Origin of the sequence: Burkholderia sp. COPS (assembly GCF_019425585.1) — a bacterium.
In the GTDB taxonomy this organism is placed as follows: Bacteria; Pseudomonadota; Gammaproteobacteria; order Burkholderiales; family Burkholderiaceae; genus Burkholderia; species Burkholderia cepacia.
The window spans coordinates 395,533-508,101 of sequence record NZ_WIXR01000009.1; the positions used below are offsets into that span (position 1 = coordinate 395,533).

Sequence of the window (112,569 nt, forward strand, 5' to 3'; positions counted from 1 at the left end):
CTCGCGCCGACCGAGCGCCGTCGGCGGCTCCTCGCGGCGGCCGACCGGATGGACGCGCGCGCGGGCGAATTCATCGAAACTGGCCGCGCGGAAACCGGTGCGATGGCGAACTGGTACGGCTTCAACGTGATGCTCGCGGCGAACATGCTGCGCGAGGCGGCCGCGATGACCACGCAGATCGACGGCGCGGTGATCCCGTCGGACGTGCCCGGCAGCCTCGCGATGGCCGTGCGCCAGCCGTGCGGTGTCGTGCTCGGGATCGCGCCGTGGAATGCGCCGGTGATTCTCGCGACCCGTGCGCTCGCGATGCCGCTCGCATGCGGCAACACGGTGGTGCTGAAGGCGTCCGAGGGTTGTCCGGGCGTGCACCGGCTGATCGGCAGCGTGCTGCACGACGCAGGGCTCGGCGACGGCGTGGTCAACGTGATCACGCATGCGCCGCAGGACGCGCCGGCGATCGTCGAGCGGCTGATCGCGAACCCGGCGGTGCGCCGCGTGAACTTCACCGGTTCGACACGCGTCGGCCGCATCGTCGCGACGCTCGCCGCGCAGCACCTGAAGCCGGCGCTGCTTGAACTCGGCGGCAAGGCGCCGGTGCTCGTGCTCGACGACGCCGATCTCGACGCGGCGGTCGAGGCGGTCGCATTCGGCGCGTTCTTCAACCAGGGGCAGATCTGCATGTCGACCGAGCGCGTGATCGTCGATCGCAAGGTCGCCGATGCGTTCGTCGAACGGCTCGTCGCGAAGGCGCGCACGCTGAAGGCCGGCAACCCGGCCGCGCCGGGCGTCGTGCTGGGCACGCTCGAAAGCGCGGCCGCCGCGCAGCGGATCGCGGCGATGGTGGACGACGCGCGCGCGCACGGCGCCGCGCTGCCGCTCGGCTGTGAAGTCGACGGCGCGGTGATGCAGCCGACGATCGTCGACGGTGTCACGCGCGACATGCAGCTGTATGCGGACGAATCGTTCGGGCCGGTGGTGACCGTGCAGCGCGTCGACGGCGACGCCGCCGCGCTCGCGGCCGCGAACGACAGCGAGTACGGGCTGTCGGCGGCGGTGTTCAGCCGCGATATCGCGCGTGCGATGCAGGTCGCGAAGCAGATCGAATCGGGCATCTGCCACATCAACGGCCCGACGGTGCACGACGAGGCGCAGATGCCGTTCGGCGGCGTGAAGGCAAGCGGCTACGGCCGGTTCGGCAGCAAGGCGTCGATCGCCGAGTTTACCGACCTGCGCTGGATCACGGTCCAGACCGCGCCGCGTCACTACCCGATCTGAGCCGTCCCGGGCGCCGCGGCGCCCCAGATAAGACAACGACACAATGAAGTCTCCGCCCGGCGCGCGCACGCGCGCGGGGCGGAACCGACCGGAGACAGAACTTGGATGCGGATCCGACCCAACTGCGCGACGCGGCTGCCGCCCAGCGCGTTCCCGCCGGCTATCGCCCCGTGGCGATCGGCACGGCACCGCCGGAGATCGTGCAACGCGACGGCTGCTGGACCTTGCGCGCGACGACCCCGCTCGGCGCGTACCCACGCCGGCTGACCGACCGTCTCGCGAGCGGCGCGCGCGCGCATCCGGACCGCTGGCTGGTCGCGCGGCGCGGGCCCGACGGTACGTGGATCGGCATCACGTATGCGCAGATGCTCGAGCGCGCCCGCGCGATCGGCCAGGCGCTGCTCGATCGCGGGCTGTCGGCCGAGCGGCCCGTCGCGATCCTGTCGGGCAACGACCTCGAACATCTGCAACTCGCGTTCGGCGCGATGTGGGCCGGCATTCCGCATGCGCCGCTGTCGCCCGCGTATTCGCTCGTGTCGAGCGATTACGGCAAGCTGCGCCACGCGCTCGCCGTGCTCACGCCGGGGCTGGTCTTCGCGTCGGACGGCGCGGCGTTTCGTGCCGCGCTCGATGCGTCGGTGCCGCCTGATGTCGAGCGCGTGGTCGTGTCGGCACCCGACGGGATGGACGGCGTCACGCGTTTCGCGTCGCTGCTCGACACGACACCGGGCAGCGTCGATGCCGCGCACGATGCGATCACCGGCGACACGATCGCGAAATTCCTGTTCACGTCTGGGTCGACACGGCTGCCGAAGGCGGTGCCGACCACGCACCGGATGCTGTGCAGCAACCAGCAGATGCTGCTCGAGACGTTTCCGCAGTTCGGCCTGGAGCCGCCGGTGCTGGTCGACTGGCTGCCGTGGAATCACACGTTCGGCGGCAGCCATAACGTCGGCATCGCGCTGTACAACGGCGGCACGCTGTACATCGACGACGGCAAGCCGGTCGCCGGCAAGTTCGGCGAGACGCTGCGCAACCTGCGCGAGATCGCGCCCACCGTGTATTTCAACGTGCCGAAGGGCTGGGAAGAACTGGCCGCGGCGCTCGAAACGGATGCCGCGCTGCGCGAAACCTTCTTCTCGCGCGTGAAGATGTATTTCTTCGCGGGCGCCGGACTGTCGCAGGCCGCGTGGGACCGGCTTGAGCGCGTGACGCTCGCGCACTGCGGCGAGCGCATCCGGATCATGGCGGGCCTCGGGATGACCGAGGCCGCGCCATCGTGCATGTTCACCACCGGGCCGGTGTCGGGGGCCGGCTACATCGGCCTGCCCGCGCCCGGCTGCGACGCGAAGCTGGTGCCGGTCGACGGCAAGCTCGAGGCGCGCTTTCGCGGGCCGAACGTGATGGCCGGTTACTGGCGCGCGAGCGGCGACGACGCGCGCGAGGTATTCGACGAGGAGGGCTACTACCGCAGCGGCGATGCGGTGCGTTTCGTCGATCCCGCGCGGCCGGAGATCGGCCTGATGTTCGACGGGCGTATCGCGGAGGATTTCAAGCTGTCGTCAGGCACCTTCGTGAGCGTCGGGCCCATGCGCGCGCGGATCGTATCGAACGGCGCACCTTACGTGCAGGACGCGGTCGTCACGGGGATGAATCGCGACGACGTCGGCGTGATGATCTTCCCGCGCGTCGACGATTGCCGTCGCCTGGCCGGCGCGGCACCGGACGCCGACGTGCGCACCGTCCTGCAGGCGCCCGCGGTGCGGGCGTTCTTCGCGGCGCTGCTCGAGCGCCTGAACCGCGATGCGACCGGCAGCGCGACGTTCGTCACGCGGCTGTGCGTGCTCGATACGCCGCCTTCGCTCGATCTCGGCGAAGTCACCGACAAGGGCTCGATCAACCAGCGTGCGGTGCTCATGCACCGTGCGGCGGTGGTCGACGCGATGTACGAACCGGGCGCGGCCGACGCGGGCGTGATCGTCGCCGGCACGGCGCGCCGCGCATGAGGTGCGCGCGATGAGCAACGCGTATTGCGCGCCGTTGCGCGACATGCTGTTCGTGATCGGCGAATGGCTCGACGCGCCGGCGCTGTGGCGCCGCGTGCCCGACTGGGCGGAGCTCGACCTGTCGACCGCCGGGCAGGTGCTCGACGAAGCCGCCCGCTTCGTGGTCGAACGCATCGCGCCGCTCGATTCGACCGGCGATCTCGAGGGCTGCCGGTTCGACGGTGCCGGCGTGACGATGCCGGCGGGCTTTCGCGATGCGTACCGCGACTACGTCGACGCCGGCTGGCCGACGCTCGCGCTCGACGCCGATTGCGGCGGCCAGGGGCTGCCGCATCTGCTCGACGTCGCGCTGCAGGAGATGCTCGCGGGGGCGAACCATGCGTGGCTGATGTCGCCCGGGCTCACGCACGGCGCGGTGGCGTGCCTGCGCGCGCATGGCGGCGAGCGCCTGAAGCGCGACGTGCTGCCGAAGATCGCGAGCGGCGAGTGGCTGACGACGATGTGCATCACCGAGCCACAGGCGGGCAGCGATCTCGGCCTGCTGCGCACGCAGGCAGTGCCGGACCCGGCCGCCGACGGCTACCGGATCAGCGGCAGCAAGCTGTTCATCACCGGCGGCGAGCACGACCTGACCGACAACATCGTGCACCTTGTGCTCGCGCGGCTGCCCGATGCGCCGGCGGGAACGAAGGGGCTGTCGCTGTTCGTCGTGCCGAAGTGGCTCGACGCGCCGGGCGGCCGCGTGCGCAACGGCGTCTGGTGCGACGGCATCGAGAAGAAGATGGGGCTGAAGGCAAGCCCGACCTGCACGATGCGTTTCGACGCGGCCGCGGGCTGGCTCGTCGGCGAGCCGCATCGCGGGCTCGCATCGATGTTCGTGATGATGAACGCGGCGCGCCTGCAGGTCGCCATGCAGGGTGTCGGGCATGCGCAGAGCGCATGGCAGGCCGCGTCGGCCTATGCGCGCGAGCGCATACAGGGCAGGGCGGCGCCGATCGCGCAACACGCCGCGATCCGCCGCATCCTGCTCGATGCGCAGGCGATCGTCGAAGGCGAGCGCGCGATCGGCTACTGGATCGCGCACTGGCTCGACGTCGCCGAGCACGATCCGCAGCCGCCGGCACGGCTCGCGGCGTCGCGGCTGGCATCGTTGCTCACGCCGGTCGCCAAGGCGTTCTTCACCGCGAACGGCTTCGCGGCCGCGTCGAACGCGCTGCAGGTATTCGGCGGCTACGGCTACGTTCACGAATACGGGATCGAACAGACGCTGCGCGATTGCCGCGTGTCGATGCTGTACGAAGGGACCAACGAGATCCAGGCGATCGATCTGCTGGTGCGCAAGGTGCTGGGGGATCGCGGCGAGGCGCTGCATGCGCTGCTCGAGTTGATTCGCGCGGAAGCCGCGCAGAGCGTCCAGGCAGCAGCGGACGAGCGGGCGAGGGACGCCGGGGCGCGCGTCGCCACGCTGTGCGCGGACCTCGAGCGCGTGACGGCCGGCGTGATCCGCGCGAGCGAGCACGATCCGGATCTGCCCTACCGCGTCGCGGACGACTATCTCGCGCTGGTCGGCTGGCTGCTGCTCGCGTTCGCGTGGGCGCGCACGCTGCGCATCGTCGGCGATGCGCCCGGAGACGATTCGTTCCGTGCGGGCAAGCGCGCGGTCGGCACCTACTTCTTCGACTATCCGCTCGCGGCATTCGCACACCGGCTCGCGCTGGTGGACGCGGGCTGCCGCGCGGCGCTCCCGGTTGTCGCGGCGTAAGGTTCGTCCGAGCCGGGTGTGGACGGCCCCCGGGGCGGCTCGCCGGCCGGCACGAGCCGCCGTGCGGGCCGATATGCGGGCCAACTACGGGCTCGACATAAGGGCCGATTACGGGCTGATATACGGACCGCGTGAGGTAAGATGGCCCGCGATCCTCCTTCCGACACGTTCATGAGTTCGACACCCGTCAAACCGGCCGGCCCGAAACGCACGGCCCGCGCCAGCGAAGCCAGGCCGCGCACGCGTTCGCAGCAGCGGCTTACCTACCTGATCGGCAATCTCGACCGGCTGCTGCGCCGCCAGATGAGCGATGCGCTCGTGCCGCTCGGTGTGACGCTCGCGCAGTACACGGCGCTGTCGGTGCTCGAGGCGCGCGGCGCGCTGTCCAATGCGCAACTTGCGGTGCGCTCGTTCATCACACCGCAATCCGCGAACGAAGTGATGGTTGCGATGGCCGCCCGCGGCTTCGTGACGCGCGAGGCCGATCCCAGCCATGGCCGCGTGATCCTGCTGCGTCTGACCGACGAGGGCTCGGCAATCCTGCGCGAATGCGAGCAGGTGCTGCGGCCGCTCGAACGCCGGATGCTCGGCGACGACGTGAGCGCCGACGACGTCGCGCAGGTTCACCGCACGCTCGAGCTGTTCGTACGCAACCTGCGCGACTGAGCACGCCGCCGTCGCGTCTTTCGTTCCGGTTTCTCCGGCCGCGCCGGGCCATGCCGCGGCATGGCGCGGGTCGCGAACGGGTTGCGGGTTAACACCGCGCTCGCGACACTTGAAATGTCAGGTTACCTGTTATTAAATCATCCCGTCCCTCGACGGGATTTTCTTTCGGGTTCTTAATCAGGTTACCTGATAAATAGACGAAACCCGATCACGATAAAGCAAGGACACCGCGCATGCGTTCCGCGTATGCCGCGCGAGTCACGGTTAGGAGACAGCATGGACACTTCCGTTGCCGCAAGGCCGGCCGTCGCGACGACGCTCGGCCTGTGTTTCGCGATCGCATTGCTCGAGGGGCTCGACCTGCAGTCGGTCGGCGTCGCGGCACCGCGCATGGCCCACGAATTCGGGCTCTCGGTTTCACAGATGGGGCTCGCGTTCAGCGCGGGCACGTTCGGCCTGCTGCCGGGCGCGATGCTCGGCGGCTGGCTGGCCGATCGGGTCGGCCGCAAGCACGTGCTGATCGCGTCGGTCTGCCTGTTCGGGCTGCTGTCGATCGCGACCGCGCAGGTGTCGAGCTTCGCGATGCTGGTCGCCGTTCGTGCGCTGACCGGCCTCGGCCTCGGCGGCGCGATGCCGAACCTCATTGCCTTGTCGTCGGAAGCGGTCGACGCACGCTCGCGCAGCAGCGCGGTGGCCGTGATGTACTGCGGAATTCCGTTCGGCGGCGTGATCGCGTCGCTGATCGGCGTGCTGCTCGCAGGCGACACCGAATGGCGGCACATTTTCTATGTCGGGGGCGTCGGCCCGCTGCTGCTCGCGCCGCTGCTGCTCGCACTGCTGCCCGAATCGCGTGCGTTCCTCGACGTCAGCGCATCGGGCGCGGCGCGCCCCAGCGTCGGACAGACGCTGTTCGGCGGCTCGCGTACCGGCACGACCCTGGCGTTGTGGCTCAGCTACTTCTGCACGCTGATCGTGCTGTATTTCCTGCTGAACTGGCTGCCGTCGCTGATGGCCGCGAAGGGGCTCGCGCGCAGCCAGGCCGGGATCGTGCAGATCTTCTTCAACATCGGCAGCGGCCTCGGCGTGCTCGGCATCGGCATGTCGATGGACCGCTTGCGTCCGTCGCGCGTGGTCGGCGGCATGTACGCGGGGATCGTGCTGTCGCTTGCCGCGCTGGCGATCGCGCCCGGGCTCCTGTGGCTCTCCGCCGCCGCGTTCGCGGCCGGGATGTTCGTCGTCGGCGGCCAGTCGGTGCTGTATGCGCTGGCCGCGATCTATTACCCGACCGCGATGCGTGGCACCGGCGTCGGCTCCGCCGTTGCCGTCGGCCGCCTCGGCTCGGTGGTCGGGCCGCTCGCCGCCGCCGAACTGCTCGCCATGGGCCGCAGCGCGTCGGTCGTGATCGGCGCGAGCATTCCCGTCACGCTCGTCGCCGCCGTCGCTGCGCTGATGCTGATCCGGCGCCCGCAGGCGCACGACTGATTTCTTCCCATTTCAACCACGAGCGCCGGTAGAGCGCGATTACGACACAGGTCTGGAGACGAACACCATGAAGTACACCAAAGCCTTGCTGGCGGCCGGCGCATGCGCGCTGGCCGCGACCGGCGCGCACGCGCAGTCGAGCGTGACGCTGTACGGGATCATCGACACGGGCGTCGAGTTCGTGTCGCACGCGAACGCGGCCGGCGACCACGTGGTGCGCATGCCGGGCGTGACGGGCGAGCTGCCGTCGCGCTGGGGCCTGCGCGGCACCGAGGATCTCGGCGGCGGCTATCAGGCGGTGTTCACGCTCGAAAGCGGTTTCAACGTGCGCGGCGGCGATCTCGGTCAGGGCGGCCGGCTGTTCGGGCGGCAGGCGTTCGTCGGGCTGAAGGGCGGTTTCGGCACGCTCGCGTTCGGCCGCCAGTACACGATGACCTATCTCGCGCTGCAGGGCGCGGACATCATCGGCCCCGACATCTACGGGCTCGGCTCGTTCGATGCGTACGTGCCGAACGGCCGCTCCGACAATGCGGTGACCTACGTCGGCACGTATCGCGGCGTGACGTTCGGCGCCGCGTATTCGTTCGGCCGCGACGGCGCGGGCACCGGCAACTCGCCCGGGCAGGGCACGTGCGCGGGCCAGGTGCCGGGGGACGCCACGCAGTGCCGCAACTGGTCGGTGATGCTCAAGTACGACAGCGCGTATTTCGGCGCGGCGGCGTCTTACGAGGAGCAGCGCGGCGGCACCGGCGCGGCCGCCAACTTCTTCGACGGCGTGGCGCCGGTTCCTTTCACGAGCAGCGGCGGCAAGGACGCTCGCGCGCACGTGAGCGCGTACGCGCAGGCGGCCGGCGCGCGGATCGGCGCGGGCTGGATCGGGCGGCGCGTGTCGACCGGTTCGCCGGCCGCGCCGGGTGCGCATTCGGACCTGTTCTTCGTCGGCGCGTCGTATGCGGTGAAGCCGGATTTCGTCGTCGACGGCGAGGGCTACCGGATCGTCAACAGCGCGCACGACACCCGCGCGACGATGGCCACGCTGCGCGCGACCTATCTGCTGACCAAGCGCACGGCCGTCTATGCGCAATCGTCGTATCTGTGGAACAGCGCGCATGCGCGCTACGCGGTCAGCGGCGGCGGGCCCGGCACGACGCCCGGCGAAGGGATGGGGCAGCTCGGCGCGATGGTCGGCGTGCGGCACATGTTCTGATTCGGCAGCCTGACGAACGAGGGATATCTTGAACAGAAAATCTGCATTCCTTTGCATTGCGCCGCTGTCCGCGGCGGCGATGCTTGCCGGGTGCGGCGGCGACGATTCGGTCAACGCCACGCCGACACATATGAGTGCCGCGACGCCGGCCGCGATGGCGCAGACCTGCGACGCGCTCGCCGCGAAGCTCGCGTATGCGAACACGTCGTTCACGTCGGTGACGACCGCGGCCGCGGGCGCGCTGACGGTGGCCGGCAAGCCGGTCGCCGAGCACTGCGTGATCGAAGGGAAGATGAACCAGCGCGTGAGCGCGGTGGACGGCAAGACCTACGCAATCGGCTTCGAGATGCGCTTGCCGAAGGCGTGGAACGGCCGCTTCTTCTACCAGGCGAACGGCGGGCTCGACGGCAATGTCGTGACCGCGACCGGCGAGATCGGCGGCGGCGGGCCGCTGAACGATGCGCTGAACATGGGGTTCGCGGTGATCAGCTCGGACTCCGGGCACAGTGCCGCGCAGAATCCGCTGTTCGGCCTCGATCCGCAGGCGCGCATCGACTACGGCTACGGCGCGGTCGACGCGCTCACGCCGATGGCGAAGCAGGTGATCCGGCTCGCGTACGGCAAGGCGCCCGACCGCAGCTATTTCGGCGGCTGCTCGAACGGCGGCCGTCACGCGATGGTCACCGCCGTGCGCAACCCGGCCGACTACGACGGCATCATCGCGGGCGATCCGGGTTTTCATCTGCCGAAGGCGGCGATCGGCGAGATGTACGGCGCGCAGCAGTTCGCGAAGATCGCCTCGGCGACCGGCACGAACGGGCTGCCGGACATCCGCAGCGGCTTCACCGACGCGGAGCGGCAGTTCGTCGGCGCGAAGATCCTCGAGAAATGCGATGCGCTCGACGGTGCTACCGACGGGATGGTGCAGGACGTCGCCGCGTGCCAGGCGCACTTCAGCGTCGAGTCGGACGTCCCGACTTGCGCGAACGGCACGCGCACGGGCGCGTGCCTGATGCCCGCACAGAAGACCGCGCTCGAGAACGTGTTCACGGGCGCACGCAACAGCGCGGGTACGGCGCTCTATGCGGGTTTTCCGTACGACCCGGGCATTGCCGGTGGCGGCTGGGCCGCGTGGAAGCAGTCGAATTCGATCACGCTCGATCCGGCCGCGATGGCGTTCACGTTCACGACGCCGCCGAAAAGCACCGCGACGCTCGCGAACCTGCCCGGTTTCGCGCTCGGCTTCGACATGGACAACGACGCACCGGCGATCTTCGCGACGAACGGTACGTACACGCAATCCGCGTGGACGTTCATGACGCCGCCCGACGAGACGAACCTGTCCGCGCTGAAGGCGCGCGGCGCGAAGCTGCTCGTCTATCACGGCACGGGCGACCCGGTGTTCTCGTTCGACGACACGCGTGACTGGTATGCGCGGCTCGCACAGGCGAACGGCGGCGATGCGTCGGATTTCGCGCGCCTTTATCCGGTGCCGGGGATGAACCACTGTTCGGGCGGGCCGGCGGCCGACCAGTTCGACCTGCTGACGCCGCTCGTCGCATGGGTCGAGCAGGGGCAGGCGCCCGCTACGGTGGTGGCCGCCGCGCGCGACGCGACGAACGCGGTGCCGAGTGCGGATGTGCCGGCGTCATGGGGCGCGGGTCGTACGCGTCCGCTGTGCCCGTATCCGCAGGTGGCGCGCTACAACGGTTCTGGCGACGTGAATTCGGCGGCGAGCTTCAGTTGCCGCTGACGTAGCCGTCGATGGGAAACGGCCGGTGCGCGCGATCGCGTGCCGGCCGCTTCTTGTGCGTAATCGCGCACGCATTCACTCATTCATTCGCCCGGATCGACCGGCACTTCGAGCCCGACCTTCACGCGGCTCATGCTCACCAGCGTCTTGAACCGCTTCACGTTGTTGTTCGCGAAGAACAGCTCGCGCGTGAGCGCGTTGTACTGATCCATGTTGCGCACCGCGACGATCAGCACGAAATCCCATTCCCCCGTCACGTAGTAGCACTGCTGGATCTGCGGGCAGCGCTCGAACGCACGCTTCATCGCGTCGAGCTGGTCGATCTGCTCGCTTTCGACCTCGACGTTGACGACGATCGTCAGCGGATGATCGACCTTGTCCGGTGCGACGACGGCGGTGTAGCGCTCGATCACGCCGTCGTCCGCGAGACGTTTCAGGCGCCGGTTCACGGCCGCGGTCGACAGGTTGACGCGCGCGCCGAGTTCGCTCTGCGGCGTCTGCGCGTCGCGCTGGATTTCCATCAGCAGCTTGCGATCGAACGCATCGAGTGGGGTGGTCATGATGGGGCGTGAAACCTCGAAAGAATGAGAAATTTTTGCGTATGGACGGTCGATTCGGCGATTTTATTGACCGGGATGCGCAATATTATTTTTCGGACCGACGGCGAGCGCAACCCGCGCTTGCCCGATCCGATCCACCCGACGGGCCGCCGGCGCGGCCCTGTTCCCGAGCCTTTCGCCATGCTGATCGCCAACCCCCGCGCATCGCGCGCCGCCTATCCCCACGCGCTGCGACGCGTGATGAACATCGCGTCGGCCGACGAAAGCGGCGCGTGGCTGTCGCACTGGCCGCTCGTCGGCCACGCGCACACGCCGCTTCGCGTGCTGCCGGATCTCGCCGCGCGGCTCGGCGTCGCGAGCGTCAGCGTGAAGGACGAGTCGTACCGCTCGCCGCTCGGCAGCTTCAAGGCGCTCGGCGCGCCGATCGCGCTGGTGCGGCTCGTCAAGCGGTTGCGCCGCCAGCAGGATCTCGATCCGCAAGGGCTCGTCACCGGCCGCTATGCGTCCGAACTGGCCGACCTGACGGTGATCAGCGCGACCGACGGCAATCACGGCCGCGCGCTCGCCGCCGCCGCGCGCGCGATCGGCTGCGGGTGCGTGATCGTGCTGCACGCGAACGTCGATGCGGAGCGTGAGCGCGCGATCTCCGCGTACGGCGCGCGGATCGTGCGCATCGCGGGGAATTACGACGAATCGGTGGTCTGCGCGGCGCAGCTCGCGCAGGCGAACGGCTGGTACGTCGTGTCGGATACGTCGTACGACGGCTACGAAGCGATTCCGCGCGACGTGATGCAGGGCTACGGCGTGATCGCCGCCGAGGCCGCCGCGCAGGCGGCGCGGGACGACGGGCGGCCGTTCACGCATGTGCTGCTGCAGGGCGGCGTGGGCGGCCTCGCCGCAGGTGTCGCGAGTTATCTGTGGGAGCGCGACGGCGTGGAGCGGCCGCATTTCATCGTCGTCGAGCCGCGCCAGGCCGACTGCCTGTACCAGAGTGCACTGGCCGGGCGTGCCAGCAAGGCGACCGGCAGCGTCGATTCGGTGATGGCCGGGCTCGCGTGCGGCGAGGCGTCGCCGCTGGCGTGGGATTTCCTCGAGATGTGCATCGACCATTTCATGCTCATCGACGACGAAGACGCGGTGCAGGCGATGCGCGGCCTCGCGGCCGGTAGCGAACGCGACGTGCCGGTCGTGGCCGGCGAATCGGGCGCGGCCGGCATCGCGGGGCTGGACGTGCTGATGCGCGACCCGGCACGCGCGCGGCACGTGGGGCTCGACGCGCATTCGCGCGTGCTGGCGATCAATACGGAGGGTGCGACGGCGCCGTCCGTGTACCGGAGCTGCGTCGGCGAGGCGGCCGACGCCGTGCTCGCGCGGCAGCGCGACTGGCTGGACCGCGCGACGGTGGCGGCCTGAACGACATCACGACCGACTACGACCGACTACGACCGACGAGGCAAACGCAATGGACGCAATCGACGAAAGCACGCTGCAGGGCCAACTGAAGACCTGGCGCCGCCACCTGCACCAGCATCCGGAGACGGGTTTCGAAGAGGTGAACACGTCGGACTACGTCGCGCGCATCCTGACGACGCTCGGGCTCGACGTGCATCGCGGGATTGGTGGCACGGGGCTCGTCGCGAACCTGACGGCCGGTACCGGCAAGCGCGCGATCGGCATCCGCGCGGACATGGACGCGCTGAACATCGCCGAGCACGCGCCTGACCGCGAACACGCGTCGCGCACGCCCGGCAAGATGCATGCGTGCGGACACGACGGTCACATGTCGATGGTGCTCGGCGCCGCGCAACTGCTGGCCGAGCGCAAGGATTTCGACGGCACGGTGCGTTTCATTTTCCAGCCGGCCGAGGAGCATGGCCGCGGCGCGAAGGCGATGATGGCCGACGGGCTGTTCGAGCGCTTCCCGGTCGACGCGATCTTCGGCGCGCACAACATGCCGGGCATGCGCGCGGGCACCTTCTCGACGCGCGCCGGCGGCATCATGGCGAGCGAGGACAATTTCGTGATCCGGATCGACGGGCGCGGCACGCATGCGGCGCGCCCGCACATGGGCATCGATCCGATCGTGATCGGCGCGCAGGTCGTGCTCGCGCTGCAGACGATCGTGTCGCGCAATCTCGACCCGGGCCAGCAGGCGGTGATCTCCTGCACGGAGTTCATCACCGACGGGCTGCGCAACGTGCTGCCGTCGACGGTGACGATCAAGGGCGACACGCGCAGCTATTCGCGCGACGTGCAGGCGCTGCTGGAAACGCGGATGCGCGAGATCAGCGAAGGGATCTGCCGCACGCACGGCGCGGCGTGCACGTTCGAGTACACGCACGAGTTCGCGCCGACGGTGAATTCGCCGGAGTGGGTCGACACGGCGGTGCGGGCCGCGGCGGAGGTCGCGGGCGCGGAGGCGGTGAACGCCGACGTGCAGCCGATGATGATCTCGGAGGATTTCGGCGCGTTCCTGCAGGCGGTGCCCGGCAATTTCGTGTTCATCGGCAACGGTGAAGCGGGTGGCCTCGGCGGCGTGCCGCTGCATAACGCGACGTATGACTTCAACGACGCGATCCTGCCGGTGGGCGCGCGGTATTTCGCGGAGGTGGCGCGGCGGGCGTTGCGGGCGGCCTAGCGGATCGACGGCCGGCAGCCTTCACGCGCCGGCCGAGCGCTGTTCCGGCGCGTCGGCCGTGCCCGTGCGATCGAGGATCGCGAGCACCTCGCGAGCGGTGTTTTCCGAATGGCTGCGCAATACCTGCGGCAGCACCGCATGGTCGGGGTCGGCGAGCGCGGCCATGATGTCCTCGTGCTCGTGCAGCGACTCGGCCCAGCGCAGCGTGTCCGTGTTCGCGGCGCCGCGTGCGCGGTGCACCTTCGACATCAGCGACGCATAGATGCCCGACAGCACGGGGTTGCCGGCCGCGTCGACGATCATCTGATGAATCTGCTGGTTCAGCCGGAAATACTCGGTGCGCTTGCCGGCTTCATGACACTCCACCATCTTCCGGTGCTTCGCCTGCAGCGCGGCGAGCGTCGCCGTGCCGATCCGCTTGCGCAGCAACTCGCCCGCCATCGCCTCGAGCCCGTGCAGCAGCTCGAACGTCGAGACCAGGTCGTCGAGGTCGATCGACGCGACGCGATAGCCGATGTACTGGCGATGCGTGACGGCGCCTTCCGCGACGAGCACCTTCAGCGCTTCGCGCAGCGGCGTTTTCGACACGTCGAACGCGAGGCTGAGTTCCTTTTCGTCGATCCGCGCGCCGGGCGGCAATTCGCCCTCGTCGATCATCACGCGCAGGCGCGCGGCGATCTCGGCGGCCATGCCGCGCGTGCGCAGAAGCAGGGGATTGCGGGGTGTCTGGCTCATGATGGTGCGAGCTTATCACGATATCGGGGCTTACCCTGCACCAACATCGTGATTAAAGAATCTCAATGAAACCAAGTGTTTACGCTAACGGTAATTATAAATTTCTAATCCTATACTCGGTTCCACGTTGCGCGACGTCCTGACCATCCTCGTTCACTCCTGGAGTCCGTCCATGTCTTCAACCTCCGGTGTCGCCGCCATGACGGTCGGCAAATCCGCTGTTCGCTGGAAGATATTCGTCGTGATGCTGAGCCTCATCGCGATCAACTACGTCGATCGCGCATCGCTGTCCGTCGCCATGCCTTACATCTCGCAGGAGTTCAATATCGGGCCCGCGATGGAGGGTCTGATCCTCAGCTCGTTCTTCTGGACCTATGCCGTGATGCAGATCCCGGGCGGGATGCTGGCCGACCGGTTCAAGCCGCGTATCGTTATCGCGACGGCGACCGTGTTCTGGGGCTTCTTCCAGGCGATCGCCGCGTTGTGCACGAATGCACCGTCGCTGCTGCTCACGCGCCTCGGCCTCGGCGCGGCCGAAGCGCCGATCTACCCGGCCGGCGGCAAGCTCAACGCGATCTGGATGACGCAGACCGAGCGCGGCCGCGGCGCCACGCTGCTCGACGGCGGCGCGCCGCTCGGCGCAGCCCTGGGCGCGGTGCTGATCGCCGGGCTGATCGCGGTGCTCGGCTCGTGGCGGCTCGCGTTCGCGGTGGCCGGCGTCGGCACCGTGCTGGCCGGGCTGCTCGCGTGGCACTACATCCGCAACTCGCCGCGCGAACATGCGGGTGTCAACGACCTCGAAGCCGAATACATCGAGGCGTCGCATGCGAGCGATCTCGCGGCCGAGCCGGCCGGCGCGTCGGGCCGTTCGCGCGACTTCTTCAAGTACCGCTCGGTGTGGTGCATGTTCTTCGGCTGGATGTGCTTCAACAGCGTGTTCTACGGGCTGCTCACGTGGATGCCGAACTACCTGCACAAGGTGCACGGCTTCGACATCAAGCAGATGGGCGGCTCGACCTTCATCATCTTTTTCAGCGGCTTCGTCGGCGAACTGCTCGGCGGCTGGATCGCCGACAAGTGGAAGGCCGCGGGCGGCCGCCCGAACGTCGTGATGCGCACGCTGTTCGGCATCGCGGCGGTGATCGCCACGGTGTCGATCTTCTCGGTCGCGTATGTGAAGGACCCCGTCGTGTGTGTCGCGCTGCTGTCGTCGACGCTGTTCTTCCTGCGCTGGTGCGGGCTGTACTGGTGCATCCCGTCGTCGCTCGGCACGCGCAACAAGATCGGCTTCCTCGGCGGCCTGATGAACCTCGGCGGCAACATCGGCGGCGTCACCGTGCCGATCGTCGTCGGCGCGATCGTGCAGTTCACCGGTTCCTATTTCCTTGCGCTGATGGTGTTCGCGGCGGCCGGCGTCGGCCTGCTCGTGTGCTCCAGCGCGATCGACTACGAAAACAAGCTCCCCGTCTGACCGACCCCTTTCACTGCATCGACTGCATTCACTGGTAGAGAGAAACCCGTCATGAAAAAACGTACCCTGCTCGGCATGCTCACCCCGTCCTCCAACACGTCGCTCGAACCGCTGACGAGCGCGATGGTCGCCGGCCTGCCGGGCGTGTCCGCGCACTTCGCGCGCTTTCCGGTCACCGAGATCTCGCTGACGGGCCAGGCGCTCGGCCAGTTCGACGACGACAAGATCATCCAGGCCGCGCTGCTGCTCGCCGACGCGAAGGTCGACGTGATCGCGTGGAACGGCACGTCGTCGGGCTGGCTCGGCTTCGAGGCCGACGAGCGGCTGTGCGAGCGCATCACCGCGGCGACCGGCATTCCGGCCACCACGTCGGTGCTCGCGCTCAACGAGATCCTGAAGAAGACGAACGCGCACGAGTTCGGCCTCGTCACGCCGTATCTCGACGACGTGCAGACGAAGATCGTCGACAACTATCGCCGTTCGGGGCTGAACTGCATCGCCGAGCGCCACCTGAACCTGAAGGTCAATTTCTCGTTCTCCGAAGTGACGGGCGACGAGATCCGCAACATGGTGCGCGAAGTCGCGGCGGCCGGCCCGCGCGCGATCTCGATCTTCTGCACGAACCTGAACGCCGCGCACCTGGTGCCGGCGCTCGAGGAGGAAACGGGCATCCCGATCTACGACACGATCTCGACCGTCGTGTGGAAGTCGCTGCAGCTTGCCGACTACGACACGCGGCAGGTGAAGGGCTGGGGCCGTCTCTTCAGCGAAGTGATCTGAGGCGGGCGCCATGTCGAACGATCTCGATTTCGTGATCCGGCACGCCGACGTCGTCACGGCGGCGGACCGGTTCTCGTGCGACATCGGCATCCGTGCGGGGCGCGTGGCCATGCTCGGCCACGGGCTGCCGCGCGCGCCGCGCGAGCTCGATGCGAGCGGCATGCTCGTGATGCCGGGCGGCGTCGATGCGCACTGCCATCTCGACCAGCCGATGCCCGACGGGCTGCGGATGGCCGACGATTTCCTGTCCGGCACGCGCTCGGCGCTGTGCGGCGGTACGACGACCGTGATCCCGTTCGCCGCGCAGGCGAAGGGGCAGTCGCTGCAGGCGGCCGTCGACGACTATCACCGGCGCGCCGACGGGCGTGCGCTGGTCGACTACGGCTTTCACCTGATCGTCGCCGATCCGACGCCGCACGTGCTGGCGGAAGAATTGCCGCGGCTGATCGCGAACGGCTACACGTCGTTCAAGGTGTACATGACCTACGACGACCTGAAGCTGAACGACCGCCAGATGCTCGACGTGCTGTCGGTCGCGCGCGAGCACGGCGCGCTCGTGATGGTGCATGCGGAGAATTCGGACTGCATCGGCTGGCTCACCGAGCGGCTGCTCGGCGACGGCCACGTCGCACCGCGTTTCCATGCGCATGCGCGGCCGGCCGTGGTCGAGCGCGAAGCGACGCATCGTGCGATCGCGTTCGCGGAACTCGTCGACGTGCCGATCCTGATCGTGCACGTGTCGGGCGCGGAGGCGATCGAGCAGATCCGCTGGGGGCAGTCGCGCGGGCTGCCGATTCTCGCCGAAACGTGCCCGCAATACCTGTATCTGACGGCCGCCGATCTCGGCCATGACGATCACGGTTATGAAGGCGCAAAGTGCGTATGCAGCCCGCCGCCGCGCGATCCGGCGAACCAGCAGGCCGTGTGGAAGGCGCTGAAGCAGGGCGTGTTCTCGGTGTTCTCGTCCGACCATGCGCCGTTCAGCTACGACGATCCGTGCGGCAAGCATCCGGGCGGGCAGGCCGTTTCGTTCGACCATATCCCGAACGGGATTCCGGGGCTCGAGACGCGGCTGCCGCTGCTGTTCGACGGCGTGCGTCACGGGCGGCTGTCGCTGCACCAGTTCGTCGAGCTCACGTCGCTGCGCCCCGCGAAGCTGTACGGGCTGTATCCGCGCAAGGGGACGATCGCGGTCGGCGCCGATGCGGACATCGTCGTGTGGGATCCGGACAAGCGCGTGCGGATCGCGAATGCGTCGCTGCATCATGCGGTCGACTACACGCCCTACGAAGGGATCGAGGTGACGGGCTGGCCGCGTCATTGCCTGTCGCGCGGCGAGCTGCTCGTCGAGGATGGCCGCCTGCTCGCGGCCGAGCCGGGGCGCGGGCAGTTCGTGCCGGCCGGCAAGCCGTGCCTCGATTGACGTCCGTCGATGTGAGCGCCCGTTTCCACGCGGCGGGCGCGGTTCCAGCAGGAGCAAGGATGAGTATTTCCAACGCAATGCGCGGCATCGCGGCCGCAGCGATCGTCGCCGGTTCATGCGGCGGGCCGGCGCTGGCCGCCGGCGGCGCGCCGCAGGACATGCCGAGCGTCGTACCCGAATCGGCCGGCGTCGATTCGGCGCCGCTCGTGCGGCTGTCCGAATGGCTGCGCCGCGACCGGATGGACGTGCGCAGCCTCGTCGTCGTGAAGGACGGCAAGATCGTGTTCGAGCGCTACGGCGACGGCCTCACGCGCGATCACAACTACGAGCTGTATTCGGTGACGAAGACGATCACCGCGCTGCTCGCCGGCATCCTCGACGGCGAGGGCAAGCTCGGCCCGTCGACGAAGGTCACGCCGCTGATCGCGGCCGCGCGGCCCGATCTCGCGAGCGAACTCGCGGACAAGCGGGACATCGAGCTGCGCCACCTGATGTCGATGTCGAGCGGGCTGCGCTACACGACGCGCGAAGGCACCGATCCGCTGTACTACGAAGCACCCGACCGGCTGAAAGTCGCGGTGACGAGCCGCGCGGCGCAGCCGCCCGGCACGCAGTTCGACTACATCGACGTGAACCCGGTGCTGGTCGGCACGGCCGTGTCGATCGCCGCGCGCGAGCGCGAGGACGCGTTCGCGCGCTCGCGGCTGTTCGAGCCGCTCGGCTTCGCGCACTACCGCTGGAGTGGCGCCGACGGCACCGGCGCGGTGGCGGGCGGCTGGGGCCTGCGGCTGCGTGCGGTCGACATGGCCAAGATCGGCATGCTGCTGCTCGACAACGGCCGCTGGAACGGCAAGCAGATCGTGCCGGCCGGCTGGGTCCGGCAGATGACGACGCCGTCGCCGGCCGCGGCCGATTACGGCTACTACTGCTGGATCAGTCACGTCGTCGAACACGGCACGCCGGAATTCGGCGCAATGGGCTTCAAGGGGCAGTTCATCACGGTGCTGCCCGCGCAGCGTGCGGTCGTCGTCATGACGAGCCTGCTGCCGACCGACGGCGGCTTGCGCGACGCAACCTATCTGAACCTGTATCGACGGATGGTGAACGACTACATCCTGCCCGCGCTGACGCCCGCGCAGCCGCCGGTCGAGCGCGCGGAAACGACGCAGGCGCTGCGCGACGAGCTGGCGCGCAGCCGCGAGACGAAGGGCGTGCCCGGCACGGCCGCCGCATTCAACGATGCGCCGGAGATTTGACAAGGATGACGAACATGATCGCCAATCCGGACGCATGGCCCGATTCGCGGCGGCCCGCATCGCGTGCCGCGCCTTTCATGCGCCGGCTGCTCGCGCGGCTTGCGACGCTGCTGATCGGCAGCGGTGCGCTCGCGCCGGTGCCGACGATGTCGGCGGCGCATGCGGCCGATGCACTGCCGCCGCTGCATGAAACCGGTATCGAAGCCGCTGCGCCGGAGGACGCCGGCGTCGATTCGCGCAAGCTCGTCGAGCTGTCGCGCTGGATCCGCGAGCAGAAGCTCGATGTCTACAGCCTGCTCGTCGTGAAGGACGGCAAGCTGATCTTCGAGCGCTACGGTGCGAACGCGTCGCGCGATTCGACCTACGAGCTGTACTCGGTGACGAAGGCCGTGACGTCGCTCGTCGCGGGCATCCTGGTCGATCAGGGCGCCGTGCATCTCGACGAGCCGGTGGCCGCGCGGCTCGCCGCGTGGCGCCCCGACCTCGGCGGCGCGCTCGCGGACAAGCGAGGCATCGAGCTGAAGCACGTGCTGTCGATGTCGAGCGGACTGCATTACGACTTCAGCCCGAAGGACGATCCGATCTACTACACCGCGCCCGACCGGCTGAAGCTTGCTGTCTCGGCCGCGCCGAAGGTCGCGCCCGGCACCGCGTTCGAATACACCGACGTGAACCCGATCCTCGCGTCGGCGATGTTGAGCGCGGCGGCCGGCGAACCCGTCGAGCGTTATGCGCAGGCGCGTCTGTTCGCCCCGCTCGACATGAAGCGCGCGACATGGGAGCGCGCGGATCGCACGGGGCTCGTGTCGGCCGGCTGGGGGCTGCGGCTGCGCGCGGTCGACATGGCGAAGATCGGCATGCTCGTGCTCGACGGTGGGCGCTGGCAGGGGCGGCAGGTGGTGCCGCAGGCGTGGATCGCGCAGATGACGTCGCCGCGTGTGTCGGCGCATTTCGGCTACTACTGGTGGATCAACAACATCGTCGAGAGCGAGCCCGAATTCGACGCGATGGGCTTCAAGGGGCAATTCATCACGGTGCTGCCGAAGCGCAACACGGTGATCGTGATGACGGGCGTGCTGCCGATTGACGGTGGCCTGCGCGATGCGGAGAACGTGAAGCTGTTCCGCCGGATGGTGAACGGCTACATCCTGCCGGCGCTCGATGGCGGGCGGGCGTCGGGGCCGGGCTCGGGCAGCGCCGATACGCGTGCGGCGCTGCGCGACGAGCTTGAAGTGAGTGCGCGCTCCGCAGGCGTGCCCGGCACGCAGGTCGATCCGACGGATCTGCCGAAGTAGCCATGGCGATACGTGTGAGGCGCAGCGTATGAAGCCGGAAGCGAGTGCGCGCGCCGACTGATCTGCGGAAGTCGCGCCGGGTGTGCGTCCGGCCGCGCCGTTGTGGGCGGGCCGGACGCGCGGTGCATCACGTCACGCCAGTTCGCCCAGGCACGCGTCGAATTGCGTGACGAGCCGGTCGACATCGTCGGCCGTCGTCTGCGGACACACGAGCATCATGTTGTGGAACGGCGTGATCAGCACGCCGCGATTCAGCAGGTACAGGTGCACGATGTGCTCGAGCTCGCTGTCGAGTTGCGCGCCGGCGATCGTGCCGTTGCGCGGCGGCACGGGTGCGAACTGGAACTCGGTGCGCGCGCCGATACGCGTCACGCACCACGGCAACCCGTGTTTCGCGATCGCCTGTTCGAGCCCCGTCGCCAGCTGCGCGGCGAGTTCGAACATGTGCGCATACGCGGCGTCGGTCGCGACTTCGGCGAGCGTCGCGCGCATCGCATGCATCGCGAGCATGTTCGCGGTGAGCGTCGTGCCGATGCCCGAATGGCCGGGCGGCGCGTTCAGCTTCGCCTGCTTCGCGCGTTCCGCGAATTCGGCGCTGAACCCGTACACCGCGCACGGCACGCCGCCCGCGATCGGTTTGCCGACCACCAGCATGTCCGCGTCGAGATCGTGCGCGACCGCGTAGCCGCCCGGGCCGCTGCTGATCGTGTGCGTCTCGTCGATCACGAGCAGCGAGCCGTAGCGGCGCGTCAGTTCGCGCGCGGCCGCCCAGAAGCCCGGGTCGGGCAGCACCATCCCGATGTTCGTCATCGCGGGCTCGGCGAGCACGCACGCCACGTCGCCATCCTTCAATGCGGCTTCGAGCGCGGCCAGGTCGTTGAATTCGACGACGCGCGTGTTCGCGAGCAGGTCGTAGGATTGCCCGAGCAGGCTGTCGCGCTGCACCGGGCGGCCGTCGACGAGATCGACGAATACGTCGTCGACCGTGCCGTGATAACAGCCGTTGAACACGACGATCGTGTTGCGGCCGGTGGCCGCGCGCGCCCAGCGCAGCACGAAGCGGTTCGCGTCGCTCGCGCTCAATGCGAATTGCCAGACCGGCAGCTTGAAGCGGCGTGCGAGTTCGCGCGATACCCATGCGGCGTCTTCGCTCGGCAGCATCGTCGTATAACCGCGCGTAGCCTGTTCGACGAGCGCGCGGGCGACCGGTTCGGGCGCATGGCCGAACATCGCGCCCGTATCGCCGAGGCAGAAATCCACGTAGCGATGGCCGTCGACGTCGGTGAACGTCGCGCCGCGCGCCTCCTTCACATACAGCGAGAACGGCGTCGACCAGTCCTGCATCCAGTGCAACGGCACGCCGAACAGCAAGTGCTCGGACGCTTCCGCGGACAGGGCGCGGGAGACCGGCATGGCTTCGGTGAACGCTTGGCGCTCGCGATCGAACAGCGCGCGGGCGCGGATGAGGTCGACTCCGTGGCAGGAAGGCAAAGGCAGCTCCTGGGCTGTGAAGAAGGAGAAACGATAGCGCGGCCGGCAGGGGGCTGAACAGAGGCGGAATTACCGAGGCGGGTTGGGGGCGGGCGGAAATTGGTGCGATCGACTCCCGTGTCCTATTTGATTCCGAGATGGCATTGGTGAATGGAATCCTGAAAGAACCGTGCAGGTTTCCATGGATTTTTAGTGGACGTTCCGTGACCTATCGTTATTGCATGCCGTGACGAGAGGAGCGCGTCGGAGCCTGATGCGTAAAGGCTGGCGATCGTATCCTGGCGGCGTACGAGATGGCATCCGCCGACTCGGCGCGTTCGCGTATGCGGCTGGGTATATCGAATTCCACGGGGATATTGCCGGCTAATTTTGGGATAAAAGAATCCCGGATTTTCCTGCGATGACGGAATCAGGTGCCCGAACGACAACCATCCGGAAAACGGAGCACTCCAATGAAGATCGGAACACATCTCACCGCACTCGTCGTATGCGGCGCATTGGCCGGCATTGCCCACGCCGGCCCGACGTCGCCGCAAGCCGTCGTCAAGCGGATCACGTTGACCGCGCACATTGGTGACAGCCTGTTCGTTTCAAGCCCGGACAACGCCGCATACGACGTGGTCGAACTGACCGCGACGGATCGCGACCAGCGGGCCCTCGGCGCAACGCTGCCGATCCGCGTACGGACGACGAATCCCGACATCAACGTCACATTGCTGCAGCCGCTAAGGCTGTCGAATGGCCGCGACGACCTGACCGACGCGAAGGTCGTGCTGGCGGGCAGCGCGGCCGACGCCGAAATTACTGCCGACGCCGCTCGCGTGCTCACGCTGGGAAAGCGTGGGCACGACGGCTTCGACGGTTATGACGAAACCCGTCGGGTGAAGGTCAGCGCGCAAGTACGGGTTGCCGGCGACGCGGCGCCAGCCAATGGACGTTACCGTGGCGACATGGTGCTGATCTTCGAGCCGGCCGCCTCCGCAGGGCGCGAGCCGGCGACGGGAACGATCGCGGCGACGGGTGAGTGAGCAATCGATCCGGTGGGCATCGCTTGGCGCGCGTTTTTCAATAAAAGTTTTTGCGCATAAATATTCACAATATCTCGTCGGGGAGGCGCCGCCAGTAGTCGGCGCCGACGAACGAGACGATCGCCGGGCAGGCATGCCGGCATGCGCATGGGCGAGAAGGGGCGAGCGTTTGCGTCCGGGCGCGGCCGGCAAACGCGATCGCCAGACCGGACGCGTCAAGCCAGCGTCTTGACCATGTGGTGTTCGTCGTAGAACCGCCCGTCGACGAACAGTGAGCGCGGTTCCGTGCCGAACCGGACGAACCCCTGCGACGCATACAGCCGCTCCGCGTTGGCATTGACCTCGTTCACGCACAGCATCAGTTGCTTGCAGCCCCACGCCTGCGCGGCATGTGCGGTCGCGCTTTCGAGCAGCGTCTGCGCGATGCCCTGCCCGCGATAGGCGGGATCGACGAACACGCCCCAGATCGTCGCCTTGTGCGCGATCTTCGCACGCGCGTCGCGGCGCACGCCGGTGATGCCGACGAGCGTATCGCCGTCGAATGCGCCGAACACGGCACGTTCGTGGGTCGGCGTGATGCGTATCGCGAATTCGTCGACCGGCACCTGCGATTCTTCGTCGGGCGTCGGCAGGAAAGATGTGGGCGCGGTGTCGACCGCACGCAGGCGAACGGTCTGGAAACGGGCGGCGTCGGCCGCGTCGAGCAGGCGAGTCGTGATCGTCATCGAGGGGATTCCGGTTGAGGGGCGTGCATGCCGGCGCGGGCCGCTATGGCCGCTATGACCGATAGGGCCACGGAATGCATCGTACTAATCCTAATAGGAATCCGGATCGCGCGTGTCGGCGTTCCGCGTTCCGCGTATCGCTCGCCGTGGCCGCGCCGTTGCCTTCAGATCGCGTCGCGCGGCCGCCGCGCGTCGCCGTCGACGCAGCACGCGAGCACCTCGGCATCGGTGTCGCCGAGGCTCAGGTACACGTGCCCGACAGCGCTGTCGAAGTACAGGCTGTCGCCGGCGCCGAGCCGGTACGCTTGGCCGTTCTCGAAGCGCAGTTCCAGCTCGCCGCTCAGCACGAACACGAACTCCTCGCCGCTGTGCCGGATGTAGTCCGCGAAGTCCGACAGCTTGCGCGCATGGATCCGCCCGCGCACGGGCACCATCCGCTTGCCGGTCAGGTCGTTCGCGAGCATCCCGTACGCATAGTTCGGCGTGTCGTAGACCATCTGCTGGCCGGCCGGCGTGAACGACGGCGTCATCGCGCCGGCGGGCGCGGGCCGGCCGAACATCGTGTCGAAGTCGAGCGCGAGCGCATGCGTGAGCGCCGCGAACTTGTCGTAGGTGAGCGCAATGTCGCCGCGCTCGGCCTTCGAAATCGTCGACACCGCGATACCGGAACGCTCGGACAGTTGCGCGAGCGTCAGGCCGCGTGACTTGCGCGCGTCGCGCAGCCGCGCGCCGACTGTCTGGTGGTCGAGTTGCGGCGCGGTGTCGGCGGGTGGCGGAACGGGAGCGGTGGATTTGGGCATGCGGATACAGGGTGCGACGTGAATACGGGTTTTGTCGTATACGAGAATAAATTTTCTCGTATATGATAATTTTCGTCGAAAGCGCCGACGGTCGGCGTGACGGCCACTCTAGCATCGGACGACGCGAAACTCGCGCGGCCGGTGCGGCCGGCTCGAACGACGGGTGCGCGACACGTGTACGAATCGTGTCCGAATCGGCACAGCTCGCCCGTGCGGCTGCGCCCCGATCCTGCGCACGCCAGCGGTCTTTCCCAGTCATTTTTCCGGCCGGTCGCGGCCGGGCCCGTGAAGGTGCAATCCATGTCCAGTGAAATCAAACGTCTGCAGACCGGCGCACGCATGAGCCAGGTCGTGATCGCGAACGGCATCGTCCATCTGGCCGGCCAGGTGCCCGATACGGCCGGCGCGCCGATCGCCGTGCAGGCGACCGAAATCCTCACGCGCATCGACGCGCTGCTCGCGTCGGCCGGCGTCGACAAGACGCGCGTGCTCACGGCCAACGTGTGGCTCAGCGACGCCGCGCATTTCGACGCGTTCAACGCGGTGTGGGACGCCTGGGTGCCGGCCGGCCACGCGCCGACCCGCGCGTGCGTGCAGGCGTTGCTGATGAAGCCCGGTCTCGACGTCGAGATCGCCGTGACCGCGCTCGCCTGACGCCGGCGCCGCCCGCCCGAGGAGCCTCCCGATGACCTACGACACGCTCGTCCTGGGCGGCGGCATGATCGGCGTATCCGTCGCCGTCCATCTGCAGCAGCGCGGCCTGTCGGTCGCGCTCGTCGACCGCAAGGCGCCCGGCAACGAGACGTCGCTCGGCAACGCCGGGCTGATCCAGCGCGAAGGCGTGTACCCGTATGCGTTTCCGCGCGGCTTCGGCACGCTGCTGAAATACGCGTGCAACCGCTCGCCCGACGTTCGCTATCACGTCGGCGCGCTGCCGAAGCTGATCCCGTTCCTGTACCGCTACTGGCGCAATTCGCATCCGGCGCGCCATGCGGAGATCGCGCGCGCTTATGCGCCGCTGATCGAACATTGCGTGACCGAGCATCGCGCGCTGATCGAAGCGTCCGGCGCCGGCGCACTGCTGCGCGAAGGCGGCTGGCTGAAGGTGTTCCGCACGGCCGCGACGCGCGATGCCGAGACGCGCGACGCCGAGCGCTGGCATGCCGAATACGGCGTGACCTTCGATGCGCTCGATGCGGCCGCGCTGCGCGACGCGGAACCGAACCTGAGCCGCGCGCTGATCGGCGCACTGCGTTACACGGGCTCCGATTCGATCAGCGATCCGAATGCACTCGTCACCGCCTATGCGCGCCGCTTCGAGCAACTCGGCGGCCGCATCCTGACCGGCGACGCGCTGACGCTGTCGGCCGCGAACGGCTGGCGCGTCGATACCGCGCAAGGCCCGGTCGACGCGCGCGCGGCGGTCGTCGCGCTCGGGCCCTGGTCGGACCTGCTGTGCGAGCGGCTCGGCTACACGCTGCCGCTCGCGGTCAAGCGCGGCTATCACATGCACTACGCGCCGCAGCCGGGCGCGCGGCTGAACCGGCCCGTGCTCGACGCCGACAGCGGCTTCCTGATCACGCCGATGACGCGCGGCATCCGCTTGACGACCGGCGTCGAGCTCGGCCATCGCGATACGCCGCCGACGCCGTCCCAGCTTGCCGCCGTCGAACCGGTCGCGCGCGAGCTGTTTCCGCTCGGCGCGCGCGTCGACGGCACGCCGTGGCTCGGCCGCCGGCCCTGCACGCCCGACATGCTGCCCGTGATCGGCGCGGCGCCGCGCCACCGCGATCTGTGGTTCGCGTTCGGGCACGCGCATCACGGCTTCACGCTCGGCCCCGTGACCGGCCGGCTGATCGCCGACCTGATGACCGGCACGCAGCCGTTCGTCGATCCGGCGCCGTTTCGCGTCGAACGTTTTCTGCACGGGCGCTGAACCGGCGTCCGTGCGCTGCAGCGGGGCGGCCGGCACACGACGCCGGCCGCTCCGTCCAGCGGCCGGCCCATCCGGCTTGCCGCGACGATCAACGACTGGAGACGACATGCAACAGCACACGATGCGGCGCGAGCTCGGCGCGCGCCAGATTTCGTTCATGGCCCTCGGCATGGCCATCGGCGTCGGCCTGTTCCTGGGCTCGGCGTCCGCGATCAAGGCAGCCGGGCCCGGCGCGCTCGTCGCGTACCTGATCGGCGGCGCGATGATCTTCCTGATCATGCGCGCGCTCGGCGAGATGGCCGTGCACCGGCCGGTATCCGGCTCGTTCGGCGCGTATGCGTTCGAATACCTCGGGCCGTACGCCGGTTACGTGGTCGGCTGGAGCTACTGGCTGCTGATGGTCGGTGTCGGCGTCGCGGAGACGACCGCCATCGGCATCTACATGGGCTTCTGGTTTCCGGAGGTGCCGCAGTGGCTGTGGGTCGTGGCGGCGATCGCCGCGATCTCGGCGTTCAACCTGCTCAACGTGAAGGTGTACGGCGAGCTGGAGTTCTGGTTCGCGATCGTGAAGGTCGTGACGATCGTGCTGATGATCGCGGGCGGCGCGCTGATCGTGTTCACGGGGATCGGCCATCACGGCGAGCCGGTCGGTCTGTCGAACCTGTGGCGGCACGGCGGCGTGTTTCCGCACGGCGTGCTCGGGGTCGTGAGCGCGCTGCCGATCGTCGCGTATTCGTTCGCGGGCGTCGAGATGATCGGCCTCACGGCCGGCGAGGCGCGCGAGCCGCAGAAGATGATCCCGCGCGCGATCAACTCGGTGCTGTGGCGCATCCTGATCTTCTACGTCGGCGCGCTGTTCATCATCATGGCGCTGTATCCGTGGCACGAGCTCGGCGAGCACGGCAGCCCGTTCGTGACGACGTTCGAATCGCTCGGGCTGCGGCAGGCGGCCGGCATCGTCAACTTCGTGGTCGTGACGGCCGCGCTGTCGAGTTTCAACTGCATCGTGTTCAGCGGCGCGCGCATGCTGTCGAGCATGGCCGGCAACGGCCTCGCGCCCGCGTCGTTCGCGGCGCTGAGCGCCAGCGGGTCGCCGTCGCGCGCGGTGCGGGCGACCGTGCTGTTCATGTCGGTCGGCGTGGTGCTGAACTACGTGATGCCCGCGCGCGTGTTCGGCTGGCTGATGTCGTTCCTGTCGTTCGACGTGGCCGTGATCTGGGCAATGATCGTGCTGACGCACATGCGGTTCCGGCGCGTGCTGGCCGCGCGCGGCGAGACGGTCGCGTTCCGCCTGCCGTACGCACCGGTCACGTCGTGGATCTGTCTCGTGTTCGTCGCGTTCGTGTTCGTGATGCTCGGCGTCGATCCGTCGACGCGCGGGTCGCTGTATGCAGGTGCGGCGGTGATGGTGGTGATGACGATCGTCTACCGGCGCTCGCGGCATCTGCAGGCGGCCGCGCGGTCGACGCGGGTCGGGCTCGGGGTCGAGCGGGTGTGACGGCCAGTCGCGCGGGCGCGGATGTCGGAGTGCGAGTGGTGGCGCGGTCGTGCGCCGGGTGCGCTGAAGGCGGATGCCGGCGCGTGCGTCATGTGCGCCGCGCCGGCACGAAGGATGAGGATGGGGTGAAGCAGGTACGCCGTCGCGCCGAACCGGCCCCGACGTCAAACGCGCGACGATGCGCCCGATCAGGTCAGGCGCACCGCATCCGAATCAATACCGCGCCAGCTGGTTGCCGTTGATCTGCACGCGATCGCCCGGCCGGAGGTTGCCCGGCGATTGCACGTCGAACGAGCGCATCGTGCCGTCGCTGACCTGCACGTCGATCCGGTAGCTGCTCGGGCCTTGCGCGGCCCCCATCTGCTGGCCGATCTGGTTGCCGGCCACCGCGCCGCCGAGCGCACCGATCACGGTCGCCGCATCGCGGCCGTGACCGCGGCCGAACTGGTTGCCCACCAGGCCGCCGACCAGCGCACCGACGACGGTGCCGGCCACGCCCGACGGGCCGACCGAACCGTTGACCGGCTGGATGTTCGAGACCGTGCCGTACTGCGTGCCGTAGCCGTTGCCGTATTGCTGCTGATTGCCGTACTGGTCATATGGCTGCGACCCGTATTGCTGCGGGTTGCCGTACTGGTCGTACGGTTGCGGCGCCTGGTTCGGATACGGCTGTTGCTGCTGCACGTAGCCCGGTTGCGAATACGCGGGCTGCGCGTAGCCGGGCGTCGCGTATTGCTGTTGCTGCGGATACCCCGGCTGCGCGCCGTAGTAACCCGGCGCGACGCAGGCGGTCAGCGGAAGCGCCGCGACGGCGACGAGCGAGGCGAACAGAACGGTCTTCGTGGAAGGCATGCGCATCATGATGATTCCTGCATCGGCAACGGGTTCGCCGACGAATGCCAGGACGGGTGGCGAACTCGGCGTGAGTATAAGGAATGGCGGGTGGCGCGTCCGGTGCGGCCGGGTAACAACGTGTAAAGTCTGTTGCCGCGTAAATCGCCGCCGGGGCGGGGCGATCGCGCAATGCCCGGCGAGGGCGGCGGCGCCCGTTCGGCAACTGCGATGACGCGGATCGACAGCGGTCCGGCGGCCCGTCCTGCGAGGCAGTCGGCCCCTCGATGCCGGCGCGCGAAACGTCGGCTTCGGCGACGTCACCCGACGGGCCGTCGGCATGCGGCCGTCGCCGACGAGATCGGACCCCGCAGCCGCACGTGGCTGGCGCGGCGTTTGCGCTGCGCATCGCGAAATCGAATGCGCGGCATCGCGACATTTAATTGGCCTCTGCCGGCGCCGTCCGATATCGTGGCCGGATTCCTTGCCAACGGTCGCGCCGGGCCGGCTGCGGTGCCTTCCCCTGTCCGCGCCGGTGACGTGCCGCGACCGCCCCACATTCCGAGCCATGACCGATCGTATCTTCATCAACGCCGTCGATGCCGGCGGCCAGCCCATCGACCTCGTCGTCCGTGACGGCCGCTTTGCCGCGATCGGCGCCGATCGTGCGGCCGCGCCCGGCGCGGAAACGATCGACCTCGACGGCCGCGTCGTGCTGCCCGGTTTCGTCGATGGTCATATCCACCTCGACAAGAGCTTCGTCGGCGATCGCTGGGTGCCGCACGAAACGGTCGGCACGCTGCGCGAGCGGCTCGCGGTCGAGAAGCGCCAGCTCGCGGCCGCGCCGCCGATCGTCGAGCGCGCGAATGCGCTGATCGCGCAGGCCGCCGCGTTCGGCACCGTCGCGATGCGCAGCCACGTCGACGTCGATGCGACGACGGGCCTGTCGAACCTGCAGGCCGTGATGGCCGCGCGCGAGCAATGGCGCGGCATCGTCGACATCGAACTCGTCGCGTTCCCGCAGGCCGGCGTCGTCACGTGCCCCGGCACCGCGGAGATCCTCGACGCAGCGGTGCGCGAGGGCGCGGACGTGGTCGGCGGGATCGACCCGACGACACTCGACGGCGACGCGGACGGCCAGCTCGACATCGTGTTCGGCATCGCCGAGAAGCGCGGCGCGAAGATCGACATCCACCTGCACGAGCCGGGCGAGACGGGCATCGCGCAACTGCTGCGGATCGCGGCGCGCACGCGCGCGGCGGGGCTCGGCGGGCGCGTGAACGTGAGCCATGCGTACGCGCTCGGCCAGGTGAGCGACGACGACGTGCGGCGCACCGCGGCGGCACTGGCCGAAGCCGGCGTGTCGATCCTGACGAATGCGCCGGGCGACTGCGCGTTTCCGCCGGTACAGCCGCTGCGCGACGCGGGCGTGCAGGTGATCGCGGGCAACGACAACATCCGCGACGCATGGTGGCCGTACGGCAACGGCGACATGCTGCAGCGCGCGATGATGGTCGGCTATCGGTCGGGCTTCTACACCGACGAAGCGCTCGGCATCGCGCTGGACATGGCGACGCATGCCGGCGCGCGCATGATCGGCAAGGAGAACTATGGAATCGCTGTCGGCTGCGACGCGACGTTCGTCGCGGTGCGTGCGCCGAATGCGGCGGCGGCCGTCGCGGGCGTGCCGGCCGAGCGCTGGGTGTTCCGCCGCGGCGAAAGCGACACGGGCGCGCCGTTCGCCCCTGCGCTGCGCTTCACGCGCTGACCGGCCTGGCCGACCTGAGCGGCGGCACGGCACGCGCCGTGCCCCGTTGCACTGACTGTACCGACCGCACTGACCGCACTGACTGACCACACCGGAACCGACATGACGAACCTGCTGATCCGCAACGTCCGCCCGAGCGCCGACGCCGCGCTCGACATCCTGATCGAAGACGATCGCATCGCGCGCATCGGCCCGTCGCTCGACGCACCCGCCGGCTGCGCGATCGAGGACGGCGCGGGGGCGCTCGCGCTGCCCGGCCTCGTCGAAGGCCATACGCACCTCGACAAGACGCACTGGGGGATGCCGTGGTATCGCAACCAGGTCGGCCCGCGCCTCGTCGACCGGATCGAGAACGAGCGCCACTATCGCGCGACGAGCGGCCACGACGCCGGCGTCGCGTCGCTCGCGCTGGCGCGTGCATTCCTCGCGGCCGGCACGACGCGTATCCGCACGCACGTCGACATCGATACCGAAGCCGGGCTGCGGCATCTGCACGGCGTGCTCGCGACACGCGAGACGCTGCGCGGGCAGGTTGAAATCCAGATCGTCGCGTTTCCTCAATCGGGCGTGCTCAAGCGGCCGGGCACCGACGCACTGCTGTCCGACGCGCTCACCGCCGGCGCCGATCTGCTCGGCGGGCTCGACCCGTGCGCGATCGAAGGCGATCCGGTCGAGGCGGTGGACGTGCTGTTCGCGATCGCCGAACGCCATGGCCGCGGGCTCGACCTCCACCTGCACGAGCGCGGCTCGATGGGCGCGTATTCGCTTGACCTGATCCTGCAGCGCACGGCGGCGCACGGCATGCAGGGCAAGGTGACGATCAGCCACGGGTTCTGTCTGGGCGATATCGCCGAACGCGAGCGCGATGCGCTGCTTGCCCGGATGGCGGCACTCGGCGTCGGGCTCGTCACGACCGCGCCGGCGGCGGTGCCCGTGCCGCCGGTGGCCGCGTGCCGTGCGGCGGGCGTGACGGTCATCGGCGGCAACGACGGCGTGCGCGATACGTGGACGCCGTACGGGTCGCCCGACATGCTCGAACGCGCGATGCTGATCGGCATGCGCAACGATTTCCGCCGCGACGACGCGCTCGAGGTCGCGCTCGACTGCGTGACGCACGGCGCGGCGCGCGGTTGCGGCTTCGACGGTTACGGGCTGCAGCCGGGCAGCCGCGCGGACGTCGTGCTGGTCGACGCGCTGACGTTCGCCGAGGCCGTCGTCGCACGGCCGGTGCGTCGGCTCGTCGTGTCGTCGGGGAAGATCGTGGCGCGTAACGGCGCGCTGGTCTGAGTGAAACCCGGGTGAAGCATCGCCCCGGTATGATCCGGTTTTCAGCCGGATTTCCCGGGAGAAGACGATGCGACGCACGACCGCGGCACGGGCCGCACGATGGATGGCGGCGGCCCTGTTCGCCGTGAGTGCCGCGCATGCGGTGGCGGCCGGGCCGACGGACGCGCGAACGGACGCGCAGCAGGAAGCGAACCGGCGCACGGTGCTCGCGTTCTACGAAAAAGGCCTGAACGAGAAGGATGCCGACGCCGCACTCGCGTATGTCGGCGATCGTTACGTGCAGCACAATCCGAACGCGGCCGACGGCCGCGACGGCTTCCGCCAGTTCGTCGCGTTCCTGCGCGACAGGTATCCGCGGTCGCACAGCGAGATCAAGCGCTCGTTCGTCGACGGCGACTACGTGATCCTGCACGTGCACGCGGTGCGCGAACCCGGCACGCGCGGCAGCGCGATCATGGACATCTTCCGGCTCGAGAACGGCAAGATCGTCGAGCACTGGGACGTCAATCAACCCGTGCCCGAGCAGGCCGCGAACGGTAACACGATGTTCTGACGGGGATCGGGCGCGCGGACGTGCCGACGCGCCCGCGAGCGCGTCGCATCGGCCGTGCCGGCGGCGTCGCGGCGTCCGCCCGCTTGCCGCATCCGGCTTTCTCTTTCCTACTGCTCCTCGTGCTCCAGCATGGCCGCGAGCGCCTTCGTCAGTTCGCTGACCATCGGGTCGGCCGTCGGCCGATGCAGGATCGCGATGTCCATGTGTTCGATCGGCGCGAAACCCTCCTTCGCGGTCAGCACGACGTGTTCGTCCGTCACCACGCGCGCGGGCAGCACGCTGATGCCGAGCCCGTCGGCGACGGCGGCCTGGATGCCGCTCAGGCTCGACGTCGTGAAGCTGATCCGCCAGCGGCGGCCGCGCTCCTCGATCGCCTTGATCATGTCGTCGCGATAGAGCCCGCGCGGCGGAAACACGACGATCGGCACCGGGTCGAGATCGATCGACGGATGCGCGGCGCTGTCGATCCAGCGCAGCTTCTCGGGCCAGCGCACGACGGCCTCGCGGCTGTCGCGGCGCTGCTTGATCAGTACGAGGTCGAGTTCGCCGCGGTCGTATGCGGCGCTGATGTCGCGGCTCAGCCCGCACATCACCTCGAGCTTCACTTGCGGATGCTCGCGCTTGAATGCCGCGAGCGCATGCGTCGTGCGGCCCGCCGCGAAATCGTCGGGCACGCCGAGCCGGATCGTCAGCGCGACCGTCGCACCCGACAGCGCTTCCAGCATCTCGTCGTTCAACGCGAGCATGCGCCGCGCATAGCTGAGCACCGTCACGCCCGCGTCGGTCGGCCGCACGTCGCGCGTGCCGCGGTCGAGCAGGCGATGCCCGGCGATTTCCTCGAGCCGGCGCACCTTCTGGCTGACCGTCGACTGCGTCGAGTGCAGGCGCGCGGACGCCGTCGTGAAGCTGCCGCAGTCGGCGACCATCACGAGCGCGCGCAGCAGGTCGATGTCGAACAGGGGTCTATTCATTTCTGCACTTCTGTGGATTCGAGCATTTCATTTCCAAATGCGTGCGACGACTTTTAACATGGCCGGATGCCGTGGGCAATCGCGGTTTCGCCGGACCCGGCGCGGCGTCGGGTGGCGCCACGGGGGCGCGTGATGCATCGCATCGGCCGTGCTTCGGCGTGCGCGGCAGGCCAGGAGGACACTGGATGTTTTTCAAACGGATCGCAATCGTCGGCTCGTTTGCGTTGACCACGCTCACGTCGGCCGTGGCCGCCGCCGACGGCGGCGCGCTCGAGGGCAGGTTGCGCAGCGCGGCCGACCGGGGCGACGTGGGCGAACTGCGGCTGCTGCTCGAACGCGGCGCGCAGATCGATTCGCGCGACGGGCAGGGGCGCACCGCGCTGCTGATCGCGACACACGGCAATCGCGTCGAGGCGGCGCGCGTGCTGATCGACGCGGGCGCGGACGTCAACGCGAAGGACGCGATCCAGGACAGCCCGTATTTGTATGCCGGTGCGCGCGGTTATCTCGACATCCTGCGGCTGACGCTCGCGCACGGCGCGGACCTGCGCAGCACGAACCGCTATCGCGGCACCGCGCTGATTCCGGCGGCGGAGCGCGGCCATGTGGAGACGGTGCGCACGCTGATCGACGCGGGCGTGAACGTCGACCACGTGAACCGGCTCGGCTGGACTGCGCTGCTGGAGGCGATCATGCTCGGCGACGGCAGCGAGCGTTATGTGCGGATCGTGCAGTTGCTCGTCGACGGGCACGCGAACGTCAATCTGGCGGACTCGAACGGTGTGACGCCGCTGCAGCATGCGCGGCGGCGCGGGTATGCGGCGATCGAGCGGGTGCTGGTGGGGGCGGGGGCGCGGTAACGCTTAGCGGCGGCGTGACTTTTGTTCGGGCGTGCCGCCGGGAAGTTTGCGCAGGAATGCTTCGGCCAGTTCGACGCAATAGTCGAACGACGGCGTGTAGCCGAGTGTCTGGATGTCGTCGAAACGCGACTTGACGAAGGTACGATGCTCGTTGAGCAGACGCAAAAACGTATCGCGATGTCGAACGAGAAATGCCCCTGCTTGCATCAGGCTGTCCGGTTCTCGCTCGATGACCAGACACAAATCGAACAGGTCCCGCGCGGTCGGGCGATCGCCACGGTGCCACATTTTCTTGGCGACGATTTCCGCGGAAGTCTCGACCTTGACGACGTGATCCATCAGCATCCATTCGTCGTAGCCGGGAGACATTAGATTTCGGGAGACTACGAAGTCGATTTCGCCGTCGGGCAGTACCAGTTTCACGAAACCAGCATGTTCTTCGTAGTCCGTCGTGATGTCGGATGCGGCGTCGCTGATGCGGGGATTCACGTACCCGAGATATTGTGGGTCGGGTACAAAGATGTCGACGTCCTTGCTCACGCGATGGCCATGGCGCAGCATGAGAACCGTGCCTCCGCCGAACGTCCAGAACGGATTCGACGTGCCGTGCTTGCGTATCTCGTCAACCAGCGTCACTGCGTGACGAAAAAGGCCTTGCCACGGGCCGTCAGGCAACGCGGATGGTGCGGTCATGCCCATACCTCCCGATACAGGTGAAGATCCTTCGACCATGCCGCGAGGTTTTTCCAGATGGTCCGAAGCGGGGTGCCCGAGCGTTCGGCGGCTTCCTCTGCCGCCTTCACCACGACAGGTAACGGCACCTCGTCGAGGATGACGGAGAACTGTGACTCGTATCCTTCCGGAATGTGTCCAGTGGTCAACGCGTCGGCCAGCAGGCGTTCGGTCAATTCACCCTTGTAGCTGACGTTCGCGCTCACGACGGCCTTGTAGAGGCCGTTATGGGCCTGTCGCGGCAATGCCAGAAGTTCGATGCCGAGCACGCTGAGCAACGGGATCAGCTTGTTGATTCCGAGATCCTTGACTTTGCCGGCTTCGAGCTGGTTGACGGTGAACCGAGACAGCCCGGCGAGCTTGGCAAGCTGGGCCTGCGTGAGATCGAGTTCCGCCCTCCGTCTCGCAACGGCCTGACCGATTTCATAGAGTTGCACGTTGACCTCCCGGCGCAGATTCAATACGCTTGAATGTAAAGTATATCTTACATGTCCGGATGGCTTATTGTCTCTGAGAACGCCTGGGGCGGTATAGGACGCATCGCCAACGCCACTGGATCGGGATCGGGCGATACCTGTATAGACATCGCTATTTCTCGGATATCCGGAAAAACACGCTCTGTTGCTGGTGTGCGTCTCGCAGGGTAAACACCCGAAAACCGCGAAAATCCTCGCCATTCAGGCTTGTTTCGCGCGCGATCTCTGTCGTCTCGCTTCCACCCGGCCTTAAGCCGCCCATCCCGTCTTCCCCCGCTTGCGCTCAAAAATTGAGCGGTCTAGACTGCATCGCAGTTTCATCGAAGTCCCAGTCGTTCGCGCACCGCCCCCCACCGGACGCCGGCGCTTGCGCGCCGCGTCGAGACCATCAAGGACACGCCATGAACCGCACTGCAAAGCTTCTCGTTACCGCGCTGGCGTTCGCGCCGCTCGTGTCGTTCGCGCAGGACACGTCGACGATCCGCTGGGGCATCGACCCCACGTATCCGCCGTTCGAGGCGAAGCAGCCCGACGGCTCGCTCGCCGGCTTCGACATCGACCTGCGCAATGCGATCTGCGAGCAGCTGCGTGCGAAGTGCGTCTGGGTCGAGCAGGGCTTCGACGGGATGATTCCGGCGCTGCGCGCGCGCAAGTTCGACGTGATCATGTCCGCGATGACGGCCACCGACGAGCGGCTCAAGCAGATCGACTTCTCGAACAAGCTGTATGCGTCGCCGGGTGCGCTCGTCGCGCCGGTCGGTTCGAAGCTGCTGCCGACCGCCGCGTCGCTTGCGGGCAAGCGCGTCGGGATCGACCAGGGCACGACGCAGGAGGCGTACGCGAAAGCCGAATGGGCGACCAGGGGCGTGACGATCGTCTCGTACCAGAACCAGGACCAGGTGTACCAGGATCTCGTCAACGGCCGCCTCGACGCGACCTTCCAGGACAAGACGCAGGCCGGCTATTCGTTCCTGAAGACGCCGCGCGGCAAGGGCTATGCGTTCGCGGGCCCCGACGTGACCGACGTGCGGATCACCGGCTACGGCGTCGCGATGGGCGTGCGCAAGGGCGACGACGCGATGAAGAAGCGGCTGAACGACGCGATCGTCGCGATCCGCGCGAACGGTACGTACCAGAAGATCGCCGCGAAATATTTCGACTTCGACATCTACGGTGCGAAGCAGCAGCTGACTTCGGCACCGTGATTCGGTGACTCCGCAATTCATTCAATCGACAGGCACACCATGACGAGTATCGAGGAGCGCGTCGCGCAAGCCGTGACGCCCGAACTGATCGCCGCGTTCCGCGAGGAAGGTGCGGTCTGCATCAAGGGCATCTTCTCGCCCGACGAAGTCGCCGCGCTGCGCGCCGGCATCGACGCGAATCTCGCGCAGCCGAGCCCGCGCGCGAAAGTCGCAAGCCGGCCCGACGATCCGGGCTGGTTCTTCGAGGATTTCTGCAACTGGCAGCACAACGACGCGTATCGCGACTTCATCGTGCGCTCGCCCGCGCCGTCGGTGGCCGCCGCGCTGATGGGCACGGAGAACGTGCGGCTCCATCATGACCACCTGCTCGTGAAGGAGCCCGGCACGCGGCAGCGCACGCCGTGGCACCAGGACCAGCCGTACTACAACATCGAGGGCGACGACAACGTCAGCATGTGGATTCCGGTCGATCCGGTGCCGCTCGAATCGACGCTGGAATTCGTCGCGGGCTCGCATCGCGGGCCGTGGCTGATGCCGCGCACGTTCATGGACAAGGAAGCGAAGTGGTTTCCGGAAGGCAGCCTCGCGGACCTGCCCGACATCGAAGGCGACCGCGCGGCCTTCCCGATCCGCCATTGGGCGCTCGAGCCCGGCGACATGGTGTGCTTCCGGATGCTCACGCTGCACGCGTCGGGCGGTACGCAGAACCGTCGGCGCGCGTTCTCGATCCGCTTCGTCGGCGACGATATTCGTCACGCGCCGCGCCGCTGGAAGACGTCGCCCGATTTCCCCGGGCTCGCGGAGCAACTGCCCGATGGCGCGCCGCTCGACCACCCGCTGTTTCCGGTCGTGTGGTCGCGTGGCGCGGGGCAGGCCGGCGCGCTCTGACGCCGGCGGGCGGGCATGAACGACGCGGCGGCCGTTTTTTGACGAAACGGCCGCCGCGCGCTTTAGTGCGGGCCGGTGTTTGACGAAGGGTGCGTGACGAAGGATCAGGTCGGGTGGCGCCCGGCGCCCGGCTTGAAGCGCGAGCCGAGCCGGTAGCGGTTGCCCGGATGCAGGAAGTGCACGAACGTGACGGGCAACCCGTTCGTCCAGGTGCGGCGTGTGAGCGTGAGGCACGGCTCGTCGGCGCGCATGTCGAGCAGCCGCGCCTGTTCGCCGGTCGGCAGCGACGCATCGACCACGTGCTCGATTTCCAGTTCGTAGTGCGACACGTTGTTGTACAGGTACTCGGACGGCGGTTCGACCTGGAAATCCTGGTCGATGAAACCGGGCGCGGCGGCCGGGTTCACGTAGCGATCCTCGAGCTGGATCGGGCGGCCGTTTTCCTCGTGCACGCACACCACGTGAAAAACCGGCGTATTGACCGGTAGGCCGAACGCGGCCGCGACGTCGAACGACGCGGGCTCGCTCGACTGGCTCAGCACGCGGCAGCGGTATTCGTGCCCGCGCGCGCGGATTTCGTCGCGGATGTGCGCGATCATCAGCAGGTTCGACTGCGGCTTCACCTCGGCGACGAACGTGCCGACGCCCGCGATGCGCTTCAGCACGCCTTCCTCGGTCAGCTCGCGCAGCGCGCGGTTGACCGTCATGCGTGCGACGCCGAACTGCGCGGCGAGATCGAGCTCGGACGGAATGCGGTCGCCGGGGCGCCAGTCGCCCGAGTCGACGTTCTGTCGAACGAGCGTCTTGATCTGCTGGAACGGTGCGGTGGCCTTCGTGACCATCGGGGGATCCTTGCGCGAAGAGGTGGCGAGGCTAGTCGTCGTGACTGACGATGACCAGGATCTCCGCCTGCGCGGCGCCGAGGCTGCGCGTGCGGTGCGGGATGAGTGCGTTGAAATAGACTGAATCGCCGGTCTTGAGTTGCACCGTCTCGTTCGGGAATTCGATTTCGACGCGCCCCTTGTGCACGAACAGGAATTCCTCGCCTTCGTGCTCGCGGAACGTCGATGCGACGAATTCGTGCGGCGGATGCACGACGAACGGCAGCATCTTCTTCGGCGCGACGCCGGCCGCGATGCTCTCGAAGCGGTGTGCGTGGCTGTCGGCCGCCGCGCCCATCGCCGTGCGCTCGCCGGCGCGCGTGACCGTGATCAGCTCGCGGTTGCGGCTTTCCGAGAACAGCTGTTCGACATCGACATTCAGTGCCTTCGACAGCTTCAGCGCGACCGCGATCGACGGCACGCTCAGGCCGCGCTCGACTTTCGACAGGTAGCTCTTGGTGAGGCCCGTCTCGTCGGCCAGCACATCGAGCGTCCAGCCCTTCTGTTTTCTGAGCAGCTTCAGGCGAATCGTCATGGGGCGCCAGGTGTCCTTCGAAAAACCGATTGTAACGCATGACACAAAGTGTCCTGTGGTGTATCGTGTGTCACGTGTTCCCGGGAAAGCGGCGCGGACGGCGCGACCGACCCGGTCCATTCAGGAGGTGAACATGGCGGAAACGCTGAATCTGACGAAGGAGGCGCTGATCGCACTGGCGGAGCGGCGTCTCGACAACGAGGTGGGCGACAGCGGCTGGTCCGCGCGGCAGAAGCTCGCGCTCACGTGCCGGATCCTGTTCGATGCCGGCCACGATTCCGGCCTGGCCGGGCAGATCACCTGCCGCGCGGGCGACGCCGGCACGTACTACACGCAGCGGCTCGGGCTCGGTTTCGACGAGATCTCGGCCGCGAACCTGCTGCGCGTGAACGAGGATCTCGACGTCGTCGACGGCGAAGGCATCCCGAATCCGGCCAACCGGTTCCATACGTGGATCTATCGCGAGCGCCCGGACGTGAACTGCATCATCCATACGCATCCGGCGCATGTCGCGGCGCTGTCGATGCTCGAGCAGCCGCTCGTCGTGTCGCACATGGATACCTGCCCGCTGTACGACGATTGCGCGTTCCTGAAGGACTGGCCCGGCGTGCCGGTCGGCAACGAGGAGGGCGAGATCATCTCGAAGGCGCTCGGCAGCAAGCGCGCGATCCTGCTGTCGCATCACGGCCAGCTCGTGGTCGGCAAGACGATCGAGGAAGCGTGCATCCTCGCGCTGCTGATCGAGCGGGCCGCGAAGCTGCAACTGCTCGCGATGGCGGCCGGCGAGATCAGGCCGGTGCCGCCGGCGCTGGCGCGCGAAGCGCACGACTGGATTTCGAAGCCGAAGCGCGACGCGGTGACCTTCGACTACTACGCGCGCAGGGCATTGCGCACGCATCGGGACTGCGTCGCGTGAGCGGGCGATTCGCCGCCGCCGCGCCCGACCATCACTGAGGATTACTATCGTGTCCATCCTGCTGAAAGGCATCATTGCCTACCCGGTTACACCGTTCTCCGCCGACGGCGGCGTCGACCTCACGGCGCTCGACGCGCTGATCGAGCGCCTGATTGCCGACGGCGTCCACGCGATCGCGCCACTGGGCAGTACCGGCGAGAGCGCGTACCTGTCCGACGCCGAATGGGAGGCGGTCGCCACCGCGTCGATCCGCGCGGTGCGCCGGCGCGTGCCGACCGTCGTCGGTATTTCCGATCTCGCCACGGCGGGCGCGGTGCGCCGCGCGCGCTTCGCCGAGCAGGCCGGCGCCGATGCGGTGATGGTGCTGCCGGTGTCGTACTGGAAGCTCGGTCACGACGAGATCGTCGCGCACTATCGCGCGATCGGCGCTGCCATCGGCATCCCGATCATGCTGTACAACAACCCCGCGACGAGCGGCGTCGACATGTCGCCCGACCTGATCGCGACGATCTGCCGGACCGTCGACAACGTGACGATGGTGAAGGAGAGCACGGGCGACATCGGGCGGATGCACCGTCTCGCGCAACTGAGCGACGGCGCGATTCCGTTCTACAACGGCAGCAACCCGATGGCGCTTGCCGCGCTCGCGGCCGGCGCGGCCGGATGGTGCACGGCCGCGCCGAACCTGAATGCGGCGTTGCCGCTGGCGCTGTTCGACGCGATGCGCGCGGGCGATCTGGCACGCGCCCGGGCGGTTTTTCAGGCGCAGCTGCCGCTGCTGCAGTTCATCGTCAACGGTGGCTTGCCGGTGACCGTGAAGGCCGGGCTGCGCCTGTGCGGCTTCGATGCCGGCGAACCGAGGAAACCGCTGATGCCGCTCGGCGACGCGCGTACACGCGAACTCGAACGCCTGCTGGCGGCATTGCCTGACGGTGTGACGACATGAGCGACGCGGCACGGCCGGCGATCTCGGCCGTTATCGGCGCGGTGCGGATCGGCGCGAGCCGGCCGCTGGCGGGCACGCCGCACGCCAGCGCGATCGACAAGCAGCCGGTCGGATCGCGCTTGTGGCTGGGCGCGCTCGGTTTTGCCGGCGACGAGCAGGCCGATGCGCGGCATCACGGCGGCCCCGACAAGGCGGTGCACCACTATGCGCACGATCACTACGCATGGTGGGCCGCGCAGATCGGCGCGCGCGACGTGCTCGCGCAACCGGGTGCGTTCGGCGAGAACCTGTCGACGCACGGCGTGACCGAGCACGACGTGTGTCTCGGCGACGAGTTCACGCTCGGCGGCGCCGTGCTTCAGGTGTCGCAGTCGCGGCAGCCGTGCTGGAAGCTCAACGCGCGCTTCGATCATCCGCGGATGGCCGCGCTCGTGCAGCAGAGCGGCCGGACCGGCTGGTATTACCGCGTGCTGCAGGCGGGCTGGGTGGCGCCGGGCGACGTGCTGGCGCTGCAGCGGCGCGTCTATCCGCAATGGACGTTGTCGGCGGTGCTCGACGTGCTGTACCGGCGCACGCTCGACATGGCCGCGCTCGACGCGCTGTGCGAGGTCCCGATACTGCCGGCCGGCTGGCGCAAGCTGCTCGACAGGCGCCGGGCGGAGCGGCGGGTCGAAGACTGGACGAAGCGGCTCGAAGGACGTTGACGTTCGGCGTGGCTCAGTGGCCCGGCAGTTCCCGCACGTCGGCGGTCGGTACCGAGCCGAACGCATCGCTCAGTGCATGGCCGATCAACTGCCGCGCGGCCGCCTCGGGCGTCGCGAGCGCGCCGCTCGACTTCAACTGGTCGAATTTCTCGCGCATCGGGAAGTTGTCTTCGCTGGTCGAGCGGATCGTTGCCTGCATGCCCGTGTCGACGACGCCCGGCGCGACGCTGCAGATCCGCAACGCGCGGTTCGCGTCGAGCGCGACCGCGCGCGCATGATGATCGAGCGCGGCCTTGGTCGCGCAGTAGACGCTCCAGCCCGCGTACGCGTTGCGCGCCGCGCCGCTCGATACGTGCAGGATCCGGCATTCGGTCGTGGCCGATGCCGCTTGCGCGAGCGTGGCCGACAGCATCAGCGGCGCCGCGACGTTCACGCCGACCGCGCGCGCGACGATCGCCGGATCCTGCGCGGCGAGCGGGCCGATCGGATCGACGATGCCCGCGTTGTTGAACAGCAGCACGATCGACGCGCCGTCGACGAAGCGGCGCAGCGTGTCGCCGGCCAGCCATGCCGCGACGGCCGGCGTGTCCGACAGGTCGAGTTCGATTTCGGTGAATCGGTCGCCGGCTTGCGACGCGAGCGTCGGATGACGGCCGCGCGACACGCCCAGCACGGCGATGCCTTCCAGCAGCAGCTGTTCGGCGAGCGACGCGCCGAGGCCGCGCGTGTGTCCGGTGACGATGGCGCGCACGTGCGGTGCGGGAGAGGATGCGGTCATGGCGGTGAGCGGGTCGAAGGGGTGAATGGATGAGCGGATGAGCGGCGTCGACGGGCGACGCGCATGCACGGCGGCATGGCGTGCGGGACGGGCGATGCGTGGTGATGCGTGCGAAAGCGCTCGCGCGGCGCCGCGGACGTCGGGGTGACGCATATCGTAGCGCTGGCATGCGTGTCGCGCAAACGCCGCCGCGTGCGAGGCGGCGGAATCGCCGTCACGGCGCGCATCCGTCGCCGCGCGGCGACGGCCGGCAGGCAGGGCGGGCGAAAGCCGGCTGCGGCAAGTGCGCGCGCCGGCGCGGCGAGCGGCACCGGGCCATGCGTCGCGAGCTATCATATGGCTCGCCCGTGCGCGATGCCGGACGGGCCGCGACTGTTTCCCTTCACCTGCTGCACGCTGCGACGCCACTCATGACCACCACGCCGGATACGCCCACGCCACGCGCCCTTCGCGAACTCACGCCCCTCGAGGCCCGCATTCTCGGTGTGCTCGTCGAGAAACAGCACACGGTGCCGGACACCTATCCGCTGTCGCTGAATGCGCTGACCGCGGGCTGCAACCAGAAAACCGCGCGCTCGCCGGTGATGAACGTCAGCGAGGACGAAGTCACGACCGCGCTCGACGGGCTGAAGCACCTGAGCCTCGTGATGGAAGGCAGCAGCAGCCGCGTGCCGCGTTTCGAGCACAACGCGAACCGCGTGCTCGGCATCCCGAGCCAGGCGATCGCGCTGCTGACGATCCTGCTGCTGCGCGGCCCGCAAACGGCCGCCGAGCTGCGCCTGAACAGCGCGCGCCTGCACGGTTTCGCGGATATCTCGTCGGTCGAGGCGTTCCTCGACGAACTCGCGGCGCGCGCGCAGCCGCTCGTCGTCCGGTTGCCGCGTGCGCCGGGCGCGCGCGAGAACCGCTGGATGCACCTGATGTGCGGCGAAGTGAACGTGGCCGACTTCGCGGGTGCGGAGGCCGGCGGCGCGGATTCCGTGCCGCCTTCGGAATTCGAAGCGCTGAAGGCTGAACAGAAGCGCCTCGCGGATGAAGTGGCGCGACTGAATGCGCTGGTTCTGCGGATGGCCGGCGAACTCGGCATCGACGTCGACGCGCAAGGCGACGCGTCCTGACACGAGCGACTGCGGTTCATGCGCCCTCGCCCGACCCGGTCGTTATGCGGCCGGGCGGGGGCGCGATGCGGATGCCGGCCGCACCGCCTTATTACTTCAGCTTGACGCCCGGTACGAGATAACGCGCGCCGCCCGGCCTCAGGATCGGCGCGAGCGACGCAAACGGCACATCGAGTTGCGGCCCGAGACAGGCGCCCATCGCGTGGCCGATCCCGGATACGACGAACGACAGCTTGCCGGGTGCGTCGAGTTCGAACGCCAGATACTCGGGGAACACGTCCGCGCACGACAGCGAGACGTCTTTGCCGTCTGTCACTTGAAGACCGTGTGTTGCCTTGTCGCGCAACTGCGTAATGAAACTCACCAGCGCGGGGCTCGTTCCCGGGTCGCCGTCCTTGCCTGTCGCAGCCGCGTCGATCACGCGATTCCAGTCGAGGTACGTACCACGCAGCAGGTCGAACGTGACCGGATCGTAGTGATTGTCCGGGTACGCGCCGCCGCAGAACAGGCTGCCCGATTCCACGATACCTAACACCGCGCGCGACAGCCACGTGACCGTTACGTGCTCGTCGTCGTAACTGCCGAGCGTACCGGCTGCCGGCCCGTCGTCCGTATAGCGCGTCGCCGCGCATTCGAGCGCTGCGAGACTCATCTGCCAGTGCCGTTGTTCCAGCAGATGGTTGACCCGTGCCATCACGGCCGGATCGGGATGGCGGCTCAGCCGCGGATACGCGAGCACGGTGCGCGGGTCGCTCCACATCCGGTAGGCAACCAGGCCGTCGCCGATCTCGGCGCCCACCGGCCGTACGTGCCCGGCAAGCTTCAGCGTGGCATAGGGGGCGTGCTGCATGTCGATCTCCGCGCTGCGCGCGATGCCGCTGCCGACACCCCCCGCGGATACCGCGGTGATCGCTTCGACCGACCCGGGCGCAACCGCGTCGGGATCGTATTCAGCGACGCGCCGCAGCGTGAAGCTACGCGTCTTGCCGGAGCGTGTGTCGGTCCAGCGGCCGCGATAGCCGGCCTTGTCCCGCGTGCCTTGCCAGGTGGTCGCGGCATGATCGAAATTGGCTTGCTCGCGGTATCCCAACGGACTGCGCGCGTCGTCCGGCAACTGCGTTCGCACGAGCGGTTCGACCAGTTGCGCGGGCGTGCCGCGCAGCGGAATATCGACGCCGTGCTGCGCATAGAAGTAGCGGCCCGAGATCGAGCCGTCCGCAGCCGGGCGATCGTCGAGTTCCATCACGACGGCTCCGGCACCTTGCAGCGTGCCTTCGTAGACCGTGCGCGGCGCGGCATGCGCGAAGCCTGCGTGCAGCGCGACCAGCACCAGGACAATCCGGATCAGCGGGCGCATCACCAGCGGCACCCGGTCTGTTCGGACGCATCGACATCCAGCGCGCGGCCGAACGCGGTCTGCTTGCCGGTGCGCGCGTTGGTGTAAGTCATCGAATAGACCATCGCGCCCTGGGTCATCATTTCGTAGCGCCCGTTGACCTTGCCGCCGACCATTTCGACCCAAGTCGTCGTGTACTGGTGCGGACGGTTTTCGTCGAGCACCTCATCCTCCTCGTGTTCGATCACCAGGGGCAGGGCCGCTTTCGAATGCGCATAGCGCACCATGCCGCCCGACCATTTGACCGCATCATCATAGTAGGTGCGCATCTCGAAGCGCACGGGTTTGTCGCCGTCCGACCTGAAGCAGAACACGTCGGTGGATACCTTGGCGAGTGCCGGCAGCGACACGCAAAGCAGCACGGCTGCGAAGAGTTTTTTCATGATGGCGTGAGGGAAACGAAGTGGCCAATCAACCGACGCTGATCCGCGAAGCGCCCGCATCGACGAGCCGAAACAGCAGATCCTCGACGGCCGTTTCGGGCGCGGAGCCGAGATCCGCATGGACGCGCCAACCCTGTTCCGCGCGAACCGGTTCCGACAGGTAATGAACGATCCCGTGCAGGCCGCTTTCGGCCGGTGTGTTCTCGTCGTCGGCATCGAACCACGCGAAGAACCATGCCTTGAACGCGTCGGCCGCCGCGCTTTCGTCGAGACCGTCGGCCTCGATCGCGGCCCAGTCCCACACGAACGGGCAGATCGACACGGCCGCCGTGTCGAGATCGAACGCGAACGGCTCGAAATCCAGCTGCGTGGCGGAATCGACCATCGCCGGCTGGCCGGCCGATTCGCCTTCGGTCGCGATGATGTCGGCCCGGCACGGCAGCGCGAGCGGCCCTTCGGTGGCGAGCGTGCCGTCGGCATGCCGGTAGGCCGGTTCGGCGATCACGGCCGGTTGTGCGGCCGCTTTCGCGAGCAGGTCGGCATACGGTTGGCGAATGGCGCGGAGCAGTTCGGAGACGGTCATCGTGGCGTGTCGGCTGGGCAGGAAACGATCGGTCACAGGCAGGCGGTGCGCCGTGCGGCCGGCATCGCACGACGCGGCCGCTTCGGTACCCGACAGCCGTGATCGTACGGTACTTCCGCAAAACGCGGACAGTCGGCCGAACGGCCGGCGCGCCCCGCATCGTGCGGCGGCGCGTTTAGACGTTTACCTTCAAACAATGGAAAACGCCCGTCGAGCGCGTTCTCGATGTGCTTCAATTAATCCGGTTTGTACTCCTACTAAAACGACGAATTCAGAACAGGCCGGATCAATCTTTCACAGGAGACAGTCGATGGCACGGAAACGGTTTTGACGCGGCGCACACGATGGTCTGCAACACCGCCGAACTTCCTTCGATGAGAGCTGGTTATCCCAGGGGCCCCAACCATGTCCTCCAGACGTTTCATGCTGGCCGTGGCAGCCGTATCCGCCGCGCTGGCGGTCGCCGCACCGCCGGCCAGCGCCGGCGCACCGGCCGTGTCCGATCCGTTCTATACCTACACCGGCACCACGCCGCTGGCATCGATTCCACCGGGCACGGTGCTCAAGACGCGCAACGTCACCTATCACGTGGCCGGCATTCCGACCGCGCTGACCGCGCAGCAGTTGCTGTATCGCACCAATAACGCGCTGAACCAGCCGGTCGTGAACGTGACGTCGGTGATCCGGAGCCAGGTCAGCAACGGCCGGGCCATCTCGTACCAGTCGGCTTACGATTCGCTGAACCCGTACGACGAGCCGTCGCAGGTGATCGCCGGCGACCGCGACGTCACGAAGATCATCAACGTCGGCACGCTGCTCTACAGCGCGGAATCGATTCCGCTGTCGACGCTGCTGCTGCTCGGCTACAACGTCATCGTGCCCGACACGGAAGGCCAGACGGCCGACTTCGCCGCCGGCCCCGAATACGGGATGACCACGCTCGATTCGATCCGCGCGGCGCTCAATACGCCGTCGACCGGCCTGAGTCCGTCGAGCAAGGTCGCGATGATCGGCTATTCCGGCGGCGCGATCGCGACGAACTGGGCCGCGCAGCTCGCGCCGAGCTATGCACCCGAGATCAACAGGCAGCTCGTCGGCGCGGCGGAAGGCGGTGTGCTGGTCGACCCCGCGCACAACCTGCGTTATGTCGACGGCAGCATCGTGTGGGGCGGCGTGGCCGCGGCCGCGCTGGCCGGGCTGTCGCGCGGCTACGGATTCGACCTGACGCCCTATCTCAGCGATACCGGCGTCGCCGTGTTCAACGACATCCAGAGCCAGTCGCTCGCGTACATCCTGCCGAAATACACGGGGCTGCACTGGGGCACGCTGTTCAAGCCGCAATACGCGAACGACATCAACAGCATTCCCGCGTACGTGACGTATGCCAACAAGGTGAATGCCGGGCTGGCCGCATCGCCGACGATCCCGATGTTCATCGGCCAGGGCACGGCGGGTGCGCTGGACGGCACCTTCAGCAGCCAGGTGGGTGACGGCGTGATGCTCGCGTACGACGTGCGCGCGCTCGCGCAGAAGTTCTGCGCCAGCGGCACGCCGGTGACGTACACCGAGTATCCGCTCGAGCATGCCGGGGCGATCGTGCCGTGGGTGGCCGGCATGCTGCCGTGGCTCTACGACCGTTTCAACGGGAAAGCCGCGCCGAGCAACTGCTGGCTGACGTCGCTGCTGCCGAGCAATTCGCTGGCGCCCGAGACGCTGCACTAGCCGCATCGCACCGCACCGCACCGTACCGTACCGCGAGGCGCATGGCCGGGCGACCCTTCACGGGTCGCTTTTTTCATTCCGGGATTGATCCCGATCGCATCAACGCGGCCTTTGCCGCGCCCGGCCCTCCCGCCGGAACCCTTTGTCGCCCCGCCCGGGTGCCATAATCGAGCCTGCTCATCATTACAGACGTCCCCCGGAGAATCACCATGCAGAACCTCGACAATCCTTCCCACGATCGCGAGGTAGGCAGTGCCGACGCGACGCAGGACACCACGCGCATCGACGACGTCCGCATCGGCGCCGTGCGCCCGCTGATTTCGCCCGCGCTGCTGCTGGACGAGCTGCCGGTGCCGGCCGCCACGCAGACGCTCGTCGAGGACACGCGCCGCGCGATCGGCGACATCCTGCACGGCCGCGACGACCGGCTGCTGCTCGTCGTCGGCCCGTGTTCGATTCACGATCACGACCAGGCGCTCGACTACGCACGCCGGCTGAAGGCCGCCGCCGATGCGCTGAAGGACGACCTGCTGATCACGATGCGCGTCTACTTCGAGAAACCGCGCACGACGGTCGGCTGGAAGGGCTACATCAACGACCCGCGCCTCGACGGCAGCTTCCGCATCAACGAAGGGCTGCGTGCCGCGCGGCAATTGCTGCTCGACATCAACGCACTGGGCCTGCCGGCGTCGACCGAATTCCTCGACCTGCTGAGCCCGCAATACATCGCCGACCTGATCGCATGGGGCGCGATCGGCGCGCGCACGACGGAGAGCCAGAGCCACCGCCAGCTCGCGTCGGGCCTGAGCTGCCCGATCGGTTTCAAGAACGGCACCGACGGCGGCGTGCAGGTCGCGTCGGACGCGATCGTCGCGGCGGCCGCGAGCCATGCGTTCATGGGGATGACGAAGATGGGGATGGCCGCGATCTTCGAGACGCGCGGCAACGACGATGCGCACGTGATCCTGCGCGGCGGCAAGAACGGCCCGAACTACGACGCCGAACATGTCGAGGCGAGCTGCGCGGTGCTGCGCAAGGCCGGGTTGCGCGAACAGGTGATGGTCGACTGCTCGCATGCAAACTCGAACAAGTCGCATGAGCGGCAGATCGAGGTCGCACAGGATCTCGCGCGGCAGCTGTCGCAGGGCGAGCAGCGGATCGTCGGCGTGATGGTCGAGAGCCATCTCGAGGCAGGGCGGCAGGACCTGAAGCCGGGCGTGCCGCTGAAGTACGGCGTATCGATCACGGATGCATGCCTGAGCTGGACGCAGACGGAGCCGGTGCTCGACGTGCTGGCCGACGCCGTGCGGCAACGGCGTGCACAGTCGCGCAACGCATGACACGGACGATACCGGCATGACCGATTTCCCTTCCGACGCACCGGCTGTCCCGGGCGAACCCGCTGCTTCCGGCGGGGCGGCGACGGTGCCGCCCGGCAAGCTGTTCACGATGGCGGGCATAGGCTGGGCGGCGTTTCTCGGCTCGCCGCTCGCCGGCGGCATCCTGCTCGCGGCGAACGCGCGGCGTCTCGGCCACCGCGCGCTCGCGCAGCGGCAGATTCTCGTCACGGCACTCGTCACGCTCGTGTCGATCGTGCTTTACGCGGCGGCGGACGTTCCGGAAACCGCGGCGGTGCCCCACGCGCTCGTGCATGTGGTCGTCATTGCCGGCCTCGCCGGGACGATCGTCTATGCACGGCACGCGCAGCGCGCGGCCGTCGACGCTCACCGGGCGGCCGGCGGTGCACTGCAATCGAACTGGTGTGCGGCGGGCATCGGCCTGCTGACGCTGCTCGGCGTCTGGCTGTCGATTGCGACGGCGATCGTCGTGCTGGGTGTTGCGGGTGTGCTGAACTTCGACAACGACCTGCGGCTCGTGCGCGACTATCCGGCGCCCGCGGAACTGCGTCTGCCTGCGGGATGGCGGGTCGCGAACCAGCCGGAGGATCGCGGCGACGCGACCTACCGGATCCGGCGCTTCAGGTTCGGGCTGATCTCGGCCGGGATCGAGTTCGTCATCGGCGACAAGAGCGACGATGCCCTGTCGAGCCTCTGCGACGGGTGGGACGAGGGAGGCGGGGAAGGGGGCGGCGCGACCGAATCGCCGCACGCGGCAAACGAAACGATAGCCGGCAGGCCCGCACTGACTTGCGAGCACAAGGAGACGCTCGGCGACGCAGTCGTCCACCAGGCGGTCGTGGCGACTGCCGGCGACACGAAGACCTGCGCGCTGATCTACACGGCGCGCGAGGAGAACTACGCGCGTTATCTGCCGGAGTTCGATCGCGTTCGCGATTCGCTGCGTTGTCCGTAGTGTCGCCATCGCGCGGGGCGGGTGACGGGTGCTGCGTCATCGCGTCCGATGCAGCGTTGCGCGAGTGGCGCTAACATGGGCCGGTGCGATGTGTCGCGCGCGGGCCGCCGGGCTTCGCGCGGTGCATGCACGGCGGCGGCTCGGCCGGCCGCCGCGACCGACAACAATTCACCGGAGTGCACAACAGCATGGCTTTCTACAAGACCCTCATCGTAGCAACCGTCCTCGCCTCGAGCGTCAGCGCGCATGCGCAGATCGCAGGTGCGCAGCCGATCAGCGTCACCGTCGAGCAATCGCAGGCGCTGCTCGAAGGCTGGAGCGTGAAGAAGAGCGTGCTCGGCAAGGCCGTCTACAACGACGACAACCAGAAGGTCGGCACCGTGCGCGACCTGATCGTCGCGCCGGACGGCTCGGTGTCCGCGGCGATCGTGTCGGCCGGCGGCTTCCTCGGCGTGGCCGCGCACGACGTCGCGGTGCCGATCGCGTCGCTCGACGTCCGCAAGGGCAACATCTACCTGCCGGGCGCGACGAAGGAAGCGCTGAAGGCGACGCCGGCGTTCCAGTACGCGAAGGTGCCGTCGCCGCCGAAGCCGAAGAAGGTCGACGACAAGCACTGATCGTCGATTCGATGCATCGCCGCCCAGCGCGCACCGCGTCGGGGCCGGCGACCGTCGTTCGTCGATGGCCATGCGAGTCGGCGCGAGTCGGCGGCGGCTCGGCCTCGCATCGTGGCTCCGGGCGAATTGCCTCGACGATCGATGCCGATGCAACTGCGCATCGCGCGCGAATCGGCGCGGTGCGCCGTCACACGCCGTGAATGCCGCACATGCCGGCGATCAGATCGCCGGCTTCTCCTCGCCCACCCATACCCCGCTGAACCCGAACGAAACCGGCCCGCTCAGGAGCACGCTGCCGGTACCGTCCCATCGAACGGTGACGTCGCCGCCGTCGCAGGTCACCCGCACCGTATCGTCGAGCAGCCCGCGCCGGATGCCGTTGACGACCGCACCGCACGAACACGATCCCGAACCGAGCGGCACGCCGCCGCCGCGCTCCCAGATGCGCAGGCGAATATGCGTGCGATCGATGACCTGAACGAAATGCACGTTGGTTTTCTGCGGAAACAGCGGATGCGTTTCGATGGCGGAGCCGAGTGCCGCGACGTCGATCGCGCGGAGATCGTCGACGAAGAACGTGCAATGCGGGTTGCCCATGTTGCAGGCGGCCGGCGCGCCGGGCAGCGGCAGCGCGAGGGTGTCGAGTGCGTCGGCGACCGGCACGTCCCGCCAGCCGGTGAGCGGCGTGCCCATCTCGACGGTGATCAGCCCGTTCGTCTCCCTCGAACACACGAGATAACCGCGGCGGGTCCGCAGCACGAGCGACGCCATGCCGGATTCCCGCATCAGCTTCCATGCGACGCCGCGCGTTGCGCTGCCGCAGGTGTCGAGCGGCGAGCCGTCGGCGTTCCAGAACGCGACGCGGGCCGCCGCGTCGTCGCAGTCCGACACGACGGCAAGCTGGTTGAAGCCGATGCCGCGGGGCCGGTCGCCCATGCGTCGCACGAGGTCGCGGTCGATACGCGGCAGGTGTTCCTGATCCTGACCGCGCAGGTCGACGATGACGAAGTCGTCGCCGTTTGCGTTCATCTTCTGAAATCCGATCGGCATGGCGGTTCCGGCAGAGAGACAGGTGAACACTGTACGTGGCCCGCCGTTCACGATCAATCGCGCGCCGGACGATATCTACCCAATCGGCATCTACGTAATTCTACGTAGCTCCGCATACGTAGTTAACCGCTTGTAAGCCTCCCCGGTCACACGGAATACTACGGCCCATCGCCGCGGCCTTTGCGAGACCGCGGCACGACGCATCGACGTCACGCGGGTTCGGCGCCTCGCCGCATCCACTCAAAAACACATTGGAGACCAGGAGACGCCATGAATCGGGCTTCCAGTACCCTGCTCTGGATTGCGGTCGCGCTGCTCGGCGCGTTCGCGTTCGGCACGATCGCACTCGCACACGGCGAGCGCGTCAGTGCCCTCTGGATCGTGATCGCCGCAGTCTGCGTGTATCTGATCGCGTATCGCTTCTACAGCCGTTTCATTGCCAGCAAGGTCATGCAGCTCGACGGGCTGCGGATGACGCCGGCCGTCAAGTACAACGACGGCCTCGACTACGTGCCGACCAACAAATACGTGCTGTTCGGCCATCACTTCGCCGCGATCGCCGGCGCCGGCCCGCTCGTCGGGCCCGTGCTCGCCGCGCAGATGGGCTACACGCCCGGCATGCTGTGGATCCTGGCCGGCGTCGTGTTCGCCGGCGCGGTGCAGGACTTCATCGTGCTGTTCATCTCGACGCGCCGCGACGGCCGTTCGCTCGGCGACCTCGTCAAGATGGAGCTCGGCACGGTGCCCGGCGTGATCGCGCTGTTCGGCGCGTTCCTGATCATGGTGATCATCCTCGCGGTGCTCGCGCTGATCGTCGTGAAGGCGCTGACCAATTCGCCGTGGGGCACGTTCACCGTCGCCGCGACGATTCCGATCGCGCTGTTCATGGGCGTCTACACGCGCTACATCCGTCCGGGCCGCATCGGCGAAGTGTCGATCATCGGCTTCGTGCTGCTGATGGCGTCGATCGCGTTCGGCCAGCACGTGCACGATTCGCCGACGCTCGCCGCGTGGTTCACGTTCACCGGCACGCAGCTCACGTGGATCCTGATCGGCTACGGCTTCGTCGCATCGGTGCTGCCGGTGTGGCTGCTGCTCGCGCCGCGCGACTACCTGTCGACCTTCCTGAAGATCGGCACGATCCTCGGCCTCGCGATCGGCATCCTCGTCGTCGCGCCGGAACTGAAGATGCCCGCGCTGACGAAGTTCGTCGACGGCACGGGCCCGGTGTGGTCGGGCAACCTGTTCCCGTTCCTGTTCATCACGATCGCGTGCGGCGCCGTGTCGGGCTTCCATGCGCTGATCTCGTCGGGTACGACGCCGAAGCTGATCGACAACGAAACCAACGCGCGCTTCATCGGTTACGGCGCGATGCTGATGGAATCGTTCGTCGCGATCATGGCGCTGGTTGCCGCGTGCGTGATCGAGCCGGGCATCTACTTCGCGATGAACGCACCGGCCGCCGTGCTCGGCTCGACGCCGGAAGCGGTGGCCAACACGGTCACGCAGTGGGGCTTCGTGCTGACGCCGGACATGCTGACGCAGACCGCGAAGGCCGTCGGCGAAACGACGATCATCGCGCGCGCGGGCGGCGCGCCGACGCTGGCCGTCGGCATGGCGCACATCCTGCACCAGGTGATCGGCGGCGAAGCGATGATGGCGTTCTGGTATCACTTCGCGATCCTGTTCGAAGCGCTGTTCATCCTGACGGCCGTCGACGCCGGCACGCGCGCGGGCCGCTTCATGCTGCAGGACCTGCTCGGCACGTTCCACCCGGCGCTCAAGCGCACCGAGTCGCTGCCCGCGAACCTGGTCGCCACCGCGCTGTGCGTGGCCGCGTGGGGCTACTTCCTGTACCAGGGCGTGGTCGATCCGCTCGGCGGCATCAACACGCTGTGGCCGCTGTTCGGCATCTCGAACCAGATGCTGGCCGCGATCGCACTGGTGCTCGGCACCGTCGTGCTGTTCAAGATGAAGCGCGAGCGTTATGCGTGGGTGACGATCGTGCCGACCGTGTGGCTGCTGATCTGCACGCTGACCGCCGGCTGGCAGAAGATTTTCGACGCGAACCCGAAGGTCAGCTTCCTCGCGCACGCCGCGAAGCTGCAGGCCGCGGTGGACGAAGGCAAGGTGCTCGCGCCGGCGAAGTCGATCGCGCAGATGAAGCGGATCATCTTCAACGACTACATCGACGCGGCGCTGGCCGGGCTGTTCATCTTCGTCGTCGTGGCGATCGCGGTGTACGGCGTGCTCGCCGTGCTGCGCGCGCGCCGCGAGTCGAAGCCGACCGTGCGCGAGACGCCGTACGAAGCGATGCCGGCCGCGCAGGCGCTCGGCAGCGGACGTTGAGGGGAGGCCGCGATGTTCAGCGATCTTGGCAGCGACCTGCGCAGCGCGGGGCGTTACCTCGGGCAGGCGTTGCGGCTGATGGTCGGCCTGCCCGACTACGACACCTACGTTGCGCACATGCGCGAGACCCATCCGGACCGCGAGCCGATGACGTACGAGGAATTCTTCCGCGAGCGTCAGAATGCGCGGTACGGGTCAGGAGCAGGGAAGTGCTGTTGAGCGGTTGAAACGGCAGGAAAGAACGAAAAGGCGTCATGGCGTGAAAGCCATGACGCCTTTTTTCATGTCGCCGCAAGGCGACCGGCTCGTGCAACGCATGCCGTCGCGTGCGGCCGTCAGTCGTTGTCGTGACGGAGCGCAAGCACCGCGGCGGCCCCCGCGGCGAGCGCGATCAGCGTCAAGGCGACGGCGAAACCGGTCGCGCCTGCCGTGAAGCCGATGCGGTCGATCGCGTACCCGGTCATCACGGGCATCAGTCCCGCCGGGAGGTAGCCGCCGATGTTCATGACGGCGTTCGCCTCGGCGCGCCGCGCGTCCGGTACGTGCAGGCCGATCAGCGTCAGGCCGCCGAGCTGCCCGAGGCCTTGTCCCGCGCCCGCGAAGAGCGCCGCCGCGACGAGGACGGCAGCCGACGACGCATGCACGGCGATGCACAGCATCACCATCGACAGCGTGGTGGCGACCGTGCCGGCAACGAACGTCGTACGGATCGATCCGCGCCGCGCGACGAACTGGACACCGGTAGCGGCGATGAACATCGCGCAGGCCATGCCGCCCGCGAGCAGCGGGCTGCGCACGTGAAGAAGGCGTGCCAGCAACGACGGACCCAACGCAAGTACGAAGGAGGTCGCGGTGATGCCCGGCCCGAACACGGCGACACCGCTGGCGACATGGCGCCGGTTGTGAACCGGCACGGACGGCAGACGTAGCGGCGGCGCGGCGCCTGGCGCCTGCGCGGGCTGGTTGCGCGGCAGCCGCAGCGCGACGGCCAACGCGCTCAGCAGGATCACGAACTCGACGCCGAAGACGAGGGCGACCGGACGCGCGGCGGTTTGCGCGGCAATCCCGGCGAGCAACGGCCCGAGCCCCGCGCCGAGCACCATGGCGACCGACGCGAGCAGCGCGGCCTTGCGGCGCTCGGTGCCCGCGAGATCGATCACCGACGCCATGCCCGCCGACACGATCACGCCGACCGCGATACCCGTCAGCAAGCGGGCGACCGCGAGCATGGCGACGGACGACGCGGTCGCGAACAACGCGCACGCGATCAGCGCCGCGGCGAGGCCGGGCAGCAGGACCGGCTTGCGCCCGTAACGGTCCGAAAGCTGGCCGGCGACGAGCAGCGTACCCAGCAGGCCGGCGATGTAGAGCGCGAAGATGACGGTCAGCGTGCCGGACGAGAAACCGAGTGCGCGCTGCCAGGACACGTACAGCGGCGTCGGCGAGTTGGACAGCATGAACACGGCGGTGACCATCCAGGCGGCGTGTGCCATGCGAGGCGCGGAACGCGAGCCCGCGGGTCGCGATTGGGGGACGGCGGTGTCGGACATGAGTGCGCTCCTTGTACGAGTTTTCTCGAACTATAGCTTAGTTCGAAAAAACTCGTACAGGGTGATATGCTTGCGGACATGAAACGAACCCACCCTGAACGGACGGCCGGCCTCGTGCCGGCGCCCGCGGATTTGCCCGATCCGCTGCCGGAGCCGGACGTCGCCGAGCTTCGGCTCGAAACCATTCTTGGCGCGCTGGCCGATCCGTTGCGACTGACGATCGTGCGGAAACTGATGCTGGAATCCGAGGCTTACGACCATCCTTGCGGCTGGTTCGGCTTCGATCGCCCGAAATCGTCGCTCACCCATCACTTCAAGGCGTTGCGTGACGCGGGCGTGCTGCGCCAGCGTCAATACGGGCTCGAGCGGCGCAGCCGCGTGCGCACGGAAGATCTCGATCTGCGCTTTCCCGGCCTGCTGAAGCTCGTGGCCGAGTGGGCGCCGCCGGCAGACAGCGACGGTTGACGGCTGGTGGAGGGTGGATGGGCTGCCCGGCGGGATGCGCCGGTTCGCCATGCGGCGGCGAGCGTGACGCGCCGGGCGCGCGGCGCCGCGGAGCCTTTCGAGTGCCGGGCTTGATCTGCCTGCAACCCGGCTTCGTTTCCCGGCCGGTATCATGTGAACCATTCACCCCGATGAACCCGCACAGGAGGAGCCCGTCGTGCATGCCGGTGAGCGTTTCAACAGCATTACCCATCTCGTCGGCGCGGTGCTATCGGTGGCAGGGCTGGTAACACTGGTGACGATGGGCGCGCTCGAAGGCGACGCCTACAAGGTGGTGAGTTTCAGCGTGTACGGCGCGATGCTCTGCGTGCTCTACGCGATCTCGACGCTGTACCACAGCGTGCGTAGCCCGCGCCTGAAGGCCATTCTGCAGAAGTGCGACCACTCGGCGATCTACCTGCTCATCGCCGGCAGCTATACGCCGTTCACGCTGGTCACGCTGCGCGGCCCGTGGGGCTGGTCGCTGTTCGGCGTGAGCTGGGGGCTGGCCGTGTTCGGCATTGTGCAGGAACTGACGCTCGGGCGGCGCACGCGCATGCTGTCGATGATCCTGTACGTGGCGATGGGCTGGCTCGCGCTCGTCGCGGTACGTCCGCTGATCCATGCTCTTCCGCTGGTCGGTACCGCGTGGCTCGTGGCCGGCGGCCTGATCTACAGTGCGGGCATCTACTTCTTCATCAACGACGAACGCATCCGCCACGGGCACGGCATCTGGCATCTGTTCGTGCTGGCCGGCAGCCTGTGCCAGTTCGTCAGTGTCGCGATGTACGTTGCGTGAGCGGAAGGCGGCGTCAGCCGCCGCCGGCGTCGTGTCGACCGGTCGCGGATCGACGATCGCACCGGCATCGGGTTGACGCATGTCGGCGCACCGGCACACGAGGTCGTTGTGTTCGCAACGCGTATGCGGACGTAATGCGATGAACCAGGGGGCGTGTGCAGGAAGATCCGCTCGTGCGTGGCGCTGTTCGTCGTGACACGCTTTCGCTTCGGGCGAATGATCTATTCGCCTTCGACCACACGAATCCCGACCGTGTGAGCGCCCACTTTCAGCACTTCCCTTGTCGCGATCCACCACGCCGCCATCGCAGACCCGGATATCGCCACAGCCGCCAGCAACGCCACCCGCATCGCCACCGGAAACGGCTGCACGGTCGCGATGCACGCGCCGAAGATCGCGACACCGAGCGCCGACCCGCTCTGCCGCGCCGCGTTCAGCGCGGCCGCCGCCACGCCCGCGCGGCGGCGGTCGACCGTCCCGAGCGCCGGCGACGTCGCGGCCGGCGAGATGAATCCCGATGCAAAGCCGATCGCGAGCATCGGCGCGACGGCGAGCCACGCCGGTGTCGCCGCACCGATGCCCGTCATCCCGAGCGCGCCGGCCGCATAGAGCGCGAACGCGGCGCACATCGAACCGCGCGCGCCGAAGCGTGCAACGAGCCTGCCCGAGCACAGTCCGCCGAGCGCGACCATCGCCGTCATCGGCAGGAACGCGAGCCCGGTGTCGAGCGGGCTCGCGCCGCGAATCTGCCGATAGAACAGGCTGAGGACGAACAGCAAGCCGTAGAACACGAACGCCGATGCCATCGACACGAACGTCGATCCGGCGAACAGCCGGTTGCGGAAGAACGCGAGCGGCAGCATCGGTTCGCGGCGCCGCGCTTCGATCGCGATGAACGCGATCCACGCGACGGCGCTCGTCGCCGCTCCGCCGACGATCGGCGCGGAGCGCCAGCCGAGCGACGGGCCTTCGATCAGCGTGCCGATCAACGTGGCGATCGCGACGATGGCCGCGGCCTGGCCGCCCCAGTCGAAATGTCGCGACGCGTCGCCGGCGGCGCGCGTGACCGTGCGGGCGAGCCAGATGCCGGCAAGCCCGAGCGGCAGGTTCACGAAGAAGAGGCTGCGCCACCCGGACAGGTGGATCAGCAGGCCGCCGATCAGCGGGCCCGACGCCATCGCGATGCCGCCGCAGCCCATCCACAGGCTGATTGCCGATGCGCGCGCGGCCGGCTCGGGGAACGCGCGGTTGAGCAGCGCGAGCGAGCAGGGCACCAGCATCGCGCTGCCGACACCTTGCAGCGCGCGGGCGATCGCGAGCGCCGGGAGGCTCGGCGCGATGCCGCATAGCGCGGATGCGGCGACGAAGATCGCGAGCCCCGCGACATAGACGGTGCGATCGCCCAGCCGGTCGCCGAGCGTGCCGCCCGTCATCAGCAGGCTCGCGAACGTGAGCGTGTACGCATTCACGATCCACTGCAGGCCGGCTATACGGCTGCCGAACGTGTGGGCGATATCGGTGAGCGCGACGTTGACGATGGACGCGTCGAGCAGCACGAGCGTGTAGCTCACGCAGGTCGCGGCGAGCACGCGGCGGGCCGCGGCCCGGTTCGGCGCGGCGGCCGTCATGCGTGGTCGGGCGCCGGCGCGGCGGCCCGCAGCGCGAGAAAGCCGACCCATCCCCAGTACACGCGATGATGCGCGATCAGCCCGTCGCGCAGGTTCATTACTTCGACGAGATCGACCTGGTCGCCTTCCGGTGTCGCGCGCGGATATTCCCACGTGAGCTGGCGGCCGTTCGAGAAGAACAACCCGGTGCGTTACCAGCGCCCGAGCCGGTTGCCCGGATTGCGCAGGCCGGCCGCGAAGAACGCACCGATCGCGGCCTTGCCGTGCAGCACACCCGAGCCGTGACCGGGCAGCGTGACGACGATCAGCGGCGTTTCGAGCACCGCGTCGTCGGTATACAGCGCCATCAGCGCATCGACGTCGCGCGCGACGACGGCCGCGTGCCAGCCTTCGTAAATGTGCCGGGCATCGGCATCGGGATGTGTCATGGCGGGTTCCGGAAGTGTCGATAACGGAACCCACTGTATGAGCGCGCGGTCGCGGGACGTTTCACGTCGACCCGAAACGTGGATGCCGCCGCGGCGAAGGCGGCGCTTATCGACCGAGTTTCGGCCGATTTTCGGCCGTTATCCGGCCAGCGCGTCGAGATTCAGCACGTACGACTTTCCGATCCACACTGCGCAATCGCGATGGTCGCGCAGTTCGTCGCCCGTATTCGGATGCAGGAAGATATCCAGCGCGCCGTGGTTCAGCACGAGCCACGGCACGATTTCGTCGAAGCGCGCGGTGTCGAACGCGATCTGGTACGACCACGCCGGGTGCGGGCCGACGAGGCGTTCGTGAAAGCGGCCGAGTTCGATGATCGCGCCGAACCGTTCGTCGACGACCTGGCGCAACGCCCACGCGGCGTCGCGGCTGGCCGCATCGAAATAGACGTGCGCATGCCAACTGTGGATCTCGGTGGTGTCGAGGGCAGCCATGGAAGGACTCGATAAAAATGGGAATGCATGAGGTGCCGTGCGAAACGGCCGATGCGTGATTATCGCGCGTCCTTGCCGCGCACGTCGTGTCGCTATCCGGCAAGCCGGATGCGATGCTTGTCCTGAATCACGAGAACCGTTCGATCCGGCAACGCCGCGGTTTGAGATATATATCCGCGCGTATCCGCACGCGCGATATCACACCGGAAGCCTTGCCGGAAGGTGCGCGCGCGGCGATCGCATCGGCAACACGTCATTTCCGAAATTGAAAAAGCGCTGTATGCACGGCTTCGGATCGTCTGAACAAATGCGATCAGGGCATTGAATGAAATAAGGAAATTCCGATTGGGCGGGATTCGCGCATGACGTGATTCGCGCACCGTATTCCGCAGCCGAAAATATCAATTGCGGAATCGGCTATTCAAGCGGCATGCAGCGCGACATACGATGCTTTCAACGCATCGTCGAACACGATCGATGCGGGGACAACCACCTGGAGGCCACTATGCGATCCCTCGTTCCCGTTGCGGTACTTTCCTGCGCACTCGTTGCGCTGCCCGCCGTCAGCTTTGCGCAGTCGGCGGTTTCCGATGGGGCATCGAATGCCTCGCTGTCGAGCTGGTCGGCGGCGCGTGCCGAAACCAACGCGCAACTGATGCAGATGACGCGCGCAGGCTATCGCGCGACGTCGGCCGGCAACCAGAACTATCCGCTTGCGATGCAGCGTGCGCTCGAACGTGTCCGCAATCCGGTGCCGGACCGGTCGCGCGAAGAGCGGGCCGAGATGGAGGCGCGGGCCGCACGCGACGCGCAGGGCGGCCATCCGGTCAAGGCGTTCTTCGTGAAGACCGCGTACTACCTGAAGGGCGAGAACACGTTCTGATGCAGGAGACGAGCATGGCTTGCCCGATCCGATTTGCCTGCGTCATGCGCGCGTCGGCGCTGCGCCGGCTGCCGGCCGCGCGAGCGTCGCAGCGGCGGGACGATGCGCGCGGCGCGCAACGTCGTGCGAAACACCGCCGCCATGCGCATCGTGATGCCGTTGCGTGCCGCACCGCGTGGCCGGCCGTCGCGGTGAGCGATGCGCCCGCAAGCGGGAGCCCGTCATGAAGGGCTCCCGGAAGCACCGCCGCCACGTGCCGCTGACCCGCGAGTGGTTGCTGCCGCTGCCGCCGGTGCATGCACGCGACATCTCGCTGAAATGCCACATGGCGCTCGTCGCGCTGCGCGGCGGGCATGGCAACGAGGCGCTGCTGATGCGGTTGCGCACGAGCGTCTACCTGGTGTTCCTGGCGCTCGACGATGCGGTGTGCGCGGATGCCGACATCGACCTGTGCGTCGACGCGGAGCGCGCGCTCGACGCGGGCGTGGCACGCGCGGCGCAAGGCGGCGCATGGACGCTGCACGACGACGAATGCGCGGTGCTCGAGCATGTGCTCGCGGCGAACGACACGTGCGTCACGACGCTCACGCGGCGTCGGCTGGCCGAGCTGTGGGAGCACGTCTGCGCGTTCGCGTCGAGCGGCCAGCCGGCGCTCGTCGCGGGCGCGGCGGAGAAGATCCGCATGCACGCGGCCGAATCGCTGGCCGCGTAGCGTCTCGCATTGGTTTTGCCGGGAGTCTGGAGGAGACAGGGCCGGCCGCACCGGCACGGCCGCCGTTAATCGCCGAAGCAGCGATTGCACGGCTGTCGCGGCCTGTCGTGGTCTGTCGTTTCCATAGGGTGACGGCGGAACGCGACTCGACACCACGGCCCAAAACAAAAGCGCCACGGAGCAGGCTCCGTGGCGCTTCTTTTTTCCCGCCGGCGCGGAAGGCAAGCCTCCCGCGTGGCGAAACGCGCTTAAGCGGCGGCTGCCGGTTTCGCCGGCTTCTGCAGCTTGCCCTTGCCGGCGCGCTGGATTTCCTCGAGCTTGATCTCGACGTGGCGCGAGAACACGTACTCGGCCGGACGCTGCTTGTCGATCGGAATGTCCGGTGCGAACGGGCCGTCGGTCTTGATGCCCTTGCGGCTCACGGCGAACGCCTTCAGCGGATGCGCCATCGTGTCCATCACGGCGGTCGCCTCGAAGCCGCAGTGGACCATGCAGTCCGCGCACTTCTCGTAGTTGCCGACGCCGTAGTTGTCCCAGTTCGTGTCTTCCATCAGTTCCTTGAAGGTCTTCACGTAACCTTCGCCGACCAGGTAGCACGGCTTCTGCCAGCCGAACACCGTACGCGCCGGGTTGCCCCACGGCGTGCACTTGTACGTCTGGTTGCCGGCCAGGAAGTCGAGGAACAGCGACGACTGGCTGAACGACCAGCGCTTGCCGCCTTCGCCGCGCTTCAGGATCTCGCGGAACAGGTTCTTCGTCTTGTCGCGGTTCAGGAAGTGCTGCTGATCCGGTGCGCGCTCATACGCGTAGCCCGGCGACACGGTGATGCCGTCGACGCCGATCGGCTTGAGCGTATCGAAGAACTTCGCGACGCGCTCGGGGATCGCATCGTTGAACAGCGTGCAGTTGATGTTCACGCGGAAGCCGCGGCGCTTCGCTTCCTTGATCGCCGCGACCGCCTTGTCGTACACGCCTTCCTGCGACACCGAGTGGTCGTGCATCTGCGCGTCGCCGTCGAGGTGGACCGACCAGACGAAGTACGGGCTCGGCTGGTAGTCGTCCATCTTCTTTTCCATCAGCAGCGCGTTCGTGCAGAGGTAGACGAACTTCTTGCGCTTCATGATGCCGCGGACGATTTCCGGCATTTCCTTGTGCAGCAGCGGCTCGCCGCCGGCGATCGACACGATGGGTGCGCCGCACTCGTCGACCGCTTCCAGGCATTCCTGGACGGACAGGCGCTGGTTCAGGATGGGATCCGGGTAATCGATCTTGCCGCAGCCGTTGCAAGCGAGGTTGCAGCGGAACAGCGGCTCGAGCATCAGCGCGAGCGGATAGCGTTTGTTGCCGGACAGGTGTTGGCGCGTGATGTACGCGCCGACGCGGACTTGCTGGAGCAGCGGAATAGACAAGAGATGTCCTCCTTAAACTTCGCGGGCGACAGCTTGCGTGAGCTTCGCCGGCAACTTGAATTCGACTTTTTCTTCACGGCCCGCCATCGTCGTGACGTCGACGGGCCCCAGCGCGCGCAACGCGCCGATTACATCTTCAACCATTTCCTCGGGCGCGGACGCCCCGGCGGTCAGGCCGACGGTCGTCGCATTCGCGAACCATTCGGCCTTGACTTCCGAACCGTCGGCGACGAGGTAGCTCGGCACACCGCTTTCGGTGCCGATCTCGCGCAGGCGGTTCGAGTTCGAGCTGTTCGTCGCACCGACCACGAGCAGTACGTCGACCTGTTCGCTCAGTTCGCGCACGGCAGCCTGGCGATTCTGCGTGGCGTAGCAGATGTCGCGCGTGTCCGGGCCGACGATGTCGGTGAACCGGCGCTGCAGCGCTTCGATGATGCCGCGCGTATCGTCGACCGACAGCGTGGTCTGCGTGATGTACGCGACCGGCGTGTCGACGGGCAGCGTCAGCGTATCGACTTCCGCTTCGCTTTGCACGAGGATCACCTCGGCCGGAATCTGGCCGATCGTACCCTCGACTTCCGGATGCCCCGCATGGCCGATCAGGATCAGCCGGCGGCCCGCCGCGACGTACTGGCGGCCTTGCACGTGCACTTTCGTGACGAGCGGGCAGGTGGCGTCGAGCACGTCGAGCCCGCGCGTTTGCGCATCGCGCTCGACCGTCTGGGCGACACCGTGCGCGCTGAAGATCGCGACAGCGCCGTGGGGCACCTCGTCGAGCTCCTCAACGAATCGCGCCCCTTTATCACGCAGGTTTTCGACGACATGCCGGTTATGCACGATCTCGTGACGCACATAGACCGGCGCACCGTGCTGTTGCAGCGCGCGATCGACGATCTCGATCGCACGGACAACCCCCGCACAAAAGCCGCGGGGCTGGGCAAGGATGACTCGCATAAGTGAGCGAACTCCGACGACAGACGCCGGGGTTCGAGGAGCTGGCACTCGCTCGCTCGCCCCGGCTTGATGTTATGAAGGCAGGAACGAACCGGCCGGCCAGGCCCCGGAACCCCGAATTAATCGCGCATTTTAACTCTATCGGGCCGTCCTTGCTTTGGTGCTGTATCCGCCGTGTTGCATTTGCGGGAGAGCCGCGTCGGCGCTGGCGCGTGCGGAACCCAGTAAACTACGCGGTTTCGCGGGCAGCCGCTCCGGCTGCCCGGCGTCGCGCTCATTTCAAGGCCATTCGATGACCGTCGATTCTTACGCGTATTACCCGGCCGCCCGTGCGGTTTCGGGCGCTTTGTTCCTGACCCCCATTGATCCTGCCGAACCCGGCGCCCGGCAGGAGGCGCGCCGATGATGCTGGTTCTCGCTTTCCTGGTGTCCGGGCTGTCGCTGATCATCTGGATCGTGCTGCTCGTCGCGCGTGGCGGTTTCTGGCGCGCGGTGCCCGCGCGGCCGTTGCCGCCCGAGGCGCGCGGCGCCGCGGCCGAGGCCGGCTGGCCGGCCGTCGTCGCGGTCGTGCCGGCGCGCAACGAGGCCGACGTGATCGCCCGGGCGGCGACTTCGCTGCTCGAGCAGGATTACCCGGGCGAATTTCATCTGATCATTGTCGACGACCATAGCGACGACGGCACCGCCGACGCGGCCCGCGCGGCCGCGCTCGCGATCAACCGCGCCGACCGGCTGACGGTGCTGGCCGCGAAGCCGCTGCCGGCCGGCTGGTCGGGCAAGGTGTGGGCGCAGTCGCAGGGGATCGCCGCGGTGCAGGCGCTCGGCCTGCCTGCCGACTACCTGCTGCTGACGGACGCCGACATCGGCCATCCGCCGGACGCCGTCGCGCAACTCGTCACGCGCGCGCAGGCCGAGAACCGCGATCTCGTGTCGCTGATGGTGCGGCTGCGCTGCGATTCGTTCTGGGAAAAGGCGCTGATCCCGGCGTTCGTGTTCTTCTTCGCGAAGCTCTACCCGTTCTCGTGGATCAACAACCCGCGCAACCGGACGGCCGGTGCCGCGGGCGGCTGCATGCTGGTGAAGCGCACGGCGCTCGAGGAAGCGGGCGGCATCGAGTCGATCCGCGGCGCGCTGATCGACGACTGCAGCCTGGCCGCGCAGATCAAGCACCGCGGCAGCGGTCGCCACCCGATCCGGCTCGACCTGGCCGACCGCAGCGTGTCGCTGCGTCCGTACGACAGCTGGCGCGACATCTGGAACATGATCGCGCGCACCGCGTTCACGCAGCTGCACTATTCGCCGCTGCTGCTGGCCGGCACGCTGCTCGGGATGACGATCATCTATCTCGTGCCGCCCGCCGCCGCGCTCGCGTACGGTGCGCGCGCATGGCCGGCGTGGCTCGCGTGGGCGTCGATGTGCGCCGCGTATGCGCCAATGCTGCGCTACTACCGGCGCTCGCCGCTGTGGGCGCCCGCGCTGCCGCTCGTCGCGCTGTTCTACGTCGGCGCGACGTTCGCGTCCGCGTGGCGCTACTGGCGCGGCAAGGGCGGCCAGTGGAAGGCCCGCGTGCAGGCGCCGGTGGATCGCTGAGCGCATCCCGGGAGGCGTGCCTCCCGGCAGCCGGAAAGCAAACAGCCCGATCGTGAAAACGGTCGGGCTGTTTCGTTTGCGGCGGGCGCTGCCTGCCGGTGCCTAGCGCTGGGTCAGCATCATGTACATCTGGACCACGACGTCCGGCGAGAACGTGAACGGCACCCAGCCGTAGCCCGTGTGACGGGCGACCAGCAGGCGGTCGCCGTTCGACTGCTTCTGCACGGCCATCATCGGGTTCTTCGTCGTCACGAAGCGCCAGCCGGCCGGGATGCCGGGCGGCGGCTCCGGCTGCATCGACGCCCGCGCATGCGCGAGTTCCTCGATCAACTGGCCCAGTTGCTCCGGATGCAGCGTGATCGATTGGCCGTTGATGGTCAGCGTGAGTTCGTTCTGCGTCGGACGCGACACGTGCAGCGTAGATTTGTCGGACGGCGCCGGCGTGTTGGCGGCGTCGGCTTCGACTTCGGCTTCGACTTCACTTTCAACCGGCGTGTCGGCTTGCGCCGTCGCGACGATTGCCGTCCCGGTGTCGGTCGTTGCCTCCACCGCTTCGGCCACGGCCGGTGCGGGCACGTTCACGGCCGGTTCCGCCACCGGCGTGCCGGCCGGCGCGGGTTCGACGACTTCCGCCGCAACGGCCGTGGCGGCCATCGCGCTCGTCGCGGCTTCCTTGACGACGGCCTCGACCAGCGCCTCTGCGTCGGCGATGGCCTTCGCGTGGTGCTGCGCGGCCGCTTCGGCTTGTGCGATCGCTTCGGTGTGGCGTTGCGTGACGGCCTCGGCCTGCGCGGCGGCATCGGCGTGGCGTTGCGCGGCCGCCTCGGCCTGCGCGATCGCTTCGGTATGGCGTTGCGTGACGGCTTCGGCCTCGGCGGTGGCGTCGGCGTGACGCTGCGCGGCGGCCTGCGCTTCCGCGATCGCTTGCGCGTGCTGCTGCGCGAGCGCTTCGGCTTCGGCGATCGCGGCCGTGTGGCGCTGAGCGGCGGCTTCGGCTTCCGCGATGGCGGCCGCGTGGCGCTGCGTGGCCGCTTCGGCTTCGGCGGTCGCGTCCGCGTGACGCTTCGCGGCGGCCTCGGCTTCGACGGTCGCGGCCGCATGGCGCTGCGCGGCCGCTTCGGCTTCGGTGGCTGCGGCGTGATGACGCTGCGCGGCGGCCTCGGCTTCGGCGATCGCTGCCGCGTGGCGCTGCGACGCCGCTTCGGCATCGGCGTGACGCTGCGCGAGCGCTTCGGTCAGCGCGGTGGCTTCCGCATGGCGTTGCACGGCAGCTTCGGCTTGCGCGGTGGCATCGGTATGACGCTGGGCGGCGGCTTCGGCAGCGGCGGTCGCGCTTGCGTGGCGCTGCTGCGCGGCCTCGGCTTCGGCGGCGGCGGCCGTGTGGCGTTGCGCGGCGGCCTGCGCTTCGGTTTCCGCGGCGGCGTGACGCTCTGCCGCGGCCCGGGCTTCCGCTGCTGCGGCGCGCGCGAAGGCTTCCGCGCTGCGTGCCGCCTGTTGGGCGGCGTGGTGATCGTGGAGGAGCTGATCGACGCCCACGGTGAGCGAAGCGATCTGATCGTTCAGGTTCATGCGTGTCTTCTCTGCGTAAGACCCGCGATTTTAACCGCTGCGCCGGTGCCGGGCCGCGCGGGACGTGTAACAAAGTGCGCAAAGCGGCGTGAAGTACGCCGCTTTGTGTTACTTCAGGTAGCCGGCGGAGCCGAACCAGTCGAGCGCATCGCGCAGCCCTTCGCGGTACGGGCGCGCACGGTAGCCGAGCTCGCGCTCGGCCTTCGCGGACGTGAAATACATCTTGTTCTTCGACATCCGCAGCCCGTCCACGGTGACGAACGGCTCCTTCTTCGTGAACTTCGCGACCGCTTCCGCGCCGACTGCGAGCGGGTACAGCGGCCACCGCGGCAGCGCGATCGTCGGCGCCTTGCGGCCCGTCATCTGCGCGATGTCGGCGAGCATCTGCTGCAGCGGCAGGTTCTCGCCGCCGAGGATGTAGCGCTCGCCGATCCGGCCGCGCTCGAGTGCGAGGAAGTGGCCGTGCGCGACGTCGTCGACGTGCACGAGGTTCAGCCCCGTGTCGACGAACGCCGGAATCTTGCCGAGCGCGGCCTCGACGATGATGCGGCCGGTGGGCGTCGGCTTCACGTCGCGCGGGCCGATCGGCGTCGACGGATTGACGATCACGGCCGGCAGCCCTTCGTCGGCGATCATCCGTTCGACCGCGCGTTCCGCGAGCACCTTGCTGCGCTTGTAGACGCCGATCGCCTGTTCCGCCGTGAGCGGCCGGTTTTCGTCGGACGGATCGCCGGCACTCGTCACCTTCAACGTCGCGACGCTGCTCGTATAGACGATCCGCTCGACGCCTTCCGCGCGTGCCGCGCGCATCGTCGCGACCGCCCCCTCGAGGTTCGCGCGCTCGATCTCGTCGGGATCGGGCGCCCACAGCCGGTAGTCGGCCGCGACATGCAGCAGGTAGCGCACGCCGCGCAGCGCGGCGCGCATCGACGCCTCGTCGCGCATGTCGCCGGTGACGATCTCGGCGTCGAGATCCGCGACGTTCGTGCGCGGGCTGGTCGGGCGCACGAGCACGCGCACCGCATAGCCTTTCTGCTGCGCGATGCGCGCGACGGCCGAGCCGACGAAACCGGACGCGCCGGTGACGAGAACGAGATCGCGGGAGGTATCAGTCATGCGTTTCCTTCAGGGCCGCGCGCGGGCGGCGCGGCGGTTGAGCGTCGGCGAGATTGTACGTGGTCGGCGCGCGCGGCGACGCAAGGTCGCGGCGGGTGCGGGCATGTGCGAAGCGGCCGACGCGACTACAATGCCGGGCTTGAACGCAACGGGAGGACGACGCGATGAGCCGCAATGAACTGGACGAACGGATCGAGACCTACTACGTACGGGTGCGCGGCGTCGTGCAGGGCGTCGGCTTCCGGCATGCGACGGTGCGCGAGGCGCATGCGCTGAAGCTGCGCGGCTGGGTCGCGAATCTCGAGGACGGCACCGTCGAAGCGATGATCCAGGGCCCCGGCGCGCAGATCGACCGGATGCTCGCGTGGCTGCGCCACGGGCCGCCGGCCGCGCGCGTGACCGAGGTGACGTTCGAGGAACGCCGGACCGAGAAGCGCTTCGAGCGCTTCCAGCAGCAGTAAGCGGCACGGAACGATCATGACGGGGTATCCGGAGGCCGGGCGCGGCCTCATGCTGTCGGTGATGGCATCGACGCTGTTCGCGCTGATGTCCGCCTACGCGAAACTGCTCGCGCCGCTCACGGGGCTCGACATCTTCGCGTGGCGCGTGTTGTGGACCGCACCGGGCGCGCTCGCGCTGATCGCGCTGCGCGGCCGCTGGCCGGCGCTCGTCGACCTCCTTCGGCGCAGCGTGCGCGACTGGCGCCTGCTGATCGCGGTGCCCGTGAGCGCCGCGCTGCTCGGGGCGCAGTTGTGGCTGTTCCTGTGGGCGCCGCTGCACGGGCGCATGCTCGAAGTGTCGCTCGGCTATTTCCTGTTGCCGCTGACGATGGTGCTCGTCGGCCGCTTCTACTATCACGAACGGCTCGATCCGCTGCAATGGGCGGCAGTCGCGTGCGCCGCGCTCGGCGTCGCGCACGAAGTGTGGGCGACGCGCGCGTTCGCGTGGCCGACGCTCGTCGTCGCGCTCGGTTATCCGCCGTATTTCGTGCTGCGCCGGCGGATCAACGCCGATTCGCTCGCCGCGTTCGCGGTCGAGATCGTGCTGCTGTGCCCGGTTGCGTTCGCGATGGTCGCGACGAGCGCGACGCGCGTGGCCGGCCATCCCGTGCTATGGGCCGCGCTGCTGCCGGGGCTCGGCGTGCTGAGCACGCTCGCGCTCGCGAGCTACCTGAAGGCCAGCCGGATGCTGCCGATGGCCCTGTTCGGGATTCTCGGCTACGTCGAGCCCGTGCTGCTCGTCGCGGTGTCGCTGTTGCTGCTCGGCGAAACGCTGAGCGTCGCGAAGCTCGCGACGTACGGGCCGATCTGGGTCGCCGTTGCGCTGACCGCGTGGCACAGCGCAATGCTGATGCGGCGCCTGCCCGCGCGCGGATAGGCGTCGATCGCGACGCGGCGGCGGCGCGGAACGTGGCGCAGATCGCATCGGCACCAGCACCAGCACCAGCATCGCCATCGCCCGGCGATCGAACCCGTCGATGCTGACCGCAAACTGGCGTCGCGCTGGCGTGAATCTGGCGACGCCGCCTGCTTCGCATCACAAGGCTCGCGCGTGTAATCGAACAGAAGATTCGGTTGCACTTTGTTACTTAGGGTCTCCCCTGATCGGCCATTAGACTGGCCTCACCGACTTCCCTTCGTATGCAGCCTTTCAATGAACGGTCCTCTCCGTGCCTGGCCGGCCGGGTTGGCGCGATGCGGGCATACGCGTATCGCGGCTGATCCCGCGCGCCTTCTTCTTCCCGATCCATTCCCCGGTGCGTGCCGCACCGCTGTCGCGCGGGTGCGCTCATGTCGTTGAGCGTGCCGCCCGCCACGGCTCGGCCGCCGCGTGGCGGCCGCCTGATCGAAGTCGATTTCTTCCGCGGCATCGTGCTGTTGATGATCGTCGTCGACCACATCGGCGCGAGCGTGCTGTCGCGCGTCACGCTGCACGCGTTCGCGCTGTGCGACGCGGCCGAGGTCTTCGTCTTTCTCGGCGGTTTCGCGACCGCGAGCGCCTATGGCGCGATCGCCGAACGGCACGGCGCGCGCGCCGCGCAACGGCGGTTCGTGCGCCGCGCGATGCAGATCTACCGCGCGTTTCTCGCGACCTCGACGCTGATGCTCGTCGTGTCGGCCGTGCTCGACCATTACGGGATCGATGCGCCGAACCTCGCGCTCGACGACGTCAGCGTGATGCTCGCTTCGCCGCTCACGGGCCTTGCCGAGCTGCTGACGTTCCAGCGCCAGCCTTATCTCGCGTCGGTGCTGCCGATGTACGTGCTGTTCGCGCTCGCGTCGCCGGTGCTCGTGCCGTTCGCGCGCCGGCGTCCGTGGCTGCTCGTCGCGCTCGGCGTCGCGTCGTGGATCGCGGCGGGCTGGCTTGGCCCCGAGCTGCTGGACACCGACGGATTCCGCTGGAGTTTCAATCCGTTTGCGTGGCAACTGATGTTCGTCGCCGGCGTGCTCGCGCGCTGCCAGCCGTTCTACCGGCGCATCGCGCTCGGCCGCTGGAGTGCCGCGGCGACCGGGCTGGCCTGCGCGGTCGTGCTCGGTTGCGCGAGCTACAAGCTGTTCTCGGGGCTGCCGCTGCCGGAAGGCGTGTTCAAGCGCGATCTCGCGCTGCCGCGCGTCGTGAGCTTCGCCGCCATCGCGTGGCTGATGGCCGATTGCGTACGCTTCGGCTGGATCGCGCGGATCGCGCAGGGCGTGCGGCCGGTCGTGGCCGTGGGCCAGCGCGGGCTGATCTGCTTCGTCGCGGGCGCGGCGATCTCGCTCGTCATCGATTCGCTCCTGCATCCGGTCGTGGGCAGTGCCGACCTGCGGCACGTCGGCGTGGGCCTCGTGGCCGACGCGTGCGCGCTCGGGCTGATGATGGCCGTGGCCGGTTCGGGAACGTGGATCGCGCGGTGGCGCGGTGCGGCCGCGTGAGCGGCGCGGGCGGCACGGAACGTGCGGCGCGGCGTCAGTGAGGTGAGCCGATACGGGAGCGGGGAACGGCGGTCGGGTCGTCGGATTCGGCGTCGTCGCGCTCGTCGGGCGCCGTATCGTCGCGTTCCGCGAGTACCGCGTCGGCTTCGGCTGCTGCCCGGGCGGCGCGCAGTGCGGTGCATCGCTGCGCGTACCGGATGTCCGAGAGGATCCGGAGGAGCCTCGTGGTCTTGCTTTTCATGGTCTTCTCCCGCCAGCGCGCATCGCGGCGGATGCACTGCTTTGCAACCAGTGTAGGACGCAATCGCGTAACCGGCGGGAGAATGTGGCGTACAGGCCGCACGCCGAGGGATAGTCCTTACTGGGCCGTGGCGGCACCCTGCGCCTGCAGCGATTCCTCGCGGCGCTCTTCCGCACAACGCTGGTGCTGGCGCGACAGGCGGTTCATCAGCGGCAGCAGCAGCAGCGCGAGCAGCATGCCGATCGCGGCGAGCCAGCCGAGCTTCTCGAACAGCGACAGGTAGAGCGGCAGCGATTCGGTGGCCGGCAGTTCGTGCGACGGCATCTGCGCGAAGTTCGCGACGACGCTGCCCAGATACTGCGACACGCCCGTCGCGACGAAGTACGCACCCATCATGAAGCCGCTCATGCGCGCCGGCACGTAGCGGGCGATCATCGCGAGGCCAAGGCCGCTCACCAGCAGTTCGCCGAGCGAGTAGAGGCCGTAGCCCCACACCATGAACCACGACGACACGCGGCCGTCCACCGCAAAGCGGCCGCTGATCGTGAACACCAGGTAGCCCGCGGCCACCGCGCCGAAGCCGAGCGCGTACTTCGCGGCGACCGGCAGGTCACGGCCGCCCTTCGCGACGGCGTTGTAGACCCACACGAGCACCGGGCTGAGCAGCATGATCCAGATCGGGTTCAGCGCCTGGAACTGCGCGGCGCTCCACGTGAACAGCGTCGTGCCGAACAGCATGAAGCGCGGATCGACGTTGCGCAGCGCGAACAGCGTCAGCGACGTCGACATCTGCACGTAGAAGATGAAGAACAGGATCACCTGGCCGATCAGCACGAGCGCCGCGATCAGGCCGGCGCGCTCCGAGCGCTCCGACTTCGCGATCATGTACGCGAAGATCGCGAGGATCGCGAACGCTGCCGTCCACACGCTGGCGACGGCGAGCTGCTTGTGCTGCAGCACGTACAGCGTGACCAGCGCGAGCCCGACACCGCCCAGGGCGACCGCGCCGAGGCGCTTCCAGCGGATCGGCTGGTCGTCGGGCAGCGAGCCGACGTGTGCGAGCGTGCGATGCATCAGCATGAAGTTGAGGATCGCGAGCAGCATGCCGCCGCAGCAGACCGCGAACGCGGTGTGCCAGCCCCAGTGATCCTTGATCCACGGCGTCGCGAGCATCGACACCGTCGAGCCGATGTTGACCGCCATGTAGTAGATCGTGAACGCGCTGTCGATGCGCGCGTCGTCGCCTTCATAGATGCGGCGCACGAGGTTCGCCGCGTTGGCCTTGAACAGGCCGTTGCCGACGACGATCACGCCGAGCGACGCGTACATGTACGTCAGCTGGTCGTTCGGTACCGACAGCATCAGGTAGCCGGCGCAGAGCACGGACGCGCCGATGATCATCGTGCGGCGGGCGCCGAGCACCTTGTCGCCGATCCAGCCGCCGATCGACGGCGCGGCATAGACGAGTGCGGTAAACGCACCCCAGGTCAGGTTCGCATGGCTGTCGGTGAAACCGAGCCGGTCGACCATGAAGAGGACCAGGAGCGCGGCCATGCCGTAGTAGCCGAAGCGCTCCCACATTTCGATGAGGAAGACCGTCGTGAACGATCGGGTTTGTGAAACAGGTGGTTGCATCATCAATCTCGTTTGAAACGGACGGCACGGATCGCGCGTCGTCTTGGGGTCGAACTGGCGCCGATGCACAATGGGCCGGGTAAGCTTTGCGCTGGCGATGGAACAGTCGGGCGGTTAGCCCGGGCCGGGGCCTGACTCCGCCTGGTGTGGCGGGGAGGGGCCCCGACCGGCGCGCGCATGGTAACGGCTGCCGGTCCGGTGCGTCTGGTATCCGCCACTTAGGGAAACTCCTAATGTGGCAGTAGCTTTCAGGAACATTCGTCTCATCATTTACTTGTAAGCTTTCATGCCGGCTCTCCGAAGATTCCCGGAGAGCCGCTTGCAGCTTGCCTGTGAAGCCGGCGAGTCTGGCAAGATAGCGCGTCGTTTCGCTCGCTTCGTGTCCCGTTTAGTGCACCGGGCTCAACACCGAAGACGGGTGCGAACCCGAAGACTAAGCTATATCGTTCTAACTTAGTTATTTTCCATCAAACATTTTTTGACGATCACTTTTCGGCCTGCTATGGTTCCCCCCACTGAAAACTCGCGGTCCGCAGATGCTGCCGCCGCTCTGGGCAGCAAGATTCGCGCGTTGCGCCAACGACTCAAGCGCACGCTCGACGACACCGCTACCGCCGCGGGGATTTCGAAGCCGTTTCTGTCTCAAGTCGAACGCGGGCTTGCGTCGCCGTCGCTGACATCGTTGGCCGGTATCGCGCACGCGCTCGGTGTGACGGTGCAGTACTTCGTGGATACGCCGAGCGAGGAACGCTCGGTCTGCCGAGGCGAGCAGCTGCGCTTCTTCGGGTTTGCCGATTCGGCGAACCTGTTCGCGAGGCTGACGAACGTGTCCGAAGGGCGCCAGCTGGAGGCGATCCTCGTGAGGATGCCGCCGGGGCAGAAGCGGTCCGAGGTGACGACACATGCAGGAGAGGAGTTCCTGTATGTAATTGAAGGGGAAGTGTCGCTGACGCTGGAAGGCAAGACGTTCGTCCTGCAGGCCGGTGACAGTTCGCACTATCAGTCGACGGTCCCGCACAGCTGGGTCAACACCGCGAAGATCGAGTCGGTGGTGGTCTGGGTGGGTACGCCGAGGCTGTTCTAACGCACAGGTATTCCTTCGTTTCGAAGACGGAATACCTGTCGAAAGAAACGTAAGGAATACTAAAATGCAATACGAGAATCACGGGCCTCCTCAATCGCTGCGCCCGTCAGCGTCTCACGCGTAAGCCGCGGCATCCGCCGCGCGACGCTCACCGAACAACCCTTCTCAAGACTGCCACGATGAAATCCTTGCATGCCATGTCGGCCGTGCTGGCCGCGCTCGCCCTGACGCCTGTCGCCCACGCCGTTTCCGTTCCTTCGAACGTCGCGCTCGCTCCCCAACAGGACCTGACGCGCCAGGTGCCCGCCGAAGTCGAGTCGCTCGACCCGGCGCACATCGAATCGTGGACCGGCAACACGATCGGCCTCGACCTGTTCGAAGGGCTGGCGCGCATCGACGCAGCCGGCCAGGTCGTGCCGGGTGTCGCGCTGTCGTGGGAACGCAAGACGCCGACGACGTGGATCTTCAAGCTTCGCCACGACGCGAAGTGGAGCAACGGCCAGCCGGTGACGGCCGCCGATTTCGTCTATGCATGGCAGCGCCTCGTCGATCCGAAGACGGGCTCGAAGTACACGATCCTCGTCGAGTTCGTGAAGAACTCGAAGGACATCATCGCGGGCAAGGCCGCGCCGTCGACGCTCGGCGTGCGCGCCGTCGACCCGTACACGCTGGAAGTGACGACCGACGTGCCGGTCGCGTTCTTCCCCGAGCTCACCGCGATGGTGCCGCTCGCACCGGTGAACAAGGACACGGTGACGAAGCTCGGCGACGCATGGACGCGCCCGGGCAACATCGTCAGCAACGGCGCCTACCAGCTCGTCGACTGGCAGCCGAACAACCGCATCGTGATCTCGAAGGATGCGAAATACTGGAATGCGCCGAAGGTCGTGATCAACAAGGTCACGTACCTGCCGATCGAGAGCGACGAGACGGCGATGCGCATGTACCAGGCCGGCCAGATCGACTACAGCTACTCGATCCCGTCGGGGATCTTCCAGCAAGTCAGCAAGCAGTTCGGCGGCGAACTGCGCCAGGGCCTGCAGCTCGCGACGTACTACTACTACCTGAACAACAGCGATCCGGCACTGAAGGACAAGCGCGTGCGCCAGGCGCTGTCGATGGTGCTCGATCGCGACGTGCTGACCCAGAAGCTCACGCAGGCCGGCGAGAAGCCGATGTACGGCCTGATGCCGAACGGCACGAAGGGCGTGCAGCCGTTCACGCCGGACTGGGCGTCGTGGCCGATGGCGAAACGTGTCGCGACCGCGAAGGACCTGCTGAAGCAGGCCGGCTATTCGGACGCGAAGCCGCTGTCGTTCACGCTGACCTACAACACCAACGACCTGCACAAGAAGGTCGCACTGTTCGCGGCGTCCGAATGGCGTACCAAGCTCGGCATCAACACGAAGCTCGAGAACGTCGAGTTCAAGGTGCTGATGAAGCAGCGCCATGACGGCAAGGTGCAGATCGCGCGCGACGGCTGGTTCGCCGACTACAACGACGCGATGACGTTCTTCGACCTGCTGCGTTGCGGCAGCGCGCAGAACACCGTCGGCTACTGCAACAAGCAGGCCGATGCACTCGTCGACGAAGGCAACCAGAAGCTCGACGACAAGGCGCGTGCCGCGCTGCTCACGCAGGCACACGATCTCGCACTGAGCGACACGCCGATGGTGCCGCTGTTCCAGTACTCGGCCGACCGTCTCGTGAAGCCGTACGTCGGTGGCTACTCGCTGAAGAACGTGATCGACATGCGTGCGTCGCAGGACATGTACCTGATCAAGCACTGAGCGGAGCGATCATGCTGGCCTACGCATTGAGGCGTACGTTGTGGGCGGTGCCGACGATCCTCGCGGTCGTCACCGTCTGCTACCTGCTGCTGCACCTGACGCCCGGTGGCCCGTTCGATACGGAAAAGCAGCTGTCCGCGGCGACGCTCGCGAACCTGAACGCGAAGTATCACCTCGACCAGCCGCTGTGGAAGCAGTACCTGATGTACCTGAACGCGCTGCTGCACGGCGATCTCGGCCCGTCGTTCCGTTACGTCGACTGGTCCGTGAACGACCTGGTGCGCAAGGCGCTGCCGGTGAGTCTCGGCGTGGGCGGCCTGTCGATCCCGATCTCGATCGGGCTCGGCGTGCTGCTCGGCACCGTCGCGGCCGTGCGCCGCGACAGCTTCATCGACCGCATCGTGATGCTGATCGGCAACGTCGGCAACGTCGTGCCGCCGTTCGTGCTCGGCCCCGTGCTCGTGTGGATCTTCGCGATCCTGCTGAAGACGTCGGCCGGCAACGGCTGGCTGCCGGCGGGCGGCTGGGGCGACGGCGGCTGGCAGTACCGGCTGCTGCCGATCGTGCTGCTGACCTTCATCAACATGTCGCTGCTCGCGCGCGTGATGCGCGGCTCGATGATCGAGACGCTGTCGAGCAACTACATCCGCACCGCGCGCGCGAAGGGCCTGCCGGGCTCGACGATCGTGCTGCGCCACGCGCTGAAGCCCGCGCTGATGCCGGTCGTGTCGCTGGTCGGCACGGTCTGCATCTCGTCGATCACCGCGGCCGTCGTCACCGAATCGGTGTTCGCGCTGCCGGGCCTCGGCCAGCTCGTCGTGAACGGTGCGATCAACCGCGACTACACGCTCGTGCTCGGCCTCGTCGTGCTGACCACCGTCTGCGCCGTGCTGTTCAACCTGCTGGTCGACCTCGCGTACGCGTGGCTCGATCCGCGCATCCGTTATTGAGCGAGGCACCGCGATGACTCCGACTACTCCCGTCGTCGGCCTGCCCGTGCAGACCGACACGCCGCCGCGTTCGCGCTCGCCGCTCGCGCTCGCCATGGCGCGCTTCCTTCACAACCGTGCGGCCGTGTTCAGCCTCGTGCTGCTCGCGCTGATCACGATCGCGTGTTTCGTCGGCCCGTGGCTGCTGACCGCCGACCCGGCCGCGAGCGACTGGGGCGCGATCAGCCTGCCGCCGACCTGGGCCAACCAGCACTGGTTCGGTACCGACGAGCTCGGCCGCGACCTGCTCGTGCGCACGCTGATCGGCGGACGCGTGTCGATCGAGGTCGGCGTGCTCGGCACGCTCGTGTCGGGCCTGTTCGGCGTCGCGTGGGGCGCGACCGCGGGCTTCGCGGGCGGCCGCACCGATGCCGTGATGATGCGCGTCGTCGACATGATGTACGCGATCCCGTACCTGCTGATCGCGATCCTGATGATGACCCTGTTCGGCCGCTCGTTCATGCTGGTCGTGCTGACCATCAGCGCGTTCTCGTGGATCGACATGGCGCGTGTCGTTCGCGGCCAGACGCTGTCGCTGCGCAGCCGCGAGTTCGTCGATGCGGCGCGCGCGATCGGCGTGTCGCCGGCCACGATCGTGCGGCGCCATGTGGTGCCGAACCTGCTCGGCGTGGTCGTCGTGTACGCGACGGTCTCGGTGCCGGGCATCGTGCTGACCGAATCGGTGCTGTCGTTCCTCGGCCTCGGCGTGCAGGAACCGATGACGAGCTGGGGCGTGCTGATCCAGGACGGCGCGCAGAAACTGGAATCGATGCCGTGGCTGCTGCTGGCCCCGGCCGTCATGCTGTGCGTGACGCTCTACTGCGTGAACTTCGTCGGCGATGGCCTGCGTGACGCGCTCGACCCGAAGGATCGCTGAAATGGGTGCACTGCTGGAAGTAGACAACCTCGGCGTGCGCTTCACGCGCAAGGACGCGCCGCCGGTCGACGCCGTGAGCGGCGTGTCGTTCTCGCTCGAAGCCGGCAAGACGCTCGGCATCGTCGGCGAATCGGGCTCGGGCAAGAGCCAGACCGTGATGGCGCTGCTCGGCCTGCTGGCCGGCAACGGCACGACGTCGGGCGCCGCGCGCTACCGCGGCGACAACCTGCTCGAGATGGATGCGCGCGCGCTGAACAAGGTGCGCGGCGACCGGATCGCGATGATTTTCCAGGATCCGATGACGTCGCTCAATCCGTTCCTGACGATCGAGCGGCAGATGACCGAGACGCTGCAGCTGCATCGCAAGCTGTCGCGCAGGGAAGCCACGAAGCGCGCGATCGAGGCGCTCGAATCCGTGCGTATCCCGGACGCGGCGCGCCGCATCCGCATGTATCCGCACGAGTTCTCGGGCGGGATGCGCCAGCGCGTGATGATCGCGATGGCGCTGCTGTCCGAGCCGGAGATCCTGATCGCCGACGAGCCGACCACCGCGCTCGACGTGACCGTGCAGGCGCAGATCATCGACCTGCTGCGCGAGCTGAACCGCGAGCGCGGCACGGCGATCGTGCTGATCACGCACGACATGGGCGTGGTCGCGGGCCTCGCGGACGACGTGATGGTCATGTATGCGGGCCGCACCGTCGAATACGCGCCGGCCGAATCGATTTTCGCGGCGCCGTCGCATCCGTACACGATCGGCCTGCTCAACGCGCTGCCGCGCCTGACCGACGCGGACGATGCGCCGCTCGTCGCGATTCCCGGCAATCCGCCGATGCCCGGCACCGCGCCGGCCGGCTGCGCGTTCGCGAAGCGCTGCACGTATGCGGAAGAACGCTGCGGCGCGGCGCGCCCCGCGCTCGAAACCTATGGCGCCGTGGGCGCGGTGCGCGCATGCCACCGGCCCGTGGCCGATATGACGGGAGGTCTGCGATGAGCGTCGATGAACGCCGCAATACCGGCGCGACGGACGACACGCTGCTGTCCGTCGATGGGCTGAAAGTGCATTTCCGTGTGCCGCTCGGCGGCTATCCGTGGTCGCCGAAGGGCACGCTGCGCGCCGTCGACGGCGTGTCGTTCGACGTGAAGCGCGGCGAGACCGTCGGGCTCGTCGGCGAATCGGGCTGCGGGAAGTCGACGCTCGCGCGTGCGCTGATCGGGCTCGTGCCGATGACGGCCGGCGTCGTGAAATGGCGCGGCGAAGCCGTCGCGCCCGGTCACCTGCGCGGCACCGCGATGCGGCGCGAAGTGCAGATGATCTTCCAGGACCCGCTCGCGTCGCTCGATCCGCGCATGACGATCGAACAGGTCGTCGCGGAGCCGCTCGTCACGCACCAGGCCGGCCTCGGCCGCACCGAGGTGCGCCGCCGCGTGGTCACGATGCTCGAACGCGTCGGCCTGAACGCGCACCACCTGCTGCGCTATCCGCATGAATTTTCCGGCGGGCAGTGCCAGCGCGTCGGCATCGCGCGCGCGCTGATCAGCGAGCCGAAGCTCGTGATCTGCGACGAACCCGTATCGGCGCTCGACGTGTCGATCCAGGCGCAGATCGTGAACCTGCTGCGCGATCTTCAACGCGAACTGTCGTTATCCTATCTTTTCGTTGCACACGATCTCGCCGTGGTGAAGGCGATCAGCCAGCGTGTGCTCGTGATGTATCTCGGCCGCGTGATGGAGTTCGGCACGCGGCATGACGTGTACGGCGTCCCTCAACACCCGTACACGAAGGCGCTGCTCGATGCGGCGCCGACGCCGGAGCCGGCGCGCGAGCGTGCTCGCCGCCCGATGCTGCTGGCGGGCGAGATGCCCTCGCCGCTCAACCCGCCGTCCGGCTGCGCGTTCCGCACGCGCTGCCCGGTCGCGATCGACGCGTGCGCGCAGGACGTGCCGCTGCCGGAAGTTCGGCAGGGGTCGGCGGCGCGTGTCGCGTGCATCCGCGCGGGTGTGGCGTGAGCTGAAGTGACGCAGCAAACATAACCAAGGCAGGTCAACAGGGGTAGGTGCGGCGCGAACGATCTTCGCGCCGCGGGTACAGGCGCGTCCTTAACCGGGCGCGCCGGGGGGCCGGGAGCGGATCGCAGCCGGCGTGGACGATATCAACACAAGACGAGAATTACGATGAAAAAACAGAAGACGATCGGGACAGCATCGAAAATGCTGCTTGCCTGGGGGCTGCCGGCACTCGCCGGTGTTTCGCTGACGGGCGTCGCGCACGCCGACGACGCGGCCCCCGCACCGCTGACGGTCGCCCAGGCCGCACCGGGCACGACCGTTGCGCAGGCAACGACCCCGAACGCCATTGTCAACGCCGAAGCGACCCAGGCCGTCACGCCGCCCGACGAGCCGTCGGCCCAGTCGCAGTCGAAGGGTTTCATTGCCGACAGCCACCTCAACTTCCTGTTCCGCAACTATGCGGACGTGCTCGACGCCAAGGGCGGCCCGCATCGCCACGCGTGGGTCCAGGGCGCGATGGCGAACTTCGAGTCGGGCTATACGACGGGCCTGATCGGTATCGGCTTCGATGCGTCGCTGTATGCGGCGTTGAAGCTCGACGGCGGCCAGGGCGCCGGCAGCATGGTGCACATCGCGAAGGGCGGCGGTGGCGGCAACCAGCTCGCATGGGCCTATCCCGGCATCTACGACGTGAAGGCGCGCATCTCGAACACGGTGGTCAAGTACGGTCTGCAGGCCGTCGACAACCCGTTCATGGAGCAGCACGACAACCGTGCGCTGCCGCCGACGTTCCTCGGCGCGACACTCGTCAGCAATGAATTCAAGAACGTGATGCTCGAGGCCGGCAGCTTCACGAAGACCGACGCGCGCGGTCACACGACGCTCACCAACCTGACGACGCAATACGGCGGCACGCGCATCAATCGCCTGTCGTACGTCGGCGGCACGTGGGATTACTCGCCGAACGGCGAAATCGCGCTGTACGCGAACCAGGCCGACGACGTGTGGCACCAGTACTACGCGTCGGTGAAGCACAGCATCGGCAGCCCGCAGACGATCAAGTGGACGGGCTTCGGCAACGTCTACTCGACGCACGACACGGGCGATGCGCTGCAAGGCAAGATCAACAACAACGCGTACAGCCTGTCGCTGGCCGCGCAGCACGGCCCGCACGAGCTGCTGCTCGGCTTCCAGCAGGTGCTCGGCGACCAGTTCTTCGACTACCTGAACGAAACGAACGGCATCTTCCTGACCAACTCGATGGACGTCGACTACAACGCGCCGCACGAAAAGTCGCTGCAGCTGCGTTACACGTTCTACGGCAAGGAAGCGGGCCTGCCGGGCTTCAAGGCGATGGTCTGGGGCGTGACGGGCTGGGGCGCGGATGGCAGCGCGAGCGCGGCGCTCGACCCGAGCAAGTCGAGCATCTACTGGAGCAACGGCGCGCCGGTGCAGGGCCGTCACCACGAGTTCGGCTTCATCCCGTCGTACACGTTCCAGAGCGGCAAGCTGAAGGACACGAAGGTCACGTTCATCGCGATGTGGCACGCCGGTTCGGCACACTACTCGGACGCGACGAACACCGAGTACCGCCTGGTCGTGAACCTGCCGCTGCACGCGTTCTGATCGAAGGGGGCATGCGCCCCCGCATCGCACGGCCGGCTTTCGATCGAAACGATCAGGCCGGCTTGTGCAGCCCCGCGACCGGATCGTTCGCGGCCGGCATGTCTTCCACGAGCGACGTGAGCTGGCGGCCCGTATCGCGCCAGGCGTCGAGGCCGCCGCGCAGCGCGAGCGCATCGGTGAAGCCGGCGTCGAGCAGGCGCTTCGCCATCAGGGCCGCCGTCACTTCGTTCGGGCACGAGCAGTACACGACGAACTTCTGCGAGAGCGGATAGCGCGCGACGATGTCGCCGATCTGGCGATCGTCGGCGAATTGCGCGCCGGGAATCGTGAACGGGTCGAGCTTGCGATGCTCGGGCGAGCGCACGTCGAGCACGACCGGCGCGGTGGCGTCGCGCAGCAGCAGGTCGAGTTCGTCGACGCTGATCCGCGCATTGGCGAGCTGGCGGATCAGCGCGCGGCGGCGCATCCAGCGGATGGCCGCATACACGGCGAGCAGCGCGACGATCACCAGCAGCACCGCACGGCCGAGGTGGCTCGCACCGGCGAACAGCCAGTCGATCTGCCGGTAGAACACCAGCCCGGCCACCAGGCCGACGATCGTCCACAGTGCGGCGCCGAGGGCATCGTAGCCGGCGAACGTGCGGTAGCGCGTGCCGAGCGCACCGGCCATCGGCACCGACACGAGCGACAACCCGGGAATGAAGCGCGCGACCGCGAGCACGCGCACGCCGTAGCGGCCGAAGAAGCGTTCGGTCTTTCTCACGCAGGTATCGCGCGACAGCGACAGCCGGCAGATCGTCTTCAGCGTCGTGCCGCCGTAACGGCGCCCGGCGACGTACCACACGGTGTCGCCGATCAATGCGCCGAGCACCGACAGCGCCACCACCGTCACCAGTTGCGAGCCGATCATCTCGGGATGCATCGCGGACATCGCGCCGAACAGCACGAGCGTCGGCATCGCGGGCACCGGCAGGCCGATGGCCGCCGCGAGCACGTTGGCGAAGACGAGAAGCGGCCCGTATTGGGCGACGAGGTCACGGAGCATGACGGCTGGCCGAAAAGGACATGCGTGGGCAGGAAACGCAGATGGGCCGATTATCGGCCTTTTTCAAGACGACGGCGGGAATGACGGAAAGCGCCTGACGGCGGCAGGGGCGCGGTGAGCCGACGCGCTGCGAGCGGCTCACCGTTCGGAATCAGGAGGAGGTGCGGGCGAGCGACGCGGCGCCGTGGTTTTCGCCGGGCAGCTCGGCGCCGTGCGAGCGGATCGCCGCGATCAGTTCGGCCGGCGTGATCTCGTAGCGGACTTCGCGATGGATGCCGGGCTTGCGTTCGTCGATCTCGATCAGCAGCACGCTTTTGCCGTCGCCGGTTGCCTCGAGCCGGAGCGAGCGCAGTTCGCGGCCGTCGGCCGGGTCGTGTTCGGTGAGCAGGGTCATTGCCCCGGATGAGCCGGTAGTGCGCATCGAACCTATCCTCGTATCGTGGATGCCGTAGTGGCGAAGATGTCTTTGTTGAATGCAGCCTGACGCAGTTTAACGCGAACGGGCCGCAAGTCGGAGCATTTTCGCGCGCCGAAATGAGGGCTGAACCACCGATCCTTCTGATGTTTGAGCCGCGCGGGGCGGGCGTTTGCGCCGGATCGGGGCCGGCCGCGGCCGGCGCCCGAGCGTCGTTCTCGGCCGGCCCGGCGCGGGCGGCGAAACGCGGCGCAACGCGTGTCGCCGCGGCGGCATCAGAAGCGGTCGGCGAGCCCCATCGCCGGGTCGCTGACCGAGTGGCGGCCGGTTTCCACGCGGCCGGCGACGCGGCGCGAGAAACCCGGGTCGCTGTCCGCGGTGACGATGAAGTCGTACCAGTGGCCAGTCGAGTCGAGCTTCCAGTCCAGTTCGGCCTGGTCGCCGGCGCGCACCGTGACCGTCCAGGTGGTACCGGTGCCGCGACCCTGGCCGTTGCCGTCCTCGATGCCATGGTCATGGCCGTGATCGCGACCGTCGTGTGCGCCGCGGCCCGGGAGCGGCCCGTAGACCTGGTTCGACTTCACGGTGAAGCGCACCGTGCCGCCGCCGTGGTTGCGCAGCCGCAGGTGGAGGTTGCCGCTCGCGCCCGCGTAGCCGACGCGGACTTCCGGATGGGGCGCGCGGGCACCGGCCAGGCGGCTCAGGTCGCCGGTGAAGCGGCGGTGATAGCCGTTCGGGCCCAGCACCCACAGGTCATATTTGCCGCCGTCGTCGGCGCGCGCCGCCCAGTCGCCGTGCAGCGTCTTGCCCGGTTCGACGACGTAGCGCCGCGGCAGGCGGTCGAGGTGCAGCTTGTCATAGACGTGGAACACGGCGGCGGCGCGGCCCGTATTCGCGAACTTCAGCGTGAGCGTGCCGTTGCCGGCATCGGCACGCGCGCTCGCATGCAGTTCGTAAGGCAGCGCGCGCGACGGGCGCACGCCGGTCGCCTGCGCCGGCAGCGACGGCGCGGCCGGCGGCACGATCTTCGGCGCGGCCTGCTGCGCGGCGCTCAGCGCGTCGACCTGGCTTTTCGTCGTATGGCCCGCGAGCGTCGGCAGCGGTTCGTTGTTCGGCGAGCGGAAGTTGAACGCGCTCGTCAGGTCGCCGCACACCGCGCGGCGGTACGCGCTGATCTGCGGCTCTGCGACGCCGAAGCGCTTTTCGAGGAAGAGCAACGTCGACGTATGGTCGAACACCTGCGAGTTGACCCAGCCGCCGCGGCTCCACGGCGACACGATCCACATCGGCACGCGCGGGCCCGGGCCGTACGGGCGGCCGTCGATCGCCGGCTGGCTCGACGTGGCCGGCGTGAAGTCGTGGTACTCGACCGCGACGTCGGCGTCCCGCAGCGTATGGCCGCCCGCGAGCGTGCCGTCGGCGTTGCGCGACGGCACGGCCGGCGACGGCATGTGGTCGAAGAAGCCGTCGTTCTCGTCGTAGTTGACCAGCAGCACCGTCTTGCTCCATACCTCCGGGTTCGCCGTCAGCGCATCGAGCACCGCCTGCACGTACCAGCCGCCCTGCGCGGGGCTCGACGGCCCCGGGTGTTCGCTGTACACGGACGGCGGGATGATCCACGACACCTCGGGCAGCTTGCCGTTGCGGATGTCGTCGCGGAATGATTCGAGGAAGCCGTACGGCATCGTGTTGCCGAACCCCTTCGCGAGCGGGCTCAGCGGATCGTCGATTGCCGGATCGTAGAACGCGCCGGCCGCCGTCACCGGCTGCGTGATGTCCGTCGACGCGACGTAGGCGGGCCGGCGCGCGGGCGGCATCTGCTCGATCGCCGCGCGCCAGTGGCGGAAGCTCATCATCTCGTTGCAGCCGAAGTTGTCGATCAGGCTCTGGTAGACCTTCCAGTTCACGCCGGCCTGCTGCAGCCGGTCGGCGTAGGTGGTCCAGGTCCAGCCCTGGCTCGACGGGCCGATGTCGTTGCCGCCGTTGAACTGGTTGTTCAGCGCGGCGATCTTCACGCGGCTGCCGTCGGCCGGGCTGATGCCGTTCGGGCCGTTGGTGCCGCTCCAGTAGAACAGGCGGTTCGCGATCGTGCCCGTGTGCATCCCGCAGTGATAGTGGTCGCACAGCGTGAACGCATCGGCGAGCGCGCGCTGGAACGGGACTTCCGCCGCGTCGTAGTAGCCCATCGACAGCGGGGTCTTCGCGTCGGGCCAGCGGTTCATCCGCCCATGGTCCCAGGCGGCCTGCGCATCGGCCCACGTGTGCGGCGTGCCGCCCGCGCGCTGGGCGTTGCCCTGGCTCGCGTCGAGGTGATACGGCGTGACGGTGGCGGCGGGCGTCGGCTTCGTGTACGTCTGGTAGAACACGTTGCGGCCGTTCGGCGACGGCACCGCAAAGCGGTCGCCGTAGCCGCGCACACCCTTGAACGTGCCGAAGTAGCTGTCGAATGCGCGGTTCTCCATCATCAGCAGCACGACGTGCTTGACGTCCTGGATGGTCCCCGTTTCGTGAAACGCGGGAATCGCGAGCGCGCGGCGGATGCTCGGCGGAAACGCGGCGAGCGCGGCGGCGGCGAGGCCGGAAGTGGCGGTCTGCTGGAGGAATGTGCGGCGTGACGTCATGGCGTTCGGGTCCTGTGATGATGGGAGCGTTCGTGACTTCGTCTGGCGGTGCCCGTGCGTCGCCCGCCGGGGCGATGCGAGCGGCATGGGCGGTCGGGTGCGGCGGCTGCGCGTGGCGGAAGTGCGCGCATCGCGCGCGATCCGTGGTGTCGCGCGGATGCCTGGGCCGGTGCCGCGATCCTGCGCGACGCGCGCTCGTGATGCGCGGGGCAGGACGTCGGCACGCACCGGCCCGGTACGTGCCGGATTGGGCGGCGCCCAGTCTAGGGAGCCGACGTGACGTCGACGTGATGAAGGCATGACATCGCGTGTCGCGTGCGTGACGTTGCGTGCGCAACGATCGATCGGGAAGCATCGGGAAAGATCGGGAAGCGATGCGTGACGGAAGCGGGTAAGGAATTACCGGTTTCCGGTCGCCGGGCCGGTCAGATTTTCCCTGCGCGTGGAGGCGTGGCTTGAGCGCCGGTCGTTGCGGGTGCAACGGCATCGCATGACGCCGATGTTTCAAATGCGTGAAATCGGATAAGCTCGATCCGTTGCTGCGCATGTGCGCAGCCCGCGCCGCGGGCGCGACTTTTCGGAACCGGCCCACCCATGACCGACATCAAGATCCGGCACAGCGAGACGCACGACGTCGACGCGATCCGGCAGATCGCCGCGCACCCCGCGGTGTACATGTATACGCTGCAGTATCCGTTTCCATCGCTCGAAAAATGGCAGAAACGGCTCGCCAACGCGCACGAGCGCGGCGCGAGCCTCGTCGCCGAAATCGACGGCGCGGTGGTTGGCCATCTCGGCCTCGAGTTCGAACCGAATCCGCGTCGGCGCCATGCGGCAGGGCTCGGCATGATGGTCGACGCGACCCGGCACGGGCGCGGCATCGGCAGCCGGCTGCTCGCGGCCGCGATCGATCTCGCGGAAAACTGGCTGAACCTCACGCGCCTCGAGCTGACCGTGTTCACCGACAACCGCGCGGCGATCGCGCTCTACGAGAAGCACGGCTTCCGGATCGAGGGCGAATCGCCGGGCTACGCGTTGCGCGACGGCGTGCACATGTCCGTGTATCACATGGCGCGGATCAAGGGCCGAGAGTGAACGCGCGGCGACGATGCCGCGCGTCATATTCATTCAAGAATTCGTTCGTTTCCCGCCGGCTGCGCGGATCGTATCGTTGAAGGATTTGCCGGCCGCTTCGGGCGGCGTTGGCGGTCGCCGCATCGATGCGCGCGGCTTGCGTCGACGCACGCCGGCTTGCGCCACGCCGCACGCCGGTGCGCTTCATCGCTTCATGAATCTCGCTGCATGGGCGTCGCTTCAGGTCGTCGCTTCCCGTCGTCGCCTGGCGCGCCACTCCTTCCCGCAACCTTCTTTTTCAACGGACCCGCTTCGATGAAAACCGCTCTCCGGAATCTGACTGCCGCCTGCCTGCTCGCTGCCGCCGCGGGTGCGGCGTTTGCCGCCGCCGCGCCCACGGGCACCCCGGTCGCGAGCGCATCGCCCGACGGCGCGCACCTGCCGCCCGGCATCGCGTGGCAGCACGGCGACGTCGACGCCGCTTTCGCGTTGGCGAAGCGCACCGGCAAGCCGCTGCTGCTCTACTGGGGCGCGGTGTGGTGCCCGTCGTGCAACCAGGTGAAATCGACGATCTTCAGCCAGCAGGCGTTCAAGACCCGCTCGTCGTTCTTCGTGCCCGTGTATCTCGACGGCGATACCGAAAGCGCGCAGAAGCTCGGCGAGCGCTTCAAGGTGCACGGCTACCCGACGATGATCCTGTTCCGTCCCGACGGCACCGAAGTGACGCGGCTGCCGGGCGAAGCCGATCTCGACCGCTACATGCAGGCGCTGTCGCTCGGGATGACGGCCGCGCATCCGGTGCGGCAGACGCTCGCGACCGCGCTGAAGAACGGTGCGTCGCTGACGCCGGACGAATGGCGCCTGCTGGCCGACTATTCGTGGGATACCGACGGCGCGCTGCCGGTGCCGGCCGATCGCGTGGCCGAGACGCTGCAGTCGCTCGCGCAACGCGCGCGGGCGGCCGGGGCGAAGGCCGAATCGGCGCGCTTTGCGCTGAAGTCGGCCGTGGTCGCCGCGTCCGACGATCCGGCGCAGGCCGGCGCGCTGGACAAGACGGCGCTGGCCGATTCGCTGCGCGCGGTGCTGCAGGACCCCGCCTTGTCGCGGGCCGATTCGGACGTGCTGGTCGCCGCGCCCGCGCGTGTGGTCGCGTATCTCGGTGGCGGCGACGCGCAGCGCGCGAAATTGCGCGGCGCGTACGACACGGCGCTTGCGCGCCTGTCGACCGACACCACGCTGTCGTCGATCGACCGGCTGATGGCGCTGCACGGCCGCGTGCTGCTCGCGCGCGGCGATGCCCGCAAGGGCGCACCGCTCGCTGTGCCGGCGCTGGCCGACACGGCGCGCAAACAGATCCTGGCGTCGGTGCAGGGCGCCGCGAACGCATACGAGCGGCAGGCACTCGTCAGCGAAGGCGCGGACACGCTGACCGACGCGGGGCTGTACGACGAGTCGGATGCCTTGCTGAAGGCCGAGTTGCCGCGCTCGTCCACGCCGTACTACTTCATGTCCGGGCTGGCCGCGAATGCGAAGGCGCGCGGCGACAAGGCCGGGGCGCTCGACTGGTACCGCAAGGCATACGATGCGGCGAGCGGGCCGGCGACGAAGCTGCGCTGGGGCGCGACCTATTTCGCGAACGCGGTCGAACTGGCGCCGGACGATTCGGCGCGCATCGAAGGGATCGCCGCGAGCGTGCTCGCGCAGGCCGACAAGACGCGGGACGCGTTCTACGGCGCGAACCTGCGCGCGTTGACCAAGGTCGTCACGCAGTTGAACCGCTGGCGCGGCAGCGGTGCGCATGACGCATCGGTCAGGTCGATCGCGAAGCAGTTCGACGGCATCTGTGGGAAACTGCCCGCCGGCGATCCGCAGGCAAGCGCCTGCGAGCGCCTGATCCAGCCGGTCAAGGCATAGATCCGGTAGCACTGCGTGGGCTTTCGGGATGCCGGCCGGCGCATTTCCCGATACCGACGAGGCCACCGACCCCATGCCCCACCTGACGCTCGAATATTCCGCGAACCTCGACGGGTTCGACGCCGGCGCGACACTGCGCGCGCTCAATGTTGCGCTTGCCGCGTCCGGCCATTTCGACGAGCGCGATATCAAGAGCCGCGCGCTGCGGCTCGATACATTTGCGGTCGGCACGTCGCCGGCGCCTCGCGCGTTCGTCCACGCGAAGCTCGCGGTGCTGAGCGGCCGGCCGACTGACGTCAAGCGGGAATTCTCGGAGCGGGTGCTGGCGGAACTGAAGCGGCACGTCGTCGCGCCGCCCGGCATGCACCTGCAACTTTCCGCGGAAATACTGGAACTGGAACGCGAGTCCTACGCGAAAGCGGCCATCGAGCCGCGCTGACCGTGCAGCGCGGTGCGCGCTGCACGCGCCGGCAACGTGGCGCTGACGCTAGCACAGCCCGCTGGCTTGAAACCGGACTATTGGCCCGTGGCGGACGCGCCGCGATTGCCGTAGCCGGCGCCCGCGGCCCGCGGCGCACCTTGCTGCCGGGCGATCTTCGCTTCGGCGGCCTGGATGCTGGCAGGGTAGAACCAGTCGCTCGGCTGGAAGCCGGCTTTTCTCAGTGCAACCACTTCGGAATGCACTTCGGCGCGCGTGAGCGGCTGGGTGGCTTGCGCCTGCGCGGCGACGGGAGCGGCGAATGCGGCGGCGAGGGCAAGTGTGCGGAGCAGCGGGTTCATGAGCGGATACCTCCAGGTTTTCGACGGCGCCGATCACGTACGGTGACCGTCGAAAGCAGTGTAGGCCTCGCCTGACGCGCGAAAAATGCCGCTGCACCCAACGTAGTGTTCTCCGGAAGACAACAATGAGCGGCCGGCGCGCGCCCCTGGACGGTGCCCGGCAAAAAGGGGAGGAGCGGGGGAGAAGCCGGCCGCAGCGACGTGGCCGGCGGCCGGCGGGCAGCGGCCCGTAGACGGGCCGCCGCATGCGGGGGTATTACACGAGGCCCGTCGTGTAGTACACGGCGATCACGAAGAACACCGCGAGCGTCTTGATGATCGTGACCGCGAAGATGTCGCGATACGACTCGCGGTGCGTGAGGCCCGTGACCGCGAGCAGCGTGATCACCGCGCCGTTGTGCGGCAGCGTGTCCATGCCGCCGCTCGCCATCGCGACGACCCGGTGCAGCACGTCCAGCGGGATATTGGCGGCCTGCGCGCCTTTGATGAACAGGTCCGACATCGCGGCGAGCGCGATGCTCATGCCGCCCGACGCCGAGCCCGTGATGCCGGCGAGCGAGCTGACCGACACGGCCGCGTTGACGAGCGGGTTCGGGATGCTCTTCAGCGCATCGCTGACGACGAGGAAGCCCGGCAGCGCCGCGATCACGCCGCCGAAGCCGTACTCCGACGCGGTGTTCATCGCGGCGAGCAGCGCACCGGCGACGGCGGCCTTCGAGCCGTCCGCGAAGCGCCCGCTGACGCGTTTGAACGCGGTCAGCACGACCAGCACGATGCCGAGCAGCAGTGCAGCCTCGACCGACCAGATCGCGACGACGGTCTTGATCGACGTCGTGACCGGCGCGTGCACGCCGGGCAGCACTTCCGGCGCGACCGTGTACGACGCGGCGCCGTACCACTGCGGAATCAGCTTCGTGAATGCGAAGTTCGATACGCCGACGAGGATCAGCGGCAGGATCGCGAGCGCGGGATTCGGCAGCGACTTCGCCTCGACGCGCTCCGGTTCGTTGACGAGCGACGTGCCGTAGCCTTCACCCTTTGCCATCGCCGAACGGCGGCGCCATTCGAGATAGGTGAGGCCGACGACGATGATGAACAGCGAGCCGATCGTGCCGAGCGCGGGCGCGGCCCAGGCGGTCGTCTTGAAGAACGTGGTCGGGATGATGTTCTGGATCTGCGGCGTGCCGGGCAGCGAATCCATCGTGAACGAGAACGCGCCGAGCGCGATCGCGCCGGGCATCAGCCGTTTCGGGATGTTGCTCTGGCGATAGAGTTCGGCCGCGAACGGATAGACCGCGAACACCACGACGAACAGCGACACACCGCCATAGGTGAGCAGTGCGCACACCGCGACGATCACCGCATTCGCGCGTGAGCGGCCGATGTAGCGGATCGCCGCGTGGACGATCGACTCGGAGAACCCGGAGAGTTCGATCACCTTGCCGAACACCGCGCCGAGCATGAACACCGGGAAATACAGTTTGACGAAGCCGACCATCTTCTCCATGAAGATGCCGGAGAAGACCGGTGCGACGGCGGCGGGTTCGGTCAGGAGCACCGCGCCGAGCGCGGCGATCGGCGCGAACAGGATCACGCTGTAGCCGCGATACGCGGCGAACATCAGGAACGCCAGCGCGGCGAGGACGATCACGAAAGACAAGGGAGTCTCCTAAAAGCTTGGAATGGCTTTGGTTGTTGTTCGATCGCGCGATGCGCCGCGGACCAGCTCAGGTTCGTGCAGGTTTCGTGCCATCGGCCGGATAGCGCCGCCGGACATGGGTCCGCCGGGGACCGGCGGCCCCGCGCCGGTCGTTGTCTGACGATTCTACATAAAACGTCTCTATCCGGAGACGTTTTGGCTATCCGGCCAAGCCTCGACATCGTGCAGGGCTTTACCGACAACGTATTGCGGCGTGTCTCCGGAGTGAGATAATCCGTCTCGTTCCGGAGACAGCCGGTCGACGATACACGGAGACGAAGACACGATGATGAACGACTGGGCCCGCCTGCCCGTCAACTACGGCGACGTGCTGCGGCGCGCCGCCGAGTCGCTGTTCCGGACCTTCGAGGATTCGAGCGCGGGCACGGTGGTCGTCGATCGCGATGCACGCGTCGTGTGGATGAACGAGCGATATGCGGCGCGCTTCGGTTTCGCCGATCCGCAGCAGGCCGTCGGCCTCGACTGCGAGGCCGTGATCCCGAACAGCCTGATGCGCGAGGTCGTGTCGACCGGCCAGCCGATCCTGCTCGACATCATGGAGACGGGCCGCGAGCCGCTCGTCGTCACGCGCCTGCCGCTGAAGAACGAGGCCGGCGAGACGGTCGGCGCGATCGGCTTCGCGCTGTTCGACCAGTTGAAGACGCTCACGCCGATCTTTTCCCGCTACGCGCAGCTTCAGCAGCAACTGATCGCGACGCAGCGTTCGCTCGCGCAGGCGCGCCGCGCGAAATACACGTTCGCGAGTTTCGTCGGCACGAGTGCGGCGAGTCTCGAAACCAAGCGCCAGGCGCGCCGCGCCGCGCAGGTCGATTCGCCGGTGCTGCTGCTCGGCGAGACGGGCACTGGCAAGGAACTGCTCGCGCATGCGATCCACGCGGCGTCGGCGCGCGCACTCCAGCCGCTCGTGACCGTCAACGTTGCCGCGATTCCCGACACGCTGCTCGAAACCGAATTCTTCGGCGCCGCGCCCGGTGCTTACACGGGCGCCGACCGCAAGGGGCGCGTCGGCAAGTTCGAGCTGGCCGATCGCGGGACGCTGTTTCTCGACGAGATCGGCGACATGCCGCTGCCGCTGCAGGGCAAGCTGCTGCGCGTGCTGCAGGACAAGGAGTTCGAGCCGGTCGGCTCGAACCGGATCGTGCGCGCGGACGTCCGGATCATCGCGGCCACGAGCGCCGACCTGCCGGCGCTGGTCGCGGCCGGGCGTTTTCGCGCGGATCTCTATTACCGCCTGAACGTGCTGACGATCCACGCGCCGCCGCTGCGCGAGCGCGCCTCCGACATCGCGGCGCTCGTCTATGCAACCCTCGAGGAACTGGCCGCGCAACACGGGCGCGCGGCCCATTGCGAGCTGACCGACGATGCGCTGCGGATGCTGTGTGCGTATCCGTGGCCGGGCAACGTGCGCGAGTTGCGCAATACGCTCGAGCGCGCGCTGATGCTGTCGGACCGGTCGGTGATCGATGCGCGTGCGCTCGCGCCGTTCCTTGGGCCGGTGCGTGTATCGACGGACGGTGCAGTACCGGCGCAGCCGGTGGCTGTGCAGACGGTCGAGCGGCGCGCGGGCGAAGTGCGGGCTGCGCCGGCAGCGTCGTATGCCGATGCATTGGCGGCGTGGGAGCGCCAGTTCCTGACCGATGCGCTCGCGGCTTGCGACGGCAAGGTGGTGGAAGCGGCCGCGCGCATCGGGATCGGCCGCGCGACGCTGTACAAGAAGCTGGCGGCGCTGGGCATCGACCGGTAGGCCGATCGGCAAGGCCGATGCGGCCGGACGTGCGGCATCGAACAGGAGATCACGATGAAACGGATCGGCATCGCAGGATGGCTGGCGCTGTTGCTGGCGAGCGCCGCGCTCGCGCAGTCTGGCGACGCCGACGCCCCCGAGGCACGGCGCAACTGGTACAACGATCCGTTCATCGCGCTGTCGCGGGACGTAGCCGAATGCCCGTTGCCGCTCGGCCCGTGGATGACCCGGGCCGAGATGACGGACGACGCGCATTACCGTGCCGAACGCGGCACCACGTGCTGGCTCGCGCACCGCTGCACGAAGCCGAACTCCTACATGTATGACGCACCGATCGCCGACGCCGTGAAGGCGCACTTCGCCGGCTCCGATCGACTGCATGGCACGAGCCTGTGGATCACGGTGCAGCGGCGTTTCATCTACGTCGAAGGATGTGCCGATACGGCGTTCGACCGGCAGGCATTGCAACGTGAGCTCGAGGCGATTCCGGACGTCGAGCAGGTGTTCGTTCGCATCACCGACGATCCGCGCAAGCGCTTGCCGTACAAGGCGCGCGGGCAACCCGGGCGCACGCCGGACTGACGGAGAAAGGGCCGCGCATGGCATACTCGCGACATTCAAAAAAAGGTTGACGGGAAGAACAATGAAACACATGCTTGCGTCGGTCTGTCGGTGGCCTCGGGCGGCCGTTGTGCTGGGTCTGGTTGCCGGGCTCGGCGGGTGTGGCGGCAGCGCACCGCTGTTCACTTCGGACGGGCGTCCGACTACCCAGGTGCAATGCACCGGCAGCGACTGGAGCAATTGCACGGACAACGCCCGGGCGATCTGCAACGGGGATTTCGAAGTGCTTCAGCAATCGAGCGATGACGCCACGCGAAATCTTCTCTTCGCGTGCAAGAAAAAGAGCGGTTATTGACCTCGAAATAACCGGCTGAGGAGACCACGATCGGGCGAAGCGCTTTTCTGTTTGCTGAGAGTCACCTATTTTTCACGAATAACACTCACGGAGTCCCATCCATATGGCGACCTACAGGCAACTGACCGCGCAGCTCGAACGGCTTCAGCAAAAGATCGACAAGGAACGCGAAAAGGCGATTGCCGATGCGATTGCCGATATCCGCGCGAAAATCGAGGAATACGACATTACGCCGGAAGAGCTCGGGTTCCGTGCGGCAGGGGCGGCCGCTGCCGCCGCGAAGCCGAAGCGTACGTCGCCGCCGAAGTACCTGAACCCGAAGACGGGTGAAACGTGGAGTGGCCGTGGACGCTCGCCGACGTGGCTCGGCAAGAATCGCGCGCGTTTCCTGATCAAGGACTGACTCCCGAAAATTCTCACCTTTCGCGTGCCGACCGACGGTGCGAACGGCCATGCGGCCGTCGCACCGTTTTGTTTTTGTGCATTCCGGCGCGATTCCCGACGGCGTATTGAACTGCGATGCCGCGCAATTAACGGATCCCGTTTTGCGAATTCGCTGCGATTCGGCGGCATATCGCGGCGATTTTCGGTAAACAGCGCCGCAATTTCACGGCATATCCGCATTGGCCCGCGCCATTCTCGCGGTGCACGCGCGCCGCGAATTCCGATCACCTTTCGCGTGTTTGCGCGTCGCGCCGTGCAATTCCCGAATTTACTCACCATAGCTCCTGTAAATCCTCACCTTTGACGAAGCGGACACAACGCCGCGCCGAATGCGAACGCCGCCCGCGTCGAGCGCATGTGGACGCCCGGCGTGCGGCGACGGCTTTCGTGCTCGTGTCACAGGCCCATGGTGCGTGCGTTGACGTCTGTCGAATAGTCGGCCGTCCGGCATATAGGCAGCTGCATGCGCTTCGCCTATGCTTGGGGTTCGCGTCGATCGGTGTATGGCCTGTCCGTGCCGCATGCCGATCGGGTCGTCTTTCGTTACCGCAGGGAGCCGATGTGACCGTTCGCCATCTCGATGCGTTGTTCCAGCCCAAGTCCGTTGCGGTCGTCGGCGCGTCGTCGCGCGCGGGCAGTATCGGCGCGATGGTGTGGGCGCGCGTGCTCGACGGCGCGTTCCAGGGGCCCGTGTGGCCCGTCAATCCGAAGTATCGTGACCTGCACGGGCATGCGGTCGTTGCCGATGTCGACCGGTTGCCCGCACCGCCGTCGGTTGCCGTGATCTGCACGCCGCCCGCGACCTGGGCCGGCATCGTGCGCAAGCTCGGCGAGCTCGGCACGCGCGTGGCGGTGATCGTCGGCGAGGCGCGCACGGATGCCGATCGCGCCGCGCTCGATCGCACACTGAAGGCGGCGAAGCCGTTCGTGCTCCGTATCGTCGGGCCGGGCAGCCTCGGCGTGCTGTCGCCCGCACGGCATGCCCATTTCGGCGCGCCGGCCTATACGGCGCGATCGGGCGGTGTCGCGTGGGTGTCGCAATCGAACGCGCTGACGAACGCGGTGCTCGGCTGGGCCGACGCACGGGGCCTCGGGTTTTCACATGTCGTCGCGCTCGGCGGCGAGTCCGACGTCGATGCGGGCGACGTGCTCGACTATCTCGCGAGCGACCCCGGCACGCGCGCGATCCTGCTCGAACTCGATACCGTGCGCGCGGCGCGCAAGTTCATGTCTGCCGCCCGCGCGGCCGCGCGCAACAAGCCGGTGCTCGCATTGCGCACCGGGCGCGCCGATCCGGGCGACGCGCTCTATACGGCGGCGTTCCAGCGCGCGGGGATGGTGCGGGTCGATGCGCTCGACGATCTGCTCGACGAGATCGAGACGCTCGGCGTCGGCCGCGTCACGGCGCGCGGCGCGGCCACGCTCGTGACGAGCGATGCGGGGGTCGCGAAACTCGCGGTCGACGCGGTGTCCGACGTGCGCGACGTACTGGCCGACTGGCCGCCCGCCGCCACGTCGGCCGTCTCGGCCGCGCTGCCGCATCTCGCATCGCCCGGCAATCCGCTGACGCTGGGCGACGATGCGCGGCCCGAGCATTTTGCCGCGGCGGTCAAGGCGCTCGCGCCGTTCCCGCAAACGGGCACGCTGTTCGTCGTCCATTCGACTTCCCACAGCGCGCCGGCCGATGCGGTTGCGCACACGCTGATCGAAGCGCGGCAGCACGCGCATCGCGGCATCCTCGCGTGTTTCTTCGGCGCGGTCGACGCGGCGACGCGCGATGCATTGCATGCGAACGGCATTCCCGTGCACACCACGCCGCAGCGGCTCGCACGCGCGTATGCGCGTCTCGTCGACTACAACCTCGGGCGGCAACTGCTGATGCAAACGCCCGAGGGCACGCCGCTGCAGCCGGCCGAGTGCGTTGCATCCGCGCAGGCCGACGCGCGCCGGATGGTCGAAGCCGGCGAGCATGAGCTGACCGGCGAAGCCGCGCTGGGCTGGCTGTCCCGTTTCGGCCTGCAGGGCGAGCAGGCCGCCGAGCCGGCCGGCACGAAAGTCGTCGATGTCACGGTCGACATGTACGACGATGCGAACTTCGGCCCGGTGTTTCGCTATGCCGTGCCGCCCGCGGACGGCGTATCGGCGCCGTTCGTCGTCTATGGCCTGCCGCCGCTGAACACCGTGCTTGCCCGCGCGGTGATGGAGCGCTCGCCGTATGCACGCAGCACACCCGTCGAGCCGACGCTCGACGCATTGACGGCGCTGTCGCAGGTCGTCTGCGACGTGCGTGAAGTCGTTGCGATGTCGGTCACGCTGCGCGTGCTGTCCGACCGTGCGCAAGTGATCGCACCGCGTATCACGTTGGCCACGGGCCGCAGCCGGCTCGCGATCATGCCGTATCCGCGCCACCTCGAACAGACGCTCGAGTGGCGCGGCGAGACGGTGACGATCCGCCCGATCCGTCCGGAAGACGAGGCCGCGCACAACGAGCTGCTCGGCGCGATGACACCGGACGATCTGCGGATGCGATTCTTCGGTGCGGTGCGCAGCTTCGATCATTCGCAGGTGGCGCGCATGACGCAGATCGATTACGACCGTGAGATGGCCTTCATCGTGTCGTTCACCGACGTGTCCGGGCGCGACCACACGCTCGCGGTGGCGCGCGCCGTGGCCGATCCCGACAACGAGACGGCGGAGTTCGCGATCGCGGTACGACCCGACCAGAAGGGCAAGGGGCTTGGCCGGCTGATGATGAACCGGATCATCGACTACGCGCGTTCGCGCGGAACCGCATGGATGATCGGCGAGGCGCTGCGCGAGAACTCGGCGATGATCGCGCTTGCGAAGTCGTGCGGTTTCGCCGTGTCGACGACGGAGGAGCCCGGCGTCGTCGGCTTCAGGATGAAGCTGCAGCCGTAGCGTCCGTCGGCGGCTCGGCGCGTACGGACGCCATATGCCGTCGATGTCCCCGGCTTGCCGGCACGTTGCGGATGTTTCCGGTCACGAATGCCGGGCATTCGAACCGGTCTTGTGAGCGAAACGACGGCGAACGTGCCGCTGCCTGTTCGCGACGGAAACAACGACGCGCATACGGCAGGCATCGCGAGACGCGTACCGTTTGCCGCAATATCGGTCCCGCAGCGCAGTTTTCCGCGAGGTACCCACACGTATTTGCCGCTGTATTTGAGCCTCGAAAATTCGAGTCTGCCCAAAAGGTGAGATTTTTCAGGAGCCGCCGGTGAGCTTCTCCGGGATGGTCGAGGTGAGCCAATACGGGAGCATTCGGTGAGCCTTCCCGGGAGTGGCCGGTGAGTACCTGCGGGAGGCGTCGGTGAGCCTTTCCGGGGCGCATCGGTGAGGGGCTGCGGGACGTATCGGTGAGCACATCCGGGAGGCTTCGGTGAGGATTTCCGGGAGCCTTGGTGAGCTTTTTCGGGAGGGGTGGGTGAGCGCTTGCGGGACGCCAAGGTGAGGCTTTTCGGGAGTGTCCGGACGCACGGCTAGCGCAAGCGCAACGCCGGCCAAGGTCGGCGTCATGCAGGGCGCGGGCACGCATGAACCGTGCCCGCACTTACATTCAGGCAGCGAGTTTCGCCGCCGCGTCGTTCACCTGGTCACGCGAAATCGCGAGTTCCTCGAGGTGCGGATCGGCATAGACGGCGCCGGTTTCGCGCTCGAGGCGGGCGATCGTCAGCGCGCAGCGCGCGATGTCCTTCGGCATCGCGATGAAGCGCTTGACAGATTCGCCGGACGTGAATGCTTCGAACAGCGCGCCGCGCACGTCGTCCGGAAGCGTCTTGGTCCATTGGTACGGCTTGCCGTTGAACGTGATCGTCGGCGGCAGCGTGCGTTCCTTCTTGGTCGCCGTGATGAGCCCGTAGGTGCGGGCCGCGTCGCCGATCTGCTCGGGCGAGAAGAGCTCGTCGGGCGTGATGTCGAACTGCTCGATGTAGTTCTCGATCGCCTGCATCGCGGCGGCACGATCGTCGCGCTTCTTCTGCGCGCGCGCGACGATATCGCGCAGTTCGTCCGCCTCCTCGGGCGTGATCGTGAAGCTTGCCTGCTTCTGCTGAAGTTCGGAGAAACGCTGGAATTCTTGATCGTTCAGAAGTTTGGCCATGACATCCATCGGACACGACGGCCGCGACAACCGGCCGCCGTAGTTTTTGAGAGGGCCGCTATTTTAGCGTAGCGCCGTGGACGCACGATATGGCACCGTCCGTCGCGCCTCGCGCCTCGCACCGGCGTGATCGCGGGCGGCCGGGATCGGCGCAATCGCGCCGTACCCGGTGCGTTCCGACGAGCCTGCGTGTCGGCAGGGTCGGCTATGTCAGCAGGTTTCGGCGCGGCACATCGACAGATGGGCGGCCGTTTCGCGCAACCCTTCGACGACTGCGTCGACCGATGGCGCCATGTGCGCATCGATCCGGCGCATGTACGGGCAGGTCAGCACCGCGATCGCATGGCCGGACGGCCCGAGGATCGGCGCGGTCAGGTCGGTCACGCCGTACGCCTGGCGGCTGTCCTGGCGCAGGTAGCCGGCCTGCCGGATGGACTGGCACGCGTACGCGAGTTCCTGCTCGTTCAGCGGCGCTTCGCCCTTAACCTTGCGATGCTCCGCAAGCATGTGCGCGCGCTGCTCGGCGCCCTGGAACGACAGCATGACCCGCCCCGATGCGGTATCGGCGAGCCCGATGCGCGAGCCGAGCCGGACCGACACCCCCCACGGGCCGGGCCCGTCGACTTGCGCGATCACGAGCAGGTTGCCGCGATCGTAGACGGACAGGTGGCACGATTGTTCGGAGGAATCGGCGAAGCGCTGCATCGGCGGCAGCGCCTCGGCGATCAGCCGGCTCATCGGCGGATGCCGGTGCGCGAGCGAGAACAGCTTGAGGCTGAGCGTATAGCGGTCGCCGCCGGTCGAGCGCATCACGTAGCGGCGCGCGACGAGGCGTTCGAGCATCCGGTAGATCTCGCTCGCGTTGCGGCCGAGTTCCTTCGTGATTTCGGTGCGGGTGAGGCCTTCTTTCTGCTCCGACAGGAGTTCGAGGATGTCGAGACCCTTGTCGAGCGCGGGTGCGCGATAACGGTCGATTGCGCCCATCGATTCCCGTGCGTCGCAGCCGGGAAGCAGGTCGTTGGTTGTTTGCATTGTCGGTGTGAGGTTGGGGGATGACTGTCGATCGATTGGCGACGCACGCTGACCGATTCTGCACTTCGCCTGTGTCGGGCTCGCGTGTGGCGACGCACGCCATCCGTTCGAGCTTAACAACAAACAATTAGTGTGCAATGCAGCGTCTTTTTACCGATCGTTACCTGACAAGAACGGATCAATTCGTTTTCAGGATGACAGGGAAGCCCCGAATACCCGGTATTCATGACAGGTGGCACCGGTTCAAGGTATTCGAAAGGAAATCGGGCGGCAGCGCCGTCCGCGATGCTGCGCCGCAGCGCCCGCGGGTGCACCAATAGTCGGTATCCGTCGCGCGTCATTTCATCGCGCGCGGCCGATGGTACAAAGACTGGCGGGCCAGCGACGGTGCGGCCGCGCGTGACGCCGGCCGGTACAGGCCGGGCCATGGCGCGGGTGCCGGGCCGTCGTCGCCGATGCGCAGACCGGCGGCCGCCCGTTCGATGCGCGCCATACTTCCGTGTGGCGCCACGATCGCTGCGCCCGCGCGACCCTCGCGCGTCGAACGGCATGCCGGATGCGGCGCCGACGCGCGCAATCGACGATCGACAATCAGTCCGGCACGTGGCCGCGAAGGGCCGCGTTGGCCGGTATCCTGTCCCATTCGACAACAGAGGTTGAGCACGATGAAACTGCTTCGCTATGGCCCGTCCGGCCAGGAAAAGCCCGGTATTCTCGACGCGGATGGCCGGATTCGCGACCTGTCGGCGCATGTGCCGGATCTGTCCGGCGATGTGCTGTCCGACGCGGGTCTTGCGCGTCTGCGCGCAATCGATCCGGCCACGCTGCCGCTCGTGTCGGGCGAGCCGCGCATCGGCGCGTGCGTCGGCCATGTCGGCAAGTTCATCGGCATCGGCCTGAACTACGCCGATCACGCGGCCGAAGCCGGCATGCCGGTGCCGAAGGAGCCCGTCGTGTTCGGCAAGTGGACGAGCTCGATCTGCGGCCCGAACGACGGCATCGATATCCCGAAGGGTTCGGTCAAGACGGACTGGGAGGTCGAGCTGGGCGTCGTGATCGGCGCGACCTGCAAGGACGTCGACGAAGCGCGCGCGCTCGATTACGTCGCGGGCTACTGCGTCGTCAACGACGTGTCGGAGCGCGAATGGCAGATCGAGCGCGGCGGCCAGTGGGACAAGGGCAAGGGCTTCGACACGTTCGGCCCGATCGGTCCGTGGCTCGTCACGCGTGACGAGGTGCCCGATCCGCAGCGTCTCGACCTGTGGCTCGAGGTCGACGGCCACCGTTATCAGAACGGCAACACGCGCACGATGGTGTTCACCGTCGCGCAGCTGATCGCCTATCTGTCGAGCTGCATGACGCTGCAGCCGGGCGACGTGATCACGACGGGCACGCCGCCGGGTGTCGGGATGGGCATCAAGCCGTCGCCGGTGTTCCTGAAGGCCGGCCAGAAGGTACGCCTCGGGATCGACGGGCTCGGCGAGCAGTTGCAGAGCACGCGCAACGCGCAGTAAGCGCGTGCCCGGTGCGGGCGGATCGCGGGGCAATCAGCCGCGAGCCGGCCGCGCCGCCCGGCATCGGCGTGCTTGCCTACGGCGAGCGTCGCGACCGAACCTCGATGCAGCATAAACAAGGACAAGGGCCCGATTCCGCGCGAGGCGGAATCGGGCCCTTGTCGTTCACCCGCGTCGGTGCGAACCGGATCAGACGACGTTGTCCAGCTCGCAATGGGCTTCGAGCCGATATCCGTCGGGATCGACGACGAACGCCGCGTAATAGCCGGGGCCGTAGTGCTCGCGCTTGCCGGGCCCGCCGTTGTCCTGGCCGCCGTGCTCGAGCGCGGCGCGGTAGAACGCGTCGACCTCGACGGGCGACGCGGCCTTGAACGACAGGTGCAGCCCGGAGTCGGGATCGGCGGCGATGGGGCGAGCCGCATGCTGCAGCCACAGCACCGGCTCGGTCTCGCCGTACCCGATCGAGCCGTCGTCGCTATACAGCCGCTTGTAGCCGAGCGCGCCGAGCGTGCTGTCGTAGAACGTGCGGCTGCGGCCGATGTGGGCGACGCCGAAGGAAAGGTGATCGATCATCTGTGGGCTCCTTGAACTGAAGAGGGGACGTCAGTACGGCAAACCTGCCTACAAGCACCATGCCAGCCGCTTGTAGCGGAGCGCGCCGGGTGCGCTGTCGTCGAACACCCGGCTGCGGTCGTTGTGGATAACGCTGAAGAAAAGGCGATCGATCATCTGTGTCTCCTTGAACTGAAAGGGCGCAGTGCGGCCAACCGGTTTTTAACCACCATGCCGGTTATGTTAGAAAGCGTCCGGATGCTTGTCAACCGGCATGCTGGTTAGATACGATCGCGTCATGAGCAAAACGCAACCTTCCGTCACGACGGACTGCCTGATTCCGGCGCCGCCGGAAACGCTGAGCATCGATTTCGCGAATACGCTGTACTGGCGCGGCGCCGACACGCCGACGGAGACCTTCGGGACGCTGGACGACCTGTTGACGTGGTGCCGCGAGCAGGCGGGCGTACCGTCCGCCCTGGCCGACGCGTGTCGAATGCGGGACAAGGATGACGAGCCGGCGATGCTCGCGCGGGCGCTCACACTGCGCGAGGCGCTTTATCGGTTGTTTCATGCGCAGGCCGAGCAGCGCGAGCCGCACGCCGACGATCTGGCGCTGCTCGGCGGCTTCCTGGCGGAAGCGGCGCCGCGCGTCGCGCTGGCGCGCATCGACGGCGCCTATGCGTGGCGGATCGGCGGCGCGGGCGCCACGCTCGCGGCGCTGCTGAGCCCGGTACTGTGGTCGGCGATCGACCTGCTTGGCGGCGCGCGGCTCGCGAAGGTCAAGCGTTGCGCGAACGACGCCTGCCAGTGGCTGTTCATCGACGACAGCAAGAACGGCAGCCGCCGCTGGTGTTCGATGTCGTCGTGCGGCAATCGCGCGAAGGCGTATCGCCACTATCACAAGGTCGACTGACGTTCCTCGTTACGCAGGCGCGCGTCGGCGCGCCGCATCCGGCCTGCCTATTTCACCGACAACTTCCGCCACAGCGTCGTCTTGCTGATGCCGAGCATCGCGCATGCGCGATCGCGGTCGCCGCCGCACGCGTCGAGTACCGCGCGGATCTCGTCGGCTTCCGCGCGACGGCGGCGTGCGTGCAGCGTCTGCGCATCGTCGGCGTCGGCCGCGTCGGGCGGGGCCGCGAACAACTCGGGCGCGATCGCCTGCAGCGCGTCGGGATCGAGCGTGCCGCAGGCGGCGGCCGGGTCGTTTTCGTCGGCTTCCTCGGCCAGCTCCACCGCGATCCGCTCGATCACGTTCTGCAGTTCGCGCACGTTGCCGGGCCACCGGTAGCGCGCGAGCACGGCCTGTGTCGCGCCGAGCACGCGCGCGGCATCGTCGGCGTCGCGCAGGCGCTCGGCGAGCCGCGGTTCGCGTCGTGCGGCCTGCACGAGCAGCGTGGCCGCGAGCGCGGGGATGTCGGCGGCGCGCTCGCGCAGCGGCGGCAGGCCGACGTTCAGGATGTTGAGCCGGTAATAGAGATCCGCACGGAACGTGCCGGCCTCGACGGCGGCGAGCAGCGGACGGTGCGTCGCGGCGATCACGCGCACGTCGATGCGGATCGGCTCGGTCGAGCCGAGGCGGATTACCTCGCGCTCCTGCAGCACGCGCAGCAGCCGGCTCTGCAGCGACGGCGGCATCTCGCCGATCTCGTCGAGAAACAGCGTGCCGCGGTGTGCGGCTTCGAACAGGCCGGTCTTGCCGCCGCGCCGCGCACCGGTGAATGCGCCTTCCTCATAGCCGAACAGCTCGCTTTCGAGCAGCGCTTCCGGAAACGCACCGCAATTGACCGCGACGAACGGGTAGCTGCGCCGCGCGGACAGCGCGTGCAGGCTCTGCGCGATCATTTCCTTGCCGGTGCCGCTTTCGCCGAGCACGAGCACGGTCGCGTCGGATTTCGCGTAGCGGCGCACGAGATCGCGCACGCGCGCCATCGGCGCCGATGCGCCGACCACGTCGTCGAGCGCGTAGCGCGCCGCGAACTGCTGCGTGGTGGGCTGCGAACGCAGTGCGCGGTCGAGGCGTTCGACCGCGCGCGATTCCTGGAACGTCAGCACGCTGCCCGACGTGACGCCGCGATCGACCAGCGGCCCGCGATGCACGACGTAGCGCACGCCGCGCACGGTCGCGAGCGCGTCGCCGTCCTCGCCGCGCAGCGTGCGCAACTCGGGCCGCAGGTCGACGAGCGCGCGGCCGACGGCCGCCGCGGGTTCGACCCCGAGCGCCGACGCGAGCCGCTCGTTGATCGCCTCCACGCGGCCGCGCGCGTCGAGCGCGACCACGCCGTCGCGCAGGTGCTGGAGCAGGTTGTCGAGCCGCTGGCGGCGGAACGCCTCGGCATGCGTCGCGTATGCGACTTCGAGCGCCGTATCGACGGCCTTGCGCACCGACGCGTGCGAATACAGGAACACCGCGCCCATGCCGGCGCTGGCGGCGAGATCGGTGACGAGGCCGGGGCCGACGATCGTCTCGATGCCGCGGTCGCGCAGCTCGTGCACGCAGGCTTCCGCTTCCTGCGCGGTCTGATATGACGCAAACTGCACGTCGAGGCCGTATGCGGCGACGAAACGGCGCACTTCGGGCGGCGTTTCGCCGGCGCTGACGAGCGCGATCCGCGACGCGTCGCGCCGGGCGCGCGCGAGCGCCTGCATCACGTCGAAGCCGGTCGGCGACACGACCACCACGGGCACCTGCGCACGCGTCTTCAGGAAGCCGCCGTTCGAGCCGGCCGCGACGATAACGTCGGGCCGCGCGGTGCCGGCCTCGGCGATCGCGCTGAGCGCATCCTCATAGGCGCGCGTCACGATGCGCACGTCGGCGCGTTCGTCGAATTCGCCGGCGATCTCGCGAAAGAGTTCGCGCAGTCGGCTGATGCCCATCGCCCAGATGCGCGGGCGTGCCGCGCGATCCGCCGGGCCGACGGGCTTGGTCGAGGAGAGGTCCATGACGGCCGATTATGCGCGCGCGATTTCATTTTTGAAACTTGAAATTGCTGAATTGAAATCGCCGGGTGCAGCACTGCCCGTGCCGGTTGCTTAAGAATCAGTGGGTTAGCGACATTCCGCGGGCTGGCCCGGTCCTTGCTGTTATCAGGCATTCCATCAGGAGGCCGTTCATGAGCAACACGCATCTTCAGAGCGCCGGCGCGAAATTCCGCGCGGCAGTCGCGGCGGAGCAGCCGCTGCAGGTGGTCGGCGCGATCACCGCATACGCGGCCAAGATGGCGCAGGCCGTCGGCTTCAAGGCCGTGTACCTGTCGGGTGGCGGCGTCGCCGCGAACTCGCTCGGGATCCCCGACCTCGGCATCAGCACGATGGAAGACGTGCTGATCGACGCGAACCGGATCACCAACGCGACCGACCTGCCGCTGCTGGTCGACATCGACACGGGCTGGGGCGGCGCGTTCAACATCGCGCGCACGGTGCGCTCGTTCATCAAGGCCGGCGTCGCGGCCGTGCACATGGAAGACCAGGTCGGCCAGAAGCGCTGCGGCCACCGTCCGGGCAAGGAAGTCGTGCCGACCGACGAAATGGCCGACCGCATCAAGGCTGCGGTCGATGCCCGCACCGACGACCAGTTCGTGATCATGGCGCGCACCGACGCGGCCGCGGCCGAAGGGATCGACTCGGCGATCGAGCGCGCGGTGGCTTACGTCGAAGCCGGCGCGGACATGATCTTCCCGGAAGCGATGAAGACGCTCGACGACTATCGCCGCTTCAAGGCGGCCGTGAAGGTGCCGATCCTCGCGAACCTGACCGAGTTCGGTTCGACGCCGTTCTTCACCACCGACGAACTGCGCGAGGCGAACGTCGACATCGCGCTGTATTGCTGCGGCGCGTATCGCGCGATGAACAAGGCCGCGCTGAATTTCTACGAGACGGTGCGTCGCGACGGCACGCAGAAGGCGGCCGTGCCGACCATGCAGACGCGCGCCGAGCTGTACGACTTCCTCGGTTATCACGAATACGAGCGCAAGCTCGACGAGCTGTTCGCGCAGGGCAAGAAGTAACGCGGCCCGCGTGCCGGGCACGATTCCCGGAACGACTTGCATGAAACCGGGCCGCGCGCACCCGTGCCGCGCCCGGCGGACATGACACCCCCGATACACATTGGAGAACGGAAAGATGAGCGAGACGAAAGACGCAGCAGCACCGGCCGCCGCAGGCGCATTCAAGCCGAAGAAGTCGGTCGCGCTGTCGGGCGTGACGGCCGGCAACACGGCGCTGTGCACGGTCGGCAAGACCGGCAACGACCTGCACTATCGCGGCTACGACATTCTCGACGTCGCCGAGTCGTGCGAATTCGAGGAAATCGCGCACCTGCTCGTTCACGGCACGCTGCCGAACCTGACCGAACTGGCCGCATACAAGACCAAGCTGCGTGCGCTGCGCGGCCTGCCGAACGCGCTGAAGGCCGCGCTCGAGCAGATCCCGGCGTCCGCGCACCCGATGGACGTGATGCGCACGGGCGTGTCGGTGCTCGGCACCGTGCTGCCGGAGAAGGACGACCACAACCTGCCGGGCGCGCGCGACATCGCCGACCGCCTGATGGCATCGCTCGGTTCGATGCTGCTGTACTGGTATCACTTCTCGCACAACGGCAAGCGCATCGAGACGGAAACCGACGACGACTCGATCGGCGGCCACTTCCTGCACCTGCTGCACGGCAAGACGCCGTCGAAGTCGTGGGTCGAGGCGATGCACACGTCGCTGATCCTGTACGCGGAGCACGAATTCAACGCATCGACGTTCACCGGCCGCGTGATCGCGGGCACGGGCTCGGACATCTACTCGGCGATCACCGGCGCGATCGGCGCGCTGCGCGGGCCGAAGCACGGCGGCGCGAACGAAGTCGCGTATGAAATCCAGAGCCGCTACAGCTCGCCGGACGACGCCGAAGCCGACATCCGCCGCCGCGTCGAGAACAAGGAAGTCGTGATCGGCTTCGGCCACCCGGTCTACACGATCTCCGATCCGCGCAACAAGGTGATCAAGGGCGTCGCGCACAAGCTGTCGAAGGAAGCGGGCGACCTGAAGCTGTACAACATCGCCGAGCGCCTCGAATCGGTGATGTGGGAAGCGAAGAAGATGTTCCCGAACCTCGACTGGTTCAGCGCGGTGTCGTATCACATGATGGGCGTGCCGACCGCGATGTTCACGCCGCTGTTCGTGATTTCGCGCACGTCGGGCTGGAGCGCGCACATCATCGAGCAGCGCATCGACAACAAGATCATCCGCCCGAGCGCGAACTACACCGGTCCGGAAGACCTGCAGTTCGTGCCGATCGAGAAGCGCTGAAACGCCCGCCGCGCGCGCCGGCGCCCGTGATGCGGGCTGCCGGCGCGCGCGGCACGTCTTACCCCGAATTCCGCCCCACATCATGAATACCGCCAACCGCAAACCCCTGCCCGGCACGTCGCTGGACTATTTCGACGCGCGCGCCGCGGTCGACGCGATCGCGCCCGGCGCCTACGACACGCTGCCGTACACGTCGCGCGTGCTCGCCGAAAACCTCGTGCGCCGCTGCGATCCGGCGATCCTCGCCGATTCGCTGAAGCAGATCATCGAGCGCAAGCGCGAACGCGACTTCCCGTGGTTCCCGGCGCGGGTCGTGTGCCACGACATCCTCGGGCAGACGGCGCTCGTCGACCTCGCGGGCCTGCGCGACGCGATCGCCGATGGCGGCGGCGACCCGGCGAAGGTGAACCCGGTCGTGCCCGTGCAGCTGATCGTCGACCACTCGCTCGCCGTCGAGTGCGGCGGCTTCGATCCGGACGCGTTCGCGAAGAACCGCGCGATCGAGGATCGCCGCAACGAGGATCGCTTCCACTTCATCGAGTGGACGAAGAAGGCGTTCGAGAACGTCGACGTGATCCCGCCGGGCAACGGCATCATGCACCAGATCAACCTCGAGAAGATGTCGCCGGTGATCCAGGCGCAGGACGGCGTCGCGTACCCGGACACCTGCGTCGGCACCGACAGCCACACGCCGCACGTCGACGCGCTCGGCGTGATCGCGATCGGCGTCGGCGGGCTCGAAGCGGAGAACGTGATGCTGGGCCGCGCGTCGTGGATGCGCCTGCCCGACATCGTCGGCGTCGAGCTGACCGGCAAGCGCCAGCCCGGCATCACCGCGACCGACATCGTGCTCGCGCTGACCGAGTTCCTGCGCAAGGAAAAGGTGGTCGGCGCGTATCTGGAATTCCGTGGCGAAGGCGCGGCGAGCCTCACGCTCGGCGATCGCGCGACGATCTCGAACATGGCGCCCGAATACGGCGCGACGGCCGCGATGTTCTTCATCGACGGCCAGACGACCGACTACCTGCGCCTCACCGGCCGCAGCGACGAGCAGGTGAAGCTCGTCGAGACCTACGCGAAGGCGGCGGGCCTGTGGGCCGATACGCTCGCGAACGCGCAATACGAGCGCACGCTGACGTTCGACCTGTCGAGCGTCGTGCGCAACATGGCCGGCCCGTCGAACCCGCACAAGCGGCTGCCGACGTCCGATCTCGCCGCGCGCGGGATCGCCGGCCAGTGGGAAGAGAAGGCGGGCGAGATGCCCGACGGCGCGGTGATCATCGCCGCGATCACGAGCTGCACGAACACCAGCAACCCGCGCAACGTGATTGCGGCGGCCCTGCTCGCGCGCAACGCGAATGCGCGCGGCCTCACGCGCAAGCCGTGGGTGAAGAGCTCGCTCGCGCCCGGCTCGAAGGCGGTCGAGCTGTACCTGGAAGAAGCGAACCTGCTGCCCGAACTCGAGAAGCTCGGCTTCGGCATCGTCGCGTTCGCGTGCACGACCTGCAACGGGATGTCGGGTGCGCTCGACCCGAAGATCCAGCAGGAGATCGTCGATCGCGACCTGTACGCGACGGCCGTGCTGTCCGGCAACCGCAACTTCGACGGCCGCATCCACCCGTATGCGAAGCAGGCGTTCCTCGCGTCGCCGCCGCTCGTCGTCGCGTATGCGATCGCCGGCACGATCCGCTTCGACATCGAGAAGGACGTGCTCGGCCACGATCAGGACGGCAAGCCCGTCACGCTGAAGGACATCTGGCCGACCGACGAGGAGATCGACGCGATCGTCGCGTCGAGCGTGAAGCCCGAGCAGTTCCGCAAGGTCTACGAGCCGATGTTCGCGCGCAGCGCCGATGCGGGCGAGCGCGCCGCGCCGCTGTACGACTGGCGCCCGCAGAGCACGTACATCCGCCGCCCGCCGTACTGGGAAGGCGCGCTGGCCGGCGAACGCACGCTGCAGGGCATGCGCCCGCTCGCGGTGCTCGGCGACAACATCACGACCGACCACCTGTCGCCGTCGAACGCGATCCTGCTGGATAGCGCGGCCGGCGAATATCTCGCGAAGATGGGCCTGCCGGAAGAGGACTTCAACTCGTACGCGACGCACCGGGGCGACCACCTGACCGCCCAGCGCGCGACCTTCGCGAACCCGACGCTGATCAACGAGATGGCGGTGGTCGACGGCGCGGTGAAGAAGGGCTCGCTCGCGCGCGTCGAGCCGGAAGGCAAGGTCATGCGGATGTGGGAAGCGATCGAGACGTACATGAATCGCAAGCAGCCGCTGATCGTCGTGGCCGGCGCCGACTACGGCCAGGGCTCGTCGCGCGACTGGGCCGCGAAGGGCGTGCGGCTCGCGGGCGTCGAGGCGATCGCCGCCGAAGGCTTCGAGCGGATCCACCGCACGAACCTGATCGGGATGGGCGTGCTGCCGCTCGAGTTCAAGCCCGGCACGAACCGGACGACGCTCGGCATCGACGGCACCGAAACCTTCGACGTGATCGGCGAGCGCACGCCGCGCGCCGACCTGACGCTCGTGATTCACCGCAGGAACGGCGAGCGCGTCGAGGTGCCGATGACGTGCCGGCTCGATACGGCGGAGGAAGTGTCGATCTACGAGGCGGGCGGCGTGCTGCAGCGTTTCGCGCAGGACTTCCTCGAATCGTCGCAGGCAGCCTGACCGGCGCACACAGGGATAACGCAAACATGGCTCACATTCCTCAAATCAGGATTCCCGCGACCTATATCCGCGGCGGCACCAGCAAGGGTGTGTTCTTCCGGCTGCAGGACCTGCCGGATGCCGCGCAGGCGCCGGGCGCCGCGCGCGACGCGCTGCTCTTGCGCGTGATCGGCAGCCCCGATCCGTACGGCAAGCAGATCGACGGGATGGGCGGCGCGACGTCGTCCACCAGCAAGACGGTGATCGTGTCGAAGAGCACGCGGCCCGGCCACGACGTCGACTACCTGTTCGGGCAGGTTGCGATCGACCGCGCGTTCGTCGACTGGACCGGCAACTGCGGCAACCTGTCGGCGGCCGTCGGCCCGTTCGCAATCAGCGGCGGGCTCGTCGATCCGTCGCGCGTGCCGCGCGACGGCATCGCGACCGTGCGGATCTGGCAGGCGAACATCGGCAAGACGATCGTGGCGCACGTGCCGATCACGAACGGCGCGGTGCAGGAGACGGGCGACTTCGAGCTGGACGGCGTCACGTTCCCGGCCGCGGAAGTGCAGCTCGAATTCATGGACCCGGCCGCCGAGGAAGAAGGCGCGGGCGGCTCGATGTTCCCGACCGGCAACCTCGTCGACGATCTCGCGGTGCCGGGTGTCGGCACGCTGAAGGCGACGATGATCAACGCGGGCATCCCGACGATCTTCGTCGAGGCGGAAGCGATCGGCTATACGGGCACCGAGCTGCAGGACGCGATCAACGGCGATGCGAAGGCGCTCGAGAAGTTCGAGACGATCCGCGCGCACGGCGCGCTGCGCATGGGCCTGATCGACACGCTCGATGAAATCGCGACGCGGCAGCACACGCCGAAGATCGCGTTCGTCGCGAAGCCGGCCGATTACGTCGCGTCGAGCGGCAAGCGCGTGAAGGCGGGCGACGTCGACCTGCTGGTGCGCGCGATGTCGATGGGCAAGCTGCACCACGCGATGATGGGCACGGCGGCGGTTGCGATCGGCACGGCCGCGGCGATCCCCGGCACGCTCGTCAACCTGGCGGCGGGCGGCGGCGAACGCAACGCGGTGCGCTTCGGGCATCCGTCGGGCACGCTGCGCGTCGGCGCGGAAGCGCAGCAGCAGGAGAACGGCGAGTGGACCGTCACCAAGGCGATCATGAGCCGCAGCGCGCGCGTGCTGATGGAAGGCTGGGTGCGGGTGCCGGGCGACGCGTTCTGATCGTGGCCGGTGGTATCGGCGCAGATGCGGGCGGCTTCGGCCGCCCGCGTCGTTTTCGTCAGCCGTGCAGGAAGCGGCGCAGTGCGTCGTGGCTCAGGCGGCGCGCCGTTTCGGCGATGCGCGCGCCGGGCACGATGTCGAAACCGTGCACGCCGCCGGGCAGCACGTGCAGTTCGGTCGGCACGCCCGCGCGGAGCAGGCGCTGCGCATAGTCGAGGTTTTCGTCGAGGAACAGGTCGAGCGAGCCGACCGACAGGAACGCGGGCGGCAGGCCGTCGAGCCGCGTGGCGCGCGCGGCCGCCGCGTAGGGCGACACGCCGTCGATGCCCGGCGCGTGACCGAGCAGCGAGGTCCACCCGAACCGGTTGTTGGCCGCGTGCCAGACGAACTCGCCGGCATGCGGGTGCGGCGAGCGCGTGCAGGTGCGATCGTCGAGCATCGGGTAGATCAGATGCTGGAACGCGAGCCGGTATTCGCCGCGGTCGCGGGCCAGCAGCGCCAGCGACGCGGCGAGTCCGCCGCCCGCGCTCTCGCCCGCCACGCCGATCCGCGACGCATCGATGCCGAGCGTATCGGCGTGGCGGAAGACCCATGCGAGCGCCGCGTAGCAATCCTCGATCGCGCCGGGAAACGCGGTTTCCGGCGCAAGGCGGTAGTCGACCGAGATCAGCGCGCAGCCGAGTTGCGTCACGAGCGACCGGTGCACCGCCTCGAGATCCTTCGCGTTGCCGCGCACGAAGCCGCCGCCGTGCAGGTGAACGATCGCCGGAAGTGGCCGCACGTGATGGTCGGGCAGGTAGACGAGGACCGGCACGTCCGGCGCACCGGCGGGGCCGGGCACCGTGCGGCGTTCGAGCGTGCTGCCGGCCAGGTCGGGCGGCGGCAGCGGCAGCACGCGTTCGCGCGACTGCGCGAGGTTGTCGATGCCGAGCGTGACGGTCGGCCAGGTCTCGAGCAGCGGGCGGATTTCGGGGTCGACGAGATGCAGGGTGTCCAACGCATGGCTCCATCGTGAAGGTGGGCGGTGCACCGCGGTCAGAGCACGCTGCGCGCGATGACCCAGCGGTGCACCTCGGTCGGGCCTTCGAAGATGCGCATCAGCCGCGCCTCGCTGGCCATCTGCTGTAACGGCATTTCCTTCGTCATGCCCATCGCGCCGAGCGCCTGCATCGCATGATCGATGACGCTCGACGCCATTTCGGTGGCGAACACCTTGACCATCGAGATCTGCGTGCGTGCATCCTGCCCGGCATCCACGCGCGCGGCCGCTTCGTAGGTCATGAGGCGGCACGCGTGGATCTGCGTGAGCGCGTCGGCGACCCACCACTGGATCGCCTGGCGTTCCGCGAGCGGCACGCCGAAGGTCTTGCGCTGTTTCGCATGGTCGCACAGCATCGCGACCGCGCGCTCGGCGCGGCCGATGCACCATGCGGCCATTTCCAGACGCCGGTTCGCGAGCCGTGCCTGCATCGGCGCGAAGCCGGCACCTTCCTGGCCCAGCAGTTGCGCGGCGGGAATGCGGCAGTCGTCCAGCACGATTTCGTAGGTCGACAGCCCGCCGATCATCGGGATCCGCCGTTCGATGATGAAACCGGGCGTGCCGCGGTCGACGATGAACGCCGACATGCCGCCGCGCTTGCCCTTGCTTCGATCGGTGAGCGCCATCACGATCGTCCAGTCGGCTTCGGGCGCGTGGCTGATCCAGATCTTCCGTCCGTTCAGCACCCAGCTGTCTCCGTCGCGCACGGCCGTCGTCGACAGCGCGCCCGGGTCCGAGCCGGCGCCCGGCTCGGAGATCGCCATCGCGGCACGCGTGACGCCGCGTGCGTACGGTTCGAGATAGCGTGCGCGCTGCGCGGCGTCGGCCACGTCGCAAAGCATCCGCAGGTTCGGCGAATCGGGCGGCAGGATGTACGGCGTCACGGTCGTGCCGATCGCTTCGTTGACGCCGACCATCGCGACGGCCGGCAGGTCCGAGCCGCCGGCGTCGAGCGGCGCGTCGAGGCCCCACAGGCCGAGTTGCCGGGAACGCTCGTCGAGATGTGCGCGTTCTTCGTCGAGCAGCCCGAAGCGCTGGCCATCGGCCTCGCGGGCCATGACCGCTGCTTCGAGCGGGATCAGCTCGTCCTGCACGAAACGTGCGACGAGGTCGCGGATCATCCGGTGTTCGAGTTCAAGGTCGAAATTCATGGGAGTCGATGAGGGTGGGTAAAGGGAGGTCGATGCCGTCAGCCGGCGTTCGTGCGCGACACCGCGCGGGTACGCAGCGTGCCGAGCAAGGCGACGGCGCCGGCCGCGAGCAGCGCGGCGTTGAAATAGAGGCCGCCGCGCATCGACCCGGTGGCCGTGTTGAGCACGCCCATCAGGAACGGGCTCGCGAATCCGCCGATCGCGCCGGACATCGTGATCGCCGCGATCGCGACCGCCATCGAGCGTTTCGGCAGCGCGAGCCCCGGCAGCACCCAGAACGCGGGCAGCGCCGCGGCGTGCGTGGCGACCGCGACGCAGAGTGCGATCATCAGGTGCGAAGTGCCGGTGGTGCTCGCCAGCCCGGCGAGCGCGGCCGCGCATGCGAGCATCGCCACTGCGCCGTGCCCGCGCCATTCGCGCCGCCGCTCGGTGCGCCAGCCCATCGCGAGCATGCCGACGATGCCGCACAGGTAGGGCAGCGCGGACAGCACCCCGATCCGCATCGCGCCATGCAGGCCGCCGCGATGCAGGATCACGGGCATCCAGAACACGAGCGCGTAGCCGGCGGCCGCGATCGCGAAATTGGCCGCGCACAACAGCCAGAAATCGCGGTGCGCAAGCAGCGGCCGTGCCGCGTTCGCGTCCGGCGTGCCGGCTTCGGCGTGCGCGTGCGCGGCGCGCAGCGCGGCCTTGTCGGCGTCCGACAGCCAGCGCGCGTCGTCCGGCCGGTCGTCGAGAAAGCGCAGCGCGACGAGGCCGAGTACGCTGCTCGGCAGCCCTTCGACGAGGAACAGCCACTGCCAGCCGCTCAGGCCGGCGGCGCCGTCGAAGAACGAGAGGATGGCGCCCGACACGGGGCCGGCGATC

General features: G+C 68.0%; 101 protein-coding genes and 1 pseudogene (2 of these 102 cut by a window edge). 64 read left to right on the forward strand and 38 right to left on the reverse strand.

Annotation, left to right across the window (positions count from 1 at the left end; genetic code table 11):
- From FOZ70_RS07695 to FOZ70_RS07725, 7 genes are all read left to right on the forward strand, one after another.
- Nucleotides 1–1,275 carry the 3' portion of an aldehyde dehydrogenase gene (locus tag FOZ70_RS07695; RefSeq protein WP_059487686.1) on the forward strand. The gene continues 177 nt to the left of window position 1, outside the view, so 1,275 of the gene's 1,452 nt are visible here — the last part of the coding sequence; its start codon lies beyond the left edge, outside the window; the stop codon is at nt 1,273–1,275.
- 101 nt (nt 1,276–1,376) lie between these two features.
- Nucleotides 1,377–3,281: a feruloyl-CoA synthase gene (locus tag FOZ70_RS07700; protein ID WP_059487684.1), complete on the forward strand. Its 1,905-nt coding sequence runs from the start codon at nt 1,377–1,379 to the stop codon at nt 3,279–3,281.
- Nucleotides 3,282–3,291: 10 nt separating this feature from the next.
- Nucleotides 3,292–5,043 (forward strand): acyl-CoA dehydrogenase, encoded by a 1,752-nt coding sequence (locus FOZ70_RS07705; RefSeq protein ID WP_219705400.1) that lies wholly within the window; start codon nt 3,292–3,294, stop codon nt 5,041–5,043.
- A 171-nt stretch (nt 5,044–5,214) separates the two neighbouring features.
- A complete protein-coding gene (locus FOZ70_RS07710; protein WP_059487681.1) occupies nt 5,215–5,709 on the forward strand; it encodes a MarR family transcriptional regulator in 495 nt (164 codons plus the stop codon).
- A gap of 276 nt (nt 5,710–5,985) precedes the next feature.
- Complete coding sequence (gene mhpT, locus FOZ70_RS07715; protein ID WP_059651509.1) at nt 5,986–7,191, forward strand: 3-(3-hydroxy-phenyl)propionate transporter MhpT; 1,206 nt, start codon at nt 5,986–5,988, stop codon at nt 7,189–7,191.
- A gap of 67 nt (nt 7,192–7,258) precedes the next feature.
- Nucleotides 7,259–8,398, forward strand: a complete 1,140-nt coding sequence (locus FOZ70_RS07720) for a porin (RefSeq protein WP_219705403.1) — start codon at nt 7,259–7,261, stop codon at nt 8,396–8,398.
- A 28-nt stretch (nt 8,399–8,426) separates the two neighbouring features.
- The gene (locus tag FOZ70_RS07725) at nt 8,427–10,151 is read left to right on the forward strand and encodes a tannase/feruloyl esterase family alpha/beta hydrolase (RefSeq protein WP_219705411.1); all 1,725 of its coding nucleotides are present in this window, start codon (nt 8,427–8,429) and stop codon (nt 10,149–10,151) included.
- Between the two features lie 83 nt (nt 10,152–10,234).
- Here the strand turns inward: FOZ70_RS07725 and FOZ70_RS07730 are convergent, their stop codons facing one another.
- Nucleotides 10,235–10,711 carry an Lrp/AsnC family transcriptional regulator gene (locus tag FOZ70_RS07730; protein ID WP_027790255.1) on the reverse strand — a complete coding sequence of 159 codons (477 nt, stop codon included), beginning with the start codon at nt 10,709–10,711 and terminating at the stop codon, nt 10,235–10,237.
- Nucleotides 10,712–10,891: 180 nt separating this feature from the next.
- Between FOZ70_RS07730 and FOZ70_RS07735 the strand changes: the two genes are divergently transcribed.
- Nucleotides 10,892–12,124, forward strand: a complete 1,233-nt coding sequence (locus tag FOZ70_RS07735; protein WP_219705415.1) for a diaminopropionate ammonia-lyase — start codon at nt 10,892–10,894, stop codon at nt 12,122–12,124.
- 49 nt (nt 12,125–12,173) lie between these two features.
- A complete protein-coding gene (locus FOZ70_RS07740; RefSeq protein WP_059676666.1) occupies nt 12,174–13,349 on the forward strand; it encodes a M20 aminoacylase family protein in 1,176 nt (391 codons plus the stop codon).
- 21 nt (nt 13,350–13,370) lie between these two features.
- Here FOZ70_RS07740 and FOZ70_RS07745 read toward each other — a convergent pair whose 3' ends face one another.
- Complete coding sequence (locus FOZ70_RS07745) at nt 13,371–14,084, reverse strand: GntR family transcriptional regulator (protein WP_042974167.1); 714 nt, start codon at nt 14,082–14,084, stop codon at nt 13,371–13,373.
- Between the two features lie 172 nt (nt 14,085–14,256).
- On the opposite strand from FOZ70_RS07745, the gene FOZ70_RS07750 reads away from it, so the two are divergent.
- From FOZ70_RS07750 to FOZ70_RS07770, 5 genes are read left to right on the forward strand one after another with little or no spacing between them, the layout of a single operon-like run.
- Nucleotides 14,257–15,555 carry an MFS transporter gene (locus tag FOZ70_RS07750; RefSeq protein WP_021158639.1) on the forward strand — a complete coding sequence of 433 codons (1,299 nt, stop codon included), beginning with the start codon at nt 14,257–14,259 and terminating at the stop codon, nt 15,553–15,555.
- Between the two features lie 51 nt (nt 15,556–15,606).
- Nucleotides 15,607–16,335, forward strand: a complete 729-nt coding sequence (locus FOZ70_RS07755; RefSeq protein ID WP_059812126.1) for an aspartate/glutamate racemase family protein — start codon at nt 15,607–15,609, stop codon at nt 16,333–16,335.
- Nucleotides 16,336–16,345: 10 nt separating this feature from the next.
- The gene (gene hydA, locus FOZ70_RS07760) at nt 16,346–17,758 is read left to right on the forward strand and encodes a dihydropyrimidinase (RefSeq protein WP_059487674.1); all 1,413 of its coding nucleotides are present in this window, start codon (nt 16,346–16,348) and stop codon (nt 17,756–17,758) included.
- A 59-nt stretch (nt 17,759–17,817) separates the two neighbouring features.
- Nucleotides 17,818–19,014, forward strand: a complete 1,197-nt coding sequence (locus tag FOZ70_RS07765) for a serine hydrolase (RefSeq protein ID WP_175926933.1) — start codon at nt 17,818–17,820, stop codon at nt 19,012–19,014.
- Nucleotides 19,015–19,019: 5 nt separating this feature from the next.
- Nucleotides 19,020–20,309 carry a serine hydrolase gene (locus tag FOZ70_RS07770; protein WP_219705418.1) on the forward strand — a complete coding sequence of 430 codons (1,290 nt, stop codon included), beginning with the start codon at nt 19,020–19,022 and terminating at the stop codon, nt 20,307–20,309.
- Nucleotides 20,310–20,441: 132 nt separating this feature from the next.
- On the opposite strand, the gene FOZ70_RS07775 is transcribed toward FOZ70_RS07770, so the two are convergent.
- Nucleotides 20,442–21,800: an aspartate aminotransferase family protein gene (locus FOZ70_RS07775; protein ID WP_219705421.1), complete on the reverse strand. Its 1,359-nt coding sequence runs from the start codon at nt 21,798–21,800 to the stop codon at nt 20,442–20,444.
- Nucleotides 21,801–22,213: 413 nt separating this feature from the next.
- Between FOZ70_RS07775 and FOZ70_RS07780 the strand changes: the two genes are divergently transcribed.
- Nucleotides 22,214–22,828, forward strand: a complete 615-nt coding sequence (locus tag FOZ70_RS07780) for a hypothetical protein (RefSeq protein ID WP_230964587.1) — start codon at nt 22,214–22,216, stop codon at nt 22,826–22,828.
- Nucleotides 22,829–23,043: 215 nt separating this feature from the next.
- On the opposite strand, the gene FOZ70_RS07785 is transcribed toward FOZ70_RS07780, so the two are convergent.
- Together FOZ70_RS07785 and FOZ70_RS07790 are read right to left on the reverse strand one after the other, a co-directional pair.
- Complete coding sequence (locus FOZ70_RS07785) at nt 23,044–23,553, reverse strand: GNAT family N-acetyltransferase (RefSeq protein WP_059487666.1); 510 nt, start codon at nt 23,551–23,553, stop codon at nt 23,044–23,046.
- A 164-nt stretch (nt 23,554–23,717) separates the two neighbouring features.
- Nucleotides 23,718–24,353 carry an XRE family transcriptional regulator gene (locus FOZ70_RS07790; protein WP_219705424.1) on the reverse strand — a complete coding sequence of 212 codons (636 nt, stop codon included), beginning with the start codon at nt 24,351–24,353 and terminating at the stop codon, nt 23,718–23,720.
- A 300-nt stretch (nt 24,354–24,653) separates the two neighbouring features.
- Here FOZ70_RS07790 and FOZ70_RS07795 point away from each other — a divergent pair, with 300 nt between their 5' ends.
- The 3 genes from FOZ70_RS07795 to FOZ70_RS07805 all read left to right on the forward strand — a co-directional run bounded on the left by FOZ70_RS07795 (nt 24,654) and on the right by FOZ70_RS07805 (nt 27,787).
- On the forward strand, nt 24,654–25,007 hold the full coding sequence (locus FOZ70_RS07795) for a RidA family protein (RefSeq protein WP_042974203.1): 354 nt from the start codon (nt 24,654–24,656) through the stop codon (nt 25,005–25,007).
- A gap of 31 nt (nt 25,008–25,038) precedes the next feature.
- Nucleotides 25,039–26,289, forward strand: a complete 1,251-nt coding sequence (locus tag FOZ70_RS07800) for an FAD-binding oxidoreductase (protein WP_021158651.1) — start codon at nt 25,039–25,041, stop codon at nt 26,287–26,289.
- Nucleotides 26,290–26,395: 106 nt separating this feature from the next.
- On the forward strand, nt 26,396–27,787 hold the full coding sequence (locus tag FOZ70_RS07805; protein WP_021158652.1) for an amino acid permease: 1,392 nt from the start codon (nt 26,396–26,398) through the stop codon (nt 27,785–27,787).
- Nucleotides 27,788–28,000: 213 nt separating this feature from the next.
- Here FOZ70_RS07805 and FOZ70_RS07810 read toward each other — a convergent pair whose 3' ends face one another.
- A complete protein-coding gene (locus FOZ70_RS07810) occupies nt 28,001–28,648 on the reverse strand; it encodes a glycine zipper 2TM domain-containing protein (RefSeq protein WP_021158654.1) in 648 nt (215 codons plus the stop codon).
- A gap of 538 nt (nt 28,649–29,186) precedes the next feature.
- Between FOZ70_RS07810 and FOZ70_RS07815 the strand changes: the two genes are divergently transcribed.
- The 3 genes from FOZ70_RS07815 to FOZ70_RS07825 all read left to right on the forward strand — a co-directional run bounded on the left by FOZ70_RS07815 (nt 29,187) and on the right by FOZ70_RS07825 (nt 32,226).
- Entirely contained in the window at nt 29,187–30,386 is a 1,200-nt protein-coding gene (locus FOZ70_RS07815; RefSeq protein WP_219705427.1) for an amidohydrolase family protein, read from the forward strand.
- A gap of 102 nt (nt 30,387–30,488) precedes the next feature.
- Entirely contained in the window at nt 30,489–31,673 is a 1,185-nt protein-coding gene (locus tag FOZ70_RS07820) for an amidohydrolase family protein (RefSeq protein ID WP_219705430.1), read from the forward strand.
- Between the two features lie 67 nt (nt 31,674–31,740).
- Nucleotides 31,741–32,226 (forward strand): nuclear transport factor 2 family protein, encoded by a 486-nt coding sequence (locus FOZ70_RS07825; RefSeq protein ID WP_153490385.1) that lies wholly within the window; start codon nt 31,741–31,743, stop codon nt 32,224–32,226.
- A gap of 107 nt (nt 32,227–32,333) precedes the next feature.
- Here the strand turns inward: FOZ70_RS07825 and FOZ70_RS07830 are convergent, their stop codons facing one another.
- On the reverse strand, nt 32,334–33,197 hold the full coding sequence (locus tag FOZ70_RS07830; protein WP_021158656.1) for a LysR family transcriptional regulator: 864 nt from the start codon (nt 33,195–33,197) through the stop codon (nt 32,334–32,336).
- 185 nt (nt 33,198–33,382) lie between these two features.
- Between FOZ70_RS07830 and FOZ70_RS07835 the strand changes: the two genes are divergently transcribed.
- Nucleotides 33,383–34,057 (forward strand): ankyrin repeat domain-containing protein, encoded by a 675-nt coding sequence (locus FOZ70_RS07835; protein ID WP_021158657.1) that lies wholly within the window; start codon nt 33,383–33,385, stop codon nt 34,055–34,057.
- 3 nt (nt 34,058–34,060) lie between these two features.
- On the opposite strand, the gene FOZ70_RS07840 is transcribed toward FOZ70_RS07835, so the two are convergent.
- Together FOZ70_RS07840 and FOZ70_RS07845 are read right to left on the reverse strand one after the other, a co-directional pair.
- A complete protein-coding gene (locus FOZ70_RS07840; RefSeq protein ID WP_021158658.1) occupies nt 34,061–34,750 on the reverse strand; it encodes a nucleotidyl transferase AbiEii/AbiGii toxin family protein in 690 nt (229 codons plus the stop codon).
- On the reverse strand, nt 34,747–35,226 hold the full coding sequence (locus FOZ70_RS07845; protein ID WP_021158659.1) for a helix-turn-helix domain-containing protein: 480 nt from the start codon (nt 35,224–35,226) through the stop codon (nt 34,747–34,749). Before FOZ70_RS07845 ends, FOZ70_RS07840 begins: the two co-directional genes overlap by 4 nt.
- Before the next feature lie 440 nt (nt 35,227–35,666).
- Between FOZ70_RS07845 and FOZ70_RS07850 the strand changes: the two genes are divergently transcribed.
- Nucleotides 35,667–36,470, forward strand: coding sequence for an ABC transporter substrate-binding protein (locus FOZ70_RS07850; protein ID WP_048023756.1), 804 nt, complete (start codon nt 35,667–35,669; stop codon nt 36,468–36,470).
- A gap of 39 nt (nt 36,471–36,509) precedes the next feature.
- The gene (locus FOZ70_RS07855) at nt 36,510–37,358 is read left to right on the forward strand and encodes a phytanoyl-CoA dioxygenase family protein (protein ID WP_124841458.1); all 849 of its coding nucleotides are present in this window, start codon (nt 36,510–36,512) and stop codon (nt 37,356–37,358) included.
- A gap of 104 nt (nt 37,359–37,462) precedes the next feature.
- Here the strand turns inward: FOZ70_RS07855 and hutC are convergent, their stop codons facing one another.
- Nucleotides 37,463–38,200 carry a histidine utilization repressor gene (gene hutC, locus FOZ70_RS07860; protein ID WP_048023760.1) on the reverse strand — a complete coding sequence of 246 codons (738 nt, stop codon included), beginning with the start codon at nt 38,198–38,200 and terminating at the stop codon, nt 37,463–37,465.
- 31 nt (nt 38,201–38,231) lie between these two features.
- Complete coding sequence (locus FOZ70_RS07865) at nt 38,232–38,774, reverse strand: XRE family transcriptional regulator (RefSeq protein WP_021158662.1); 543 nt, start codon at nt 38,772–38,774, stop codon at nt 38,232–38,234.
- Between the two features lie 133 nt (nt 38,775–38,907).
- On the opposite strand from FOZ70_RS07865, the gene FOZ70_RS07870 reads away from it, so the two are divergent.
- From FOZ70_RS07870 to FOZ70_RS07880, 3 genes are read left to right on the forward strand one after another with little or no spacing between them, the layout of a single operon-like run.
- Entirely contained in the window at nt 38,908–39,690 is a 783-nt protein-coding gene (locus tag FOZ70_RS07870) for an aldolase (RefSeq protein ID WP_219705433.1), read from the forward strand.
- Nucleotides 39,691–39,739: 49 nt separating this feature from the next.
- Complete coding sequence (locus tag FOZ70_RS07875) at nt 39,740–40,636, forward strand: dihydrodipicolinate synthase family protein (protein WP_219705436.1); 897 nt, start codon at nt 39,740–39,742, stop codon at nt 40,634–40,636.
- Complete coding sequence (locus FOZ70_RS07880; protein WP_021158665.1) at nt 40,633–41,340, forward strand: MOSC domain-containing protein; 708 nt, start codon at nt 40,633–40,635, stop codon at nt 41,338–41,340. Before FOZ70_RS07875 ends, FOZ70_RS07880 begins: the two co-directional genes overlap by 4 nt.
- Nucleotides 41,341–41,353: 13 nt before the next feature.
- Here the strand turns inward: FOZ70_RS07880 and FOZ70_RS07885 are convergent, their stop codons facing one another.
- Nucleotides 41,354–42,118, reverse strand: a complete 765-nt coding sequence (locus FOZ70_RS07885) for an SDR family oxidoreductase (RefSeq protein ID WP_219705439.1) — start codon at nt 42,116–42,118, stop codon at nt 41,354–41,356.
- 410 nt (nt 42,119–42,528) lie between these two features.
- Here FOZ70_RS07885 and FOZ70_RS07890 point away from each other — a divergent pair, with 410 nt between their 5' ends.
- Nucleotides 42,529–43,236 (forward strand): YceH family protein, encoded by a 708-nt coding sequence (locus FOZ70_RS07890; RefSeq protein WP_059553165.1) that lies wholly within the window; start codon nt 42,529–42,531, stop codon nt 43,234–43,236.
- Between the two features lie 91 nt (nt 43,237–43,327).
- On the opposite strand, the gene FOZ70_RS07895 is transcribed toward FOZ70_RS07890, so the two are convergent.
- Genes FOZ70_RS07895 through FOZ70_RS07905 form a run of 3 tightly spaced genes read right to left on the reverse strand, consistent with a single transcriptional unit; the run spans nt 43,328 to nt 45,598 of the window.
- Nucleotides 43,328–44,593, reverse strand: coding sequence for a hypothetical protein (locus FOZ70_RS07895; RefSeq protein WP_219705535.1), 1,266 nt, complete (start codon nt 44,591–44,593; stop codon nt 43,328–43,330).
- Nucleotides 44,593–45,075, reverse strand: a complete 483-nt coding sequence (locus FOZ70_RS07900) for a hypothetical protein (RefSeq protein ID WP_258025568.1) — start codon at nt 45,073–45,075, stop codon at nt 44,593–44,595. Before FOZ70_RS07900 ends, FOZ70_RS07895 begins: the two co-directional genes overlap by 1 nt.
- A complete protein-coding gene (locus FOZ70_RS07905; RefSeq protein ID WP_060051116.1) occupies nt 45,044–45,598 on the reverse strand; it encodes a hypothetical protein in 555 nt (184 codons plus the stop codon). Before FOZ70_RS07905 ends, FOZ70_RS07900 begins: the two co-directional genes overlap by 32 nt.
- Before the next feature lie 405 nt (nt 45,599–46,003).
- Here FOZ70_RS07905 and FOZ70_RS07910 point away from each other — a divergent pair, with 405 nt between their 5' ends.
- The 4 genes from FOZ70_RS07910 to FOZ70_RS07925 all read left to right on the forward strand — a co-directional run bounded on the left by FOZ70_RS07910 (nt 46,004) and on the right by FOZ70_RS07925 (nt 50,250).
- A complete protein-coding gene (locus tag FOZ70_RS07910; protein WP_219705442.1) occupies nt 46,004–47,320 on the forward strand; it encodes a lipase family protein in 1,317 nt (438 codons plus the stop codon).
- A gap of 209 nt (nt 47,321–47,529) precedes the next feature.
- A complete protein-coding gene (locus tag FOZ70_RS07915; RefSeq protein ID WP_060051113.1) occupies nt 47,530–48,660 on the forward strand; it encodes a 3-deoxy-7-phosphoheptulonate synthase in 1,131 nt (376 codons plus the stop codon).
- A 16-nt stretch (nt 48,661–48,676) separates the two neighbouring features.
- Nucleotides 48,677–49,633, forward strand: coding sequence for a hypothetical protein (locus FOZ70_RS07920; RefSeq protein ID WP_219705445.1), 957 nt, complete (start codon nt 48,677–48,679; stop codon nt 49,631–49,633).
- Between the two features lie 188 nt (nt 49,634–49,821).
- On the forward strand, nt 49,822–50,250 hold the full coding sequence (locus tag FOZ70_RS07925; RefSeq protein ID WP_219705450.1) for a PRC-barrel domain-containing protein: 429 nt from the start codon (nt 49,822–49,824) through the stop codon (nt 50,248–50,250).
- Nucleotides 50,251–50,469: 219 nt separating this feature from the next.
- On the opposite strand, the gene dapF is transcribed toward FOZ70_RS07925, so the two are convergent.
- Nucleotides 50,470–51,300 (reverse strand): diaminopimelate epimerase, encoded by an 831-nt coding sequence (dapF, locus tag FOZ70_RS07930; protein WP_219705453.1) that lies wholly within the window; start codon nt 51,298–51,300, stop codon nt 50,470–50,472.
- A gap of 270 nt (nt 51,301–51,570) precedes the next feature.
- On the opposite strand from dapF, the gene FOZ70_RS07935 reads away from it, so the two are divergent.
- Together FOZ70_RS07935 and FOZ70_RS07940 are read left to right on the forward strand one after the other, a co-directional pair.
- Complete coding sequence (locus tag FOZ70_RS07935; RefSeq protein ID WP_021158673.1) at nt 51,571–53,649, forward strand: carbon starvation CstA family protein; 2,079 nt, start codon at nt 51,571–51,573, stop codon at nt 53,647–53,649.
- Nucleotides 53,650–53,661: 12 nt separating this feature from the next.
- A complete protein-coding gene (locus tag FOZ70_RS07940; protein ID WP_006480280.1) occupies nt 53,662–53,868 on the forward strand; it encodes a YbdD/YjiX family protein in 207 nt (68 codons plus the stop codon).
- Nucleotides 53,869–53,984: 116 nt separating this feature from the next.
- Here FOZ70_RS07940 and FOZ70_RS07945 read toward each other — a convergent pair whose 3' ends face one another.
- Entirely contained in the window at nt 53,985–55,142 is a 1,158-nt protein-coding gene (locus tag FOZ70_RS07945) for an MFS transporter (protein WP_219705455.1), read from the reverse strand.
- 135 nt (nt 55,143–55,277) lie between these two features.
- On the opposite strand from FOZ70_RS07945, the gene FOZ70_RS07950 reads away from it, so the two are divergent.
- The gene (locus tag FOZ70_RS07950) at nt 55,278–55,664 is read left to right on the forward strand and encodes a helix-turn-helix transcriptional regulator (protein WP_175850268.1); all 387 of its coding nucleotides are present in this window, start codon (nt 55,278–55,280) and stop codon (nt 55,662–55,664) included.
- Nucleotides 55,665–55,860: 196 nt separating this feature from the next.
- Complete coding sequence (locus FOZ70_RS07955) at nt 55,861–56,481, forward strand: hemolysin III family protein (protein WP_219705457.1); 621 nt, start codon at nt 55,861–55,863, stop codon at nt 56,479–56,481.
- Nucleotides 56,482–56,702: 221 nt separating this feature from the next.
- On the opposite strand, the gene FOZ70_RS07960 is transcribed toward FOZ70_RS07955, so the two are convergent.
- The 3 genes and pseudogenes from FOZ70_RS07960 to FOZ70_RS07970 all read right to left on the reverse strand — a co-directional run bounded on the left by FOZ70_RS07960 (nt 56,703) and on the right by FOZ70_RS07970 (nt 59,029).
- The gene (locus tag FOZ70_RS07960) at nt 56,703–58,109 is read right to left on the reverse strand and encodes an MFS transporter (protein ID WP_258025569.1); all 1,407 of its coding nucleotides are present in this window, start codon (nt 58,107–58,109) and stop codon (nt 56,703–56,705) included.
- Nucleotides 58,106–58,537, reverse strand: a pseudogene (locus FOZ70_RS07965) (nuclear transport factor 2 family protein). The gene FOZ70_RS07960 and the pseudogene FOZ70_RS07965 overlap by 4 nt, the downstream one beginning before the upstream one ends.
- Before the next feature lie 138 nt (nt 58,538–58,675).
- Entirely contained in the window at nt 58,676–59,029 is a 354-nt protein-coding gene (locus FOZ70_RS07970; RefSeq protein WP_219705459.1) for a DOPA 4,5-dioxygenase family protein, read from the reverse strand.
- A 505-nt stretch (nt 59,030–59,534) separates the two neighbouring features.
- On the opposite strand from FOZ70_RS07970, the gene FOZ70_RS07975 reads away from it, so the two are divergent.
- Complete coding sequence (locus FOZ70_RS07975) at nt 59,535–59,912, forward strand: hypothetical protein (protein WP_027790307.1); 378 nt, start codon at nt 59,535–59,537, stop codon at nt 59,910–59,912.
- 223 nt (nt 59,913–60,135) lie between these two features.
- On the forward strand, nt 60,136–60,624 hold the full coding sequence (locus FOZ70_RS07980) for a hypothetical protein (RefSeq protein WP_042974196.1): 489 nt from the start codon (nt 60,136–60,138) through the stop codon (nt 60,622–60,624).
- A gap of 248 nt (nt 60,625–60,872) precedes the next feature.
- Here FOZ70_RS07980 and hpnH read toward each other — a convergent pair whose 3' ends face one another.
- Entirely contained in the window at nt 60,873–62,033 is a 1,161-nt protein-coding gene (gene hpnH, locus FOZ70_RS07985) for an adenosyl-hopene transferase HpnH (RefSeq protein ID WP_021158681.1), read from the reverse strand.
- A gap of 12 nt (nt 62,034–62,045) precedes the next feature.
- Nucleotides 62,046–62,987, reverse strand: coding sequence for a 4-hydroxy-3-methylbut-2-enyl diphosphate reductase (gene ispH, locus FOZ70_RS07990; RefSeq protein ID WP_021158682.1), 942 nt, complete (start codon nt 62,985–62,987; stop codon nt 62,046–62,048).
- 402 nt (nt 62,988–63,389) lie between these two features.
- Between ispH and FOZ70_RS07995 the strand changes: the two genes are divergently transcribed.
- Nucleotides 63,390–64,577 (forward strand): glycosyltransferase, encoded by a 1,188-nt coding sequence (locus FOZ70_RS07995; protein ID WP_059487627.1) that lies wholly within the window; start codon nt 63,390–63,392, stop codon nt 64,575–64,577.
- Nucleotides 64,578–64,679: 102 nt separating this feature from the next.
- Here FOZ70_RS07995 and FOZ70_RS08000 read toward each other — a convergent pair whose 3' ends face one another.
- Nucleotides 64,680–66,146, reverse strand: a complete 1,467-nt coding sequence (locus FOZ70_RS08000; protein ID WP_219705462.1) for a phage tail protein — start codon at nt 66,144–66,146, stop codon at nt 64,680–64,682.
- Between the two features lie 108 nt (nt 66,147–66,254).
- Nucleotides 66,255–67,262: a hopanoid-associated sugar epimerase gene (gene hpnA, locus FOZ70_RS08005; protein WP_011353724.1), complete on the reverse strand. Its 1,008-nt coding sequence runs from the start codon at nt 67,260–67,262 to the stop codon at nt 66,255–66,257.
- 164 nt (nt 67,263–67,426) lie between these two features.
- Between hpnA and FOZ70_RS08010 the strand changes: the two genes are divergently transcribed.
- The 3 genes from FOZ70_RS08010 to FOZ70_RS08020 all read left to right on the forward strand — a co-directional run bounded on the left by FOZ70_RS08010 (nt 67,427) and on the right by FOZ70_RS08020 (nt 70,174).
- The gene (locus FOZ70_RS08010; protein WP_006480292.1) at nt 67,427–67,723 is read left to right on the forward strand and encodes an acylphosphatase; all 297 of its coding nucleotides are present in this window, start codon (nt 67,427–67,429) and stop codon (nt 67,721–67,723) included.
- Nucleotides 67,724–67,739: 16 nt separating this feature from the next.
- A complete protein-coding gene (rarD, locus tag FOZ70_RS08015; protein WP_059487621.1) occupies nt 67,740–68,639 on the forward strand; it encodes an EamA family transporter RarD in 900 nt (299 codons plus the stop codon).
- A 413-nt stretch (nt 68,640–69,052) separates the two neighbouring features.
- Nucleotides 69,053–70,174, forward strand: a complete 1,122-nt coding sequence (locus FOZ70_RS08020) for an OpgC domain-containing protein (RefSeq protein ID WP_059553144.1) — start codon at nt 69,053–69,055, stop codon at nt 70,172–70,174.
- 34 nt (nt 70,175–70,208) lie between these two features.
- On the opposite strand, the gene FOZ70_RS08025 is transcribed toward FOZ70_RS08020, so the two are convergent.
- Both FOZ70_RS08025 and FOZ70_RS08030 read right to left on the reverse strand, forming a co-directional pair.
- Complete coding sequence (locus FOZ70_RS08025; protein WP_219705466.1) at nt 70,209–70,415, reverse strand: hypothetical protein; 207 nt, start codon at nt 70,413–70,415, stop codon at nt 70,209–70,211.
- Between the two features lie 117 nt (nt 70,416–70,532).
- The gene (locus FOZ70_RS08030; protein ID WP_027790315.1) at nt 70,533–72,053 is read right to left on the reverse strand and encodes an oligopeptide:H+ symporter; all 1,521 of its coding nucleotides are present in this window, start codon (nt 72,051–72,053) and stop codon (nt 70,533–70,535) included.
- 499 nt (nt 72,054–72,552) lie between these two features.
- Here FOZ70_RS08030 and FOZ70_RS08035 point away from each other — a divergent pair, with 499 nt between their 5' ends.
- From FOZ70_RS08035 to FOZ70_RS08065, 7 genes are all read left to right on the forward strand, one after another.
- Nucleotides 72,553–73,134, forward strand: a complete 582-nt coding sequence (locus FOZ70_RS08035; RefSeq protein WP_021162455.1) for a cupin domain-containing protein — start codon at nt 72,553–72,555, stop codon at nt 73,132–73,134.
- A gap of 179 nt (nt 73,135–73,313) precedes the next feature.
- On the forward strand, nt 73,314–74,924 hold the full coding sequence (locus FOZ70_RS08040) for a peptide ABC transporter substrate-binding protein (RefSeq protein WP_042977043.1): 1,611 nt from the start codon (nt 73,314–73,316) through the stop codon (nt 74,922–74,924).
- 11 nt (nt 74,925–74,935) lie between these two features.
- The gene (locus FOZ70_RS08045) at nt 74,936–75,874 is read left to right on the forward strand and encodes an ABC transporter permease subunit (RefSeq protein ID WP_021162452.1); all 939 of its coding nucleotides are present in this window, start codon (nt 74,936–74,938) and stop codon (nt 75,872–75,874) included.
- 13 nt (nt 75,875–75,887) lie between these two features.
- Entirely contained in the window at nt 75,888–76,790 is a 903-nt protein-coding gene (locus FOZ70_RS08050) for an ABC transporter permease subunit (RefSeq protein WP_021162451.1), read from the forward strand.
- Between the two features lies 1 nt (nt 76,791).
- A complete protein-coding gene (locus tag FOZ70_RS08055) occupies nt 76,792–77,784 on the forward strand; it encodes an ABC transporter ATP-binding protein (protein WP_048023803.1) in 993 nt (330 codons plus the stop codon).
- Nucleotides 77,781–78,800: an oligopeptide/dipeptide ABC transporter ATP-binding protein gene (locus FOZ70_RS08060; protein ID WP_219705469.1), complete on the forward strand. Its 1,020-nt coding sequence runs from the start codon at nt 77,781–77,783 to the stop codon at nt 78,798–78,800. Before FOZ70_RS08055 ends, FOZ70_RS08060 begins: the two co-directional genes overlap by 4 nt.
- Before the next feature lie 165 nt (nt 78,801–78,965).
- On the forward strand, nt 78,966–80,426 hold the full coding sequence (locus tag FOZ70_RS08065) for an OprD family porin (protein WP_021162448.1): 1,461 nt from the start codon (nt 78,966–78,968) through the stop codon (nt 80,424–80,426).
- 52 nt (nt 80,427–80,478) lie between these two features.
- On the opposite strand, the gene FOZ70_RS08070 is transcribed toward FOZ70_RS08065, so the two are convergent.
- The 3 genes from FOZ70_RS08070 to FOZ70_RS08080 form a co-directional block, all read right to left on the reverse strand.
- Nucleotides 80,479–81,471 (reverse strand): DedA family protein/thiosulfate sulfurtransferase GlpE, encoded by a 993-nt coding sequence (locus FOZ70_RS08070; RefSeq protein WP_021162447.1) that lies wholly within the window; start codon nt 81,469–81,471, stop codon nt 80,479–80,481.
- A 151-nt stretch (nt 81,472–81,622) separates the two neighbouring features.
- Nucleotides 81,623–81,892: a hypothetical protein gene (locus tag FOZ70_RS08075; protein ID WP_011353737.1), complete on the reverse strand. Its 270-nt coding sequence runs from the start codon at nt 81,890–81,892 to the stop codon at nt 81,623–81,625.
- Nucleotides 81,893–82,161: 269 nt separating this feature from the next.
- Nucleotides 82,162–84,507 (reverse strand): phospholipase C, phosphocholine-specific, encoded by a 2,346-nt coding sequence (locus tag FOZ70_RS08080; protein ID WP_219705472.1) that lies wholly within the window; start codon nt 84,505–84,507, stop codon nt 82,162–82,164.
- Between the two features lie 594 nt (nt 84,508–85,101).
- Between FOZ70_RS08080 and FOZ70_RS08085 the strand changes: the two genes are divergently transcribed.
- From FOZ70_RS08085 to FOZ70_RS08100, 4 genes are all read left to right on the forward strand, one after another.
- Nucleotides 85,102–85,602, forward strand: coding sequence for a GNAT family N-acetyltransferase (locus tag FOZ70_RS08085; RefSeq protein ID WP_059495167.1), 501 nt, complete (start codon nt 85,102–85,104; stop codon nt 85,600–85,602).
- A gap of 13 nt (nt 85,603–85,615) precedes the next feature.
- A complete protein-coding gene (locus FOZ70_RS08090; protein WP_124468723.1) occupies nt 85,616–85,900 on the forward strand; it encodes a hypothetical protein in 285 nt (94 codons plus the stop codon).
- Nucleotides 85,897–87,495, forward strand: coding sequence for a thioredoxin family protein (locus tag FOZ70_RS08095; protein ID WP_219705475.1), 1,599 nt, complete (start codon nt 85,897–85,899; stop codon nt 87,493–87,495). Before FOZ70_RS08090 ends, FOZ70_RS08095 begins: the two co-directional genes overlap by 4 nt.
- 73 nt (nt 87,496–87,568) lie before the next feature.
- Nucleotides 87,569–87,934, forward strand: a complete 366-nt coding sequence (locus tag FOZ70_RS08100) for a 5-carboxymethyl-2-hydroxymuconate Delta-isomerase (RefSeq protein WP_165580949.1) — start codon at nt 87,569–87,571, stop codon at nt 87,932–87,934.
- Nucleotides 87,935–88,011: 77 nt separating this feature from the next.
- Here the strand turns inward: FOZ70_RS08100 and FOZ70_RS08105 are convergent, their stop codons facing one another.
- Both FOZ70_RS08105 and FOZ70_RS08110 read right to left on the reverse strand, forming a co-directional pair.
- Nucleotides 88,012–88,275 (reverse strand): DUF4148 domain-containing protein, encoded by a 264-nt coding sequence (locus FOZ70_RS08105; RefSeq protein ID WP_021159643.1) that lies wholly within the window; start codon nt 88,273–88,275, stop codon nt 88,012–88,014.
- 256 nt (nt 88,276–88,531) lie between these two features.
- The gene (locus FOZ70_RS08110; RefSeq protein ID WP_021159644.1) at nt 88,532–89,935 is read right to left on the reverse strand and encodes a GntP family permease; all 1,404 of its coding nucleotides are present in this window, start codon (nt 89,933–89,935) and stop codon (nt 88,532–88,534) included.
- A gap of 325 nt (nt 89,936–90,260) precedes the next feature.
- Here FOZ70_RS08110 and FOZ70_RS08115 point away from each other — a divergent pair, with 325 nt between their 5' ends.
- From FOZ70_RS08115 to FOZ70_RS08135, 5 genes are all read left to right on the forward strand, one after another.
- On the forward strand, nt 90,261–91,739 hold the full coding sequence (locus tag FOZ70_RS08115) for a sigma 54-interacting transcriptional regulator (protein WP_059487607.1): 1,479 nt from the start codon (nt 90,261–90,263) through the stop codon (nt 91,737–91,739).
- 54 nt (nt 91,740–91,793) lie between these two features.
- A complete protein-coding gene (locus FOZ70_RS08120; RefSeq protein WP_048023818.1) occupies nt 91,794–92,321 on the forward strand; it encodes a BON domain-containing protein in 528 nt (175 codons plus the stop codon).
- Between the two features lie 61 nt (nt 92,322–92,382).
- Complete coding sequence (locus tag FOZ70_RS08125; protein ID WP_048023821.1) at nt 92,383–92,655, forward strand: hypothetical protein; 273 nt, start codon at nt 92,383–92,385, stop codon at nt 92,653–92,655.
- Nucleotides 92,656–92,758: 103 nt separating this feature from the next.
- Nucleotides 92,759–93,058, forward strand: coding sequence for an H-NS histone family protein (locus FOZ70_RS08130; RefSeq protein WP_027790329.1), 300 nt, complete (start codon nt 92,759–92,761; stop codon nt 93,056–93,058).
- A 602-nt stretch (nt 93,059–93,660) separates the two neighbouring features.
- A complete protein-coding gene (locus tag FOZ70_RS08135; protein WP_060320496.1) occupies nt 93,661–96,018 on the forward strand; it encodes a GNAT family N-acetyltransferase in 2,358 nt (785 codons plus the stop codon).
- Nucleotides 96,019–96,676: 658 nt separating this feature from the next.
- Here the strand turns inward: FOZ70_RS08135 and FOZ70_RS08140 are convergent.
- Together FOZ70_RS08140 and FOZ70_RS08145 are read right to left on the reverse strand one after the other, a co-directional pair.
- Nucleotides 96,677–97,228 (reverse strand): hypothetical protein, encoded by a 552-nt coding sequence (locus FOZ70_RS08140; RefSeq protein ID WP_042975149.1) that lies wholly within the window; start codon nt 97,226–97,228, stop codon nt 96,677–96,679.
- A gap of 201 nt (nt 97,229–97,429) precedes the next feature.
- Nucleotides 97,430–98,251, reverse strand: coding sequence for an IclR family transcriptional regulator (locus tag FOZ70_RS08145; protein ID WP_042975150.1), 822 nt, complete (start codon nt 98,249–98,251; stop codon nt 97,430–97,432).
- Between the two features lie 665 nt (nt 98,252–98,916).
- Between FOZ70_RS08145 and FOZ70_RS08150 the strand changes: the two genes are divergently transcribed.
- Nucleotides 98,917–99,765 (forward strand): ureidoglycolate lyase, encoded by an 849-nt coding sequence (locus FOZ70_RS08150; RefSeq protein ID WP_059487600.1) that lies wholly within the window; start codon nt 98,917–98,919, stop codon nt 99,763–99,765.
- Nucleotides 99,766–99,954: 189 nt separating this feature from the next.
- On the opposite strand, the gene FOZ70_RS08155 is transcribed toward FOZ70_RS08150, so the two are convergent.
- Nucleotides 99,955–100,338, reverse strand: coding sequence for a VOC family protein (locus tag FOZ70_RS08155; protein ID WP_021159659.1), 384 nt, complete (start codon nt 100,336–100,338; stop codon nt 99,955–99,957).
- A 253-nt stretch (nt 100,339–100,591) separates the two neighbouring features.
- Here FOZ70_RS08155 and FOZ70_RS08160 point away from each other — a divergent pair, with 253 nt between their 5' ends.
- Nucleotides 100,592–101,233 (forward strand): ABATE domain-containing protein, encoded by a 642-nt coding sequence (locus FOZ70_RS08160; protein WP_219705478.1) that lies wholly within the window; start codon nt 100,592–100,594, stop codon nt 101,231–101,233.
- Between the two features lie 47 nt (nt 101,234–101,280).
- On the opposite strand, the gene prpR is transcribed toward FOZ70_RS08160, so the two are convergent.
- Nucleotides 101,281–103,263: a propionate catabolism operon regulatory protein PrpR gene (prpR, locus tag FOZ70_RS08165; protein ID WP_021159662.1), complete on the reverse strand. Its 1,983-nt coding sequence runs from the start codon at nt 103,261–103,263 to the stop codon at nt 101,281–101,283.
- Between the two features lie 170 nt (nt 103,264–103,433).
- Between prpR and prpB the strand changes: the two genes are divergently transcribed.
- The 4 genes from prpB to prpF all read left to right on the forward strand — a co-directional run bounded on the left by prpB (nt 103,434) and on the right by prpF (nt 109,512).
- Complete coding sequence (prpB, locus tag FOZ70_RS08170) at nt 103,434–104,327, forward strand: methylisocitrate lyase (protein ID WP_021159664.1); 894 nt, start codon at nt 103,434–103,436, stop codon at nt 104,325–104,327.
- Between the two features lie 115 nt (nt 104,328–104,442).
- The gene (prpC, locus tag FOZ70_RS08175; RefSeq protein ID WP_031400290.1) at nt 104,443–105,615 is read left to right on the forward strand and encodes a 2-methylcitrate synthase; all 1,173 of its coding nucleotides are present in this window, start codon (nt 104,443–104,445) and stop codon (nt 105,613–105,615) included.
- 82 nt (nt 105,616–105,697) lie between these two features.
- Nucleotides 105,698–108,292 carry a Fe/S-dependent 2-methylisocitrate dehydratase AcnD gene (gene acnD, locus FOZ70_RS08180; RefSeq protein ID WP_059651566.1) on the forward strand — a complete coding sequence of 865 codons (2,595 nt, stop codon included), beginning with the start codon at nt 105,698–105,700 and terminating at the stop codon, nt 108,290–108,292.
- A gap of 26 nt (nt 108,293–108,318) precedes the next feature.
- Entirely contained in the window at nt 108,319–109,512 is a 1,194-nt protein-coding gene (gene prpF / locus FOZ70_RS08185; RefSeq protein WP_059651567.1) for a 2-methylaconitate cis-trans isomerase PrpF, read from the forward strand.
- A gap of 58 nt (nt 109,513–109,570) precedes the next feature.
- On the opposite strand, the gene FOZ70_RS08190 is transcribed toward prpF, so the two are convergent.
- The 3 genes in view from FOZ70_RS08190 to FOZ70_RS08200 are tightly spaced (at most 38 nt apart) and all read right to left on the reverse strand, a layout consistent with a single transcriptional unit that may run on beyond the window.
- Nucleotides 109,571–110,509 (reverse strand): alpha/beta hydrolase, encoded by a 939-nt coding sequence (locus FOZ70_RS08190; RefSeq protein WP_219705481.1) that lies wholly within the window; start codon nt 110,507–110,509, stop codon nt 109,571–109,573.
- A 38-nt stretch (nt 110,510–110,547) separates the two neighbouring features.
- On the reverse strand, nt 110,548–111,702 hold the full coding sequence (locus tag FOZ70_RS08195) for an acyl-CoA dehydrogenase (RefSeq protein WP_059651570.1): 1,155 nt from the start codon (nt 111,700–111,702) through the stop codon (nt 110,548–110,550).
- Between the two features lie 38 nt (nt 111,703–111,740).
- Nucleotides 111,741–112,569 carry the 3' portion of an MFS transporter gene (locus FOZ70_RS08200; protein ID WP_219705484.1) on the reverse strand. It continues 494 nt past the right edge of the window, so 829 of the gene's 1,323 nt are visible here — the last part of the coding sequence; the start codon falls outside the window, past its right edge; it ends in the stop codon at nt 111,741–111,743.

What these genes read in the sequence shown, in the direction of transcription:
- FOZ70_RS07705 (WP_219705400.1), top strand. Translation starts at nt 3,292, where the DNA reads ATGAGCAACGCGTATTGCGCGCCGTTGCGCGACATGCTGTTCGTGATC.
- FOZ70_RS07710 (WP_059487681.1), top strand. Translation starts at nt 5,215, where the DNA reads ATGAGTTCGACACCCGTCAAACCGGCCGGCCCGAAACGCACGGCCCGC.
- mhpT (WP_059651509.1), top strand. Translation starts at nt 5,986, where the DNA reads ATGGACACTTCCGTTGCCGCAAGGCCGGCCGTCGCGACGACGCTCGGC.
- FOZ70_RS07720 (WP_219705403.1), top strand. Translation starts at nt 7,259, where the DNA reads ATGAAGTACACCAAAGCCTTGCTGGCGGCCGGCGCATGCGCGCTGGCC.
- FOZ70_RS07730 (WP_027790255.1), bottom strand. Translation starts at nt 10,711, where the DNA reads ATGACCACCCCACTCGATGCGTTCGATCGCAAGCTGCTGATGGAAATC.
- FOZ70_RS07735 (WP_219705415.1), top strand. Translation starts at nt 10,892, where the DNA reads ATGCTGATCGCCAACCCCCGCGCATCGCGCGCCGCCTATCCCCACGCG.
- FOZ70_RS07740 (WP_059676666.1), top strand. Translation starts at nt 12,174, where the DNA reads ATGGACGCAATCGACGAAAGCACGCTGCAGGGCCAACTGAAGACCTGG.
- FOZ70_RS07745 (WP_042974167.1), bottom strand. Translation starts at nt 14,084, where the DNA reads ATGAGCCAGACACCCCGCAATCCCCTGCTTCTGCGCACGCGCGGCATG.
- FOZ70_RS07750 (WP_021158639.1), top strand. Translation starts at nt 14,257, where the DNA reads ATGTCTTCAACCTCCGGTGTCGCCGCCATGACGGTCGGCAAATCCGCT.
- FOZ70_RS07755 (WP_059812126.1), top strand. Translation starts at nt 15,607, where the DNA reads ATGAAAAAACGTACCCTGCTCGGCATGCTCACCCCGTCCTCCAACACG.
- hydA (WP_059487674.1), top strand. Translation starts at nt 16,346, where the DNA reads ATGTCGAACGATCTCGATTTCGTGATCCGGCACGCCGACGTCGTCACG.
- FOZ70_RS07765 (WP_175926933.1), top strand. Translation starts at nt 17,818, where the DNA reads ATGAGTATTTCCAACGCAATGCGCGGCATCGCGGCCGCAGCGATCGTC.
- FOZ70_RS07770 (WP_219705418.1), top strand. Translation starts at nt 19,020, where the DNA reads ATGACGAACATGATCGCCAATCCGGACGCATGGCCCGATTCGCGGCGG.
- FOZ70_RS07785 (WP_059487666.1), bottom strand. Translation starts at nt 23,553, where the DNA reads ATGACGATCACGACTCGCCTGCTCGACGCGGCCGACGCCGCCCGTTTC.
- FOZ70_RS07790 (WP_219705424.1), bottom strand. Translation starts at nt 24,353, where the DNA reads ATGCCCAAATCCACCGCTCCCGTTCCGCCACCCGCCGACACCGCGCCG.
- FOZ70_RS07795 (WP_042974203.1), top strand. Translation starts at nt 24,654, where the DNA reads ATGTCCAGTGAAATCAAACGTCTGCAGACCGGCGCACGCATGAGCCAG.
- FOZ70_RS07800 (WP_021158651.1), top strand. Translation starts at nt 25,039, where the DNA reads ATGACCTACGACACGCTCGTCCTGGGCGGCGGCATGATCGGCGTATCC.
- FOZ70_RS07805 (WP_021158652.1), top strand. Translation starts at nt 26,396, where the DNA reads ATGCAACAGCACACGATGCGGCGCGAGCTCGGCGCGCGCCAGATTTCG.
- FOZ70_RS07810 (WP_021158654.1), bottom strand. Translation starts at nt 28,648, where the DNA reads ATGATGCGCATGCCTTCCACGAAGACCGTTCTGTTCGCCTCGCTCGTC.
- FOZ70_RS07815 (WP_219705427.1), top strand. Translation starts at nt 29,187, where the DNA reads ATGACCGATCGTATCTTCATCAACGCCGTCGATGCCGGCGGCCAGCCC.
- FOZ70_RS07820 (WP_219705430.1), top strand. Translation starts at nt 30,489, where the DNA reads ATGACGAACCTGCTGATCCGCAACGTCCGCCCGAGCGCCGACGCCGCG.
- FOZ70_RS07825 (WP_153490385.1), top strand. Translation starts at nt 31,741, where the DNA reads ATGCGACGCACGACCGCGGCACGGGCCGCACGATGGATGGCGGCGGCC.
- FOZ70_RS07830 (WP_021158656.1), bottom strand. Translation starts at nt 33,197, where the DNA reads ATGAATAGACCCCTGTTCGACATCGACCTGCTGCGCGCGCTCGTGATG.
- FOZ70_RS07835 (WP_021158657.1), top strand. Translation starts at nt 33,383, where the DNA reads ATGTTTTTCAAACGGATCGCAATCGTCGGCTCGTTTGCGTTGACCACG.
- FOZ70_RS07840 (WP_021158658.1), bottom strand. Translation starts at nt 34,750, where the DNA reads ATGACCGCACCATCCGCGTTGCCTGACGGCCCGTGGCAAGGCCTTTTT.
- FOZ70_RS07850 (WP_048023756.1), top strand. Translation starts at nt 35,667, where the DNA reads ATGAACCGCACTGCAAAGCTTCTCGTTACCGCGCTGGCGTTCGCGCCG.
- FOZ70_RS07855 (WP_124841458.1), top strand. Translation starts at nt 36,510, where the DNA reads ATGACGAGTATCGAGGAGCGCGTCGCGCAAGCCGTGACGCCCGAACTG.
- hutC (WP_048023760.1), bottom strand. Translation starts at nt 38,200, where the DNA reads ATGGTCACGAAGGCCACCGCACCGTTCCAGCAGATCAAGACGCTCGTT.
- FOZ70_RS07865 (WP_021158662.1), bottom strand. Translation starts at nt 38,774, where the DNA reads ATGACGATTCGCCTGAAGCTGCTCAGAAAACAGAAGGGCTGGACGCTC.
- FOZ70_RS07870 (WP_219705433.1), top strand. Translation starts at nt 38,908, where the DNA reads ATGGCGGAAACGCTGAATCTGACGAAGGAGGCGCTGATCGCACTGGCG.
- FOZ70_RS07880 (WP_021158665.1), top strand. Translation starts at nt 40,633, where the DNA reads ATGAGCGACGCGGCACGGCCGGCGATCTCGGCCGTTATCGGCGCGGTG.
- FOZ70_RS07885 (WP_219705439.1), bottom strand. Translation starts at nt 42,118, where the DNA reads ATGACCGCATCCTCTCCCGCACCGCACGTGCGCGCCATCGTCACCGGA.
- FOZ70_RS07890 (WP_059553165.1), top strand. Translation starts at nt 42,529, where the DNA reads ATGACCACCACGCCGGATACGCCCACGCCACGCGCCCTTCGCGAACTC.
- FOZ70_RS07895 (WP_219705535.1), bottom strand. Translation starts at nt 44,593, where the DNA reads ATGCGCCCGCTGATCCGGATTGTCCTGGTGCTGGTCGCGCTGCACGCA.
- FOZ70_RS07900 (WP_258025568.1), bottom strand. Translation starts at nt 45,075, where the DNA reads ATGCGGGCGCTTCGCGGATCAGCGTCGGTTGATTGGCCACTTCGTTTC.
- FOZ70_RS07905 (WP_060051116.1), bottom strand. Translation starts at nt 45,598, where the DNA reads ATGACCGTCTCCGAACTGCTCCGCGCCATTCGCCAACCGTATGCCGAC.
- FOZ70_RS07910 (WP_219705442.1), top strand. Translation starts at nt 46,004, where the DNA reads ATGTCCTCCAGACGTTTCATGCTGGCCGTGGCAGCCGTATCCGCCGCG.
- FOZ70_RS07915 (WP_060051113.1), top strand. Translation starts at nt 47,530, where the DNA reads ATGCAGAACCTCGACAATCCTTCCCACGATCGCGAGGTAGGCAGTGCC.
- FOZ70_RS07920 (WP_219705445.1), top strand. Translation starts at nt 48,677, where the DNA reads ATGACCGATTTCCCTTCCGACGCACCGGCTGTCCCGGGCGAACCCGCT.
- FOZ70_RS07925 (WP_219705450.1), top strand. Translation starts at nt 49,822, where the DNA reads ATGGCTTTCTACAAGACCCTCATCGTAGCAACCGTCCTCGCCTCGAGC.
- dapF (WP_219705453.1), bottom strand. Translation starts at nt 51,300, where the DNA reads ATGCCGATCGGATTTCAGAAGATGAACGCAAACGGCGACGACTTCGTC.
- FOZ70_RS07935 (WP_021158673.1), top strand. Translation starts at nt 51,571, where the DNA reads ATGAATCGGGCTTCCAGTACCCTGCTCTGGATTGCGGTCGCGCTGCTC.
- FOZ70_RS07940 (WP_006480280.1), top strand. Translation starts at nt 53,662, where the DNA reads ATGTTCAGCGATCTTGGCAGCGACCTGCGCAGCGCGGGGCGTTACCTC.
- FOZ70_RS07945 (WP_219705455.1), bottom strand. Translation starts at nt 55,142, where the DNA reads ATGGCACACGCCGCCTGGATGGTCACCGCCGTGTTCATGCTGTCCAAC.
- FOZ70_RS07950 (WP_175850268.1), top strand. Translation starts at nt 55,278, where the DNA reads ATGAAACGAACCCACCCTGAACGGACGGCCGGCCTCGTGCCGGCGCCC.
- FOZ70_RS07960 (WP_258025569.1), bottom strand. Translation starts at nt 58,109, where the DNA reads ATGACGGCCGCCGCGCCGAACCGGGCCGCGGCCCGCCGCGTGCTCGCC.
- FOZ70_RS07970 (WP_219705459.1), bottom strand. Translation starts at nt 59,029, where the DNA reads ATGGCTGCCCTCGACACCACCGAGATCCACAGTTGGCATGCGCACGTC.
- FOZ70_RS07975 (WP_027790307.1), top strand. Translation starts at nt 59,535, where the DNA reads ATGCGATCCCTCGTTCCCGTTGCGGTACTTTCCTGCGCACTCGTTGCG.
- FOZ70_RS07980 (WP_042974196.1), top strand. Translation starts at nt 60,136, where the DNA reads ATGAAGGGCTCCCGGAAGCACCGCCGCCACGTGCCGCTGACCCGCGAG.
- ispH (WP_021158682.1), bottom strand. Translation starts at nt 62,987, where the DNA reads ATGCGAGTCATCCTTGCCCAGCCCCGCGGCTTTTGTGCGGGGGTTGTC.
- FOZ70_RS07995 (WP_059487627.1), top strand. Translation starts at nt 63,390, where the DNA reads ATGATGCTGGTTCTCGCTTTCCTGGTGTCCGGGCTGTCGCTGATCATC.
- FOZ70_RS08000 (WP_219705462.1), bottom strand. Translation starts at nt 66,146, where the DNA reads ATGAACCTGAACGATCAGATCGCTTCGCTCACCGTGGGCGTCGATCAG.
- hpnA (WP_011353724.1), bottom strand. Translation starts at nt 67,262, where the DNA reads ATGACTGATACCTCCCGCGATCTCGTTCTCGTCACCGGCGCGTCCGGT.
- FOZ70_RS08010 (WP_006480292.1), top strand. Translation starts at nt 67,427, where the DNA reads ATGAGCCGCAATGAACTGGACGAACGGATCGAGACCTACTACGTACGG.
- rarD (WP_059487621.1), top strand. Translation starts at nt 67,740, where the DNA reads ATGACGGGGTATCCGGAGGCCGGGCGCGGCCTCATGCTGTCGGTGATG.
- FOZ70_RS08020 (WP_059553144.1), top strand. Translation starts at nt 69,053, where the DNA reads ATGTCGTTGAGCGTGCCGCCCGCCACGGCTCGGCCGCCGCGTGGCGGC.
- FOZ70_RS08025 (WP_219705466.1), bottom strand. Translation starts at nt 70,415, where the DNA reads ATGAAAAGCAAGACCACGAGGCTCCTCCGGATCCTCTCGGACATCCGG.
- FOZ70_RS08030 (WP_027790315.1), bottom strand. Translation starts at nt 72,053, where the DNA reads ATGATGCAACCACCTGTTTCACAAACCCGATCGTTCACGACGGTCTTC.
- FOZ70_RS08035 (WP_021162455.1), top strand. Translation starts at nt 72,553, where the DNA reads ATGGTTCCCCCCACTGAAAACTCGCGGTCCGCAGATGCTGCCGCCGCT.
- FOZ70_RS08040 (WP_042977043.1), top strand. Translation starts at nt 73,314, where the DNA reads ATGAAATCCTTGCATGCCATGTCGGCCGTGCTGGCCGCGCTCGCCCTG.
- FOZ70_RS08045 (WP_021162452.1), top strand. Translation starts at nt 74,936, where the DNA reads ATGCTGGCCTACGCATTGAGGCGTACGTTGTGGGCGGTGCCGACGATC.
- FOZ70_RS08050 (WP_021162451.1), top strand. Translation starts at nt 75,888, where the DNA reads ATGACTCCGACTACTCCCGTCGTCGGCCTGCCCGTGCAGACCGACACG.
- FOZ70_RS08055 (WP_048023803.1), top strand. Translation starts at nt 76,792, where the DNA reads ATGGGTGCACTGCTGGAAGTAGACAACCTCGGCGTGCGCTTCACGCGC.
- FOZ70_RS08060 (WP_219705469.1), top strand. Translation starts at nt 77,781, where the DNA reads ATGAGCGTCGATGAACGCCGCAATACCGGCGCGACGGACGACACGCTG.
- FOZ70_RS08065 (WP_021162448.1), top strand. Translation starts at nt 78,966, where the DNA reads ATGAAAAAACAGAAGACGATCGGGACAGCATCGAAAATGCTGCTTGCC.
- FOZ70_RS08070 (WP_021162447.1), bottom strand. Translation starts at nt 81,471, where the DNA reads ATGCTCCGTGACCTCGTCGCCCAATACGGGCCGCTTCTCGTCTTCGCC.
- FOZ70_RS08075 (WP_011353737.1), bottom strand. Translation starts at nt 81,892, where the DNA reads ATGCGCACTACCGGCTCATCCGGGGCAATGACCCTGCTCACCGAACAC.
- FOZ70_RS08080 (WP_219705472.1), bottom strand. Translation starts at nt 84,507, where the DNA reads ATGACGTCACGCCGCACATTCCTCCAGCAGACCGCCACTTCCGGCCTC.
- FOZ70_RS08085 (WP_059495167.1), top strand. Translation starts at nt 85,102, where the DNA reads ATGACCGACATCAAGATCCGGCACAGCGAGACGCACGACGTCGACGCG.
- FOZ70_RS08090 (WP_124468723.1), top strand. Translation starts at nt 85,616, where the DNA reads ATGCCGCGCGTCATATTCATTCAAGAATTCGTTCGTTTCCCGCCGGCT.
- FOZ70_RS08095 (WP_219705475.1), top strand. Translation starts at nt 85,897, where the DNA reads ATGAAAACCGCTCTCCGGAATCTGACTGCCGCCTGCCTGCTCGCTGCC.
- FOZ70_RS08100 (WP_165580949.1), top strand. Translation starts at nt 87,569, where the DNA reads ATGCCCCACCTGACGCTCGAATATTCCGCGAACCTCGACGGGTTCGAC.
- FOZ70_RS08105 (WP_021159643.1), bottom strand. Translation starts at nt 88,275, where the DNA reads ATGAACCCGCTGCTCCGCACACTTGCCCTCGCCGCCGCATTCGCCGCT.
- FOZ70_RS08115 (WP_059487607.1), top strand. Translation starts at nt 90,261, where the DNA reads ATGATGAACGACTGGGCCCGCCTGCCCGTCAACTACGGCGACGTGCTG.
- FOZ70_RS08120 (WP_048023818.1), top strand. Translation starts at nt 91,794, where the DNA reads ATGAAACGGATCGGCATCGCAGGATGGCTGGCGCTGTTGCTGGCGAGC.
- FOZ70_RS08125 (WP_048023821.1), top strand. Translation starts at nt 92,383, where the DNA reads ATGAAACACATGCTTGCGTCGGTCTGTCGGTGGCCTCGGGCGGCCGTT.
- FOZ70_RS08130 (WP_027790329.1), top strand. Translation starts at nt 92,759, where the DNA reads ATGGCGACCTACAGGCAACTGACCGCGCAGCTCGAACGGCTTCAGCAA.
- FOZ70_RS08140 (WP_042975149.1), bottom strand. Translation starts at nt 97,228, where the DNA reads ATGGATGTCATGGCCAAACTTCTGAACGATCAAGAATTCCAGCGTTTC.
- FOZ70_RS08145 (WP_042975150.1), bottom strand. Translation starts at nt 98,251, where the DNA reads ATGCAAACAACCAACGACCTGCTTCCCGGCTGCGACGCACGGGAATCG.
- FOZ70_RS08150 (WP_059487600.1), top strand. Translation starts at nt 98,917, where the DNA reads ATGAAACTGCTTCGCTATGGCCCGTCCGGCCAGGAAAAGCCCGGTATT.
- FOZ70_RS08155 (WP_021159659.1), bottom strand. Translation starts at nt 100,338, where the DNA reads ATGATCGATCACCTTTCCTTCGGCGTCGCCCACATCGGCCGCAGCCGC.
- FOZ70_RS08160 (WP_219705478.1), top strand. Translation starts at nt 100,592, where the DNA reads ATGCTGGTTAGATACGATCGCGTCATGAGCAAAACGCAACCTTCCGTC.
- prpR (WP_021159662.1), bottom strand. Translation starts at nt 103,263, where the DNA reads ATGGACCTCTCCTCGACCAAGCCCGTCGGCCCGGCGGATCGCGCGGCA.
- prpB (WP_021159664.1), top strand. Translation starts at nt 103,434, where the DNA reads ATGAGCAACACGCATCTTCAGAGCGCCGGCGCGAAATTCCGCGCGGCA.
- prpC (WP_031400290.1), top strand. Translation starts at nt 104,443, where the DNA reads ATGAGCGAGACGAAAGACGCAGCAGCACCGGCCGCCGCAGGCGCATTC.
- acnD (WP_059651566.1), top strand. Translation starts at nt 105,698, where the DNA reads ATGAATACCGCCAACCGCAAACCCCTGCCCGGCACGTCGCTGGACTAT.
- prpF (WP_059651567.1), top strand. Translation starts at nt 108,319, where the DNA reads ATGGCTCACATTCCTCAAATCAGGATTCCCGCGACCTATATCCGCGGC.
- FOZ70_RS08195 (WP_059651570.1), bottom strand. Translation starts at nt 111,702, where the DNA reads ATGAATTTCGACCTTGAACTCGAACACCGGATGATCCGCGACCTCGTC.